Origin of the sequence: Buttiauxella ferragutiae (genome assembly GCF_022637515.1) — a bacterium.
GTDB lineage: Bacteria > Pseudomonadota > Gammaproteobacteria > Enterobacterales > Enterobacteriaceae > Buttiauxella > Buttiauxella ferragutiae.
The window spans coordinates 576716-692058 of record NZ_CP093332.1 but is presented as its reverse complement, the minus strand read 5'-3'; the positions used below and the strand labels follow the sequence as shown (position 1 = coordinate 692058).

General features: G+C 50.4%; 100 protein-coding genes, 3 tRNA genes, 2 pseudogenes and 1 other annotated feature (1 of these 106 cut by a window edge). Of the genes and pseudogenes, 39 read left to right on the top strand and 66 right to left on the bottom strand.

Annotated elements, in window-relative coordinates:
* The first annotated feature begins 43 nt into the window (after window positions 1-43).
* Window positions 44-1489 carry an alanine/glycine:cation symporter family protein gene (locus MNO13_RS03225; protein WP_064543394.1) on the top strand — a complete coding sequence of 482 codons (1446 nt, stop codon included), beginning with the start codon at window positions 44-46 and terminating at the stop codon, window positions 1487-1489.
* Window positions 1490-1575: 86 nt separating this feature from the next.
* Window positions 1576-2349 (top strand): peroxide stress protein YaaA, encoded by a 774-nt coding sequence (yaaA, locus tag MNO13_RS03220; protein ID WP_064543393.1) that lies wholly within the window; start codon window positions 1576-1578, stop codon window positions 2347-2349.
* A gap of 92 nt (window positions 2350-2441) precedes the next feature.
* On the opposite strand, the gene MNO13_RS03215 is transcribed toward yaaA, so the two are convergent.
* Window positions 2442-2732, bottom strand: a complete 291-nt coding sequence (locus tag MNO13_RS03215; RefSeq protein WP_121814875.1) for a DUF2502 domain-containing protein — start codon at window positions 2730-2732, stop codon at window positions 2442-2444.
* Between the two features lie 215 nt (window positions 2733-2947).
* Between MNO13_RS03215 and MNO13_RS03210 the strand changes: the two genes are divergently transcribed.
* The 3 genes from MNO13_RS03210 (at window position 2948) to MNO13_RS03200 (ending at window position 6504) form a co-directional block, all read left to right on the top strand.
* Window positions 2948-3928: a GlxA family transcriptional regulator gene (locus tag MNO13_RS03210; protein ID WP_241939520.1), complete on the top strand. Its 981-nt coding sequence runs from the start codon at window positions 2948-2950 to the stop codon at window positions 3926-3928.
* Between the two features lie 78 nt (window positions 3929-4006).
* A complete protein-coding gene (gene gap, locus MNO13_RS03205; RefSeq protein WP_241939519.1) occupies window positions 4007-5017 on the top strand; it encodes a type I glyceraldehyde-3-phosphate dehydrogenase in 1011 nt (336 codons plus the stop codon).
* A 146-nt stretch (window positions 5018-5163) separates the two neighbouring features.
* Window positions 5164-6504 carry an AppA family phytase/histidine-type acid phosphatase gene (locus tag MNO13_RS03200; protein WP_241939518.1) on the top strand — a complete coding sequence of 447 codons (1341 nt, stop codon included), beginning with the start codon at window positions 5164-5166 and terminating at the stop codon, window positions 6502-6504.
* A gap of 92 nt (window positions 6505-6596) precedes the next feature.
* On the opposite strand, the gene thrC is transcribed toward MNO13_RS03200, so the two are convergent.
* From thrC to yjjY, 6 genes and pseudogenes are all read right to left on the bottom strand, one after another.
* Window positions 6597-7883, bottom strand: coding sequence for a threonine synthase (gene thrC / locus MNO13_RS03195; protein WP_241939517.1), 1287 nt, complete (start codon window positions 7881-7883; stop codon window positions 6597-6599).
* 3 nt (window positions 7884-7886) lie between these two features.
* On the bottom strand, window positions 7887-8816 hold the full coding sequence (gene thrB, locus MNO13_RS03190) for a homoserine kinase (protein ID WP_133522249.1): 930 nt from the start codon (window positions 8814-8816) through the stop codon (window positions 7887-7889).
* A gap of 1 nt (window position 8817) precedes the next feature.
* Entirely contained in the window at window positions 8818-11280 is a 2463-nt protein-coding gene (thrA, locus tag MNO13_RS03185; protein ID WP_241939516.1) for a bifunctional aspartate kinase/homoserine dehydrogenase I, read from the bottom strand.
* A gap of 26 nt (window positions 11281-11306) precedes the next feature.
* Window positions 11307-11423, bottom strand: a sequence feature (Thr leader region).
* Complete coding sequence (thrL, locus tag MNO13_RS03180; protein WP_072009468.1) at window positions 11362-11430, bottom strand: thr operon leader peptide; 69 nt, start codon at window positions 11428-11430, stop codon at window positions 11362-11364. Its footprint overlaps the feature before it by 62 nt.
* 184 nt (window positions 11431-11614) lie before the next feature.
* Window positions 11615-12316, bottom strand: coding sequence for a tRNA/rRNA methyltransferase (locus MNO13_RS03175; protein WP_064543383.1), 702 nt, complete (start codon window positions 12314-12316; stop codon window positions 11615-11617).
* Window positions 12317-12717: 401 nt separating this feature from the next.
* A pseudogene (yjjY, locus tag MNO13_RS03170) lies at window positions 12718-12860 on the bottom strand (YjjY family protein).
* Window positions 12861-12956: 96 nt separating this feature from the next.
* On the opposite strand from yjjY, the gene arcA reads away from it, so the two are divergent.
* On the top strand, window positions 12957-13673 hold the full coding sequence (gene arcA, locus MNO13_RS03165) for a two-component system response regulator ArcA (RefSeq protein WP_034459438.1): 717 nt from the start codon (window positions 12957-12959) through the stop codon (window positions 13671-13673).
* Window positions 13674-13744: 71 nt separating this feature from the next.
* Here arcA and creD read toward each other — a convergent pair whose 3' ends face one another.
* The 4 genes from creD to creA all read right to left on the bottom strand — a co-directional run bounded on the left by creD (window position 13745) and on the right by creA (window position 17800).
* Window positions 13745-15103, bottom strand: coding sequence for a cell envelope integrity protein CreD (gene creD, locus MNO13_RS03160; RefSeq protein ID WP_064543381.1), 1359 nt, complete (start codon window positions 15101-15103; stop codon window positions 13745-13747).
* 90 nt (window positions 15104-15193) lie between these two features.
* On the bottom strand, window positions 15194-16621 hold the full coding sequence (creC, locus tag MNO13_RS03155) for a two-component system sensor histidine kinase CreC (RefSeq protein ID WP_064543379.1): 1428 nt from the start codon (window positions 16619-16621) through the stop codon (window positions 15194-15196).
* Window positions 16621-17316, bottom strand: a complete 696-nt coding sequence (gene creB, locus MNO13_RS03150) for a two-component system response regulator CreB (protein WP_064543377.1) — start codon at window positions 17314-17316, stop codon at window positions 16621-16623. The genes creC and creB overlap by 1 nt, the downstream gene beginning before the upstream one ends.
* Window positions 17317-17329: 13 nt before the next feature.
* Window positions 17330-17800 carry a protein CreA gene (gene creA, locus MNO13_RS03145; RefSeq protein ID WP_064543375.1) on the bottom strand — a complete coding sequence of 157 codons (471 nt, stop codon included), beginning with the start codon at window positions 17798-17800 and terminating at the stop codon, window positions 17330-17332.
* 207 nt (window positions 17801-18007) lie between these two features.
* Between creA and robA the strand changes: the two genes are divergently transcribed.
* Entirely contained in the window at window positions 18008-18877 is an 870-nt protein-coding gene (robA, locus tag MNO13_RS03140; RefSeq protein WP_064543373.1) for an MDR efflux pump AcrAB transcriptional activator RobA, read from the top strand.
* Here robA and gpmB read toward each other — a convergent pair whose 3' ends face one another.
* Window positions 18878-19525, bottom strand: a complete 648-nt coding sequence (gene gpmB / locus MNO13_RS03135) for a 2,3-diphosphoglycerate-dependent phosphoglycerate mutase GpmB (protein WP_064543371.1) — start codon at window positions 19523-19525, stop codon at window positions 18878-18880.
* A 51-nt stretch (window positions 19526-19576) separates the two neighbouring features.
* On the opposite strand from gpmB, the gene yjjX reads away from it, so the two are divergent.
* Complete coding sequence (yjjX, locus tag MNO13_RS03130) at window positions 19577-20092, top strand: inosine/xanthosine triphosphatase (protein WP_064543369.1); 516 nt, start codon at window positions 19577-19579, stop codon at window positions 20090-20092.
* On the opposite strand, the gene trpR is transcribed toward yjjX, so the two are convergent.
* Together trpR and sltY are read right to left on the bottom strand one after the other, a co-directional pair.
* Window positions 20089-20418, bottom strand: coding sequence for a trp operon repressor (gene trpR / locus MNO13_RS03125; protein ID WP_133522254.1), 330 nt, complete (start codon window positions 20416-20418; stop codon window positions 20089-20091). The two genes, yjjX and trpR, sit on opposite strands and share 4 nt — an antisense overlap.
* 53 nt (window positions 20419-20471) lie before the next feature.
* A complete protein-coding gene (sltY, locus tag MNO13_RS03120) occupies window positions 20472-22406 on the bottom strand; it encodes a murein transglycosylase (RefSeq protein ID WP_064543365.1) in 1935 nt (644 codons plus the stop codon).
* A gap of 231 nt (window positions 22407-22637) precedes the next feature.
* Between sltY and ettA the strand changes: the two genes are divergently transcribed.
* Complete coding sequence (ettA, locus tag MNO13_RS03115; RefSeq protein WP_064543363.1) at window positions 22638-24305, top strand: energy-dependent translational throttle protein EttA; 1668 nt, start codon at window positions 22638-22640, stop codon at window positions 24303-24305.
* 132 nt (window positions 24306-24437) lie between these two features.
* Here ettA and nadR read toward each other — a convergent pair whose 3' ends face one another.
* From nadR to serB, 3 genes are read right to left on the bottom strand one after another with little or no spacing between them, the layout of a single operon-like run.
* Window positions 24438-25670 carry a multifunctional transcriptional regulator/nicotinamide-nucleotide adenylyltransferase/ribosylnicotinamide kinase NadR gene (nadR, locus tag MNO13_RS03110; protein ID WP_241939515.1) on the bottom strand — a complete coding sequence of 411 codons (1233 nt, stop codon included), beginning with the start codon at window positions 25668-25670 and terminating at the stop codon, window positions 24438-24440.
* A gap of 31 nt (window positions 25671-25701) precedes the next feature.
* Window positions 25702-27084: a DNA repair protein RadA gene (gene radA / locus MNO13_RS03105; protein WP_064543359.1), complete on the bottom strand. Its 1383-nt coding sequence runs from the start codon at window positions 27082-27084 to the stop codon at window positions 25702-25704.
* The gene (gene serB / locus MNO13_RS03100) at window positions 27084-28061 is read right to left on the bottom strand and encodes a phosphoserine phosphatase (protein ID WP_064543357.1); all 978 of its coding nucleotides are present in this window, start codon (window positions 28059-28061) and stop codon (window positions 27084-27086) included. Before serB ends, radA begins: the two co-directional genes overlap by 1 nt.
* Before the next feature lie 166 nt (window positions 28062-28227).
* Between serB and MNO13_RS03095 the strand changes: the two genes are divergently transcribed.
* Window positions 28228-28881 (top strand): YtjB family periplasmic protein, encoded by a 654-nt coding sequence (locus MNO13_RS03095; protein ID WP_064543354.1) that lies wholly within the window; start codon window positions 28228-28230, stop codon window positions 28879-28881.
* Window positions 28882-28896: 15 nt separating this feature from the next.
* Window positions 28897-29913: a lipoate--protein ligase gene (gene lplA / locus MNO13_RS03090; protein WP_241939514.1), complete on the top strand. Its 1017-nt coding sequence runs from the start codon at window positions 28897-28899 to the stop codon at window positions 29911-29913.
* Window positions 29914-29990: 77 nt separating this feature from the next.
* On the opposite strand, the pseudogene MNO13_RS03085 reads toward lplA, so the two are convergent.
* The 14 genes and pseudogenes from MNO13_RS03085 to MNO13_RS03020 form a co-directional block, all read right to left on the bottom strand.
* Window positions 29991-30391 (bottom strand): annotated as a pseudogene (locus tag MNO13_RS03085) (type II toxin-antitoxin system HipA family toxin YjjJ); the annotation flags it as partial.
* Between the two features lie 128 nt (window positions 30392-30519).
* Window positions 30520-31239: a purine-nucleoside phosphorylase gene (gene deoD, locus MNO13_RS03080; protein WP_064543345.1), complete on the bottom strand. Its 720-nt coding sequence runs from the start codon at window positions 31237-31239 to the stop codon at window positions 30520-30522.
* Window positions 31240-31433: 194 nt separating this feature from the next.
* Window positions 31434-32657, bottom strand: coding sequence for a phosphopentomutase (gene deoB, locus MNO13_RS03075; RefSeq protein WP_064543343.1), 1224 nt, complete (start codon window positions 32655-32657; stop codon window positions 31434-31436).
* A 73-nt stretch (window positions 32658-32730) separates the two neighbouring features.
* Window positions 32731-34050 carry a thymidine phosphorylase gene (deoA, locus tag MNO13_RS03070; protein ID WP_064543341.1) on the bottom strand — a complete coding sequence of 440 codons (1320 nt, stop codon included), beginning with the start codon at window positions 34048-34050 and terminating at the stop codon, window positions 32731-32733.
* 58 nt (window positions 34051-34108) lie between these two features.
* Window positions 34109-34888: a deoxyribose-phosphate aldolase gene (gene deoC / locus MNO13_RS03065; RefSeq protein WP_064543339.1), complete on the bottom strand. Its 780-nt coding sequence runs from the start codon at window positions 34886-34888 to the stop codon at window positions 34109-34111.
* Between the two features lie 340 nt (window positions 34889-35228).
* Entirely contained in the window at window positions 35229-36509 is a 1281-nt protein-coding gene (locus MNO13_RS03060) for a NupC/NupG family nucleoside CNT transporter (RefSeq protein WP_064543337.1), read from the bottom strand.
* Window positions 36510-36677: 168 nt separating this feature from the next.
* Window positions 36678-37457, bottom strand: a complete 780-nt coding sequence (locus MNO13_RS03055; RefSeq protein ID WP_064543335.1) for a TatD family hydrolase — start codon at window positions 37455-37457, stop codon at window positions 36678-36680.
* A complete protein-coding gene (locus tag MNO13_RS03050) occupies window positions 37454-38527 on the bottom strand; it encodes a patatin-like phospholipase family protein (protein ID WP_064543333.1) in 1074 nt (357 codons plus the stop codon). The genes MNO13_RS03055 and MNO13_RS03050 overlap by 4 nt, the downstream gene beginning before the upstream one ends.
* Window positions 38528-38652: 125 nt before the next feature.
* On the bottom strand, window positions 38653-38814 hold the full coding sequence (locus MNO13_RS03045; RefSeq protein ID WP_064513877.1) for a DUF1328 domain-containing protein: 162 nt from the start codon (window positions 38812-38814) through the stop codon (window positions 38653-38655).
* A 144-nt stretch (window positions 38815-38958) separates the two neighbouring features.
* Window positions 38959-39576 (bottom strand): molecular chaperone OsmY, encoded by a 618-nt coding sequence (gene osmY / locus MNO13_RS03040; RefSeq protein ID WP_064543331.1) that lies wholly within the window; start codon window positions 39574-39576, stop codon window positions 38959-38961.
* A gap of 342 nt (window positions 39577-39918) precedes the next feature.
* Window positions 39919-41508 (bottom strand): peptide chain release factor 3, encoded by a 1590-nt coding sequence (gene prfC / locus MNO13_RS03035; protein ID WP_064543556.1) that lies wholly within the window; start codon window positions 41506-41508, stop codon window positions 39919-39921.
* Window positions 41509-41619: 111 nt separating this feature from the next.
* The gene (gene yjjG / locus MNO13_RS03030; protein WP_064543330.1) at window positions 41620-42294 is read right to left on the bottom strand and encodes a pyrimidine 5'-nucleotidase; all 675 of its coding nucleotides are present in this window, start codon (window positions 42292-42294) and stop codon (window positions 41620-41622) included.
* A 16-nt stretch (window positions 42295-42310) separates the two neighbouring features.
* Complete coding sequence (gene rimI, locus MNO13_RS03025) at window positions 42311-42754, bottom strand: ribosomal protein S18-alanine N-acetyltransferase (RefSeq protein ID WP_064543328.1); 444 nt, start codon at window positions 42752-42754, stop codon at window positions 42311-42313.
* Window positions 42723-43145 (bottom strand): DNA polymerase III subunit psi, encoded by a 423-nt coding sequence (locus tag MNO13_RS03020; protein WP_064543326.1) that lies wholly within the window; start codon window positions 43143-43145, stop codon window positions 42723-42725. The genes rimI and MNO13_RS03020 overlap by 32 nt, the downstream gene beginning before the upstream one ends.
* Before the next feature lie 108 nt (window positions 43146-43253).
* Between MNO13_RS03020 and rsmC the strand changes: the two genes are divergently transcribed.
* The 4 genes from rsmC to MNO13_RS03000 all read left to right on the top strand — a co-directional run bounded on the left by rsmC (window position 43254) and on the right by MNO13_RS03000 (window position 44727).
* Window positions 43254-44285: a 16S rRNA (guanine(1207)-N(2))-methyltransferase RsmC gene (gene rsmC / locus MNO13_RS03015; RefSeq protein ID WP_064543324.1), complete on the top strand. Its 1032-nt coding sequence runs from the start codon at window positions 43254-43256 to the stop codon at window positions 44283-44285.
* A gap of 120 nt (window positions 44286-44405) precedes the next feature.
* Window positions 44406-44492, top strand: a tRNA-Leu gene (locus tag MNO13_RS03010).
* A 29-nt stretch (window positions 44493-44521) separates the two neighbouring features.
* A tRNA-Leu gene (locus MNO13_RS03005) sits at window positions 44522-44608 on the top strand.
* 32 nt (window positions 44609-44640) lie between these two features.
* Window positions 44641-44727 (top strand) — tRNA-Leu (locus MNO13_RS03000).
* Window positions 44728-44779: 52 nt separating this feature from the next.
* Here the strand turns inward: MNO13_RS03000 and MNO13_RS02995 are convergent.
* Complete coding sequence (locus MNO13_RS02995; RefSeq protein ID WP_241939513.1) at window positions 44780-45019, bottom strand: DUF1435 domain-containing protein; 240 nt, start codon at window positions 45017-45019, stop codon at window positions 44780-44782.
* Between the two features lie 271 nt (window positions 45020-45290).
* On the opposite strand from MNO13_RS02995, the gene MNO13_RS02990 reads away from it, so the two are divergent.
* Window positions 45291-46355, top strand: a complete 1065-nt coding sequence (locus tag MNO13_RS02990; protein WP_237932729.1) for a GGDEF domain-containing protein — start codon at window positions 45291-45293, stop codon at window positions 46353-46355.
* A gap of 107 nt (window positions 46356-46462) precedes the next feature.
* Window positions 46463-47254, top strand: coding sequence for a siderophore-iron reductase FhuF (gene fhuF / locus MNO13_RS02985; RefSeq protein ID WP_241939512.1), 792 nt, complete (start codon window positions 46463-46465; stop codon window positions 47252-47254).
* Between the two features lie 51 nt (window positions 47255-47305).
* On the opposite strand, the gene MNO13_RS02980 is transcribed toward fhuF, so the two are convergent.
* Complete coding sequence (locus MNO13_RS02980; protein WP_064543317.1) at window positions 47306-48652, bottom strand: PTS sugar transporter subunit IIC; 1347 nt, start codon at window positions 48650-48652, stop codon at window positions 47306-47308.
* 441 nt (window positions 48653-49093) lie between these two features.
* Between MNO13_RS02980 and MNO13_RS02975 the strand changes: the two genes are divergently transcribed.
* Window positions 49094-49552 carry a YbaK/EbsC family protein gene (locus tag MNO13_RS02975; RefSeq protein WP_064543315.1) on the top strand — a complete coding sequence of 153 codons (459 nt, stop codon included), beginning with the start codon at window positions 49094-49096 and terminating at the stop codon, window positions 49550-49552.
* Window positions 49553-49601: 49 nt separating this feature from the next.
* On the opposite strand, the gene MNO13_RS02970 is transcribed toward MNO13_RS02975, so the two are convergent.
* The 4 genes from MNO13_RS02970 to pobA form a co-directional block, all read right to left on the bottom strand.
* Window positions 49602-50306, bottom strand: coding sequence for a helix-turn-helix transcriptional regulator (locus MNO13_RS02970; protein ID WP_064543313.1), 705 nt, complete (start codon window positions 50304-50306; stop codon window positions 49602-49604).
* Window positions 50307-50327: 21 nt separating this feature from the next.
* Window positions 50328-50978 carry a LuxR C-terminal-related transcriptional regulator gene (locus MNO13_RS02965; protein WP_241939511.1) on the bottom strand — a complete coding sequence of 217 codons (651 nt, stop codon included), beginning with the start codon at window positions 50976-50978 and terminating at the stop codon, window positions 50328-50330.
* Window positions 50979-51220: 242 nt separating this feature from the next.
* A complete protein-coding gene (locus MNO13_RS02960) occupies window positions 51221-52123 on the bottom strand; it encodes a helix-turn-helix domain-containing protein (protein ID WP_133522257.1) in 903 nt (300 codons plus the stop codon).
* Window positions 52124-52176: 53 nt separating this feature from the next.
* On the bottom strand, window positions 52177-53361 hold the full coding sequence (pobA, locus tag MNO13_RS02955) for a 4-hydroxybenzoate 3-monooxygenase (RefSeq protein ID WP_064543307.1): 1185 nt from the start codon (window positions 53359-53361) through the stop codon (window positions 52177-52179).
* A 303-nt stretch (window positions 53362-53664) separates the two neighbouring features.
* Here pobA and MNO13_RS02950 point away from each other — a divergent pair, with 303 nt between their 5' ends.
* The 4 genes from MNO13_RS02950 to MNO13_RS02935 all read left to right on the top strand — a co-directional run bounded on the left by MNO13_RS02950 (window position 53665) and on the right by MNO13_RS02935 (window position 56346).
* On the top strand, window positions 53665-54441 hold the full coding sequence (locus tag MNO13_RS02950; RefSeq protein WP_064543554.1) for a threonine/serine exporter family protein: 777 nt from the start codon (window positions 53665-53667) through the stop codon (window positions 54439-54441).
* Entirely contained in the window at window positions 54432-54905 is a 474-nt protein-coding gene (locus MNO13_RS02945; RefSeq protein WP_064543305.1) for a threonine/serine exporter, read from the top strand. The genes MNO13_RS02950 and MNO13_RS02945 overlap by 10 nt, the downstream gene beginning before the upstream one ends.
* Window positions 54906-55013: 108 nt before the next feature.
* Entirely contained in the window at window positions 55014-55655 is a 642-nt protein-coding gene (locus tag MNO13_RS02940; protein WP_064543303.1) for a TetR/AcrR family transcriptional regulator, read from the top strand.
* A 175-nt stretch (window positions 55656-55830) separates the two neighbouring features.
* The gene (locus tag MNO13_RS02935) at window positions 55831-56346 is read left to right on the top strand and encodes a YjjA family protein (protein WP_121815733.1); all 516 of its coding nucleotides are present in this window, start codon (window positions 55831-55833) and stop codon (window positions 56344-56346) included.
* Window positions 56347-56395: 49 nt separating this feature from the next.
* Here the strand turns inward: MNO13_RS02935 and MNO13_RS02930 are convergent, their stop codons facing one another.
* The 3 genes from MNO13_RS02930 to MNO13_RS02920 all read right to left on the bottom strand — a co-directional run bounded on the left by MNO13_RS02930 (window position 56396) and on the right by MNO13_RS02920 (window position 60068).
* Window positions 56396-57412 carry a class I SAM-dependent methyltransferase gene (locus MNO13_RS02930; protein ID WP_064543301.1) on the bottom strand — a complete coding sequence of 339 codons (1017 nt, stop codon included), beginning with the start codon at window positions 57410-57412 and terminating at the stop codon, window positions 56396-56398.
* 140 nt (window positions 57413-57552) lie between these two features.
* Window positions 57553-58719: a M20 aminoacylase family protein gene (locus MNO13_RS02925; RefSeq protein WP_241939510.1), complete on the bottom strand. Its 1167-nt coding sequence runs from the start codon at window positions 58717-58719 to the stop codon at window positions 57553-57555.
* 14 nt (window positions 58720-58733) lie between these two features.
* A complete protein-coding gene (locus MNO13_RS02920; protein ID WP_064543299.1) occupies window positions 58734-60068 on the bottom strand; it encodes an MFS transporter in 1335 nt (444 codons plus the stop codon).
* Window positions 60069-60238: 170 nt separating this feature from the next.
* On the opposite strand from MNO13_RS02920, the gene MNO13_RS02915 reads away from it, so the two are divergent.
* Window positions 60239-61174 (top strand): LysR family transcriptional regulator, encoded by a 936-nt coding sequence (locus tag MNO13_RS02915; RefSeq protein WP_064543296.1) that lies wholly within the window; start codon window positions 60239-60241, stop codon window positions 61172-61174.
* Between the two features lie 51 nt (window positions 61175-61225).
* On the opposite strand, the gene MNO13_RS02910 is transcribed toward MNO13_RS02915, so the two are convergent.
* Both MNO13_RS02910 and ascF read right to left on the bottom strand, forming a co-directional pair.
* Window positions 61226-62656: a 6-phospho-beta-glucosidase gene (locus tag MNO13_RS02910; protein ID WP_064543294.1), complete on the bottom strand. Its 1431-nt coding sequence runs from the start codon at window positions 62654-62656 to the stop codon at window positions 61226-61228.
* A 17-nt stretch (window positions 62657-62673) separates the two neighbouring features.
* A complete protein-coding gene (gene ascF, locus MNO13_RS02905) occupies window positions 62674-64134 on the bottom strand; it encodes a PTS cellobiose/arbutin/salicin transporter subunit IIBC (RefSeq protein WP_064543293.1) in 1461 nt (486 codons plus the stop codon).
* 291 nt (window positions 64135-64425) lie between these two features.
* On the opposite strand from ascF, the gene MNO13_RS02900 reads away from it, so the two are divergent.
* Entirely contained in the window at window positions 64426-65442 is a 1017-nt protein-coding gene (locus tag MNO13_RS02900) for a LacI family DNA-binding transcriptional regulator (RefSeq protein WP_064543291.1), read from the top strand.
* A 33-nt stretch (window positions 65443-65475) separates the two neighbouring features.
* On the opposite strand, the gene MNO13_RS02895 is transcribed toward MNO13_RS02900, so the two are convergent.
* Window positions 65476-66507: an NADP-dependent oxidoreductase gene (locus MNO13_RS02895; protein ID WP_232886427.1), complete on the bottom strand. Its 1032-nt coding sequence runs from the start codon at window positions 66505-66507 to the stop codon at window positions 65476-65478.
* A gap of 146 nt (window positions 66508-66653) precedes the next feature.
* Window positions 66654-68174: a methyl-accepting chemotaxis protein gene (locus MNO13_RS02890; protein WP_241939509.1), complete on the bottom strand. Its 1521-nt coding sequence runs from the start codon at window positions 68172-68174 to the stop codon at window positions 66654-66656.
* Window positions 68175-68470: 296 nt separating this feature from the next.
* On the opposite strand from MNO13_RS02890, the gene proP reads away from it, so the two are divergent.
* Window positions 68471-69976 carry a glycine betaine/L-proline transporter ProP gene (gene proP / locus MNO13_RS02885; protein ID WP_064543287.1) on the top strand — a complete coding sequence of 502 codons (1506 nt, stop codon included), beginning with the start codon at window positions 68471-68473 and terminating at the stop codon, window positions 69974-69976.
* 43 nt (window positions 69977-70019) lie between these two features.
* Here the strand turns inward: proP and MNO13_RS02880 are convergent, their stop codons facing one another.
* A complete protein-coding gene (locus MNO13_RS02880; protein WP_241939508.1) occupies window positions 70020-70913 on the bottom strand; it encodes a diguanylate cyclase in 894 nt (297 codons plus the stop codon).
* A 455-nt stretch (window positions 70914-71368) separates the two neighbouring features.
* Between MNO13_RS02880 and ygjG the strand changes: the two genes are divergently transcribed.
* Both ygjG and MNO13_RS02870 read left to right on the top strand, forming a co-directional pair.
* Entirely contained in the window at window positions 71369-72766 is a 1398-nt protein-coding gene (gene ygjG / locus MNO13_RS02875) for a putrescine aminotransferase (RefSeq protein WP_241939507.1), read from the top strand.
* A gap of 150 nt (window positions 72767-72916) precedes the next feature.
* A complete protein-coding gene (locus tag MNO13_RS02870; protein WP_241939506.1) occupies window positions 72917-74002 on the top strand; it encodes a glycosyltransferase family 9 protein in 1086 nt (361 codons plus the stop codon).
* Window positions 74003-74154: 152 nt separating this feature from the next.
* Here the strand turns inward: MNO13_RS02870 and lsrG are convergent, their stop codons facing one another.
* The 6 genes from lsrG to lsrA are packed head-to-tail and all read right to left on the bottom strand — an operon-like array spanning window position 74155 to window position 79882.
* Window positions 74155-74448, bottom strand: coding sequence for a (4S)-4-hydroxy-5-phosphonooxypentane-2,3-dione isomerase (gene lsrG / locus MNO13_RS02865; RefSeq protein WP_241939505.1), 294 nt, complete (start codon window positions 74446-74448; stop codon window positions 74155-74157).
* Entirely contained in the window at window positions 74445-75335 is an 891-nt protein-coding gene (lsrF, locus tag MNO13_RS02860; protein WP_241939504.1) for a 3-hydroxy-5-phosphonooxypentane-2,4-dione thiolase, read from the bottom strand. Before lsrF ends, lsrG begins: the two co-directional genes overlap by 4 nt.
* A gap of 10 nt (window positions 75336-75345) precedes the next feature.
* Complete coding sequence (gene lsrB / locus MNO13_RS02855) at window positions 75346-76365, bottom strand: autoinducer 2 ABC transporter substrate-binding protein LsrB (protein ID WP_121814849.1); 1020 nt, start codon at window positions 76363-76365, stop codon at window positions 75346-75348.
* Window positions 76366-76367: 2 nt separating this feature from the next.
* The gene (lsrD, locus tag MNO13_RS02850; RefSeq protein WP_241939503.1) at window positions 76368-77372 is read right to left on the bottom strand and encodes an autoinducer 2 ABC transporter permease LsrD; all 1005 of its coding nucleotides are present in this window, start codon (window positions 77370-77372) and stop codon (window positions 76368-76370) included.
* Entirely contained in the window at window positions 77373-78404 is a 1032-nt protein-coding gene (gene lsrC, locus MNO13_RS02845; protein WP_241939502.1) for an autoinducer 2 ABC transporter permease LsrC, read from the bottom strand.
* Window positions 78401-79882, bottom strand: coding sequence for an autoinducer 2 ABC transporter ATP-binding protein LsrA (gene lsrA, locus MNO13_RS02840; RefSeq protein WP_241940039.1), 1482 nt, complete (start codon window positions 79880-79882; stop codon window positions 78401-78403). Before lsrA ends, lsrC begins: the two co-directional genes overlap by 4 nt.
* A gap of 231 nt (window positions 79883-80113) precedes the next feature.
* Between lsrA and lsrR the strand changes: the two genes are divergently transcribed.
* Complete coding sequence (lsrR, locus tag MNO13_RS02835) at window positions 80114-81085, top strand: transcriptional regulator LsrR (protein ID WP_064543273.1); 972 nt, start codon at window positions 80114-80116, stop codon at window positions 81083-81085.
* Window positions 81086-81125: 40 nt separating this feature from the next.
* Window positions 81126-82718 (top strand): autoinducer-2 kinase, encoded by a 1593-nt coding sequence (gene lsrK, locus MNO13_RS02830; protein ID WP_064543270.1) that lies wholly within the window; start codon window positions 81126-81128, stop codon window positions 82716-82718.
* Between the two features lie 461 nt (window positions 82719-83179).
* Here lsrK and MNO13_RS02825 read toward each other — a convergent pair whose 3' ends face one another.
* From MNO13_RS02825 to MNO13_RS02795, 7 genes are all read right to left on the bottom strand, one after another.
* Window positions 83180-84574 (bottom strand): carbohydrate porin, encoded by a 1395-nt coding sequence (locus MNO13_RS02825; RefSeq protein WP_241939501.1) that lies wholly within the window; start codon window positions 84572-84574, stop codon window positions 83180-83182.
* Window positions 84575-84774: 200 nt separating this feature from the next.
* A complete protein-coding gene (locus MNO13_RS02820; protein WP_241939500.1) occupies window positions 84775-85713 on the bottom strand; it encodes a DUF1861 family protein in 939 nt (312 codons plus the stop codon).
* Window positions 85714-86772, bottom strand: coding sequence for a glycoside hydrolase family 130 protein (locus MNO13_RS02815; protein WP_241939499.1), 1059 nt, complete (start codon window positions 86770-86772; stop codon window positions 85714-85716).
* A complete protein-coding gene (locus tag MNO13_RS02810) occupies window positions 86759-88339 on the bottom strand; it encodes a glycoside hydrolase family 13 protein (RefSeq protein WP_241939498.1) in 1581 nt (526 codons plus the stop codon). The genes MNO13_RS02815 and MNO13_RS02810 overlap by 14 nt, the downstream gene beginning before the upstream one ends.
* A gap of 13 nt (window positions 88340-88352) precedes the next feature.
* A complete protein-coding gene (locus MNO13_RS02805) occupies window positions 88353-89180 on the bottom strand; it encodes a carbohydrate ABC transporter permease (protein ID WP_121814843.1) in 828 nt (275 codons plus the stop codon).
* A complete protein-coding gene (locus MNO13_RS02800; RefSeq protein WP_064543258.1) occupies window positions 89180-90055 on the bottom strand; it encodes a carbohydrate ABC transporter permease in 876 nt (291 codons plus the stop codon). Before MNO13_RS02800 ends, MNO13_RS02805 begins: the two co-directional genes overlap by 1 nt.
* Window positions 90056-90060: 5 nt before the next feature.
* Window positions 90061-91299, bottom strand: coding sequence for an ABC transporter substrate-binding protein (locus MNO13_RS02795; RefSeq protein ID WP_241940038.1), 1239 nt, complete (start codon window positions 91297-91299; stop codon window positions 90061-90063).
* 208 nt (window positions 91300-91507) lie between these two features.
* On the opposite strand from MNO13_RS02795, the gene MNO13_RS02790 reads away from it, so the two are divergent.
* From MNO13_RS02790 to MNO13_RS02775, 4 genes are all read left to right on the top strand, one after another.
* Window positions 91508-92542 carry a LacI family DNA-binding transcriptional regulator gene (locus tag MNO13_RS02790; protein WP_064543256.1) on the top strand — a complete coding sequence of 345 codons (1035 nt, stop codon included), beginning with the start codon at window positions 91508-91510 and terminating at the stop codon, window positions 92540-92542.
* A gap of 24 nt (window positions 92543-92566) precedes the next feature.
* On the top strand, window positions 92567-93934 hold the full coding sequence (locus MNO13_RS02785) for a phosphohexomutase domain-containing protein (protein WP_241939497.1): 1368 nt from the start codon (window positions 92567-92569) through the stop codon (window positions 93932-93934).
* Window positions 93935-93952: 18 nt separating this feature from the next.
* Window positions 93953-95020, top strand: coding sequence for an ABC transporter ATP-binding protein (locus tag MNO13_RS02780; RefSeq protein ID WP_241939496.1), 1068 nt, complete (start codon window positions 93953-93955; stop codon window positions 95018-95020).
* Between the two features lie 167 nt (window positions 95021-95187).
* Window positions 95188-97206: an NADPH-dependent 2,4-dienoyl-CoA reductase gene (locus tag MNO13_RS02775; RefSeq protein WP_241939495.1), complete on the top strand. Its 2019-nt coding sequence runs from the start codon at window positions 95188-95190 to the stop codon at window positions 97204-97206.
* Window positions 97207-97313: 107 nt separating this feature from the next.
* Here MNO13_RS02775 and rlmG read toward each other — a convergent pair whose 3' ends face one another.
* Entirely contained in the window at window positions 97314-98450 is a 1137-nt protein-coding gene (rlmG, locus tag MNO13_RS02770) for a 23S rRNA (guanine(1835)-N(2))-methyltransferase RlmG (RefSeq protein ID WP_064543248.1), read from the bottom strand.
* 116 nt (window positions 98451-98566) lie between these two features.
* On the opposite strand from rlmG, the gene MNO13_RS02765 reads away from it, so the two are divergent.
* Entirely contained in the window at window positions 98567-99067 is a 501-nt protein-coding gene (locus MNO13_RS02765) for a M48 metallopeptidase family protein (protein WP_064543246.1), read from the top strand.
* Window positions 99068-99132: 65 nt separating this feature from the next.
* Here the strand turns inward: MNO13_RS02765 and MNO13_RS02760 are convergent, their stop codons facing one another.
* Window positions 99133-100770, bottom strand: a complete 1638-nt coding sequence (locus MNO13_RS02760; RefSeq protein ID WP_241939494.1) for a glycerone kinase — start codon at window positions 100768-100770, stop codon at window positions 99133-99135.
* A 134-nt stretch (window positions 100771-100904) separates the two neighbouring features.
* Here MNO13_RS02760 and MNO13_RS02755 point away from each other — a divergent pair, with 134 nt between their 5' ends.
* Window positions 100905-102407 (top strand): helicase HerA-like C-terminal domain-containing protein, encoded by a 1503-nt coding sequence (locus MNO13_RS02755; RefSeq protein ID WP_064543242.1) that lies wholly within the window; start codon window positions 100905-100907, stop codon window positions 102405-102407.
* 219 nt (window positions 102408-102626) lie between these two features.
* On the opposite strand, the gene lptG is transcribed toward MNO13_RS02755, so the two are convergent.
* Both lptG and lptF read right to left on the bottom strand, forming a co-directional pair.
* Window positions 102627-103706, bottom strand: coding sequence for an LPS export ABC transporter permease LptG (lptG, locus tag MNO13_RS02750; RefSeq protein WP_064543240.1), 1080 nt, complete (start codon window positions 103704-103706; stop codon window positions 102627-102629).
* The gene (gene lptF, locus MNO13_RS02745) at window positions 103707-104810 is read right to left on the bottom strand and encodes an LPS export ABC transporter permease LptF (RefSeq protein WP_237931329.1); all 1104 of its coding nucleotides are present in this window, start codon (window positions 104808-104810) and stop codon (window positions 103707-103709) included. It lies immediately after the preceding gene.
* Between the two features lie 275 nt (window positions 104811-105085).
* Here lptF and pepA point away from each other — a divergent pair, with 275 nt between their 5' ends.
* The 4 genes from pepA to MNO13_RS02725 all read left to right on the top strand — a co-directional run bounded on the left by pepA (window position 105086) and on the right by MNO13_RS02725 (window position 110655).
* Window positions 105086-106597, top strand: a complete 1512-nt coding sequence (gene pepA, locus MNO13_RS02740) for a leucyl aminopeptidase (RefSeq protein WP_064543236.1) — start codon at window positions 105086-105088, stop codon at window positions 106595-106597.
* Window positions 106598-106711: 114 nt separating this feature from the next.
* On the top strand, window positions 106712-107170 hold the full coding sequence (locus tag MNO13_RS02735; protein ID WP_064543234.1) for a DNA polymerase III subunit chi: 459 nt from the start codon (window positions 106712-106714) through the stop codon (window positions 107168-107170).
* Between the two features lie 6 nt (window positions 107171-107176).
* Window positions 107177-110032 carry a valine--tRNA ligase gene (locus MNO13_RS02730; protein ID WP_121814836.1) on the top strand — a complete coding sequence of 952 codons (2856 nt, stop codon included), beginning with the start codon at window positions 107177-107179 and terminating at the stop codon, window positions 110030-110032.
* A gap of 119 nt (window positions 110033-110151) precedes the next feature.
* A complete protein-coding gene (locus MNO13_RS02725; protein ID WP_064543229.1) occupies window positions 110152-110655 on the top strand; it encodes a GNAT family N-acetyltransferase in 504 nt (167 codons plus the stop codon).
* A gap of 66 nt (window positions 110656-110721) precedes the next feature.
* Here MNO13_RS02725 and uhpT read toward each other — a convergent pair whose 3' ends face one another.
* The 4 genes from uhpT to uhpA form a co-directional block, all read right to left on the bottom strand.
* On the bottom strand, window positions 110722-112113 hold the full coding sequence (gene uhpT / locus MNO13_RS02720) for a hexose-6-phosphate:phosphate antiporter (protein WP_064543227.1): 1392 nt from the start codon (window positions 112111-112113) through the stop codon (window positions 110722-110724).
* Between the two features lie 138 nt (window positions 112114-112251).
* Window positions 112252-113580 carry an MFS transporter gene (uhpC, locus tag MNO13_RS02715; protein ID WP_133522270.1) on the bottom strand — a complete coding sequence of 443 codons (1329 nt, stop codon included), beginning with the start codon at window positions 113578-113580 and terminating at the stop codon, window positions 112252-112254.
* Between the two features lie 9 nt (window positions 113581-113589).
* Window positions 113590-115092, bottom strand: a complete 1503-nt coding sequence (gene uhpB, locus MNO13_RS02710) for a signal transduction histidine-protein kinase/phosphatase UhpB (RefSeq protein WP_232886452.1) — start codon at window positions 115090-115092, stop codon at window positions 113590-113592.
* Window positions 115092-115343: the end of a response regulator transcription factor UhpA gene (uhpA, locus tag MNO13_RS02705; protein ID WP_121814833.1), read on the bottom strand. It continues 339 nt past the right edge of the window; 252 of the gene's 591 nt are visible here — the last part of the coding sequence; its start codon lies beyond the right edge, outside the window — the gene reads right to left on this strand; its stop codon occupies window positions 115092-115094. The genes uhpB and uhpA overlap by 1 nt, the downstream gene beginning before the upstream one ends.

The window sequence follows — 115343 nt, the reverse complement described above, 5'->3', positions numbered from 1 at the left end:
GCGCATTAGTCGTGCTCGCAGTGCATGTAAACGAGGGATGTTAATGGCCGATTTTTTTATGTTCATCAATGAGATACTGTGGGGTTCTATTCTCATTTATTTATTAGTCGGGGCCGGTATTTGGTTTACCTGGCAATGTGGCTTTGTCCAGTTTCGCTATCTGACCCAGCTTCGCGGTCTCATCCTTACCAATAAAAACGAAGATTCTTCCGGACTTTCCTCATTTCAGGCGCTGTGTACAAGCCTTGCCGCACGCATCGGCAGCGGTAATCTTTCCGGCGTCGCAATTGCACTAACTCTCGGTGGCCCTGGCGCTATTTTTTGGATGTGGGTAGTCGCCATGCTTGGAATGGCAACATCCTTTGCCGAATGTACCCTCGCCCAGCTCTATAAAACCCGTGATAGTGAAGGTAATTACCGTGGTGGCCCCGCCTGGTACATGGAACGCGGGCTTGGAATGCGCTGGATGGGGGTGATGTTTTCCGTCTTCCTGATGGTCGCCTTTGGATTGATTTTCAACGCGGTACAAGCCAACTCCATCGCCAGCGCAGTTAACCATGCTTTCGGGATCCCTAAAACCTGGATTGGCATCGCACTTGTTGTTTTGACGGCTGGCGTGATTTGGGGCGGAATGCGTGGCACTGCGCGTGTCTCCCAATGGCTAGTGCCGTTCATGGCATTTATCTGGGTGTTGATGAGCCTCGTGGTTGTAGCAATGAACATCGAACGCCTGCCTGAAGTCGTTTCACTGGTATTCAGAAGCGCGTTTGGTTGGCAAGAAGCGGCATCGGGTGCGATTGGATTTAGCATCAGCCAGGCCATTACCACCGGTTTTCAGCGAGGAATGTTCTCCAACGAAGCAGGAATGGGTTCATCACCCAACGCCGCAGCCGCAGCAGCCACCTGGCCTCCACACCCCGCCTCGCAAGGGCTGGTGCAAATGTTCGGCGTGTTGATCGATACCATGATCATCTGTACCGCCACCGCGGGAATCATCCTTTTTTCGGGAATTCTGGATACCGCAAATCCACAGATGAATGGTGTTACGCTGGTGCAACAGGGGCTGAGTAATGTGGTCGGTTCATGGGGGGCGGGGTTTATCGCGCTAATTGTGTTGCTGTTTGCCTTCACGTCGATTATCGCCAACTATGCCTACGCAGAAAACAACCTTTTGTTTCTACAAAATAAAAGTCCATTTTCCATCGTGTTATTTCGCTGCATGGCGCTGGTGATGGTGATGTTTGGTACTTTATCTCCGTTGCCGATAGTCTGGCAGATGGCAGATGTGGCAATGGCGTTTATGGCGGTCACTAATCTCACGGCGATTTTATTGCTATCGCCTATCGCACGTGATTTGAGCGCCGATTACCTGCGCCAGTTGCGCCTCGGTATGACGCCGGTTTTCGATCCGAATCGTTTTCCCGAAATTAAAAGCCAACTGGAACCCGGTATTTGGGACAATCACAAGCCACCTGAAACCAGGCGCTAATCGCAACCATTGGCAGATACTTTCAGTAAATTTGCTACCATGTAGCCAAAATATGTCGAGTTACATCGCGGCTGCAAGGAACAGAGATGCTCATACTAATTTCACCTGCAAAAACACTGGATTATCAAAGCGATCTTCCTACCGATCGTTATACTCAGCCAGAACTGCTGGACCATTCGCAGCAGTTGATTGCGGTGGCGCGCAAGCTTAGCGCACCGCAAATTTCGTCATTGATGCACATCAGTGACAAGCTGGCGTCATTGAACGAAACCCGTTTTCATGAATGGCAGCCTGATTTCACACCGCAAAATGCGCGTCAGGCGATTCTGGCGTTCAAAGGCGATGTGTATACCGGATTACAAGCTGAAGAGTTTAGCGACGCAGATTTCGATTTTGCCCAGCAGCATTTACGCATGCTTTCAGGGCTATATGGCGTGTTACGCCCGCTGGATCTGATGCAGCCTTATCGTCTGGAGATGGGCATTAAGCTTGAAAACCCGAAGGGCAAAGATCTGTATCATTTCTGGGGCGACACCATCACCGAAAAGCTGAACCAGGCGCTGGCAGCTCAGGGCGACAATGTGGTGATTAACCTGGCATCAGACGAGTATTACAAGTCGGTAAAACCGAAAAAGCTCAATGCAGAAATCATCAAGCCGGTATTCCTGGATGAGAAGAATGGCAAGTTTAAAGTCATCAGCTTCTATGCCAAGAAAGCGCGTGGTTTGATGAGTCGCTACATCATTGAGAATCGACTCACTAAACCTGAACAACTCACTGGTTTTAACACCGATGGCTACTTCTTTGATGAAGCTGCATCGGGCAAACATGAGTTAGTGTTTAAGCGTCACGAACAGTAAACCTCTTCCCAGGTCGGATAAGCTTGTGTCATCCGACACCACTGGCGTAAATGGTGGATGACGCTAACGCTCATCCACCCTACAAACCCCGTTTAGTGATTTTTGTGTTGGCCGTAGTGATTACCGTTGTCATGTTTATCTTTTTTATAATGGCCATTTTTCTTACCGTGATTATCATGCGGATGCCATCTATTATCACGCCACTCATAGTGGTCGTCCCACCAGCCACGGTCGCGCCAGTGTTCACCGTCCCAGTAGTTACCGCCCCGGTCCTGCTCGCCAATTTGCAGTTTGACTGACGGGACAAGCGTAATTTCAGAAGCTTGCGCTGCCAGCGGAGTCACCACCAGAATCGATAAAGCCAACATTATTGATTTCAACATAAGTCACTCCTTACTACATTCACACCCGCTATGGGTCGTTAAGGAAAGCATAAGCCGAACAACGCGGAGTTGTTATACTGTGCAATCCTAATCTCTGAACGCCCGCATTTAATGGGAATTCCTACATTTTCCCTCCTTGTTTCCTGCATATTTCCTCCATGATTCAGACTCACACCCACCTTGACTTATTTTGTTAAAAGCGTACTTTTCAGGACATGAAAACCTTTCTGATTATTGTTCCCGATGGCGGGGTGCTGTTCGAAGCCGCCGGAATTGCCGACATACTGATGCAAGCCAACCGCTTACAGGCGGAAGGTTTGTCTCAACCTCGCTACCAGATAAGACTTGCGACCACTCAGCCTCATCAGGTGATCCACGGTCAATCCGGGCTGAACTTGCTGGCCGACTATCGCCTGCACGAACTTGATCCTTATGAACCTCGGGATACCATTATGATCACGGGGAGAGGATCAGATGAGTTAGAAGGTACCGCGGTGGTCGATTGGTTAAAGCTTGCCGCACCTCACGCTCAGCGCATTGTTTCCATTTGCGGCGGGGCAATGTTGTTGGCACAGGCTGGGTTACTTAACGGCCGTCGTGCGACAACCCACTGGCATCTGCTGGAAAAGATGCAATCCACTTACCCGCACGTCAAAGTCGAAAGTGGTCCGCTCTATCTTCAGGATGGCCCTATCTGGACTTCTGGCGGAGTAAGCTCAGGTTTTGATCTGACCCTCGCACTGGTCGAAGAAGATTATGGCTTTACGCTTGCTCGCGACGTGGCACAGGATCTGGTGATGTATCTGCGTCGTCCCGGCGGGCAAATGCAATTTAGTCGATACCACCTCCAGCAAAGCGACATCTCCAGTCCGATAGGTCAATTGCAAAACTGGCTTATTGAAAATCTATCCGCCGATTTGTCGGTTGAGAAACTGGCAGACCGGGTCGCGATGAGTCCTCGTAACTTCACGCGTGTTTTCAGCAAAGAAACTGGCATCACACCAGCGCGCTATGTTGAAGAAGCCCGCCTTGCAGCAGCCCGACATTGCCTTGAGCAAACGCGGGAAACGCTCGAGCAGATTGCGAGTAAAGTGGGCTTCGGCAATACCATCACTTTGCGCCGCGCCTTCGAGCGTCAACTACACCTCACACCGGGCGAATACCGCGAGCGTTTTCATTGTCGAAAAATGGCGTGAATTGATCCTTTTTTGTCATTTACGCCACTTTGCCTGAAGCCTACAGTGATTCCAGACATTTCAAAGAAGGAGTCAATCATGGTTAAGGTCGGTATTAATGGTTTCGGCAGGATTGGTCGTAACGTATTACGCGCCACGCTGGGTAACGCAGACGTAGAAATTGTAGCAATCAACGATCTGACAGACAGCAAAACCCTTGCTCACCTGCTGAAACACGATTCACTGATGGGAAGATTGCCTATTCCGGTTGAAGCGGCTGACGGGCATTTGCAGGTGGATGGCAAACTTGTTCGCGTGTTTAGCGAAAGAGATCCGGCAAATATCCCGTGGCATGATGTGGGTGTCGATATTGTTATTGAGGCCACGGGTTTCTTTACCAGTCGCGAGCAGGCCGCAGTACACATCAATAGCGGCGGAGCAAAACGCGTCATCATCTCGGCACCGGGCAAAGATGACGACCTGACGATAGTGATGGGCGTTAACCACCAGCAGTACGATCCGGAACGCCATTATGTCGTGAGCAATGGCAGCTGTACCACGAACGGCCTTGCGCCTGCCGCACAGGTTTTGCATCAGCAGTTTGGTATTGAACACGGTTTGATGAACACCACTCACGCTTACACCAACAGTCAGGCGTTACACGATCAGCCGGAAAAAGACCTGCGTGGCGCGCGAGCTGCCGCCCTCTCCATCGTTCCTTACTCCAGCGGCGCGGCAAAAGCGTTAGGCAAAGTCATTCCTGAACTGGACGGACGCCTGACCGGTTACTCATTGCGAGTGCCTGTACCCGTCGTTTCTATCGTTGATTTAACGGTAACCTTAAAACGCCCGGTCACCGTCGCGCAGGTGAATGCGGCATTCCTGGAAGCAGCAACAAGCGGCCCGCTGAAAGGCATTTTGGGCTACAGCGATGAACCGCTGGTATCGAGTGATTATCAGGGTGATCCACGTTCTTCTATCATCGACGGGCTTTCGACGCTGGTGATTGGCGGTAATCTGGTCAAGATATTGGCCTGGTACGATAATGAATGGGGCTTCTCTAACCGCCTGGTCGACCTTGCAGCAATGATGGCTAAACGCGGGCTCTAAAAATGCTCCCGCAAGCCTTTTAAGATCCACGCACCTGCGTGGATCTTTTTCACATACCAAACAACAACGAGACGAACTCGACGTTACCGCTTTGCTTCTGGAGTATATTTATCAGACTCAAACACCCCAAAGAAAAGAGGCTGTAAATGACGATCTCTGCGTTTAATCGCAAAAAACTGACGCTTCGCCCTGGTCTGTTCGTAGCACTGAGCGCCATATTTTCATTAGGCTCTACGGCCTATGCCAACGACACTCCCGCTTCAGGCTACCAGGTTGAGAAAGTGGTAATCCTCAGCCGCCACGGGGTGCGAGCACCCACCAAAATGACACAGACCATGCGCGACGTAACACCCAATACCTGGCCAGAATGGCCAGTAAAATTGGGTTATATCACGCCACGCGGTGAGCATCTGATTAGCCTGATGGGCGGGTTTTATCGCGAGAAGTTTCAACAACAGGGCATTTTATCGCAGGGCAGTTGCCCCACACCAAACTCAATTTATGTCTGGGCAGACGTTGATCAGCGCACGCTTAAAACTGGCGAAGCTTTCCTGGCAGGGCTTGCTCCGCAATGTGGTTTAACTATTCACCACCAGCAAAATCTTGAAAAAGCCGATCCGCTGTTCCATCCGGTGAAAGCGGGCACCTGTTCAATGGATAAAACTCAGGTCCAACAGGCCGTTGAAAAAGAAGCTCAAATCCCCATTGATAATCTGAATCAGCACTATATTCCCTCTCTGGCCTTGATGAACACGACCCTCAACTTTTCGACGTCGGCCTGGTGTCAGAAACACAGCGTGGATAAAAGCTGTGATTTAGCACAATCCATGCCGAGCAAGCTGTCGATAAAAGATAATGGCAACAAAGTTGCTCTCGACGGGGCTATTGGCCTTTCGTCTACGCTTGCTGAAATTTTCCTGCTGGAATATGCGCAAGGGATGCCGCAAGCGGCGTGGGGGAATATTCATTCAGAGCAAGAGTGGGCGTCGCTACTGAAACTGCATAACGCCCAGTTTGATTTGATGGCACGCACGCCTTATATCGCCAGACATAACGGCACGCCGTTATTGCAGACCATCAGCAACGCGCTGAACCCGAATGCCACCACAAGCAAACTGCCTGATATCTCACCTGACAATAAGATCCTGTTTATTGCCGGACACGATACCAATATTGCCAATATCGCAGGCATGCTCAACATGCGCTGGACGCTACCTGGGCAACCCGATAACACCCCTCCGGGCGGCGCTTTAGTCTTTGAGCGTTTGGCCGATAAGTCAGGGAAACAATATGTTAGCGTGAGCATGGTGTATCAGACTCTCGAGCAGTTGCGATCCCAAACACCACTTAGCCTCAATCAACCTGCGGGAAGCGTTCAGCTAAAAATTCCTGGCTGTAACGACCAGACGGCTGAAAGATACTGCCCGCTGTCGACATTCACACGCGTGGTTAGCCAAAGCGTGGAACCCGGCTGCCAGCTACAGTAAATATCAGACAAAAAAAATGCCGCTCGCGATTAAACGAACGGCATTACTTTATAGCTTCCCAGCTCGGATTAGCATGGCGAGAGCCGAAAAACTTACGCTTTGGCCATCATCAATTTACGCAGCTCAGCAAAATCGGCAGGTAGATTGTGGGAAAGCAGCGGTAAATCAGCGCGTTCGGCAAGCTCAGCAGGAAGTGGCAGAGTTTCACCGAGGATCTCCTCCACGCTTTCTTTGAATTTCGCCGGATGCGCAGTGCCGAGGAACAAGCCGTATTCGCCGGGCTGGAGCTGGTCACGCAGCGCACGGTAAGCGATAGCCGCGTGTGGTTCAGAAACATAGCCCACCGCTTTCAGCTCTTTCATGGTGGCTTTGGTGGTTTCGTCGGTGACAGTCGCATAACCGAGGTCGGTCAGGCGCCAAATCTTACGGCGGAACAACTCTTCCACACGCGGCCAGTTGTTTGGCTGGCTAACATCCATAGCGTTAGAAAGTGTCGCAACGGTGGTTTTCGGGGTCCATTCGCCATTGGCTAAGAAACGTGGAACAGTGTCGTTGGCATTGGTCGCCGCAATAAAGCGCTTGATTGGCAAACCGAGCGATTTCGCCAGAAGACCCGCCGTCAAATCGCCGAAGTTGCCGCTTGGGACGGACACTACCAGCTGATTACGCGCTTCCTGTGGCAACTGCGCCACCGCTTCGAAGTAATAGCAAATCTGCGCCAGCAAACGGCTGATGTTGATTGAGTTAGCGGAGTTTAACCCCAGCGCCAATTTCAACTCTTCATCATCAAACGCTTGTTTCACCAGCGCCTGGCAGGCATCAAAATCACCGTCAATCGCGACAGTTTCAATATTACCGCCAAGCGTGCAGAACAGTTTTTCCTGCAGCGGGCTGATTTTGCCACGCGGATACAGGATAACGACGCGCACGTTTTTCAGGCCGTAGAATGCATGCGCTACCGCAGCCCCGGTATCGCCAGAAGTCGCGGTCAAAATAGTGACCGGTTTGTCGCCGCTGATATGCGTCAGCATCTGCGCCATAAAACGGCCGCCGAAGTCTTTAAACGCCAGCGTCGGACCGTGGAACAGTTCAAGGCAGCCAATGTCCGGCTCAACGCTTTTCACCGGTGCAGGGAAAGCAAACGCCGCACGCACACGTTCTTCGAGAATTTCTTGCGGGATTTCATCACCGATAAAAGCAGACAGAATTTTGCTGCTGCGGGTGACAAAATCCATCTTCAACATTTCGTCGATTTCAGTCAGTTCAAATTCCGGTAAATCGTGTGGGAAAAACAGCCCTTGCTGTTTACCCAACCCCTGCACAATCGCCTGGGCAAAGTTGACCTGCTCGTTATGATCTTTAAGGTTATACAGTTTCATGCGTTATCCCAGAACTCGTGCGCCCGCCGTGTCCAGACGGCAAATATGTACAAAACCTTCCTGGTTCTGCAAATAATGTTGGCTGAGCCAGTCAGCCACACGTTGTGCGGTATCAGTGTTATCGCACAACGCAAACAAAGTTGGGCCGGAGCCCGAAATACCACTCGCCACTGCCCCGATATCTGCTGCGGCCTGGCGCGCTTCATTAAAGCGCGGCAGTAATTTAGCCCGGTAAGGCTCGGCAATCACATCACGCATCAGTTTTGCCGCCAGCTGTGGCTGGCGAGTGTGGCAGGCGTGAATAAAGCCCGCCAGATGGCGACCGTGGCTGATGCAATCCTGACGGCGATATTGTGCAGGAAGAATAGCGCGAGCTTCAGCGGTAGAAACTTTAATGCCTGGATATGCCAGAACCCACAGCCATTCATCAAACCCCGGAACAGACTGGCTGATGATGCCATTTTCTTCAATCATCAACTGCATACCGCCCAGGAAACACGGCGCTACGTTGTCGTAGTGAACGCTGCCTGAAATGCGCCCTTCTAGTTCACCCATCAGGCTGAGCAAACGAGTATCGCTCAACGGTTTGCCGCAGTATTCGTTCATCGCCATTAAACCGGCGACCACGGAACACGCGCTCGACCCCAAGCCGGAGCCAATCGGCATGCTTTTTTCTAGCGTCATTGCCACTGGAATATTTTTGCCAATTTCCTGGCAGAAACGCTCCCAGCACTGATAGACGATGTTTTCGCGTGGCTCAGCGGGTAATTTGCTGGCAAAACGGCCGATGTTATTCAAACTAAAGGTGTCTGCCGCTTCAACGGTGACATAATCACCGAGCAGCGAGCCATCAATAGGCGAAACGGCCGCGCCCAGCACATCAAACCCGACACTCATATTGGCACTGGAAGCCGGGGCGTATACTTTAACCATCTTAAACTCCTAACTTCCATGACAAAGTGCGCAATAAGTCGGCGAATACACCGGCCGCAGTCACATCATTTCCTGCTCCGTAGCCGCGAAGCACCAGCGGTAACGGCTGATAGTAATGGCTGTAGAATGCCAGAGCATTTTCGCCGTTTTTAACTTTATACAGTGGGTCGTTACCATCTACAGCATCAATTTTAACTTTGCAGCTGCCATCAGCTTCAATCACGCCAACGTAGCGCAGCACTTTGCCTTCGTCGCGGGCTTGTGACACACGCGCTGAAAACTCATCATCCAGCTGCGGTATGCGCGCCATGAATGATTCAACATCACCACTGGAATCAAACGACGGCGGTAATACTGGCTCAATGACAATGTCGGACAGCTCCAGATTGCTGCCTGTTTCACGAGCCAAAATCAGCAATTTGCGCGCGACATCCATACCAGAAAGATCATCACGCGGATCAGGTTCGGTGTAGCCCATGTCGCGGGCAACGATGGTGGCTTCTGACAGGCTCATACCTTCCTCAAGTTTGCCAAAGATAAACGACAGCGAACCTGAAAGAATGCCAGAGAAACGCTGCAATTCGTCACCGGCATTGAGCAAGTTTTGCAGGTTTTCGATAACCGGTAGACCCGCCCCCACGTTGGTGTCGTAAAGGAATTTACGGCGTGATTTCGCCGCAGCGTTACGCATCTGGTGGTAGTAATTCATGGTGGAAGTGTTCGCCTTTTTGTTCGGCGTCACCACGTGGAAACCTTCGCCGAGGAAATCAGCATACTGATCCGCCACCGCCTGGCTGGAGGTACAGTCAACAATCACTGGATTGAGCAGGTGATACTCTTTCACCAGACGAATTAAACGACCCAAATTGAATGGCTCTTTCGCCACCGCCAGCTCTGCCTGCCAGTTATCCAGATTCAGGCCATGAATATTGGTTAACAACGCTTTCGAGTTCGCGATACCACAGACGCGCAGGTCAATATGCTTTTGCTTCAGCCACGCCTGCTGGCGTTTCACCTGCTCAACCAATGCCGCACCCACACCGCCGACACCAATCAGGAACACTTCGATAATCTGGTCGGTATTGAACAACATCTGATGAGTCACGCGCACGCCGGTGGTGGCCTCGTCATTGCTGACCACAACAGAGATAGAGCGCTCGGAAGAGCCCTGGGCAATCGCCACGATATTAATGTTGGCGCGAGCCAGCGCTGCAAAGAACTTGGCAGAAATACCACGCAGGGTACGCATGCCATCACCCACCACGGAGATGATCGCCAGATGCTCCATGATAGACAGCGGCTCCAGTAGCCCCTCTTTGAGCTCCAGATAAAACTCATCATCCATCGCACGACGTGCACGTACGCTATCCGCCTGCGGCACACAGAAACTGATGCTGTATTCAGAAGATGATTGAGTAATCAGCACCACAGAAATTCCGGCGCGTGACATCGCCGCAAAAACGCGGGCCGCCATGCCAACCATGCCTTTCATGCCAGGACCTGAAACGTTGAACATCGCCATGTTATTCAGGTTGGTGATGCCTTTGACCGGAAGTTCATCATCATCGCTTTCCGCGCCGATGAGGGTGCCAGGCGCTTGTGGGTTTCCGGTGTTTTTAATCAGGCAAGGAATTTGGAACTGAGCGATGGGGGAAATGGTACGTGGATGAAGAACTTTAGCGCCGAAATAAGAAAGCTCCATGGCTTCCTGATACGACATAGATTTCAATAATCTGGCATCAGGAACCTGGCGCGGGTCACAGGTATAAACACCATCAACATCCGTCCAGATCTCACAACAATCCGCACGTAAGCAGGCAGCCAGCACGGCAGCAGAATAATCAGAACCGTTGCGTCCCAGAACAACTAACTCACCTTTGTCGTTCCCGGCAGTAAAGCCGGCCATCAGGATCATATGGTCCGCCGGAATGCGGCTTGCGGCGATGCGGCGAGTGGATTCGGAGATATCGACAGTGGACTCAAGGTAGTGACCAACGGCAAGAAGTTTCTCTACCGGATTGATGACTGTCACATTGTGTCCACGAGCTTTGAGCAATTCAGCCATGATCGCGATAGAGAGCTTTTCACCACGGCAGATGATTGCCGCATTGATGCTGTCCGGGCATTGTCCCAGCAAGCTGATACCATGCAAAACATGTTTCAGCTGAGCAAACTCCTGGTCAACCGTAGCTTTGAGTTGTTCGAGTGGAAAACCAGGTTGTGCATCAGCAAGGCCTTTCAAAAGCTCACTAAAAATACGCTCTGCGTCGCTGATATTCGGTACTGCATCCTGGCCGCCGATGGTTTTTTCAATCATGGCAACGAGGTGATTGGTAATTTTCGCCGGGGCAGACAGCACGGTTGCCACCTGCCCCTGTTTGGCATTGCTTTCCAGGATATCGGCAACACGCAGAAAACGTTCTGCATTTGCCACTGAAGTACCACCGAATTTCAACACTCGCATTTATTATTACCTTTGAGTTTTTGGTCCAAAAAAAAGCCCGCACTGTTTAGGTGCGGGCTTTTTTCGTTTTTCCTGTATGCGTCAGCCCGCACCGTTACCTGTGGTAATGGTGGTTGTAATAATTGTTGTCATTGGGCTGATGCGAATCATGGATGTTGTGTGCTCGTAATATGATTTACCTATATTGACTAAAGTATCCGGTAGGCTAAGTCAATTTATTTTTAATTTTGCCACAAAGAGCAAGACTATGACTGAACGCTGATAAACCATCAAAAAACGTACTTATTGCGCTGAAAAAGCAGGGGCATCACACCCCATTTTCACTGATATTAATTCAGCTATCAGCATTTTTCACTGGCAGTTTTTTTTCAATATCATGCAGCAAACGGTGCAACATTGCCGTGTCACGCTGAGCTAATAGACCAAGCCGCTGTTGCAGCCAGTCGACCATTTTTTGGTCGTCGCTGGCTTCTACACGCTCAAGGAGCGTTGCCATTCTGGAACGCAGTGCACTCAGTTGCTGAGCGTCAACCACATCATGCTCTGGTACATTTTGCTGCATCAGTGCTGATAACTGATAGCAGTAAACCATTACAGCCTGCCCGAGATTAAGCGATGGATAATCTGCCACCATCGGTACGCCAGTTAGCACATCGGCCAGTTCAAGCTCTTCGTTGGTCAACCCTGAATCTTCACGCCCAAACACCAACGCGGCAGTGCCCACCCAATTACGCTTTTCTTCGAGTAACGGAACCAGTTGCTGCGGTGTGGCGTAGTAATGGAATTTTGCGCGACTACGAGCGGTAGTCGCAATGGTAAAGTCGACGTCATGCAAAGCTTCCTCCAGCGTATTGAAATGCTGAGCATTATCCAGCACATCACCAGAACCATGCGCGACCCAACGGGCTTCTGGTTGACGGTCGGCTTCACTAGCCACAACACGCAACTCAGCAAATCCCATGGTCTTCATTGCGCGGGCTGCTGCACCAACATTTTCAGCTCTGGCAGGAGCGACCAAAATAATTAGAAAACGCATTAAAACTCTCTTAAAAAAGTATCCAAATATGGATAGTCACAAAATTAAAATGATAATACGCGGCAAAAATTTACATTAGCGCAACATTCATCTATAAAATACATTCAATGGGAATCATAAACACACTGAATGCTTTTTCGTAGTTAGACCAGTATTACAAGATGTATTGATGCTCATTATCATTCTGTTTTATATGATAAATAATACATAAGCTTGCTATCAATAATCAGATTTGCATTGTTTAATAATCAATACGCGTAACTATATTGATTATTGGAAAAATGTGACGCATGCTCGCAAAACGCGACGATGATTTCATCAAACTGTTAACGTGCTACAATTGAATTTGATATATGTCAACGAAGCGTAGTTTTATCAGATGTCTAAAGCGGTCCTGCCTGTTATGTTGCTGTTAAAATGGTATAGGATAACAACCGTTTTTGACACCGTCGGGTCCAGAGGGAAAAGTACCCACGACCAAGCTAATGATGTTGTTGACGTTGATGGAAAGTGCATCAAGAACGCAATTACGTACTTTAGTCATGTTACGCCAGACATGTTAATTTATGGCATGTATTAGGCAGGTCAGGGACTTTTGTACTTCCTGTTTTGATTTAGTTGGCAATTTTAGGTAGCAAACATGCAGACCCCGCACATTCTTATCGTCGAAGACGAATTAGTAACACGCAACACGTTAAAGAGCATTTTTGAAGCTGAAGGTTATGATGTTTTTGAAGCGACCGATGGCGCTGAAATGCATCAGATTCTTTCCGATAATGACATCAACCTGGTCATTATGGATATTAACTTGCCTGGCAAAAATGGCCTGCTGCTGGCGCGTGAATTGCGTGAGCAAGCCAATGTCGCATTGATGTTCTTGACTGGCCGCGACAACGAAGTGGATAAAATCCTGGGCCTTGAAATCGGTGCAGATGATTACATCACTAAGCCATTCAATCCACGTGAATTAACCATCCGCGCGCGCAACCTGTTGTCTCGCACGATGAACCTCGGTGCAATCAGCGAAGAACGTCGTTCCGTTGAAAGCTACAAGTTCAATGGTTGGGAACTGGATATCAACAGTCGTTCATTGGTCAGCCCAAATGGCGAGCAGTACAAGTTGCCGCGTAGCGAATTCCGCGCCATGCTGCACTTCTGTGAAAACCCTGGGAAAATTCAGTCTCGTGCTGAATTGCTGAAGAAGATGACTGGCCGTGAGCTGAAACCACACGACCGTACTGTTGACGTCACGATTCGTCGCATTCGTAAGCACTTTGAATCGACCCCAGATACACCTGAAATCATCGCCACGATTCACGGCGAAGGTTATCGCTTCTGCGGCGATTTACAGGAATAAACCTGTAATCAAACATGATTGCGAAAGGGCGGATTTTTAATCCGCCCTTTTCTTTTGCCAGAATTAAACCGCTATTTCCACAGCCTGAACCGCTCTGGATCTTTCTGGGCATCGTCTGTTGCCAGCGCCTGCACTTTTTGCCCCATCCCATACCAATCGATATGTCGGGTTAGCAGCATAATGGAGGAAAGAGCAACGAACAGTACCCCAGTGCCAAGCAACAAAGCACTGTCTTCAGACTGAAGCAGTTGCCAGAGCACCGCATCAAGAGTCAGTAACCCAAGCGTAAACATCGCACTCGCTTTCCAGCTATTCAGCACCGCTTTGAGATAGAAACCGTTAATTCCCGCGCAGACCAAACTTGCCAGCAGCCAGGCCAGGTTAAACCCTGTGTGTTCAGAAACGGCTAACAGAACGAGATAGAACATCACCAGCGAAAGGCCGACCAGTAAATACTGCATTGGGTGAACGCGTAAACCGGTCAATGTTTCCAGCAGGAAGAAACACATAAACGTCATACCAATCAGTAAGATGGCATATTTTACTGCGCGATCTGTCAGTTGATACTGGTCTACCGGATTCGCTACGGTGACGCTAAACGCAGGAAGGCGATTAACATCGATTAACTGAGCATCACTGAAGTTGGCATTAAGATTGTTGGCAAACCAGGTACTTTGCCAGTTCGCGGTAAACCCGGTTTCCGTCACGGTACGCCCACGTGGCAGGAAATCGCCCATAAAATTAGGATGCGGCCAGTTACTGGTTAAGCTGAACTGGCTATTACGCCCGATTGGCACGACAGCGAGCTGCTTCGTGCCCATCAAATCCAGATTAAAACGCAGTGTTAGCTTTTCATCCTGAAGGCGTTCGATGGGGAGAATGGCATGTAAACCCTGCTCAACGCCGGGCAGATTGCTACCGGGTTCAATAGGATAGGTTTTTCCGTTGATTTCCAGTTCACCTACTTTGCCGATACCGCGCGAATCACCGACCGCCAGCACCACGTATGGCGTACCAAAACGAGTATTTTCATCCATATCGTGATTGAGCAACTGGCGATTAAACGTGGCATCCACAGTCACCGCCGTGCGCCAGATTTGCCCCTCATAAATGCCGATATGACGTGGTTCAACGGTCTGCTTTCCCACAATATCCAGGTTTTCCGGGAGGTAATAGCGAATGAAGCGGCGCTCTTTTTTGACCTCTTTATTATCTTCCATAACAGTCGTCAGCTCCGCGACAGGAATGGCGATAAGCGGCCCGGTAAGGGTTTGCGGCCCACTGGCACTTTGGCGTAGCGACTGCTCAACATCATCCCGGTAACTGCTGCGTTCATTAATCAGCGAACTCAGCATACTCAACGGAATCAACAACACAGCCATACATCCCAACAAAGTCATCACTTTCCAGAACAACGCAGATTTAAACATAATCCCCTCCATTTTTGATTTGGCGAGGATAGCGAGCGTTTGTGGGGACGATATGAAGTTATGTGAAGAGACAGTGAAGTGAAGAAATTATTATTTCCCGGGCAAAATCAGACGAGCGACCGCACCACCCTCAGGGCGATTCTCAAGAGAAATCGTTCCGCGGTGCAAACGCGCCACCTCCTGAACAAAAGCCAGCCCCAGGCCACTGCTCTTTTGCCCGTTGCTACGCGGCAATGAGTAAAAGCGTTCGAACAAACGGCCTTGAGCGTAATCTGGAATCCCACTTCCGGTGTCTGAAACAACAATGACGGTCTGCCCAATGTTTTGCTCAACACTCAACACAATCTCACCACCTGGCGGGGTAAAATCGAGCGCGTTATCCAGCAAATTACCGATCGATTGTTCAAGTAAGGCGGCGTCACCTTCTACGACAGTGCCGTCAGGGCTGTTTTCATCGATTCTTAACGTTATCTGTTTACTGCTAGCGACCACTTCACGGCTATCGCATAACGTGGAAAAAAGTGTGGGCAGATTTATCGCCTGTGCCGTAATTTCAGCGCGGCTTTCTAACTTAGCCTGGCGTAATAAATTATCGACCAACTGCTGCATGCGTAGATTTTGCTGAAGAATGTTAGCCGAAAACTTCTCCACCACTTCTGGCGGTGGGCCTTCACGTAATATTTCTGCCGCACCACGAATCGCCGCCATCGGGCTTTTCAACTCGTGAGTCAGAGCATGAACGTACTGCTCAATGTAGGTTTTCCCTTCGAGTTTCAGCCGCATACTTTCCAGAGCTAACGCCAACTTACGTAATTCACTACTGGCAGGTTTAGGCAGCGGTAAAGGGTGTTCCGTAGTGACCGAGTCGGCATAGCGAACCAGTTTCCCGATAGCCCGGTTAATCCACAGCACAAACCCGAAACCAATCATCAAAGCAATGCCAAGCAGCGCAACACCCGCCCACAAAATACGCCGCTCGCTGCGACGTATTACCGGGTCCATTGCGCTATTTGGTTTGCCTACGCTCAACACGCCGATAATGTTTTGTCCGTCGCGGACGGGTGCAGCCACATACATTACGGTGCTTTCAGGATTGTTTGCATTAACTGGCGTACTGCGTGCGCCGTATTTTCCTTTCAACGTGAGCCAAACATCGTTCCATTGCGAGTAATCCTGGCCTGTCGCTTTTCCAGTGGAATCAAAAAGCACTATGCCTTTGTCATTGGTCAGATAAACACGGTATTCATTTTTAGACTTGGTAATGCCGCTGATATTGGCACTAAGCTTGTGTTGATTGAGATGGGAAAAAGCCTGGGCCAGCTCACCATTTTGCGCGTTACCCGCCAGCATATCTGCACGCGCAAATTCAGCAAGCAATGTAGCTGTATCAATTAACGTGCCTTCCGTTGCACGCCGGACGCCTGGTTTCACCTCTTGCAAAAATATAGAGAGAACAAACCAGGCCGCAATCGCCACAATCAAAAAATAGCCCAGCAACAGACGCATCCCAATACGCATCAACTCACTCCAAGGCTGTAGCCTAAGCCACGGTGCGTATTGATCGGTGAAAGATCGGGGTTAATTGCACGCAGTTTGGCGCGCAAGGTTTTGATGTGTGTATCAACCGTTCGATCAAAACTATCCTCGGCTGTACTCCACACTAAATCCATGAGTTGCTGGCGTGAAAACACACGCCCAGGCCATTGCAAAAAAGTCTTCAGTAACAAGTACTCATAGCGGGTGAGCAGCAATGGCTGCTGGCACCAGGTAATATGCGCCGCCATTTCATTGACTTCGAACTGACCAATGCGCTGTACACTTATCGTCAGGCCTTGCCGTTGTTTTTGCAAACGACGTAGCACTGTTCGCACCCGCGCACACACTTCACGAGGTGAAAACGGCTTCGCGATATAATCATCAGCACCGATCTCCAGGCCAATCAGCCGATCAACCTCCTCACTGCGAGCAGTCAGAAACAGCAACGGGAGATCTGGATAATCCGCGAGTAAACGGCGACAAAGCTCGAAGCCATTAATATCTGGCAAGCCGACATCAAGAATCGCCAGATCAGGACGTTCTTCTCGCACGGCATCCAGCACAGGCAAACCCCGTTCGAAAGCACGCACAGAAAACCCCTCCTGCTGCAACGTATAGATCAACGTATCCGCAATACTGGTTTCATCTTCAACTAACCAGATAGTGGCCTGGCTCATCACGAACTCCCTGTTATTTCCACGGCATAATCGGCACGGCGCTTATCGCGTTTTTAGGCGAACCGTCGACCACTTTATCGGAGTAAGCCAGATACGCCAGCGTGTTGCGTTTAGCATCGTAGAAACGTACCACTTGCAGCTTCTTGAAGACCAGTGATGTCCGCTTCTGGAAAACAACATCACCCTCTGTTTTACCTGCTTTTATCTTTTCGTTTAGCTCAACTGGCCCCACTTGCTGGCAAGAAATCGCCGCATCGGAAGTATCTTCTGCCAGACCCAGTCCGCCTTTAATGCCACCCGTTTTTGCACGGCTAACATAGCAAGTCACGTTTTGTACATCCGGGTCATCAAATGCTTCAACAACAATTTTATGGTCCGGGCCAATCATCTTAAAAACAGTGTCTACTGAACCAATTTGTTCGGCTTTGACGCCCAACGAAACAAGCAGTAATAAACTGAGGGGAGCTAAAACTTTATATTTCATATTGTTACCATTAGTTAAGGTTGCCTTTAGAGACTATTAACTCTTTGTGCTAAAAAATCGTTTAATATCACGTTATTAATAAAATTTTCCGAATGAGTAGCTGATTTTGGCACGTCTTGTTAAAAAAAACTCTGAATGTCAAAACAACAAAAAGTGCTATCATCGCCCACATTAACGGCACTCACCGTGTCAGGATGAGGATATTATATGGATCAGGCAGGGATCATTCGTGATCTATTAACCTGGCTAGAGGGCCATTTGGATCAACCTCTGTCACTGGATAATGTGGCGGCAAAAGCAGGTTATTCCAAGTGGCATCTACAACGGATGTTTAAAGAGGTCACGGGTCACGCCATTGGCGCATACATCCGTGCTCGCCGACTTTCAAAATCTGCTGTGGCACTGCGCCTGACTGCGCGACCGATTCTCGATATTGCGTTGCAGTATCGTTTTGACTCACAGCAAACCTTTACTCGTGCATTCAAAAAGCAGTTTGCTCAAACGCCAGCGCTCTATCGCCGTTCTCCAGACTGGAGCTCGTTCGGTATGCGTCCACCGCTGCGTTTAGATGCGTTTACACTGCCGCAAGCGCAATTTGTCACGCTGCCGGAAACCCATTTAGTGGGTGTCACGCAAAGCTACAGCTGTACGCTTGAGCAAATATCTGATTTCCGTAATGAAATGCGTATTCAGTTCTGGACACAATTCCTCGGCAATGCGCCAACGTTGCCACGAGTGTTATACGGCCTGCATGAGCCACGTCCAAGCATTGAGAAAGATGACGAACAGGAAGTCTTCTATACCACTGCGCTGACACCAGAAATGGCGAATGGATTCTTACCAGACTCTCATCCGGTCAGGTTGGAAGGTGGTGATTACGTGCAATTCGACTACGAAGGCCCGGGCACCGGTTTGCAGGAGTTCATCCTGACAATTTATGGCACCTGCATGCCATCGCTTAATCTGACGCGCCGTAAAGGTCAGGATATTGAACGCTTCTTCCCGCAAGAAGAAGCGCGTGTTCAGGACCGACCAATGCAGATCAGATGTGAATATCTGATCCCAGTACGTCGTTAATTAACGCTGTAATTCATCCAACGCAGGGGCGTCTAAATGTGAGATGTCCCCTGCCGTTTCTACCACCCAGCCAGAAGCTAACCACGGGCTGTGCTGGTGATCGACACGGGAAATCGAACAGTTTCTTAAACGTAAGCGACGTTCAGCCCAGGCCGGTAATCCCAGAATGGTACTCACCAGGCAACCTAACGCCATACCGTGGCTAACCAGCAATGGGCGGCTACCAGATGGTAAATCCAGGCAAGCATTTAAAGCCGCGTGCATACGCTCGCTCATCTCAAGCATGCTTTCCCCATCGGGAATTCGCCCATCGGTCGTGCCATTCACCAGTTGGCGACGCCAGCCTTCTTCTTCTTCGTTTAGCGTGTCCAGATTGCGGCGTTCTAACACCCCCATATCCAGTTCACGTAAACGCGAATCCAGCGTGACATCTACACCACATGCAAGAGCGATAATCTCAGCAGTGTGGCGGGTACGCCCTAAATCACTGGAGATGACGTGTGTAATGCCTAACGTTTTGGCACGCTCGGCCACCTGCTCGGCCTGACGTTCCCCTTTTTCAGTCAGCGCACTGTCTGACTGGCCCTGAATGCGACGTTCTGCATTCCACTGCGTTTCGCCGTGGCGAACAAGGTATACCTGTAACATGCGATTTATCCGTTATACTGCGGCAACAATTTCTAGAGAGTTTCACTGATTATGTACCATGTCGTCTGCGCAACAACCAATCCAGCTAAAATTCAGGCAATTCACCAGGCATTCGACGACATCTTTGGTGAAGGATGCTGCCATATTGAACCCGTTGCCGTCGATAGCGGAGTGCCAGAACAACCCTTCGGAAACCATGAAACGCGAACTGGCGCACGATGCCGGGTAATGAATGCCCGTCAGGTTCGCCCTGAAGCCGATTTTTGGGTTGCGGTTGAAGCGGGAATTGATGACGACAGTACTTTTAGCTGGGTGGTTATTGAAAACCAAAACCAGCGCGGCGAAGCCCGTTCGGCCACACTGCCTCTACCGTCGATTATTCTTGAAAAAGTCCGCGCGGGAGAAGCTTTAGGGCCGGTGATGTCGGCATATACCGGCATCGATAAAATTGGCAATAAAGAAGGCGCGATTGGGGTATTTACCGCCGGGAAGCTCACGCGCAGCAGCGTTTACCAGCAGGCGGTGATTCTGGCGCTTAGCCCGTTCCACAACGCGATTTATAGCTAACTTTTATTGCCTAATAATTCCTGCTCCAGCCAGGCACGCAATGCCGGTGGAGCAGATTTCAGGCTATTTGAACCGCGCGTAATGGTGGCAATTCCCGCGCCAAGTTCATTTTTGAGTTCCCGCTGGCTCATCTCACCCCGCAATAACTCTTCGATAATTCTGACCCGTGTTCCGAGGGCGGTACGTTCGTCTGGGGTCAGCAACAACATTAACAACGGCATATGCAGCTGTTTATCGAACGATTGCTGGAGCAGCTCCACAAAACGGAGCCACTCCTGATTGCTTTGCTCGGCGTGCTCTGCCGAGTATTGAGAATGCTGAGTCATGTCGCCACCATACTATTCAACTAGTACGATACAATATCATAGACACTGCAAAATCAATAACGGCGTTGCCATTCAGCCTCTGTCAGCAATGGTGCAGATTTACCCATGAAGTACTTATAGTACGCATCATATGCCAGCACGTTTTTCACATATCCACGTGTTTCCGAGAAAGGAATACTCTCAACAAACGCCACCGCGTCAATGCGTCCGGCACTGTTGCCAAGCCAGGTTCTGACTCGCCCAGGCCCCGCGTTATAAGCAGCGGATGAGAAAATCCGGTTGTTCTCAAATTGCTGAGAGACGGACTGCAAATAAGTCGTACCAATATTGATATTGGTTTCTGGCTCAAGCAGTTGCGATGGGCTGCTGTAACCCGGAATACCAAAAACCTTCACCGTATGTGCGGCTGTAGCCGGCATAACCTGCATCAGACCACTCGCCCCCACCGGTGACCTGACTTTCGGGTTCCAGGCACTTTCCTGACGCGCAATCGCCATGGCATAACTTTGCGAGATGTCTTTGCCGCTCACGTAGCGGGCGAAAATATCTTTGTAAGCCAGTGGGAATCGCTCTTCCAGATGATCCCAAAGCTTCCCGGCGATCGTCGCCTGCACGCTGAGATCCCACCAATTTTGATCAAACGCGTAACGTGCTAATCCTTCCTGTTCTGGTTTGCTGCGACTGGAGATCAAATTAGCCCATTCGCTGCGTGCAGTGTTATCCAAATTCCAGTACATCAGCTCGCGAACACGCGCCATTTCTGGCCCCTGAACTAACGCCGGATTCACCGCCACCGCTTTGTCGACGCGTAACGGATATTCTTCCCCCAGGCGTTGAGCCGCCACCATTGGATAAAATCCGCGTTGTTGCATCAGCGAGAGAAGGATCTCATTTGCTTCCGAATCACGACCACGTTCCAGCAACAAATCTGCCTGCCAGTAGCGCCATTCATCTTTCTCTTTAGCTTCCATTGGCAAGCGTGCAAGCCAGGTATTCAGGCCAGTACGATCACCCGTTCCCAGCGCCATACGCACACGTCGCTCAACCAGCGAGGTTGATTCAGAACGCATGATTGCATCATCACGCCATGCCGCTTGCTCAGCCGTCACATCGTTGCCCATTAACCGCCAGGCAACAGTGTCTCTGAGTTCCTGAGCCTGTGCGTCATTCAATTGCTGCGCCTGAATCAGTGAGGGGATCATCAAACGCGCATTTTCTACGTCATCGCGCGCGACACGCGTGAACGCCACCGCAGCCGCCTGGCGCGTAAAGTCAGTTGCACCAACGGTGCGGGCAAACGACAGCACTGTTTTCGGGTCGTTTTGTAGGCTGATCAGTGCGCTGGAAATGGTCTGGAATTGCGCAGGCATTTGGCTTGCGAGATTGGTCACCAGTGAAGAGTTACCTTCTTTCATCGCCAGACGAATACGTTCCAGGTAAGCCAACGGATCTTGCGTTCCAGACGATCGCCATGCCGAGAACAGACGATCGCAGCTCGATGGCAGATTTTTGCCCGTTAGCCACAGATCCTTGGCCCCGACCCATGCGGCATCTACCTGGCCGGTATTCCATTTTGCGTAGTAATAATTACATTTGGATTCGGTGGTGCCCGGTTGTTCAGGGCTAAACGCCAGCAGACCACGCCAGTCTTCGCGGCGAGCCAGTTCATTCACAAAGCGTGATTTCAGCGCGCGGGCTGGTGGTAACGTAGGGTTAGCCTCAATAAACTGACTGACGGCGAGCGTTGGCTCATTCATTAAATCATCAGTGATAAGGCGATATTCGAGATAAGGATAAAGTGGATAATCCTGCAACGTGGGCAACATGCGCTGCACCACATCCATTTGCTTGTTATCCCATGCTTGTTTGATTTGTGCATATCGGCTGCGTTGCTCGTCGAGCGAATCCGCGCGAACTGCATGAGTTATTGCCGCAAGGCTTACAACTGCGACCAGCAATTGTCCCACGACTTGTTTGGCTATCCCCACAAGTTCTCCTCACATGTTCACCGGCAGCATCGTGCCGCCATTAATTACTTCATGCTAACCCTGGTATTACAGATTCGCCACGCCAAAGGGCGTTATTTTGTCGATAAAAGCGTTAAGGCGGTTTCGGGTAACACATCCCGCTTCCCCTGCTGGGATTACCTGCTGAAAACGGCTACACTTCGCCACTAATACGCACCATCTTAAATCACGAAAAAGAGGCGAAGTCGCACTGTGGCTCAATTCGTTTATACCATGCATCGTGTCGGCAAAGTTGTTCCGCCGAAACGCCATATTCTGAAAAACATCTCGCTCAGTTTCTTCCCTGGCGCCAAAATTGGTGTACTGGGTCTGAACGGTTCCGGTAAATCCACGCTGCTGCGCATTATGGCCGGCATTGATACCGACATCGAAGGCGAAGCCCGTCCACAACCTGGTTTGAAAATTGGCTATCTGCCTCAGGAACCTCAGCTCAACCTCGAGCACACGGTTCGTGAATCGGTTGAAGAAGCGGTATCCGAAGTCGTTAACGCGCTGAAAGGTCTGGATGAAGTCTACGCAAAATATGCCGAACCAGACGCTGACTTCGATAAGCTTGCTGCACAGCAAGGCAAGTTTGAAGAAATCATCCAGGCACACGATGGCCATAACCTGAATGTTCAACTGGAGCGTGCTGCTGATGCACTGCGTCTGCCGGAGTGGGACGCTAAAATTGAAAACCTGTCTGGTGGTGAGCGCCGCCGCGTAGCACTTTGCCGCCTGCTGCTCGAAAAACCAGACATGCTGCTGCTCGACGAACCAACGAACCACCTGGATGCTGAATCCGTGGCGTGGCTCGAGCGCTTCCTGCACGATTTCGAAGGCACCGTTGTGGCAATTACCCACGACCGTTACTTCCTCGATAACGTGGCTGGCTGGATTCTGGAACTTGACCGCGGCGAAGGTATTCCGTGGGAAGGTAACTACTCCTCATGGCTTGAGCAGAAAGACGAACGTCTGGCTCAGGAAGCCTCATCGGAAGCGGCTCGCCGTAAATCCATTGAGAAAGAGCTGGAGTGGGTACGTCAGGGTGCGAAAGGCCGCCAGTCTAAAGGCAAGGCGCGTCTGGCTCGCTTTGAAGAACTTAACAGCACTGAATACCAGAAACGTAACGAAACCAACGAACTGTTTATCCCACCAGGCGCACGTCTGGGCGATAAAGTCGTTGAGGTTACCAACCTGCGTAAATCCTACGGCGACCGCCTGCTGATTGAAGACCTGACATTCGCCGTACCGAAAGGCGCGATTGTCGGGATCATCGGCCCGAACGGCGCGGGTAAATCTACCCTGTTCCGTATGATGTCAGGCCAGGAACAACCAGACAGCGGCACCATTGAACTAGGTGAAACCGTGAAACTGGCTTCTGTCGATCAGTTCCGTGACGCGATGGATAACAGCAAAACCGTGTGGGAAGAAGTTTCCGGCGGTCAGGACATCATGCGTATCGGCAACACCGAAATGCCAAGCCGCGCTTACGTTGGTCGCTTTAACTTTAAAGGCGTTGACCAGGGTAAACGTGTTGGTGAGTTGTCCGGTGGTGAACGCGGTCGTCTGCACCTGGCGAAGCTGCTGCAAGTTGGCGGCAACGTACTACTGCTCGATGAACCAACCAACGACCTGGATATCGAAACCCTGCGCGCGTTAGAAAACGCCCTGCTGGAGTTCCCAGGCTGTGCCATGGTTATCTCGCACGACCGTTGGTTCCTTGACCGTATCGCCACGCATATTCTGGATTACCAGGATGAAGGTAAAGTGGAGTTCTTTGAAGGTAACTTTACTGAGTACGAAGAGTACAAGAAACGCACCCTGGGTGCAGATGCGCTGGAACCTAAGCGTATTAAGTACAAGCGTGTAACGAAGTAATTGTTGTAACGCCCTCACCCTAACCCTCTCCCCCAGGAGAGGGAATTAACGGCTTTCTCCCTTTCCATCAGGCGAGGGAATTAAGCGGTTTTCTCCCTCTCCCTCAGGGAGAGGGCCGGGGTGAGGGTTGTTTTATCCACGCTCGCCAATTAAGCCCTTCACCAAATCCACACAGCGCAAGAAGCGTGAATCGTAGTCAGACTCTTCCACATGCACGTAGCTGATGTTGTTTTCATCAAGCATCGACACCAACAAATTCTGGAAAGACTTGCGGTCCGTATCGCTGCCCAGGCTGCGCAAACCATCAGCCACCCACGGCGTATTGTTTTCCAGCAAAATCACCAGATCAAAGCGGTACTCGTCGATCAGGGCCTGTACAAACGGGTGTTCACGCCCTTCATACTTTTTGCAGAACGCCTGAGTCGTCACAAAGTCAGTATCAATAAATGCGACTTTATTGGCGTATTTAACGGCAAAATCAACGTACTGAGCATGCCCAATAGCAATCTTGTCATAGTCAGAATATTGCAGCGCCATCTCATCACCGCCAAGGTGCGAAAAGACGTAATCACGCCCATATTCCCAGGCACTGGTGGTATTAAAAATGTTGGCGAGCTTATTCACCATCCACGATTTACCGCTCGATTCACCACCCAGAATAGCCACGGTTCTGACAAAGAACGGTTTTACTTCGGTAGGAATGTATTCCCAATAGCGGAATGGGTTTTCGCGAATCTGCCCGCCGCTGATATTCATGAAGGTGCGCTTCGGGTCGATAAGCACCGTTTCAATGCCGAGCTGTTCAATAAAACGGGGCGCATCGCTCTCTTCGGAGGTATAGATGCAGTCGGGGTTAATCCCTTTGCTTTCCATGAACGCTTTGATACCGCGACTCCAGACATCCCAACCGTGCGGATACGGTTCCATCCCTTCTTCGTTAAACGAATGAATGCGGATATTTTTCTGATACTTGAAGGTCTGTAACAGCCAGCGCAGGCGGTCACCGGTGGTCGGTTGCTGCGACATCGCACTGTCTTCAAACAGCAAGCGATCGCGGGTTTCGTCATAGCCCATGATGATATGCAGTTCATCAACCTGGCTTGCCGCGCGCTGAATCAGATAGATATGGCCAGTATGCAACGGATAAAACTTACCGAATACCACGCCCACTTTTTTCTCACGCCGTGGAAATTCCAGCCCCAAAAAACGATGCAATGCTTCCAGTTTCTGCGCGCTTGGGCTTTTGATTTTGGCGTTCAGTAACTGGCTAAGATAGCCCTTGGTCATGCCGCAGGATTCTGCAACTTGCTGTAGCGTAACGCTCTGCTGACGAATAGCAGTCTTCAGATAATCAAAAGACGACATGCTGCCTCCTGCAAAATTGGGCAAATATCAATTATAAGTCGTCAAACACCGACAACGCATCAGCCAGTTTTTTCACACCGAAGACCTGCATCCCTTCCGGTAGTTTTTTCGGCACGTTGGCCTGCGGCACAATCGCACGTTTAAAGCCGTGTTTTGCGGCTTCTGAAATACGCTCCTGGCCGCTTGGCACCGGACGAATTTCCCCGGCTAACCCGACTTCACCAAACACCACCAAATCTTGCGGCAAAGCACGGTTGCGCAGGCTGGAAACCATCGCCAACAACAAGGCAAGGTCAGCACTGGTTTCGGTGACTTTCACGCCACCGACCACGTTGACAAACACATCCTGGTCAGCCATTTGCAGGCCACCGTGGCGGTGCAAAACGGCCAGCAGAATCGCCAGGCGGTTTTGCTCAAGACCCACGGCGACACGGCGCGGGTTGGACATCATGGATTGATCCACCAGCGCCTGAATTTCTACCAGCAATGGGCGCGTGCCTTCCCACACAACCATCACCGAACTGCCGGGCGTCACTTCATCTCCACGGCTCAGGAAAATAGCGGAAGGGTTGCTCACTTCACGCAGCCCTTGTTCTGTCATCGCAAACACACCCAACTCATTCACCGCACCAAAGCGGTTTTTATGGCTGCGCAGCGTGCGGAAACGGGAATCGGCATCGCCATCGAGCATCACCGAGCAGTCGATACAGTGTTCGAGCACTTTTGGCCCGGCAAGCGAACCATCTTTGGTGACGTGGCCGACCATGATAATCGCCACACCGCGCGTTTTAGCAAAGCGCGTCAGATAAGCGGCTGACTCACGCACCTGCGCCACACTGCCAGGCGACGACTGTACGTCGGCCATGTGCATCACCTGAATGGAGTCGATAACCATCAGCTTCGGCGCTTCTTCCTCGGCAATCATACAGATTTGTTCGATGCCAGTTTCCGAAAGCATATTCAGGTTATTGGTCGGCAACCCAAGACGGTGGGCGCGCATCGCCACTTGTTGCAGCGACTCTTCACCGGTGACGTACAACGTTTTCATCTGTTCGCTGAGCTTGCATAAGGTTTGCAACAGCAGCGTGGATTTACCTGCACCAGGATTACCACCAATCAGAATGGCACTTCCCGGCACCACACCGCCGCCTAACACGCGGTCAAACTCTTTAAAACCAGTAGAAAAACGCGGCAGCTCTTCGAGGCTGATTTCAGAAAGTTTTTGAACTTTACTGACGCCCGCACTACCGGCATAACCTGACAAACGCTCATTACGCGCAACCGTCGGCGAGGCGGCAATGCGCACCTCAGTGATCGTATTCCATGCGTGACAGGCGCTGCATTGCCCCTGCCAGCGAGGATAGTCTGCGCCGCACTCGTTGCAGACAAAGGCGCGTTTCGGAGCTTTTGCCATTAGCGTTCTTCCTGGATAAGGCTACCGGACAGAATGCAGAATACGCCCATCAAATCAGCATGACGGATGGTGACTTCTGTTTTCTCATTCACTTTAGGTTTAGCGTGGAAAGCAATGCCCAGGCCCGCCGATTGAATCATCGGTAAGTCATTCGCCCCATCACCAATCGCGACGGTTTGCGCGACGGGGATTTCGTATTTATCTGCCAGACGCTGGAGCGTTGTGGCTTTGAATTGTGCATCAACGATTTGACCGATGACTTCGCCAGTGAGCTTGCCGTCGCAGATTTCCAGCTCGTTTGCCACCACTGCATCTAAATGCAATTTGTCGCGCAGATATTCGGCGAAGAAGGTGAAACCACCGGAGGCAATCGCAACTTTCCAGCCAAGGGATTCAAGCTTAAGTACCAGTGACGTCAGCCCCGGCATCAACGGTAGTTCATCACGCACCTGGCGCAGAATAGACGCGTTCGCGCCTTTAAGCGTGCCAACGCGTTGTTTCAAGCTTGCGGCAAAATCCAGCTCGCCACGCATCGCGCGCTCGGTCACTTCAGCCACCATTTCGCCAGTGCCAGCCAGTTTCGCGATTTCATCGATACATTCTATTTGGATGGCGGTGGAATCCATGTCCATCACCAGCAGGCCAGGCGTGCGCAGATGCGGGATTTTGCCCAGTGGCGCAACATCCAGACCGGCTTCGTGGGCAAGTTTGGTAGCGCGAGGAGTTAATGAACCGGCCAGGCGAATAACCTGATAATCTTCAACGCACCACGCGGTGACGATAACCATCGCCGCGCCTAACTTACGTTGATAGCGATTCAGGCACTCTTTATCCAGATTCCGACCATACAGAAGCCAGCCGCTGCGGCCAGCACGGTAATCGAGTGGCATAACTTCATCGCCACTTAACGATAGCGGCAAACCAGGCCAGAGAGATACGTCGGTTGGCAGGTCGCACCAGGTCAGACTATTCGGCATCACAACTCCAGGAAAGATTTAAGAGATAGCATTAATCATTCGGATTACAGCCAACACCGCAGCAATTCGAATGATTAAGGGTATTCGGAACAAAACAACGCATGAGGCTACCTTGTCCACGCCGCTTCTGGCAACATTAAAGTAAGCAATTTATTGAAGGTGCATTATGGCTCGGGCAAAAATGAAATTTAGGCTGCATCGTGCAGTGATTGTGCTTATCTGCCTCGCACTTTTAGTCGCACTGATGCAGGGCGCGTCGTGGTTTAGCCAGGGGCATCAACAAGCCCGGAACGTGCAACTTGAAGAACTGGCAAGAACCCTGGCACGGCAGGTGAGCTATAACCTGATTCCATTGATGAAGTCTGAAAATCCTGATGAGAAAAAGATTTCAACAGTGCTGAATTTATTGACTCAGGACAGCCGAATTCTGGATGCAGGTGTTTACGACAACGGCGGCAGCCAGGTCGCACATGCGGGCGAAGGGATCGCCGTGCGCGATCGACTCGCTCTGGATGGGAAAAAAGCGGGCAGTTATTTTAATCAGCAAATTGTTCAACCGATTGAAGATAAAGATGGGCCTGTAGGCTATCTGCGCATCACGCTCGATACCCACACGCTACCCACTGAAGCCAAGCAAGTGGATAACACCACCAATATTTTGCGCCTGATGATGTTACTGGCGCTGGCAATTGGCATTGTGCTGACGCGCACGCTTTTGCAGGGCAAACGCACCCGCTGGCAACAATCTCCTTTTCTTCTGACGGCGAATACCGAAGTAAAAGAAGATGAGGAAGAACCGAGCGCCAATAAACCCCAATAAGAAAGGACTTCTGCTATGTCTACATTACGTCTGCTTATTTCGGACTCTTACGATCCCTGGTTCAACCTGGCGGTGGAAGAGTGTATTTTCCGCCAGATGCCTGCAACCCAGCGCGTGCTGTTCTTATGGCGCAACGCGGATACAGTGGTCATTGGCCGGGCGCAAAACCCGTGGAAAGAATGTAATACCCGGCGCATGGAAGAAGATAACGTGCGGCTGGCCAGACGCAGCAGCGGCGGTGGCGCGGTATTCCACGATTTGGGCAACACCTGTTTCACCTTTATGGCGGGAAAACCGGAATACGACAAAAGTGTGTCGACGGCCATTGTGGTGAATGCGCTTAATGTGCTCGGCATCAGTGCCACCGCTTCCGGACGCAATGATCTGGAAGTTGCCACCGCGGAGGGAGTGCGCAAAGTTTCCGGATCGGCTTATAAGGAAACGATGGATCGCGGTTTCCATCACGGCACCTTGCTGTTGAATGCCGATTTAAGCCGCCTGGCAAACTACCTGAATCCAGACCAGAAAAAACTGCAGGCCAAAGGCATAACTTCAGTACGTGGACGAGTGGCAAACCTCAGCGATCTGCTGCCTGGCCTGACACACGAGCAAGTTTGCGATGCGGTACGTGAGTCATTTTTTGCCTTCTACGGCGAACGAGTGCCAGCAGAACATATTTCTCCTGATGCCCTGCCCGACCTACCTGGCTTTGCTGAAACCTTTGCCCGCCAAAGTAGCTGGGAATGGAATTTCGGCCAGGCTCCGGCATTTAGCCATTTACTGGATCAGCGTTTTACCTGGGGTGGTGTTGAACTGCATTTCGACGTTGAGAAAGGGCATATCACCCAAGCGAAAATATTCACAGACAGCCTAAACCCCGCGCCTCTTGAAGCGCTGGCGGCCCGTTTGCAGGGCTGTTTGTATCGCAGTGACATGTTGCAACAGCAATGCGAAACGCTGATTGCCGACTTCCCGGAACAAGAAATGGAATTACGTGAATTGAGCACGTGGATTGCGCAGACGGTGCGCTAGGCGAGTCGCTTAACGCTTGCCTCAACGGTATCAAGTTGCAATGACATCTCTCTGCAAAGCTCGCGAAACGCCGGGCTAATATCTTCCGGTAATCCTGTTTGCTGTGCTAAGCGCTTCCCCCACGCTCGCCCCAAAAAACCCTGAGGACGCAGATCGGTTAAATACCATGGGATACCGTTAAACCATTGCGCGGTGCCATTATTCAGTATCACCAGCCAGCTTCCCTGCGTCAGATGGGATACAAGTCCCCGAAACGCCAGGCCTGCCCCGCATCATCTATTTGCCACAATGGAAATTGCCGGATCTGGCGCACTGGTCTGATCCGGGCATATTGGGTCGCTCTGGCAGCGCCTGCTTTTATGACATCGCTTTCAGTATTCACCAGACGTGAAAACGTCGCCTGGCTGACACCCAAACGCTGGCGTAATGAGGTTGCAGTTTGTGGGCCATGCAGCAATAAATCTGTCAGAGCGCTCATATGAATAGATACTTGAATAGATATATAGCGCTATATAATTGAAAGATAAAGCAGATAAGCGGAATAGATGGATTAAAATGAATAGATAATTTGAAAAGATAAAGGGTGCCGGAGCACCCTTTAAAATCTTACTCTTTGTCGCCCAGTAACACAGATTCAAGAGCGATCTTGATCATGTCGTTAAAGGTTGTCTGGCGCTCTTCAGCAGTAGTCTGCTCGTGAGTACGGATATGGTCAGACACGGTACAGATGGTCAGTGCTTTAGCACCAAATTCTGCTGCCACGCCGTAGATGCCCGCGGCTTCCATTTCCACACCCAGGATGCCGTATTTTTCCATCACGTCGAACATAGTCGGGTCTGGGGAGTAGAACAGGTCTGCAGAGAAGATGTTGCCCACGCGAGCATCAACGCCCAGCGCTTTAGCTGCATCAACCGCGTTACGCACCATGTCGAAGTCAGCGATTGCAGCGAAGTCATGGTCTTTGAAACGCAGACGGTTCACTTTGGAATCGGTGCAAGCACCCATGCCGATAACCACGTCACGCAATTTCACATCCATACGTACTGCACCGCAAGAACCCACACGTATGATTTTCTTCACGCCGAAATCAGTGATCAGCTCTTTGGTGTAAATCGAGCAGGATGGGATACCCATGCCGTGGCCCATTACAGAAATTTTGCGGCCTTTGTAAGTCCCGGTGAAGCCCAACATGCCACGCACGTTGTTCACTTCACGAACATCTTCAAGGAAAGTTTCAGCGATATGTTTTGCGCGCAGCGGGTCGCCTGGCATCAAAACGACGTCTGCGAAATCACCCATTTCTGCATTAATGTGTGGCGTTGCCATGTTTTTATTCCTTGTTTTAAGAGGTTAACGTCTGGGCGGATAAAACATCTCACCCAAATCTGTAATCCATATACCCTAAATAATTCGAGTCGCAGGTAGGCGGCAAGAAAGCGAATCCCCAGGAGCTTACTTGAGTAAGTGACTGGGGTGAGCTTTTGCAGCCAACACACCTGCGGCTCGAAGAATGACGGGTATCACAGCATGTTCTTGCCGTAGTCCATATCTGAAACACCGAAGTGTTTCGCCACGGTCTGGCCGATATCCGCGAAGGTTTCACGATGGCCCAGAGAGCCAGCTTTCACTTTCGGGCCGTAGACCAATACCGGAATGTGTTCGCGAGTATGGTCAGTACCTTGCCAGGTTGGGTCACAACCGTGGTCAGCGGTGAGGATCAGAATATCGTCCTCTTTCAGCAATTCCATCAGTTCTGGCAGACGACGGTCGAACAGTTCCAGCGCGGCGGCATAACCTGCTACGTCACGACGGTGACCGTAAGAGGAGTCGAAATCGACGAAGTTGGTGAACACGATAGTGTCGTCACCCGCTTCTTTCATCTCGGTAATTGTCGCGTCAAACAGCGCATCCAGACCGGTCGCTTTCACTTTTTTGGTGATACCGACTTCAGCATAGATATCTGCGATTTTACCCACGGAAACAACCTGACCATTTTTTTCATCAACCAGTTTTTTCAACACGGTTGGAGCTGGCGGTTCAACAGCCAGATCATGGCGGTTGCCGGTACGCTGGAAGTTACCCGCTTTGTCACCAACAAACGGACGCGCGATAACGCGACCAATGTTGTAGCCGCCTTCGGTCAACTCTTCACGGGCGATTTCGCACAGTTCGTAGAGTTTATCGAGGCCGTAGGTTTCTTCGTGGCAGGCAATCTGGAACACGGAGTCAGCGGAGGTATAGAAAATCGGCTTGCCGGTTTTCATATGCTCTTCGCCCAGTTCATCCAGAATCACAGTACCGGAAGAGTGGCAGTTACCGAGGTAACCTGGCAGGTTTGCGCGCTCGACCAGTTTATCCAGCAATTCTTGCGGGAAGCTGTTTTGGGTATCGGAGAAGTAGCCCCACTCGAACAGCACAGGAACACCGGCGATTTCCCAGTGGCCTGACGGAGTGTCTTTACCAGACGAAAGTTCATGCGCCCAACCGTATGCACCGATAACTTCTGCGTTACCGTCCATACCCGCCGGGATTTTACCGGTAGAACCTTCAGCCGCTTTCACCAGACCCAGGCGAGTCAGGTTAGGCAAATGCAGTGGCCCTTTACGGCCTTTGTCGGCTTCGCCATTTGCACAAGCTTGCGCGATATGGCCGAAGGTATCAGAGCCAACGTCGCCAAAGCGGTCAGCATCTTCAGTCGCGCCAATGCCGAAAGAGTCCAGCACCATAATAAATGCACGTTTCATAATTTCTCCTGCGTCGTTGCGCCTGAAACGCCCGAGAGCGTTTCAAAAAGTGATCAGATCAGTATGCCAGCATTTAGCTAATACGGCGATAAACGTCTGGCGTTTTAGCCGGTGCCGTATCGTTAACTTTAATTGCCGCTTTAACCGCACGAGCCGCTTCTTGCCACTGACTTTCGCTTGCAGCGTGAATCACCGCTAACGGGCGAGAAATCTCAACGCTATCGCCCAGGCGCACCATATCGGTGAAGCCGACGCTGTAATCCAGGGAATCAGAAGCCTGACGACGACCGCCGCCCATCGCTACCACCGCCATACCTAGCGCGCGGGTGTCCATTTCGGAGATGAAGCCATTTTTATCTGCATAAACCGCTTTGCTCAGCACGGCGGTTGGCAGGTACTTCGCATAGTTTTCGACGAAGTCTGTCGGGCCTTTTTGCGCCGCAACCATGCGACCAAACACTTCAGCCGCTTTACCGTTATCGAGCACCGCTTGCAGTTTCTGGCGGGCTTCGGCGTCATCTTTTGCCAGATTGCCGGAAAGTAACATTTCCACGCACAGCGCCATGGTGACTTCATGCAGGCGCGGGTTGCGGTATTCGCCGGTCAGGAATTGCACCGCTTCGCGAACTTCAACCGCATTACCTGCGCTGGAGGCCAGCACCTGGTTCATGTCGGTCAGCAGCGCAGTGGTTTTAACGCCTGCGCCATTTGCCACGCCAACAATCGCTTCGGCGAGCAATTCAGAAAGCTCATAAGTCGGCATAAATGCACCGCTGCCGACTTTCACGTCCATCACCAGCGCATCCAGGCCTTCGGCCAGTTTCTTCGCCAGAATGGAAGCGGTAATCAGCGGGATGGAGTCTACGGTCGCGGTAATGTCACGCGTGGCGTAGAAGCGTTTGTCCGCCGGAGCAAGCGAGTTTGTCTGGCCGATAATTGCCACGCCGACGTTTTTAATAATGTCGCGGAAACGGTTATCGTCCGGGAAAATATCAAATCCAGGGATTGCTTCGAGTTTATCGAGCGTACCACCGGTATGGCCTAAACCACGGCCAGAAATCATTGGGATGTAACCGCCACATGCCGCCACCATTGGGCCAAGCATTAATGAAGTCACATCACCGACACCGCCCGTTGAGTGTTTATCAACGATTGGGCCGTTCAGATTGAGGCTCTTCCAGTCCAGCACGGTTCCTGAATCTCGCATCGCCATGGTCAGAGATACGCGTTCCGGCATAGTCATGTCGTGGAAGAAAATGGTCATTGCCAGTGCTGCAATCTGCCCTTCAGAGATAGTGTTATCCCGAATACCATTGATGAAGAAACGAATTTCCTCATCGCTTAGCGCATGACCATCACGTTTTTTACGAATAATTTCTTGAGCGAGGAACAAGGTAACCCCCTGAATTCATCAGGTGAAATGCGGCGGGGAAACCGCCGCAAGGAAGAGATTAGTAGCCGCTTGCGCTTTTGCCGTCACCGTGACCCAGCGTTTTTAACAGGCTCGCGAGCAGGCTGGACGCACCAAAACGGTAGTGACGGGAATCAGCCCAGTCAGCACCAAACAGTTCATCCGCGATAGACAGGAACAGCGCCGCATCTTCAGCAGTACGCACGCCACCGGCTGGTTTGAAACCAACGGTTTTCTCAACGCCCATGTCACGGATCACTTCCATCATGATGCGAGCGCTTTCCGGCGTGGCATTGACCGGTACTTTACCGGTAGAGGTTTTGATGAAATCAGCACCGGCTTTGATAGAAATTTCCGACGCTTTACGAATCAGGGCTTCTTCTTTCAGCTCGCCGGTTTCGATGATCACTTTCAGCAAAACGTTTGCCGCAGCACAGGCTTCTTTACAGGCTTTCACCAGGTCAAAACCCACTTGTTCGTTACCCGCGATCAGCGCGCGGTATGGGAACACCACGTCAACTTCGTCGGCACCGTAAGCGATAGCCGCGCGGGTTTCAGCCAGCGCAATTTCGATGTCGTCGTTGCCGTGTGGGAAGTTGGTCACGGTAGCAATGCGGATCTCAGGAGTGCCCTGGGCATTCAGAGTTTTACGAGCAATTGGGATGAAACGAGGATAAATGCAGATCGCCGCAGTATTACCTACCGCTGTTTTGGCCTGATGACAAAGTGCTACCACTTTTTCATTGGTGTCATCGTCGTTCAGGGTAGTCAGGTCCATCAATTTCAGGGCACGCAGACTGCTTGCAGTTAAATCGGTCATAACACTCTCCAACAAAAGATATAGAAGTCTCTGGCTTCGAAACTCAACACGTTGGAGCGGACTTGGTTCCTTGAAGAGCAGAGGTAACACGGGTCACCGTCACGTTGAGATCCTTCTCACCGCACATCATATGTAGCAATGTTATAATTATAACATTCACCATCTTGATAATATTGTGTCTCGCTTCACAAAAGCCAAAGGAGAAATTACATGCTTTGTACAGTATATGTGATTTAACAAGGTTAGATAGAGTAAAAATGTGATTCAAATATAAAAAAATGGCCGGCAAAAGTGCCGACCATTGATTTCACAGGGATGTTATAATTTTAACATCACCTTTTTATAATGACAGGAACACCCCGGCAATTGTCGCACTCATCAGGTTAGACAAGGTACCTGCTGCTACAGCCTTCAGGCCAAGCTGAGCAATATCGTGACGGCGGTTTGGAGCCATGCTTCCCAGGCCACCAATCAGGATAGCGATAGAAGAAAGGTTAGCAAAACCACACAGCGCGAAGGAAATAATCGCTTTGGTGTGATCTGACAGAACTTGCAGGCCTGCTGCCGCAACGGTGGCGTCATCTTTCAGGTATTCCCCGAAGTTCAGGTAGGCGACAAATTCGTTGATGATCAGTTTTTGGCCGATGAAGGAACCCGCAACGTTAGCTTCGCTCCATGGCACACCGATAACCCACGCCAGCGGTGAGAACACCCAACCAAGGATCAGTTCCATCGACAGTTGCGGGTAGTTAAACAACCAGCCGCCAATGCCAGAAAGCATCCCGTTCAGTAAGGCAATCAGAGCCACAAACGCCAGCAACATTGCGCCTACGTTTAGAGCCAACTGCATACCCGAAGCTGCACCTGATGCCGCAGCATCCAGCACGTTCGCTGGGCGATCTGGATCATTTTTCATGGATTCCAGCTCTGGTGCATCGTTTGGTGTTTCTGTTTCAGGCAGGATGATTTTTGCAAACAGTAAACCGCCGGGTGCCGCCATGAAGGATGCTGCAATCAGATATTCTAGCGGTACGCCCATTTGCGCGTAACCGGCCAACACGGAACCTGCCACGGATGCCAAACCACCACACATGACGGCGAAAAGTTCTGAACGCGTCATGGTCGCGATATAAGGACGGACCACCAGCGGAGCTTCAGTCTGGCCAACAAAGATGTTGGCTGTCGCAGACAGGGATTCAGTGCGAGAGGTTTTCAGCAACTTACGCAGGCCGCCGCCGAGAACACGAATCACTAACTGCATGATGCCCAAGTAGTAAAGCACTGCAATCAGTGAGGAAAAGAAGACAATGATTGGCAGAACGCGCAGGGCAAATACAAAGCCGCCGCCGCCAAAGACTTCGAACATTTTGTCCGAAACCAGGCCACCAAACAGGAAGGAAATACCGGCGTTACCGTAAGCGATAACGTTAGCGACACCTTCAGACATGGCCAACAGAACTTTACGACCGACCGGAACATACAGGATAAGAGCACCGATGCCGACCTGGATAATCCATGCGCCCAGAACAGTGCGAAGATTAATCGCTTTGCGATGACTGGAAAGTAAAACGGCGATCAGCAGCAGAACGATCATGCCGATCAATCCCATGAAGAGTTGCATACAGAATCCCTGTGTATTAGTTGATAAAAGTGAAAGCGAGCTAAAAACCGACAACTGGCGGGATTATAACGGCAGGGAAGCCAGCAAATGGAACGGCAATCACGTATTTATACACATTCATGGAAACGTTTATCTTATAAGGTGAGCTGGATCACATTTTGTTACTGACTATTTCAGATTGAATAATTCATTGCAGTTATGAATGAAAGTATCTGCGATAACATCCGCAGGTTCAGAACGGAGAGAACAAAGGGTTTGAAAAACCTCAACAATGCGTTCCGGACGATTAGCCTGTCCTTGCCAGCCATTGAGTGGCATATCGGGCGCATCCGTTTCCAGCACCAACGCGCTGAGCGGTAGTTGCGCCATCACATCGCGCGTTTTGCTGGCTCGCGGATAGGTTATGGTTCCCCCCACCCCAATCTTGTAGCCCAATGCCACAAAACGTTCAGCCTGTTGCAGGCTGCCCGAAAAACCATGCACCACACCGGCTCGCGGTAAATCGTGGCGTTTTAAATGGGCAGCGAGTTTGTCGTGGGTACGACGTGAATGAAGGATGACCGGCAAATCATAACGTTTTGCCAGCTTTAACTGCGCATCGAGCATCGCTTCTTGTTTCTCAAAAAGCGGATTATCCATATAGAGATCAAGACCGATCTCGCCAATTGCCACAAGCTTTTTCGGACGTTGTTGCAGATGATGTTCCAGCAACGCCAGTGACGCATCCTGGTGTTTGTGAATCACAATCGGGTGCAAGCCCAGCGCGGCATACAACGGCGGATAATTGTCGGCCAGAGCCAGAACGACACCAAAGCGCTCGGCTTCAATGGCCGGAACGATAATTTTTTCGACACCCGCTTGTGCAGCAAGCGCCAGACTACTGGCTTCGTTATTGCTAAACGGCGGGAAGTCGAAGTGACAATGCGTATCGTAAAAAGTCATTGTCACGCCGTACCTTCATTATTAAAGGTGGAATCGTTCGCCTCTGGGGTTTCAATCACCGCCTGAGATAAAGGCTCATGCGTCACGATTCCCGGCGCCACCACAACCGGGCCTGGCACGATAATACGCGGATGATGGCGTTTTATCGGCGGTTGAGCCGCCAGCAGTTTACCCACGGTAGCAAGGAAATAGCGCCCGCATAAACGGCCCGTTTTATAGTCCGTATTCAGCGCGGGCATTCGGCTGCCAAGCGCCATGCTCATCAGTGGCTTCGGCGGATAGATTTCGAAAATACGCAGTTTGCCCGGTGGCTTTTCAATAAAATTCTGTATCTCACGATAACTTGCCTCGTGATGTTTCACCAAATGGAGCAACGGTTGCAGGCTGCTATCGCCAAGCCAGCGCTCCATGCGTTTAAACCATTCAGGCGTGTAATACATTTGCGAAGGAACAGTACGGATAACCACCAACGTATCAGCCCCCAGGCGCACGGCTTCGCGAACCGGAATCGCATCGCTTATTCCACCATCCTGATAACCGATGCCATCAATCTCTACCCCGCTACGGTAAAAACCCGGGATGGCGCTGGAGGCTTTGAGGATATTCAGCCAACTTGTGCTGTTCGGCGAAAAGTAACCTGGGGTGTAATCATCACTGCGACAGGCGCACATATAGAACGCTTTACCGGACTCAAACAGTTTTTCCGCGCTCGACATTGAGAGCGGAATTTTTGACGATGTGGCCTCAACCAGCCAGTCGAGATCGATAAGATGCCCGCCACGCACAAAGCGCAGAGGATCAAAAAATTCACGGGTCGTGGTAAAACGGGTGATCACTCTTCTGGCATAACCAGGCTGGTGACAAACATAAGCGGAAAGGTTTTGCGCACCCGCGGAGGTGCCTAAGAAGAGATCGAACGGGTTGAAGTTAGCGCGCATAAACTCGTCCAGCACGCCGGCTGTAAATATCCCACGCTGCCCGCCACCTTCACAAATAATGGCGAGTTTTCCTGGACGAAACGTTGGAAGCGCAAGCGGCGCAATGTTGCCGAGCGTTACGGGTATTCTTTGTCCCACCCTGCTTTCCTTAATCTAAAGGATATTTATTATTGGTTATTTGTTAGTCGCTTAAAAACGCGAGAGCCAGTCTAAATAGACTGGCTCTCTGGTCTGTCTCTAATGGTTATAGCACGTAAAAATCGCTATGGGCGTTTTCGGCCCATAAACAGGCTAACCAGGAACAGAATAATACCTACCACAAAGACAATTTTTGCAGCACCTGCCGCAGTACCCGCAAGAGTACCAAAACCCAGAGCTGCTGCAATCAACGCAATGACCAGAAAAATAATGCCCCAACGAAACATAAGCCTCTCCTTAACCATAGTGAACCCGAATCGCTTCTGGATGGGTGCGGGATGCGCACTCATTGGCGATATTTGGTATTGATGTTGCTTACTTGGTTACTGACTCCCCCGGCATAACCAGAGGAGAAAGTTTCGATTGATCGGTTACTTCACTTTCAGGTCGTTTTTGACGCTTTTAACGCCATCAACTGCTTTGGCAACACTTTCAGCCCGCTCGGACTGCGCGCTTGATTCCACAGTACCCGATAGCTGGACTACACCTTCGGTGGTTTCAACTTTCACATGGCGCGAAGGCACGATGTCGTCTGCTAAAAGTTTAGCTTTAATTTCGCTGGTGGTAGCAGTATCGCCTGCATAACCGCTGACTGATTTATCGGCCCCGTCACGCACATGCAGTTTGTCGCTGACAGAAGAGACCCCTTCCACGCCTTTGGCAACTGTTACGGCCTGCTCAGCCTGCGCCTGGCTTTCAACGAACCCACTTAACGTGACGATTTTTTTGTCGGTTTTCACTGAGATATCGGTACTTTTAATATCTTTGTGATCGACCAGGGCGGCTTTCACTTTCGCAGTGATAGCGCTGTCATCCATGAAATTACCGACGTCTTTTACGGAGCTATCAATTTTTTCGCCTGCTGTGTCCGCTGTCGATTCGGTTTTGTTAAGCATCTTGTCTTCTGCTAAAGCGCTACCGCTTGCCAGCACAGAGCCAAGAACAACAGCTAACAGAGTTTTAGAAATCTTAGTCGTAGTCATAGTCATCGATTAATTCCTATAGTTTTGCTCACAATTTGAGCACAAGCCTTAACGTAACGGCTTTCCTTAAACCTCAGGCCAAGTGTTACGGCCCAAAAATTTTCCGTTCAGTTTTTAATAACGCCAACAAAAATTAGAGTGGATGAACCCGCCAGAAAGCTTCGTTTACATGGCATATTCGACCAACCAATTTGTCACTGGTTTGTTAAATATAGACAACAATCACAGATTTGCATGGTGTGAATGGAGGAACGTAAGGAAAATGCAGGAAATTAAGAACAATCCGTAAGGGATTAATAAGACGGGAAAAGTAGCAGGACGCGACGACTGCCGCGCCCTGAGAGGGGATTAGTGCTCGCGAGTTTTACGGAACGTCACTTCCGGGTAACGATCTTGCGTCAGGTTCAAGTTCACCATGGTTGGAGCGATATAAGCGAGGTTGTCGCCGCCATCAAGAGCCAACTGCATTTCGTTTTTCCGTTTGAATTCTTCAAACTTCTTCACATCAGTGCTTTCAACCCAACGCGCGGTCGAAACGTTGACGGATTCGTAAATCGCTTCAACGTTGTATTCACTCTTCAGACGCGCCACAACCACATCAAACTGCAGCACACCGACCGCACCCACAATCAAATCGTTGTTGGCGATTGGGCGGAATACCTGTACCGCGCCCTCTTCAGAAAGCTGTACCAGGCCTTTGAGCAACTGCTTCTGCTTCAATGGATCACGCAGACGAATACGACGGAACAGTTCCGGTGCGAAGTTCGGAATACCGGTGAACTTCATCATTTCGCCCTGGGTGAAGGTATCACCAATTTGAATGGTGCCGTGGTTGTGCAGGCCGATGATATCGCCAGGGAAGGCTTCCTCAACGTGCGAACGGTCACCCGCCATAAAGGTCAGCGCATCAGAAATCACCACGTCTTTACCGGTACGAACCTGGCGCAGCTTCATGCCTTTTTCGTACTTGCCGGAAACCACACGCATGAAAGCCACGCGGTCACGGTGTTTCGGGTCCATGTTGGCCTGAATCTTAAACACGAAACCGGTGAATTTATCTTCAGCCGCTTCTACTACACGCGTATCAGTTTTGCGTGGCATTGGCGCCGGAGCCCACTCGACCAGGCCGTCCAGCATATGGTCAACACCGAAGTTACCCAATGCTGTACCGAAGAACACCGGAGTCAGTTCGCCTTCAAGGAACAACTCACGGTCAAATTCGTGGGAAGCACCTTGTACCAGTTCCAGCTCGTCACGCAGCTGTGCTGCTAGTTCTTCACCTACCGCCACATCCAGATCAGGGTTGTTTAACCCTTTCACGATACGCACTTCCTGGATGGTGTGACCTTTACCGGTCTGGTACAGATAAGTTTCGTCTTTATAGAGGTGATAAACACCTTTAAATAGCTTGCCGCAGCCGATTGGCCAGGTGATAGGTGAACAGGCAATTTTCAGCTCGCGTTCAACTTCATCCATCACTTCCATTGGGTCACGGATGTCGCGGTCAAGTTTGTTCATAAAAGTGAGGATTGGCGTATCGCGCAGACGGGTAACTTCCATCAGCTTACGGGTACGATCTTCAACACCTTTCGCGGCATCAATAACCATCAAACAGCAGTCAACCGCGGTCAGCGTACGATAAGTATCTTCGGAGAAGTCTTCGTGCCCTGGGGTGTCCAGCAGGTTAACCAGGCTGTCGCGATACGGGAACTGCATGACGGAGGTGGTAATCGAGATACCACGCTGCTTTTCCATTTCCATCCAGTCAGATTTTGCATGCTGGTTGGAGCCACGGCCTTTTACCGTACCCGCAGTTTGAATCGCCTGTCCGAACAGCAACACTTTTTCCGTGATGGTCGTTTTACCGGCATCGGGGTGAGAAATGATCGCAAAAGTGCGGCGTTTCCCCACTTCTTGCAAAAAAGGAGACAAAGTCATAATGAATTCTTCTGTGAATTGCGCACAGGCGTAACTGCGCGGCAAATGAACGTTACCTGGCGGCTATTTTACCCATCAGGTCAGGTTTAACAATCAGCTGTGATGCAATCATCAATTACACAACAATCGCTCCAGTTCATTTAGTGTGGTCACTTCCCAGGTCGGTGAGATGCCTTCCGGTAAGCTTCGTCCGTGGGCGTTGAGCCAGCAGGTGGCAATTCCTGCATTCATGCCGCCCAGAATATCTGATTCTGCGGTGTCGCCAACCATCATGACGCGGTCGCGCGGCGGATGGCCCATTTGCTCAAAGGTGTAATCAAAAATCTTACGATCGGGTTTCGCGACACCGACCTGTTCGGAAATCACCAGCAAATCGAAATAATCGCGCAGACCCGTGCGTTCCAGGCGGATTTGCTGCAGCGCAGTAAAACCGTTGGTGATAATACCGATTTTTACTTTATCTTTTAACGCATTAAGCAGCGAAACAGCACCGGGCAACGGCACACAAATTTCGGCCATAGCATTGAGAAACGCAGCGTTCAGGTCACCCGCAGGCACCGACAATCTTTCCGACCAGCCCAGAAAACGCTGATGCTGTAACTGAAGCGCGCTAATAGCACCGTTCTGATAATCGACCCACAAAGGTTTGTTAACAGCCTGGTAATCCTGGAAATCTTCAGCGGTAAACGTCACGCTATAATCGAGAAACATCCGCTGTAAGCCGCCGAACGCGTCAAAGGTAAACAGCGTTTCGTCAGCATCAAATAAAATCCAGTCCCAGTTCATTTACACACCTGTCGTTTCAGCCTAAAGGTAATGCCATGATGATGGCATCTTCCCGACCCTCTTTTGTGGGGTAATAGTTACGGCGAATCGTCGCCTCGTTAAAGCCCAGGCTTTCATAAAGCGCAATCGCCGCCGTATTCGAGGCGCGCACTTCAAGCCACAGGGTAAACACATCTCGCGCTTCCAGCTCGCTGATTAAATGCTCCAGCAACTGGCGGCCCAAACCTTGTCGTTGGAAATCCGGATCGACCGCAATATTAAATAACGTCGCTTCATCCAGCACGACCTGCGTCACCGCAAACGCTGCCATTTTACCGTCAACATCGAGTCGTAAGTTCAAATAGCGTTCGCCCTCGTTACTGGCGAAGGTTTTTTCACTCCATGGGAAAGCATGGCTGCGTTGTTCGATGGCGTAAGCCAGGCTCAAGTCACTGGTGTTGAGGGAAGAAATCGTGTTCATGTTCGCAAATTTGTTGCCACAGCGCCTGTCTGGCAGCGCCATTATGATAAAGCTCGTTTAAATTCGGGGTCGCTAACTGCGCGCCCGAAATAGGGAGCGGTTCACTCACACCCAGTCGCCAGCTATTACAACGACTTTCACCTGGCAGCATTGCAGCTCGTTCCGGGGTCAGTTGCATAATCTGCTGTGCATCCAGATTCAGGCTGCGCAAAACATCGCAAACGAAAGGATCGTTTAAGTCAGGAAGATCTTCGGCGATTATCAATAACTTAACGTTTTCATGCAGCGAGACCGCGATTTCGCCCTGCAACGCAGCCGGGCGCCGCAGCTCCCACTGGGTGATGCCCAGCTGTTGTAACAACCAGTCACGTCGCAAAGGTATATGGGGCATAGCGAAACCAGGTAGAGAGTGCCAATTGGGGCGCAAATATAGCAAATTCATCGAATGTGCGCCATTAAAGCTCTATAATCCCGGTTCTGATTTCCCAGGAGTAATTTGATGACTGCGTTAACCCCGGCAAGTGAAGTGCTGCTGCGCCATAGCGATGATTTTACCGAGAGCCGCGTGCTGTTTGCCGGTGATTTACAAGACGACATGCCTGCCCGTTTCGAAACGGCAGCAAGTCGCGTCCATACCCAACAATTTCACCACTGGCAGGTATTGAGCGCTCAGATGGGCGAAGATGCACAATACGGCCTGGTGGCTGACGCCAGCAGCATTGGCGACTGCAATACATTAATTTATTACTGGCCGAAGAATAAGCCAGAAGCTCAGTTCCAGCTGATGAACATTTTATCGTTGATGCCAATTGGCAGCGATATTTTTGTCGTTGGTGAAAACCGTAGTGGTGTGCGCAGTGCTGAGCAGATGCTCGCCGAATTTAGCCCACTCAATAAAATTGATAGCGCACGTCGTTGCGGTTTCTATCATGGTCGCCTGGAAAAACAGCCGCAGTTTGATGAGAATTCCTGGTGGGATGAGTATCAACACGAAAGCCTGACCGTAAAAACTCTGCCTGGCGTGTTTAGCCGTGACGGTCTGGACACTGGCAGTAAATTACTGCTTTCCACGCTGACACCGCACACCAAAGGCAAAGTGTTGGATGTCGGTTGCGGCGCAGGCGTGTTGGCGGTAACGCTTGCTAAGCATTCACCAAAAGTCCGTCTGACTTTGTGTGATGTTTCTGCACCAGCCGTTGCTGCAAGCCGTGCAACGCTTGCCGCCAACGAAATTGCAGGCGAAGTTATCGCCAGTAACGTCTATTCCGAAGTGAATGGCCGTTTCGACATGATTATCTCAAACCCACCGTTCCATGATGGTTTACAAACCAGCCTGGATGCGGCTCACCAGCTGATTCGTGGCGCAGTACGCCACCTGAATATGGGCGGTGAATTGCGTATCGTGGCGAACGCCTTCCTGGCGTATCCGGACGTGCTGGATGAAACCTTCGGTAACCACGAAGTGATCGCTCAGACAGGCCGTTTCAAAGTTTACCGCTCCGTTGTGATGCGTGGCGTGAAGAAGCGCTAACACGTTGTTGTGCCGCTTTTTGCAGCGATTAGAAAAGCGGCACTAAATTAACTGTTGACGACGCGCAGAAAACATCTAGAATGCGCCTCCGTGGTTACAATACTTCGGTGTTGTGGGTATGCGAAGGTGGCGGAATTGGTAGACGCGCTAGCTTCAGGTGTTAGTGTTCTTACGGACGTGAGGGTTCAAGTCCCTCTCTTCGCACCATTAACCACGCAAGATATCGTTCGCACTGCGCGAAGGTGGCGGAATTGGTAGACGCGCTAGCTTCAGGTGTTAGTGTTCTTACGGACGTGAGGGTTCAAGTCCCTCTCTTCGCACCAATGCGAAGGCGATATCAGATAAGATTTGATTTGCGAAGGTGGCGGAATTGGTAGACGCGCTAGCTTCAGGTGTTAGTGCTCTAACGGGCGTGAGGGTTCAAGTCCCTCTCTTCGCACCAATTCTTATCACCCTCTTCTGGCTTCACTCTCGTCATTCTCTGTTTCACATCCCTATTTCATAGCTTCCAGATTCATCATCGCTAGTGCAAGCCCACTGGCAAATGCAACGCATGATGGCAACAAGACAAAATGACGTAACCGTTTATGGTAGAGCATTGCCGTCGTCACCAATAATCCCAGCACAATCAGCACTCGCCACTGACTAAAAGAAAGATCCAGATACAACAATGCGGCGACAATTCCTCCAGGTATCAACACTGCCCACGCACTTTCTAACTGCCGTTGTAACATTATCTCTATCTCATCAATTGGTAATGATAACCAATATCATATGATATAATTTCTCGTTTGTCAGCGCTTGTGTAGATTCTGTTTTACATTAGAAATGTTTAGCATTCCTGATCACCAGATGACATATATTCATTAAGGTGATAGATTGAGCGACGATTAAAAATACATAATTAACAGTCAAATAATTTCCTTAAGAAATCACTTTCCTATCTATTTTTATAATATTATTCAACAGCATAATGTTGAGTTCGAGTAAAAAGAACTATCTGATATGACAGCAACAACCTGGCGCGCTTTACTCAAAGGGAAACATCAACTCTCGTTGCGTTTATTTTTATTACTGAACGCGTTTTCTGCGGGATTTAGTATGGCGTCGCCTTCTGCCCACACTCAGCACCTTACCTTACCGATTATCATGGTGTTGGTGATAAGCCTCTGCTGCCTGCTCTGGCAGTTTTTTAACAAAAAAACACTGATCAACATTAACGCTGTTTCGTTAATAATTGGCTCACTTTGGGCATGGCATATCTATATAAAAGTCAGTGTGATGCCGATTAAAGATCTTAATTTTCTAATTATTGCCTTACTGGCGATATTATTTATTGGCTCAATCTCTTTTATCAATAACATACAAGCATTTATCGCCTCATGCTTGCCGGTAACGCTAATGATTTTATGGCTCGACCACGGGAATAATTGGCCGAGAGTTTTATATTCGGTGGCCCTCCCGGGCATTGGCATTATCATTCAGAATATCATTCAGCAACGTAATGATAATTTTACTCGTCGTTTAATGGATAAACTACTCGAAGAGAAAGAAACTCTTAACGATTTGAGTATGTTAGATCCCCTTACCGGTCTGTATAACCGCCGTGGTTTTCAAAATCGACTTGAGACAGTGTTAGCCGTTGGAAGCGGCACGCATTTCGTCTTGTTGCTGGATATCGATCATTTTAAAGCTTACAACGACAACTATGGTCATAGCATGGGCGATCAGGCTTTGATACATGTCTCTGCCGCCATTCGCGATGCCGTTCGTTCTCGCGATATTGTCACCCGTTATGGCGGTGAAGAATTTATGGTGTTGCTGACCGATGTGGATGCCGAGCAGGCTTTGCAAACCGCTGAACGTATCCGCCAACGGGTTTATGATTTAAAGATCCCACACTTGTTTAATGACGACGTGGCAACCCATGTGACGGCCAGCATTGGCCTTGCCGTGCTGGAACAGCAAAACATCGAAGAGGCCTTACGGCAGGCTGATAGCGCTCTTTATCGAGCCAAACGCCAGGGTCGTAATAGCATTTTTGTCAGCGAATCGCTGCTGCCTGCCTGAGCAAAAATCCCCCATCAGAACACGCGCACAAAATAGCCTTGCTAAAGGCTTTGCCTATAGATAGGATTGGCAATCATTATCATTTGTATTAGTGGTCTTGTTTGTCGATGGCTTTTCAGTCTTCCCAGTTTCTTGATGATTTTGCATGGCACTCGCCATTTGCTACCAGCTCACAGCCAGAGCTGGCAGATGAGCTGCGTGCGCATTTCATCACCCATCGACCTTATTTTAATGACATCATCAAATTCAATGAGCCCACTCCGGCAACCAGCCAGACGTTGTATCAATGGGCCCAACCCGCTGCGTTAACCTCGCTTCTTGCCTGTTACAGTGACCATATTTATCGCAACCAGCCGCAACTTGCCCGTGAGGGGAAACCGCTGAAATCACTGTGGGCGCAATGGTATCTTGGCCTGCTGGTTCCACCGCTGGTGATGGCGCTGATCACTCAGCCCCGAGCGCTGGATATCGGCCCACAACATATTCATGTCGAGTTTCATGAAACGGGCAGAGCCGCCACTTTCTGGATAGACGTTCAGGAAGATAGAGTGGCAACCACCCAGCCGTTGCAACAACGCCTTGAGAAACTGCTGGTTGAAGGGCTAATGCCGGTCGTTGAGGCGCTGGAAAACAGCGGTGAGATCAATGGGAAACTCATCTGGAGCAATACTGGGTATTTGCTAAATTGGTTTTTTGGTGAGCTGAGAGAGTTGCTTGATGATGCGACAATCGCTGAATTGCGCCACGCCTGTTTCTTTGAAAAACAACTGCGCGATGGCCAGGATAACCCCCTCTACCGCACTGTAATCCTGCGCGAAGGTTTGTTGGTACGCCGCACCTGCTGCCAGCGCTATAAGTTGCCTGATGTACAAGGTTGTGGCGACTGTACCCTGAAGTAATAAAGCAAAACGGCGGGTTTCCCCACCGTTTCATCTCACTCTTTCATTTCATTAAGCAGCCTGTTGGCTCTCTTCGCCAGAGGCTTTCTGAGCTTCTTCCGCTTCCTGCTCCAGCAACTGCTTCTCGTACACCTTAAAGAACGGGAAGTAGATGATGGCGGAAACAACAGCCAACAGAATCACCAGAATCGCCGCACGGAAATCCCAGCCTAATGCCCATGCAGCACCGATTGGCGCGGGTGCAGTCCATGGAACCACTGAAATCACACGGCCAATCAAATCCATCTTCATAGCACCCCATGCCAGCACGGCGTTAACCATTGGTGCCAGCAAGAATGGAATAAAGAACACTGGGTTCATTACGATTGGCGTACCAAAGATGACGGGTTCGTTAATGTTAAAGCAAGTTGGGACAATACTCAGACGGCCAATGGAACGCAGGTGGGCAGATTTACTCCGCAGATAGCAAATCACCAGACCCATAGTGGCCCCCGAACCACCGACAACAATGAAGAAGGTCCAGAATGCTTCCATGAAGATGTGTGGCAAAGGTGCGCCTTGTGCCAACGCGCTCTGGTTCATCCCCAGGTTGGTCAGCCAGAACATTTGCAACATGCCGGAAACAATCGCCGCACCGTGAATCCCGGCAAACCACAGCAAGTGACCAATCAGCACCGCCAGCAGAATGGCCGGCAATGAATCAGCAGCAGATACCAGAGGTTTAAACACCGACATAATCGCTTGCGGGATTAACATGTCGAACTGCGACTGAATCAGCAGGCTCAGCGGGTAGAGTGTCAGAACCACAACCAGCACAGGAATCAGCAGATCAAAGGAGTTTTTGATCATTGGTGGAACCTGGTCCGGCAGCTTGATCCCGATATTGTGCGCTTTCAGGAAGCGCATCATTTCAACACAGTAAACCGCCACCAGAATCGCGGTAAAGATCCCCGTCCCGCCCAGGCTATCCATCGGCATCACACCTTTGGTTTTCGGAGCCGCCACCAGCAGGAATGCCATTAGCGAAAGCATCGCACACATGAACGGATCCAGGCCGTGCGACTTCATATAATGTTTACCGAGGTTATAGGCAATCGCCGCACAAATGTAGATAGACATAATGCCCATCGTCATATCAAACGGCGTCAGAATTTGCCCTTCAAACTGTTTTGCCATATCCAGCCATGCACGAGCAAAGCCCCAGGTGGTGGTTGGCGAGAAAGGTGGATAGGCGAAGACCAGCAGGAACGAACCGACAATCATGAATGGCATCGCAGAAATAAACCCATCACGAATCGCCATAACGTGGCGTTGTGATGAAATTCTTCCCGCGACGGGACTCACGTAGTTTTCTACAAAGCGAAAGATCAGATTAAAAGCGGCATGATTCGATGACATAGCAGTGCTCCTGTCAGGCTTTCAACGCGAATGTTACAGCGGGAAGAATATCGCCGCGTAACAATCCGTAATTTATATAATTGATCCCCGTAGCCGGGACCTTTTTAGATACAGCTTTAATGTCTAAAACACTGGCAGGGGCATCAGTGGCACAGCATAAAAAAATAGGTTTCATAGGCTGCTCTTATTATTGGGTACAGGTGTGTGACCGTTTCAGTATTCATCGCCTTTTCTTACTCTGCAACCGGTTACTGAAACCGGTTGCAGTGATTGTGAAGAAGATCCAGAAATCACTGAAACTTTGAGTTGTTTAGCTATTTCACATCACAGCATTGGCTATTGACGGTATGTATTCATGACACATAGAAATTATGCGTTCACTGGTTTACATATAGCACAGCCTTATGCCAAATTATTTGCGGCCAAGAATGGGAGAAAAGCATGAGCCTGCAGTCAGTCCGGCAATTCTTTGCCGAAAACGCCCCGGATATCGACATCATCGAATTAAACCAAAGCACCGCCACCGTTGCTCTGGCAGCCATGGCCCATAACGTTGAACCGGGCCAAATTGCTAAAACATTGTCGTTGAAAGTTAAGGATCAAGTCGTGTTGGTTGTCGCGAAAGGTGACGCACGCCTGGATAATAAAAAACTCAAAGCGGCTTTAGGGGCAAAAGCCCGCATGCTCAGCAGCGATGAAGTGGTTATCTGGACAGGTCATCCGGTAGGCGGGGTTTGTCCGTTTGGCCTGGAAAATCCGTTAACGGTTTACTGTGATATTTCACTAAAACAGTACGAAGAAGTTTTACCCGCAGCAGGAGCGATTCATAGCGCAGTGCGTATTTCCCCGGCTCGTCTGGCTGAACTCACAGCTGCACTTTGGGTCGATGTCTGCCAATAATCAGATGACTGAGGACGCACTAGCGAACCTCAGTCATCACTAATTTTCTTCATATCCCCTGGTGATACGGAGGCAAATTCAGCTCCTGCATCCCATGTACACTGATCATCCATGCATACATTTCGGCGTCCGTTTTCAGCATCAGGCGGCGCATAGCACTGCTTTTTTGTGCACTGATGGTTTTGTAACTTTTCTCGAGCAGAGTCGCAATTTGGGTCAGTTGCCACCCTTTGCTAAGCAGCCGTAGAACACGACGCTCTGAAAAAGTTAAATTGGCATTCGTCACCGTAATATCGGACGTATTAACCGCTTTTTCTTGCAAAAGAAGCCGGCTAATTCTTTCGGTTTGACCACCGCTATTAAAGACATGTTCGATAATACGGCTCATCGGTTCATGTAAAGAAAGCAATGCTGTTTTGGCCGTCAACAACCGTTCAATGGCAATATTCACCAAGTTCACGGGAAGCGTGAAAACCCACTCCACTTGCCGGTGCTGATTTTGTAATTGGTTGAAGAAATCACAGGCTTCGAAGATTTCCTGCAACGTGCTATCCAGTTCAATAACCACCACATCGATCTGCAGCAATATTTCTGGCCTGATATCTAAATAGTTTTCACAAAGAATGAGCGATGATTTCTCAGCGCGTTCCTTCATCATAAACTGAAGGCCTTCTCTCATCATTGGCCGCTTGCTAACAACTAACGCGCGGCAAAATGGGTTACGCAAAAAGACCTTTGCTTTGCTTTCCTGCATATTTATCTCCTTTTAAAACTTTCACTTTCCTAGCAGTGCGCAACCCAGGACATGGAGATCTTTCTCACACTGAAGGCCGAGTTTTTCCATCGCATGTCTTTTATGTGCGCTCACCGTTCTGATATCGCGTCCTAAACTTTGAGCAACCTGGCTGACGTTGTGCCCAAGAAATAACTGCCCTATGACCTGAACTTCGCATACCGTCAGTTCACCTGAAATTGTCGTATCCAGAATATTCTTGATCATCGGGCTGGAAAGCATCGATCTGGAGGAAAAAGACTTTATAATTAAATCGGTGAATGTTGAGGATGACTCGTATTGAGAAATAATCACCCGCGCACCCAAAGCAGAAATATAATTCAACACGCTAAGTTTATGATTTCGTGTGTAAGCAACAATTGCAGCGCCAGGTTGCACTGTACGGCACCAGTTAATAAACTTTATCTCCTCAGCGAGTTGAGTAGATGACTCGCTAATATTCAAGATAACAAGTGAGTCCGTGGCTTTTAATACCTCTCCATAAGCCTCATCAATCCTTTTGATATTGCTCACTAATTTATGAATTTTTGGCATGGATTTTAATCGATGTACAATTCCTGCTGCCGTTAACACGCAGGGTACAACCACCATTATTTTTCCAGGTAAACTATTTGTACTAAAAATGTTTTCCATATCATTCCTTTGATTAATGCATTCATATTATTTAAAATATGACCGATGATTCACTCATACATTAAACATATAAGTGCTTTGAACAACAAAAATACAATAGTTTATTCAGATGGAAATTTAAATTAGAAGGAGTTTTTTATGATGAAATAATATTTCAAGTTATGATCTTATTTACAAATAATCTACAAACTACAAAATAATAGTCAGTGTGACTAAATAACGATTTAAATTTAATTAAACAATTACCTTCCTTCTATTAAAGACGCTTTCAATTCACGCATCGGATGTTGACGAAAATCCTTTGGCGTCGTACCCGTATAACGGCGGAAAAAACGCGAAAAATAGGTCGCATCACTAAAGCCAAGATAATCAGAGATCTGGCTGATCGTCATGCTGGTATACAGCAACCTGCGTTTGGCTTCGAGCAACACGCGTTGATGCAGGACATTCAGAGCGCTACAGCCATAGAACTCATGGCACAGGGTATTCAGGTGCACACTTGATAAACCGATTTCGCTGGCATAATGCGTGACCAGCAACTGTTCACGATAATGACACTCAACCAGTTGATTAAATTGATGAATCACCGCCCGTTTTCGCTCGACACGCGAACTGCTGCCTGGTACCGGAGCACATTGCCGATTGAGCCAAACTAAAAGCGCGCTGATTAATGAATGCAGCATCATGTCACGGGCTTCCCCCGCTCCTTCATACTCACTTTGTAAGGTACTAAACAGTGTATTAATTTGCCTGTTCGAGCCTTTCACCGGCACACACGCCGCCTGCTTAAGTACCTGTAAAGGGCGGCCAAATTGCTGCTCAAACTGGGCGATTAACGGAGCTGAAAACGAAAGCGAATAACCCTGAGTCCCCGGTGAGAATTTAAAACCGTGCACGCACAACGCAGGTACCACCTGAATACACGCCTGTCGCACATGATGCTTAACGCCTTCAATATCTATCTCCACCTCACCTTTGTGCAAATAAAGTAATTGAACCAAATCCGCATGCTGATGAATGCGAATGTGCCATTCATAAAGGCTGCTGCGGCTTTGAATCGATTCGCAATGCAGCAAATCTGCTGCAGGCCAGTTCCGGCTTTCACCATATAGTTTAAATACCGGAATACTGGCATTCAGATTCATTACGTCCTCTTTTTAAGCATAAGATCCACAGACTAATAGTGAATAAGTGTAGTTTATTCAACGGGCTCGAACGGTAAACCGACGTAGTTTTCGGCGATAGTCGTCAATCCAGCGCGTGAGGTCAGATAATACTCACGATCTGCCTGCTGCATTTTGCGGTCAAACGCATCCATTCCTGTAAAATCATGCAGGAGATTAGTCATAAACCAGCTAAAACGCTCACCTTTCCACACCCTGCGCAACGCCATAGGTGAATAGGTTTCCAGCAAATCGGTTCGCCCTTCGTGGTACACCTTACATAAGATCCGGAACAGATAATTCACATCAGAGGCGGCCAGGTTTAGCCCTTTGGCTCCGGTTGGCGGTACGATGTGCGCTGCATCTCCCACCAGGAAAAGGTTGCCATACTGCATCGGTTCAACCACAAAACTGCGTAACGGCGCGATGCTCTTCTCGAGTGAGTGACCAGTCACTAACTTATCCGCCAATTCTTTTGGCAACCGCTGTTTAAGCTCATCCCAGAAGCGTTCGTCCGGCCAGGCGTCAACGCTATCGCTTAAAGGAACCTGCAAATAGTAGCGACTTCTGGTTAGTGAGCGCTGACTACACAACACAAATCCGCGTTGATGATGGGCATAAATCAGCTCGTGATTTACTGGTGGCGTGTCAGATAACAAGCCGAGCCAGCCGAAGGGATAAACCCGTTCATACTCGCGAGTAATCTCTGCCGGAATCGCTTTACGCGAAACACCATGAAAACCATCACATCCGGCAATGTAATCGCAATCAATGCGGTAGGTTTCGCCCTGCTTTTCAAAAGTGACATACGGCGAATCACTTTTCACATCAAATAATTGTACATTGCTGACACCGTACATCGTCGGCGCTGAGGTTTTGCGGCGTGCGTCCATCAAATCACGCGTCACTTCGGTCTGGCCGTACACCATCACCGTTTTGCCACCGGTCAGCTCTTTTAGCGCAACCGGAATACGTTTTCCATCTACCAAAAACTCCACGCCTTCATGGACCAGCCCTTCGGCATCCATTCTTTCACTGACCCCGGCTTCACGCAGCAAATCTACGGTGCCATTTTCCAGGATACCCGCCCGAATTCGCCCCTGTACGTGCTCCGGGGTTTGTCTTTCTAACACCACATTGCTAATACCTGCATTGTGCAGCAATTGCCCCAACAACAAACCCGACGGGCCAGCACCGATTATCACGACCTGAGTTTTCATAAGATATGCTCTCTAATAAAACGTTACATGAATGTTGTTTTTATGTTTAACAAATGCTCATTCGTGCATTTTTAGCGTCCACAGAGAGAAAAAGAAGGCCAATATCTGTCTAAAACGTGCACTTTTCGAAAGTCTCACTCAAAGTGCGGACAAGCTCATATTTCGCCGAAAAAGTGTGCGAAATGCGTTATTACGCTAAATGTTGATCTGGTGCGCCTGAGTACAGGGGTCGGCATATGTTAAAAATGGGGGATGTTAAAATTTCAGCGACCGCCGTCGCTTTTCATCTTACATAGGCCAGGCATGTCGACAGATGTCAACCCGCAGCGCGAAGTCACCCGCCTCTGCATTCAATGTGGGCTTTTCTTGTTGCAACACGGCGCCGAAAGCGCCCTTGTAGAAGAGCTTTCCAGTCGTTTAGGTGTGGCATTAGGGATGGACAGCGTTGAAAGCTCAATCTCAGCGAACGCCATCGTACTCAGCACCATCAAAGACAATCAGTGCCTCACGACGACACGCAAAAACAGCGACCGCGGCATCAATATGCATGTGGTGACGGAAGTGCAGCACATCGTGATCCTGGCCGAGCATAAGCTTTTGGATCATAAAGACGTTTTGAAGCGTTTTGAGCACATTAAACCCTTGCGCTATCCCCGCTGGTTAGTAGTGCTGATGGTCGGTCTTTCCTGCGGCTGTTTCTGTAAGCTCAATAGCGGCGGTTGGGATGGTGCAATGGTTGCTTTCCTTGCCAGTTCGGTGGCGATGTATGTGCGCCTGGTGCTCACATCACACCACCTGCATCCGCAAATTAACTTCTGCATCACGGCGTTTGTCGCCACCACGATTTCTGGCCTGCTGATTGCCAAAGGCCCGTTCGCCATGACCTCAAATATTGCGATGGCCGCAAGCGTCTTGTTGCTGGTTCCTGGATTTCCGCTGATTAACGCCGTCGCCGATATGTTTAAAGGCCACGTCAATACTGGCCTTGCCAGATGGGCGATGGCTAGCCTGCTTACGCTTGCCACGTGTATTGGAGTGGTGATGGCGATGTCACTGTGGGGGTTAAAAGGATGGGAGTAATCGACTTTTTACTGGCGCTGCTTCAGGACATGACGCTGGCCGCCATTCCCGCCGCAGGTTTTGCCCTGGTGTTTAACGTCCCACAGCGTGCCTTACCTTATTGCGCACTGCTGGGTGCCATTGGCCACGGTTCGAGAATGGCGATGATGACGGCGGGCATGAACATTGAATGGAGCACGTTTATCGCTTCACTTCTGGTGGGCAGCATCGGTATTCAGTGGTCGCGCTGGTATCTCGCCCATCCTAAAGTCTTTACCGTGGCGGCGGTTATTCCGATGTTCCCTGGCATTTCTGCCTACACCGCCATGATTTCAGCCGTGAAACTGAGCCACTTTGGTTACACCGAAGACTTGATGATTCAACTGCTCACCAACTTCCTGAAGGCGTCGTTTATCGTCGGAGCATTATCGATTGGCTTATCCATTCCAGGCCTGTGGCTGTACCGTAAACGCCCGCGAGTGTGATGTGTTGCAGGGCTTCGCTAACTCATCAGTGCTTTGCCCACGCAAACTTGTTTTAATGTCATCTGGCCTGGGCGATACCAGCGGCCTGATGACATTAAGGAGCCTTGCGTGGAAACCCACGAAATTTATCTTCCTGAGCGTTTTGATGACGCCAGTTTGAAAGAAAAGATTTTCTTCAGCGCCATTAGTTTGTTCGCTGAATTTGGCCTTAACGGCGCACGCATGGAGCAAATTGCCGAGAAAGCCAACACCACCAAACGGATGGTGGTTTATCACTTTAAAAGCAAAGAGCTGCTTTACGTTCAGGTGCTGGAATATGTTTACACCCAAATTCGCAGCTGTGAGCGCCAGCTTAATCTCACTGACCAGCCGCCAGTCGAAGCGATGGTGGAACTGGTAGAATGGACCTTTGATTTCCACGTCACTCACCCCGATTTCATTCGGATCATCTGCATGGAGAACATGCAGCGTGGGCGCTTTGTGAAAGAGTCGGCTTACTTACGCGAGATAAACCGCAGTGCGCTGGAATTACTGCAAGATGTGCTTTCCCGAGGCCAGGATAAACAGCTATTCAGCAGACTCGTCACCGCTAAAGACGTCCACCGCCTGATCAGTAGTTTTTGTTTCTACCACGTCGCAAACAGCTACACATTTTCGAATTTCTTTGAAGATGGTTCAGAACCGGTTGATAGCACAGCACATTACCGTGAAATGGCGGTAAAAGTGGTGCTGCGTTATATCGGGCCATAAACATAAATCTCTACCCTAAATAATTCGAGTTGCAGCCAACGCACCTGCAGCTTGAATTATAACGGGTAAATCTGGAAGCTTTAGGAAATCTCCTGGCACCCATCGCCCTACAGATAGCGGTATACTCGTCGAAAATTCTCCTGCGATGCAGGTTAACGAAAAGAGTATAAAAATGATGAAAGCAAGCAATCGGGTTCTCTGTGCACTGGCGTTGGCAACATCCGTATTTGCAGGCCAGGCGATGGCGTCGAGCTGGCAGGATCAACTCTCCAGTGCTGCGAGTGAATTAAGCAAAACCACCACCAGCAATACTGCAACACCTGCGACCACCGCAACCACAGGCAACTCACTTTCCTCACTAACCAGCCTGCTCGGCGGCGGTACTCAGGCCCTTAGCGCCAACAGCATGACTAACGCGGCGGGCATTTTGCAGTACTGCATGAAAAACAAACTGGTTTCAGCCACCAACACCGACAACGTGAAAAGCGAGCTGCTCGATAAACTGGGTCTTGATAGCGGCAAGAAAGAAACTCAGCCACAGGATTACACACAAGGCTTGATGGGGATGCTCAATACCGGCAAAGGCCAGCAACTGAATCTGGACACTATTGGCAGTTCGCCGATAGCAGAAAAAGTAAAAACTCAGGCCTGTGATTTTGTCCTCAAGCAGGGCATGAGCTACCTTTCCTAAGTTGAATTACCGCCCTGCGTAAAGCGGCTGTAGGGCGGATCATCAATACTCACTCCTTAACATTAATCTCCAGCACGGCATACACCCCATCGCTGGGTAACGTCACGGTGACGTTTTGCAGATTGATTCCGGCGGCCAGAATAATCTCCCTAAGCTCAAACAGCGTGCGTGGATAAATCGTGGTCCAGCCGACACAACGCAGCGCAAAGTCAATTTGCGGGCTGGTTTTCAGCATATTAGAAATAATCAGCACGCCACCGGGTTTCACCAGGCGCAGCGCGTGGCGAATGAAATGCACCGCTTCGGCCTGCGAGAAATACTCGAAAATACCCAGCCCGTCGACCAGCTCCGCTGACTCCTCGCCCAGTTCCTGAACCAGCTTGTCACTGGCAATCATCCGGTCGAACAAATTGCGCATTAACAGCGAAAAATGGTGGCCTTCAACCAACCCATATTGTGTCGCCAGCCCGCGGGCAAACTTCAGCGATTGCCTGTCGTGGTCAACCAGCAACAACGTGAATTTCTGCGCCTTTAATTTTGCCCCGCGCAAAGTCTTTAAAACCGGCACCGCCGCGCCGCAAGCGAGGCTTATCCAGTTTCCTGAAACGCGGTCGTTGAGATGAATATCGGCAATGGCCGCCATCACTTTGGCTCGTGAGCGAATCCCCCGTGCATCGTTGGCGTGAATAAACCATGGCCGACTATTGAGATCCATCTCCCCGCCGCTGATCAGCCGCTCGGCAAGCGGGTGCTGCACCGCCCACAGCGCAAGTGCCGTCGGCACCAGTTGGCAACGCCACTCCGCGAGCGCGGGGCGATTATGAAAGGCAAATTCTGAGTGTTTGTTCCGGCACCTAATCTGGCGTATTCCCAGGTTGTCTAAAATGATTTCCGGGGCTTCCAAAGAAGGGTCTGATGCTAGCTGTTGATTGATGTCATCGATCTGCTCTGATACCTGATCCTTCATCGGCCAGTCATCACTGATGTCGCTGCAAGTGATGTGTTTAATGGCAAGATCCGCAGGCACCGATCCTGGGATCACTGAGAGAAAAGGTTGCCAGGACATGTAAAACCTCTGCAGACGTTTTCTTTCAGTCTAGAAAATCCTCCGTGATTGACCGTCAGCAGAAAGTTGTAATTTGCAGGCTGGATTACCGCTTGAAAAGTACCTCCTCACCGCGCATGACGCAGGGTGAGGAGCAAAAGCTAGCGTAAAAATGACTCGGTCAATTTAACCCAGTAAGTCGCGCCACCTGAAATACAGGCATCGTTAAATTGATAGAGCGGATGGTGAACCGAGTAATCATTGTTGCCCGTTGCCGTCCCCAACCATAAATAGCAGCCAGGGACTTCTTCCAACATAAATGAAAAGTCCTCGCTGCCCATGGCACTTTTCACCTGCGCAGGATCGGCGACTTTATCGGAACCAAAAACATCGCGCGCTACCTGCAACGCAAACTCGGTCTGCTGAGGATCATTCACCGTCACCGGATAACCAAAATCCACGGCGATCGTTGCTTTCACGCCAAAGCTTTCGGCCTGAGCATGAACTAATTTCTGAATGCGCTGTTTCACCGCATCACGCACTTCCGATTTGAAAGTACGCATATTGAGCTTGAGTACCGCGCTGTGCGGGATGATGTTGTGCGTGGTGCCGCTTTGCAGGCTGCCCACTGTGACCACGGCAGAATCCTGCGGATCAACATTGCGCGAAACAATCGTTTGCAGCGCCATAACGATCGACGCCCCGGCAACGGTCGGATCAATACAGTGCTCCGGCATCGATCCATGTCCGCCCTTTCCTTCGAGCGTCACGGTCATGCTGTCTGATGAAGCCATCAACGCGCCTGGTTTGGTGGCGATCTCACCTGCTGGCAGCAAAGGGAAATTGTGCAAACCGAACACCGCATCACACGGAAACAGTTTGAATAAGCCGTCATCAATCATCCGTTTGGCACCGCCAATCGTCTCTTCTGACGGCTGGAAAATCAGATGGAGCGTGCCGCTAAACGGGCGATGTTCTGCCAGATAACGCGCGGCTGACAACAAAATAGCGCAATGCCCGTCGTGCCCGCAGGCGTGCATTTTCCCCTCAACCACACTCGCCCACGGCAGCCCGGTTTGTTCCTGCATCGGCAAGGCGTCCATATCAGCGCGAATGCCCAGGCGCTTACCGCCACTACCCACTTTCAACGTGCCAACAACCCCTGTGCCACCTAGCCCACGGTGAACTTCATAGCCCCAGCCCGTCAGCAATTCGGCAATACGGTCGCTGGTACGGAACTCCTCAAAACCTAGCTCCGGGTGTTGATGGAAATCGCGACGAATGGCAATCATCTCTTCTTCGTAATCGAGAATTTCTTTAATCAGCATAGGGTTATTCCTTTTTATTCATCACAGAAAGTTTTGCGTTCGTGCCAGGCCAGCAACGCGGCAAAAGTCACCACCGCGCAGAACATCAAATACCATGCCGGAGCCATCGGTTGGCCGGTGACTTTCAACAACCAGGTCACTATCAATTGTGCGAAGCCACCAAACAGCGTAACGCCAATGGCATAAACCATCGCCATACCGGAGGCACGAACCGCTTTTGGAAACGCTTCAAGGATCAACAAGAAAAATGCAGCCGAGCTGATGTTTGCCAGTATCTGATCGATAGCAATCAGCAGCAGGGTGACGCCCAGCGGAGCGCCATGCAGAATTGTCGCGAAGATCGGCCAAATCAGGGCAAATGATCCCACTGCGCAGCCAATCAGGATCGGTTTACGCCGTGGCAATTTGTCCGCCAGTTTACCGCCGAAGAAAGGCACCAGCAGCGTTAGAGCCGCCGCGGTCAAACTCACCCACCATGAGGTGCTGGCTGGCATATGCAGCGTGTTAACCATATACGCGGGCATGTAATAGATGATGATGTAAAAAGTCGTGGTGCCTTTCATCACCAGTAAAATGCCCAGTAAGAGAGCGCGGCGATGTTCACGCCACAGCGTTAATGCCGGGTTTTCTGCACTCACAGCAGGCGTCACGGTGTGCGTTTCTTCAAGCTGGCGACGGATGTATAAACCAATCGGCATGATCGCAAGGCCAACAATAAACGGGATACGCCAGCCCCAGTCATACAACTGCTGTTCGCTCAGAATATGGCTCAGGCCCGCGCCCATTGCCGCACCAAAAAGTGCCGCGCCGCCCTGGCTGGTCATCTGCCAACTCACTCGCGCACCGCGGCGAGATTTATCACCGGCTTCCATCAACCACGAGGTTGCCGCCCCCACTTCACCACCTGCTGAAAAGCCCTGCAACATGCGCCCGGCCACCAGCACCACGGGCGCCATAATCCCGGCTTGCTGATAAGTGGGCGCAAAAGCCACCATCATCACCCCTAAAGACATCAGCCCCAGTATCAGCGTCATGGCCGCTTTGCGCCCATGTTTATCGGCATAGCTCCCAAGCACCATGCTGCCGAGCGGGCGCATCACAAACCCCACGCCAAATGTCGCCACCGCTAACAACAACGAGGTGTATTCATTGGAGCTGGGGAAAAACAGATGCCCAATAATCACCGAGAAAAAACTGTAAACCGCAAAATCGTAAATCTCGAGACCGTTGCCAATCGTCACCGCCACCAATGACTTAAAGTTGGCACGTTCCGGAACCAACGCCACATCTACGGGAAGCGAGGCGGAGATCCCGGCATCTAACTGGGCATAGCTGACACGCTGTTTCATGCTCACGTCCTCTTTTGTTATTCAGATGTAAACAAACTGGGCTGGATTTAACTATCTGCATAAAAAAAGAACATTACAATCATAAAAATTAGTTATGCCTTTGGTTATCTTGTTTGTATTGTTAGAGAGCAAAATTTGCACCACGGTGGTGGCTCAGGCGGGACGGAAAATTGAAAATCAAACTAAATCAGTTAGATATTTTGTTAGAGGTTGCCGCGCAAGGCAGCATTGGCAAAGCGGCGAAAGCATTACACCTCACACAACCGGCCATTTCGAAAACCATTCAGGAGATGGAAGCGGAAATCGGCATGCCGATTCTGCAACGCTCATCACGCGGCGTAACGTTAAATGAGTATGGGCAAGTTCTGCTGCGCCATGCGCGCGACATCGACCGCTCGCTGCACCAGGCGCGTGACGAAATCGACAATCTGCTCGGCAAAGCGATGCGCCAGTTACGAGTGGGGTTTACCTCTGCCGCATCCTACGGGCCATTTACCCACACGTTGATTCAATTTCAGGCACGTTTCCCCGGCGTGAAACTGATCGTGATGGAAGGCAGACCGCAACAAATTCACGATGCGCTGGAGAACCAACGCCTGGATATTGCCGTCATCACCAGCGCCAGCAATGCGGTGCAAAACGGTATGTATCACGAAACGCTGTATGCGCTGAGCAACACGATTATTGCCGGAAACCAACATCCCGTCACCCATACAACCTCGCTGAAAAACCTGATGGATTACCCGTGGCTGGACTGGGATGAACCTGGTGAACACTCGATTTTAGGCCAGGTTTTCCGGCGTTATAACCTGCCGCTGCCGCAAAATATTATCCACTGCTCATCGCCGTGGATCATGGCGCGCATGATGGAACAAACCAATATGGTCAGCATGTGGACGTCAGTGCGTTTGCGCTTCCCTGGCTACAGTTCAAACTTGCGCCCGCTGGTACTGCGCGAAGTGCTTCCAGCCAGCAATATCAGCATTCTGTGCCCGAATATCGGCCGTCTTTCCAGTGCCGGACACACCTTTATGGAAATGCTAAGAATTAACACCCGCGACTGGTTACAAGACAGCGATGCTCTGGAGATGGTGGTGCGGGTTTAGAATGTGTGAAGGCGGCCCGGCGGTTGAAACCGGGCCGTAAAACGGGGCTTGTTAGCTTAAATCAGCGCCATTGCTGGCGATCACTTTCTTATACCACCAGAACGACTTTTTACGTGTACGTGCCAATGTGCCGTTGCCCTGGTCGTCACGATCAACGTAGATGAAACCATAACGCTTGCTCATTTCACCGGTCGATGCGGAGACCAAATCAATGCAGCCCCACGAGGTGTAGCCGATAACCGGGATACCATCTTCAATAGCATCGCCCATCGCTTTGATGTGCTCACGCAGGTAGTCGATGCGGTAGTCATCGTTGATTTCGCCCTGCGCATTAACTTCATCTTTCGCACCCAGGCCATTTTCTACCAGGAAAAGTGGCTTCTGGTAGCGGTCGTACATCATGTTCATGGTGATGCGCAGGCCAAGCGGGTCAATGCCCCAGCCCCATTCGCTCGCCTGAATGTACGGGTTCTTCAGTGACTTAACGATGTTTGCCGCGTTACTGTTGAGCTCGTTCATCTCACCGGAAGCACAACGTGAGGCGTAGTAGCTGAACGAGACAAAATCGACGGTATTCTTGAGGATTTCGTCGTCGCCAGGCAGCACTTCAAGCTCAAAGCCTTTCTCGCGGAACAGACGTTTGGAGTACGACGGATAAGCACCACGTGCCTGCACATCAATAAAGAACAGGTTCTCACGATCCTTTTCCAGCGCCGCCCACACGTCTTCCGGTTTGCAAGAATACGGATAGAAATTCCCACCCGCCAACATACAGCCGACCTGGTTATCAGGGTTAACTTCGTGAGCAATTTTGGTCACTAACGCACTGGCGATCAGTTCATGGTGCGCCGCCTGGTATTTCACTTGTTCTTTGTTATCGCCTTCTTCGAATACCAGACCCGCACCGGAGAATGGAGCGTGAAGTAAAATATTGATTTCGTTGAAGGTCAGCCAGTATTTCACCAGGCCGTCAAAGGCTTCAAAACAGGTACGCGCGTAATGGGTGAAAAACTCCACCATTTTGCGGCTGCGCCACGAACCATATTCCTGCACCAAATACATCGGCACATCAAAGTGGCACAGCGTGACCAGTGGTTCGATATTGTGTTTTTTGCACTCGGCAAACAGATCACGGTAAAACGCGATCCCTTCCGCATTAGGCTCTTTCTCATCGCCCCGAGGGAAGATACGGCTCCAGGCAATCGAGGTACGGAAAACGGTAAACCCCATCTCAGCCATCAGCGCAATATCATCTTTGTAGCGATGGTAAAAATCGATCGCTTCATGGCTCGGGTAAAATTCGTCATCACGCAGTGAAAAACGTTTTTCTAAACCGAGTTTCACCGCCAGACGATGCTCACCGTGCGGAATGGTATCGACGGTTGAAAGCCCTTTTCCGCCTGCGAGGTAGGCACCTTCAGCCTGGTTCGCAGCAATAGCACCGCCCCATAAAAAGTCATCAGGAAAAATGGATGCTGACATAAAGTCCCTCTTCTAAGTTAGTTTGCGTTTACAGCATGTTGCGGTGCAACAACGGCGTTTGGCTGGATTGGCTCTTTCTCGTGACTTTGCTCAACGGGAATGTCTTCAAAGCCCAGGATTAACGTCAGGACGAAAGAGAGCACCACGGCCAGAATCATCACGCCAAACACCCAAGCGATGCTCATCGGATTAGCTGGATCAAAGAACTGCACACTGGTGAACAGGCCCGGAGATGCCATGGAATGGCTGGCCAACCCACCGATTCCTGCGACCGCGCCGCAGACAAAACCACTGATTAATGCCGCAATCAGCGGGCGTTTCAAACGTACAGCCACACCGTAAAGTGCCGGTTCCGAAATCCCCGCCACAATGGCCGATGCCGCCGCAGCCAGCGCAGTCTGGCGCAGTTCAGGGTTTTTCGTTTTCCATGCGACTGCCAGAGATGAACCACCGAGCGACAAGTTAGCACCAATTTCTGATGGCATAACCATGCCTTCTTTGCCCGTTTCGGCAATGGTCTGAATGATAGACGGTGTGAATACGCGGTGCATACCGGTCATCACCAGCAGCGGCCACAGTGCGCCCATAATCGCCACGGACAACCAGCCCAGGTAGCTATGAACGGTGTAAACCAGTGCGGAAATTCCGGTACCAATCCAGATACCCAGCGGGCCAATCAACATGATGGCAATCGGTGCGGAAATCAGCACAATCAGCATCGGTTTGAGGAAGTTTTTCGTCACCGCTGGGGTGATGCGGTCAACCCATTTTTCGATATACGAAAGAATCCAGGTCATGCACAGCGCAGGAATGACGGTGTAGGTATATTTCACCGCAGTGACCGACATCCCCATAAATTCAACGTGTTGGCCTTGTGCCGCTTTCGCCATCAGGTCAACAAAATTTGGGTGAACCAGCACACCGGCAATAGCAATTGCCAGCGACATATTGGTTTTGAATTTTACCGCCGCCGATGCCGCAACCATGATTGGCAGGAAGAAGAATGCGCCGTCGCCAATCACATTGAGGATGATAAGCGTTGAGGAGCCTTTGCCGAAGACGCCGGTCATATCCAGAATCATCGCCAGCAGTTTTACCATTGAGCCGCCGATAATCGCCGGAATCAACGGTGACATAGTGCCAATCAGCGCATCCAAAATCCCGGCACCAATACGTTTGAGCGTAATTTTGCTTTTACCCGGAGCGGGTTGCGCGGGCTGCATCCCTTCCGGCAGCAGTTTCAGCACTTCAGCGTAAGCTTGTGAAACGGTGTTGCCGATGATCACCTGGCACTGATTTTCGCTACGCACGACGCCCATCACGCCACTAATAGCTTTTAACTTTGCGGTATCGACCCGGCTATCGTCGTTGAGGACAAAACGCAAACGGGTCATACAGTGAGTCACCGCGCCGACGTTGCCCGCGCCACCTATTGCGTCGACTATCGACTGAGATACTGCCGCATAATTCTTAGCCATGAGTTACCACTCTCTCGTCATGAGACTTTAATATTTTTAAATTCATGTAGTTACTAAAAACTCTCCGGCAACTCCGCGTCGACTTGTAGGGGTCTGAGAGATAGGTAACCGGTTCCACATTAGATTGACCATGAAAATAGAACAGATCAAATCCTAATTTTACATATTGTTAATTTTGTGATGACGATCGCCACAAGTTGTTCTAAAAGGGCCCTCACCACACCTTTTCGGCAGTATTTTGTCGCCGCGGAATGTGTAAAATGAGGCATTCAAAAAAGCCAGGAAGCTCCCATGTCGACAATGCTAGAAGTGGCACAAAAAGCCGGCGTCTCAAAAGCCACTGTTTCACGCGTTTTATCCGGCAAGGGATACGTCAGCGAAGCCACAAAAGAGCAGGTCTATAAAGCCATCGAAGAAGCGGGATACCGGCCCAATTTGCTGGCGCGAAATCTGGCGACGAATAAGTCAGAATGTATTGGTTTAGTGGTCACCAACACGCTTTATAACGGCAGTTATTTCAGTGAAATACTTTCGCAGGCAGCGAAGAAATTAGAAGACAATGGCCGTCAGCTTATTCTGGTGGATGGTAAACACAGTGCGCAGGAAGAACGCGAAGCGATTCAGTTCTTGCTCGATTTACGCTGTGATGCGGTAATTATTTATCCACGCTTTTTGACCATTGATGAAATGGACGACATTATTGATCAGCATAAACAGCCGATTATGGTAGTGAACCGAAAACTCAGAAAACACCAGAGCCACTGTATTTGTTGTGACCATAAAGGCTCCAGTTTGATGGCGACAAAATACCTTATTGAACGCGGGCATCGTGATATTGCTTTTATTACCGGCGCAATGGATTCCCCTACCGCTATCGAGCGCTTAGCGGGCTATAAAGAAGCTTTGAATCAATATGATATTGCTGTAAACGAAGAGTTGATTGCCCACGGAAAATGGACGCCAGCCAGCGGTGTTTCTGCGGTAGAAGCATTGCTTGCACGCAAACATAAGATCAGCGCGATTCTTGCCAGTAATGATGAAATGGCGGTCGGAGCCATGAAAAAATTAAACGATATGGAAATTTCTGTTCCACAGGATATATCGATTATTGGCTTCGATAATATTCCGACTGCACCTTATCTTTCTCCGGCGTTAACCAGTATCAAAGATCCGGTGAGCGATATGATCAGTGAAGTCATCAACCGCTTAATATCCATGTTGGATGGCGGATATTTATCGAAAGATAATGTGTTTACGTCGGATTTGTTAGCCAGAAATTCGGTGATTGATGGGCCATATAAAGGTTAATAAAACGGCGCATTAGCGCCGTTTCAATAAAAATCAACTCGCGACTTTCACAATCAACTTGCCGAAGTTCTTACCGCTCAACAGACCGCGAAACGCTTCTACGCTCTTCTCCAGGCCATCAACCACATCTTCGCGGTACTGAATTTTCCCTTCAGCCAGCCATTGGCTCATCTGCTGATAGAATTCTGGATAACGATCGGCGTAATCCTGGGAAATAATAAACCCTTGTACGCGCATGCGTTTTTTCAGAATGGTGCTCATCAACAACGGTAATCTGTCCTGCTCGAATGCGCTGTTCATGCCGTTGTACTGGCTGATAACACCGCACACCGGAATACGCGCTTTGGTATTGAGCAGAGGCAAAACGGCGTCAAACACTGCACCACCGACATTCTCAAAATAAACATCAATCCCTTTGTTGCAGGCTTTTTTAAGCTGTTCGGCAAAGTCTGGTGCTTTGTGGTCAATACAGACATCGAATTTTAAAGTATCGGTGACGTGACGGCACTTCTCCGCGCCACCCGCAATACCCACCACTCTTGCACCCAGTAATTTCGCCACCTGGCCAACAACCGAACCTACCGCGCCGCTGGCGGCGGCTACAACTACCGTTTCACCTTCTTTTGGCTGGCCAATATCGGTCAAGCCCATATAGCCGGTAAAACCGGGCATGCCGAGTAAACCGAGCGCATACGACGGGTGCGACATATTGGCGTCGAGTTTTTGCAAACCTTCGCCATTAGAGAGCGCGTAATCCTGCCAGCCGGTATAAGCCAACACCAGGTCACCCGCTTTGTAATCCGCATGTGCAGATTTTTCAACCCGGCAAACGGTACCTGCACCAATCACATCGCCAATGGCTAATGGGGCAGAATAGGATTCCGTATCATCCATGCGCCCGCGCATATACGGGTCGAGTGACAGATAGAGGGTACGTAACAACAACTGGCCTGCGGCAGGTTGTGGGACGGGTGCTTCTTCGAGGCGAATATCTTGATCGGTTGGCATACCTTGTGGACGCTGCTTAAGCACAAAGCGGCGGTTAATCTGGGACGACTGAGTCATAACGCTCTCCATAGGTTAGGGTCGTGAATAAACGGTCAATCTGTCCCAGCCTAGCTAATAATTGCTGAGTGTGGCATGAAAAAAGTGCCTTTAAGCATTCGTTTGAAAGGCTGGATGGCGCTAACGCTTCTCCAGCCACTGTTGAATCAATGCAGAACCGTTACCGCATCTTCCAGCCGTGCGGCGCGGTGTTTTACCATCGCCGAGACTTCGGCACTTTCTTCGACCAGTGCCGCATTTTTCTGTGTGATGGCATCCAGTTCCGCCACCGCGCGGGTTAAATCAGACAGCCCTTGCGCTTGCTCCGATGTCGCGTGGCTAATTTGCCCTAAAAGCTGCGTCACATTACGCACCTGCGCCACGATGTCATTCATGGTGCGCCCCGCTTCGTGCACCTGAATAGTGCCTGATTGCACTTTGCTGGCGCTGGCATCGATAAGCTTGCGGATGTCGTTTGCCGCCGTCGCACTACGCTGTGCCAGGTTACGCACTTCACCCGCCACTACCGCAAACCCTTTGCCCTGCTCGCCAGCACGGGCGGCTTCCACGGCAGCGTTGAGCGCCAGAATATTAGTTTGGAAAGCAATATCGTTGATAAGACTAGTAATGGAGCCGATACGCTGCGTACTGTCGGCAATATCATCCATCGTCGTTACCACGGTTTCCATTGCCTTACCGCCATGTGCTGCGGCATCGCTCGCAGAGCTGGAAAGCTTATCGGCAGCGGCGGCAGTTTCAGAGTTGTTCTGTACTGAAACCGCCATCTGGCTCATGGTAGTGACCGTTTGCTGCACGTTAACCACCGACTGGCGCGTGCGTGCGTTGAGTTCGACATTGCCCTGCGCCAGAGTTTCACTGCCGCTGCGCACGTTTTCGACCTGATGACTGACATCATGAATCAGCCAGCGGCACATCAACCCGAGCTGGCCTATGGCGCGTAACGTCATGCCGATTTCATCGGTTCGTGCCAGATGCTGCACACATTGCTGGTTGCCCGTCGCCACTTCCAGCGCCTGGCGGGCGACATTTTCTAACGGGCGTGCAATTTGCCACTCCAGCAACGCGCAGGCCAACACACTTGCCACAGCACTGACTACCAGCGGCAACGCACCTTGTTCCGTCACAATGAGTGCGGCCATCATCGATAAAAATACGCTGCTGATAATCAGGCGAATGCGGGCTCTTAGTGGTAAAGCGGGCAATTTCCCCAACATACTTTTGCGCAACACCAGTCCTTTAAACAGACGGCGTTTACAGCGCCCTTCTTTCAGCGCCTTGTACAGCGGTTCGACGGCAGCAATTTCTTCCGGCCGTACTTTGGTGCGAATCGACATATATCCGGTGGTTTTACCGTTGCGCACCACCGGCACTACATTGGCGCGAACCCAGTAGTGATCACCATTCTTACGCCTATTTTTAACAATTCCGGTCCACGGCTCGCCCTGTTTTAGGGTGAACCACATATCAGCAAAAGCGGCTTTTGGCATATCAGGGTGGCGCACCAGGTTATGTGGCTGTCCGGTAAGTTCGTTAAGTTGGTAACCGCTCACTTTCACGAACGCATCATTCGCATGGGTGATTACGCTTTTTAAATCGGTCGTGGACATCAAAGTCGTATCGTCATCAAGCAGGTATTCGTGCTGTGTAATAGCCGCGCGCGCAGTCATAGCAACTCCCTTGAATAGGTTAGCTAATTGTTAATTTTTTTCATCGTGTTGTTATTTCGGCGCTGCAAAGATTTCCTTTAGCGGTTAAACTTGATGGCGATCACACTTTTTTAACTAAGCCATATTTTTTATAATGTTTTTAGAAGAGAGCCACATTTTCCAATAATTTCATAAAGTTATTAGTGGCTTTTGCATAGTGACGCTGAGTGCAGGAGTTTTAACCTTCAATTTGCGATCGGCCCACTACACTTAGACTGGGAGACGCTTTTGCTCCCGCAAGGAAAAAGAGGAAAATAATGTTAAAAAGGAAAAAGAAAGTCAGACCTATCAAGGTCAGTGACGTCACCATCATCGACGACAGCCGCCTGAAAAAAGCGATTACTGCCGCTTCTTTGGGCAACGCGATGGAATGGTTTGATTTCGGCGTTTATGGCTTTGTGGCCTATGCCCTCGGTAAAGTTTTCTTCCCGGATGCCAGCCCAAGCGTGCAGATGATTGCAGCACTGGGTACTTTCTCTGTTCCGTTCCTGATTCGCCCGCTAGGCGGCCTGTTCTTCGGCATGCTGGGTGATAAGTACGGGCGCCAGAAGATCCTGTCCATCACTATCATCATTATGTCATTGAGTACCTTCTGTATTGGCCTGATCCCGTCGTACGCGACCATTGGTATCTGGGCGCCAATCCTGTTGTTACTTGCGAAAATGGCGCAAGGGTTCTCAGTGGGCGGCGAATACACCGGGGCATCCATCTTTGTGGCGGAATACTCGCCCGACCGTAAACGTGGCTTTATGGGCAGTTGGCTGGACTTCGGTTCGATTGCCGGTTTTGTCTGTGGTGCGGGTGTCGTGGTTCTGATTACCGCGATTGTCGGCGAAGCTAACTTCCTCGAATGGGGCTGGCGTTTACCGTTCTTCCTGGCACTGCCATTAGGGATTATCGGCCTGTATCTGCGCCATGCGCTTGAAGAGACACCGGCGTTCCAGCAGCACATTGAAAAGCTGGAACAAGGCGATAAAGAAGGCCTGGCGGAAGGGCCAAAAATCTCCTTCAAAGAGATTGCCACTAAGCACTGGCGCAGTCTGTTGACCTGTATCGGTATCGTTATTTCTACCAACGTGACCTATTACATGTTGCTGACGTATATGCCGAGTTACCTGTCCCATAACCTGCATTATTCTGAAGAGCATGGCGTGCTGATCATCATCGCCATTATGATCGGCATGCTGTTTGTGCAGCCGATGATTGGCCTGCTGAGTGACCGTTATGGACGCCGTCCGTTTATCGTCTTTGGTAGCGTGGCATTGCTGATACTGGCGATTCCTGCATTTGTCTTGATTAACAGTAATGTGCTGGGTCTGATATTCGCCGGGCTGCTCATTCTGGCGGTGATCCTCAACTCCTTCACTGGCGTCATGGCATCGACACTGCCTGCGATGTTCCCAACCCATATTCGCTACAGTGCGCTGGCAAGTGCCTTTAATATTTCAGTGCTGGTTGCGGGTATTACGCCAACGGTTGCCGCATGGTTAGTCGAAACAACCAACAACCTGATGATGCCTGCCTATTATCTGATGGTGGTTGCGGTGATTGGCCTGGTGACCGGTCTGACCATGAAAGAGACTGCGAATAAGCCGCTGAAAGGGGCAACGCCTGCGGCGTCTGATATTGCGGAAGCGCGTGAAATTGTTCAGGAACATCACGACAATATCGAGCACAAAATCGAAGATTTGGACCGTGAAATCGAAGCGCTTCAGGAAAAACGCACACTGCTGGTTCAGCAGCATCCGCGTATTAATGAATAACTTCTGTTTGTGATAAAACGCCGGGTGAATACCGGCGTTTTTTTTAACTGATAGTCAGCATTTCGCTATCTGTCATCGCCATAATGCAACGGTTGCGCCCGGTGTTTTTACCGTAATACATCGCTTTATCCGCGCGGCCAATGGTCTGATGCAAGGTGTCAGTTTCCAGGACTTTTGCCAACCCACCGGTTGCCGTGACAGTGATCTTATCGTCACCCACAAGGAAACTATGCTGTTGTAAGTATTGCTGTATACGCTGCGCTGCGGTCTGTGCATCCCGGTCGTTTTTCGCATCAAGTAAAATAATGAACTCTTCACCACCAAAACGATAAATTCGCTCGGCTTTGCGCGTCGCCTCTTTTAGCGCCAACGCGACATTGCGCAATACATCATCACCAGCATTATGGCCCCATGTATCGTTTATCGACTTAAAATGATCAATATCGATAATTAATAGATACAAATGATGATTCATACGTTGGCACTGCGCACGAACTAATGGGAACTCCCGATATAATAAATGGCGCAGCGGTAACCCGGTTAATGCATCATGCAAATTCCGCCAGGAAAAGAGATGTTCCTTATATTGATCCAAGTTATGAATAAATTCCTGCTGGGCTTTTTGATACTTCATCAGTAATGAATCAGTCACATGTTGATGAACAATGGACTGCATCAATTCGCGGGCAACATTGTGCATGTGGGTGTGATTTTTATCGATGGTGATGACCATCTCTTTATCTAAAGCTTCACCATTCATACGCAATGATAGCCAACGACTGAAGCGGCAGTGCTGAGCCGAGTTGGGGTCGAGAATATCGCCGTCAACTTCCCCCCCCAGCAGACTCAAACGAAGGAATTTTCCGGCCCAATCATAATGATCATTTATCGCCAAATTTAATTCAGTTATTGAATAATCAAGGTCATTTATATACATATTCAAACCACTTATACACTGCATTTATTTAATAACCCCCACAAAATGATAACGTTCAGCGGTGAAATATTCACTGGGTGAATCATTAATTCAAGAGTCATTAAACTGGCAGGCATCATTCTATAATTTACTTATTCGCAATTCATCGCAAAAATAAATTAAAATGAAATTACTTCTTTTCATTTTATGAATTTAAAACTGCTAACTTTTCTTAGCGATGCACCTTTAAGTAGCACGATGCACGGCAATGGTGCACTACAACCAGATAACGCAGACCAAAGTCCCGTCACTACGGAATTTTTAACCAAAAAAACTCATTCCTGCTGTTTATTTATTACTCAGTTTGCATTCACTCAGATCGTTTATCCTGATTTTGTTTAGGGAAAGCGAAGTGGCGTATTCCCTGCAATACTTATTTCGTGTATCGCGTGATACGTCATCCCCAGGAGCACATTTTGAACAGGTTACCTACCAGCGCTTCGGCTCTTGCCTGTACAGCGCACGCCCTCAACATCATTGAAAAGAAGTCGCTGAGTCATGAGGAGATGAAGGCGTTAAATCGCGAAGTTATTGATAACTTCCAACAGCATGTGAATCCGGGTTTTCTTGAGTATCGCAAATCAGTGACCGCCGGCGGGGATTACGGAGCCGTAGAGTGGCAAGCAAGCAGCTTAAATACGCTTGTCGACACCCAGGGTAAGGAATATTTAGATTGTCTGGGTGGGTTCGGCATTTTTAACGTGGGGCACCGTAATCCAACAGTGGTATCCGCCGTACAGCATCAGCTCGAAAAACAACCCCTGCACAGTCAGGAGCTGCTCGACCCCCTACGGGCGATGTTAGCCAAAACCCTTGCGACACTCACACCGGGTAAACTTAAGTACAGTTTCTTTAGCAACAGCGGTACAGAATCGGTTGAAGCGGCGATTAAACTTGCTAAAGCCTATCAATCTCCACGCGGGAAATTTACCTTTGTCGCAGCCAGTGGCGCGTTCCATGGCAAATCTCTCGGGGCATTGTCAGCAACAGCAAAAGCCGCATTCCGTAAACCGTTTATGCCGCTGCTTCCGGGCTTCAGGCATGTACCGTTTGGCAATATCGATGCATTACGCACCCTATTCAACGAATGCCGTAATACCGGTGATGATGTCGCAGCCGTGATCCTTGAGCCTATTCAGGGTGAAGGTGGCGTCATTATTCCACCAGCGGGGTATTTACCTGCGGTTCGTAAGCTGTGCGATGAGTTCGGCGTACTGTTGATTCTTGATGAAGTGCAAACTGGCATGGGCCGTACCGGCAAAATGTTCGCCTGTGAACACGAAAACGTACAGCCTGATATTTTATGCCTCGCCAAAGCACTCGGTGGTGGCGTAATGCCGATTGGCGCGACCGTTGCCACAGAAGAAGTTTTCTCTGTGCTGTTTGATAATCCTTTCCTGCACACCACAACTTTTGGTGGCAACCCGTTAGCCTGTGCAGCAGCGCTTGCCACAATCCATGTTCTGCTTGAGCAAAACCTTCCCGCTCAGGCACAACAGAAAGGGCAATTGTTGGTGGATGGCTTCCTGGCTCTGAAACGCGAGTTTCCTGAGCTGGTTGTTGATGCGCGTGGGCAAGGTTTGTTGATTGCCATCGAGTTCAGCGACAACGAAATTGGCTATAACTTTGCTAGTGCTATGTTCCGCCAGCAGGTGCTGGTCGCCGGGACGCTCAACAATGCGAAAACCATTCGTGTTGAGCCTCCACTGACTATCACGATTGAGCAGTGCGAACATGTGTTGAGTTGTGCGAGAAATGCACTGGAAACAGTATGCAAGGCCGGAAGAAAAACTGAGATTATTTGTGCCGGGTAATGCGATGGGGAATAGCTTATTTAGCTATTCCCCCTAATAATCCATGTCATATTATCAATAACACCTCACCTCTTCTCCCTATTTTTTTGCAAAAAAATTAAAACCTCTGTAATATCCGTCGCAGTCAAAATAAACCCTAGGATTAATTAAATGTCTACATTTGATAAAAAAATGAAGATTGTTGGCATAATACTTAATTTCTTAAGAAAAAAAAACAGAACGCCTGCCAATATAATTCGCACTCACACAATTAAAAACATTATCCTTATTAATAATAAAAGACTTGGCGATTTTTTATTCGCAACTCCTGCGATAAGAGCACTTAGGGAAGCTAATCCCTCAGCAAACATTGTGGTAGTTACAAGTAAACAAAATGCTGGACTGATAGGTAAAACACCGTTCTTTAATAAAGTTGTATTTATGGATAACTCTTTAAAAGACGCGGTAAAAACAGGACTGGAACTTCGCTCATTGCGTCCAGAATTAGGTATTGTATTTCATTCAAAATGTCCATACGATTTTGTCGCGTTAACGATTTCTGGCGTTCGATGCCTGATGAAACATTATTTTGGAAACGAGCGAAAAGTATTGCTTAATATCTGTGATGGATATATTTTTGGAGGAAACCTCCCGCCCGTCCAGAATAACCTTGCATTAATGGAGCAATTAGGCGTTGTGAGCATGAATAAAGATATGTTTTTCCCTGCTCCAGTTTCGCCAAAAAAACCTGCTGCACATTTCAAAATAGGGCTTCAATTGGGAGCTTCAAAAGCGGACAGATACTTTCCCATTTCCGCAGCTTCTGAACTAATTTCAAATATTCATGCCATTGATTCTAAATGCGAATTCCATTTAATCGGTGCGCCGCAAGAAACCATTCTTGGTGAAAAATTGATGGATACAATAAAAGATGAATGCAAACCCAACATTGTCAACCACATAGGTAAAACGACTCTACATCAATTAGCAGAAAAAATTAATAACCTGAGTATTTTAATAACTCCTGATACAGGATCGCTACATATAGCAACGGCCTTAAAAACCAAAACAGTAAGCCTTTTTGTTATAAAGCAGACAAATGCAAGCATTCCACAACAGGACGTTCATTTACACAGGGTATTATATGCCTCCGACTATCTAAATCAAAATTCATTGCATGATGAAATAAGTCTGCTAGCCCCAATACCAGTAAAAGAAATTATTAATGCAATAACTCAACTACGAGCCAAAATTTAAATTTCCAACACAACACCACGGATTGATTATATATTCCAGAAAAGCATAATCAGTAATGATTATGCTTTTTAACTTATGAGTGCTGGCAAAATTTAATTTAAAGGAAAATACTTTCCTGTTTGAGTAAAAATAGATATTTTTGGCAAAAAAAATCACTCAGGCAACAACCCAACAAAACTCCTTTTCTTACGCGGTTCCGACATCATCGCGTCTAGCTTATCGACACAGGCCAGATAATGCGGTGTTTGCTTATGCGCCAACACCGCTTCATCGTTTTGATACGCTTCATAAATAAAAAACCGCGTCGCGACATCCGGGTCTTGCAACACATCAAAACGCAAATTGCCCGGTTCCTTGATTGAGCCTTCGTGATTGGCGCGGAACACATCCATAAACTCATCAACCCGCTCCGGTTTGATGTTAATTTCCACCAACGTCACGTTCATCCTTTGCCTCCATGATGTTTTTCATCCAGCCAGAATTGATACGCTTCGCGAGCAGATAGATTCTCATGCACCACCTTTTTCACCGCTTTTAGCATCGCCAGCGGTGCGTCTGACTGGAAGATATTGCGCCCCATGTCCACACCGGATGCGCCCTGGTCGATGGCTTTGAAGCACATATCCAGTGCTTCTTGCTCCGGTAGTTTCTTACCGCCAGCAATAACAATTGGCACCGGGCAACTGGCGGTGACTTTCTCGAACCCCTCTTCCACAAAGTAAGTTTTCACAAACTGCGCACCGATTTCTGCGGCAATTCGGCTGGCGAGCGAGAAATAACGTGCGTCGCGTGCCATCTCTTTGCCCACGCCAGTTACCGCAAGCGTAGGAATACCGTAGCGCGTGCCTTCATCTACCAGTTTGATGATGTTATTAATCGACTGGTGTTCATACTCGCTGCCAATGTAGATCTGTGCGGCCACCGCGCAGGCATTGAGACGCAAGACATCCTCCATGGTCACCGCCACCGTTTCCCGCGACAGCTCGCTCAAAATCGAATTACCACCGGAAGCCCGCAAAACCACCGGTTTGTTGGTGGCTGGCGGCACCACGCTGCGCAGAATACCGCGGGTACACATCAGCACATCGGTTTCCGGAAACAGCGGCGCAATAGACAAATCAATGCGCTCAAGGCCGGTGGTCGGCCCCTGGAAATAGCCGTGGTCGAAGGCCAGCATCACGGTGCGCCCGCTGTCCGGGTTAAAAATCCGCGCCAGCCGCGACTGCATGCCCCAATCCAGCGCCCCGCTGCCCTTCAGGTAAAACGCTTTATTCTCCTGCGGGCGGCCAATGCCGTAATCTTTTCCCTCTTTGATATCGTCAAGATCTGCCATTTTTCCTCCCTCAGAAGTCGTATTTGCCGATGTTGTCTTTGGTGAACACCACACGTTCAGGTAGCAGCACAATGCCGTTACCTTTCGCTTCATACTGGTAGCCCTGCACGCTATTTGGCTCGACTTTCAGGCTGCCAATTTTCGCCACATCAACAGTATCACCGACGTTCAGATCGCCTTTTTTCAGCAGCGTATTGGCGACGTTGACCGCAATTTCGCCCTGCTGTACCACGTCCCACAGGCCAAAGGCTTTCACCGTGCCGCGCTCAACGTACGGGCGCATGACGTTTGGCGTACTGAAGCCAACAATCGCGACATTAGTGCGTTTCAGGTTTTCAGCTGCCTGGGCTGCGGCAGGTAACGCGTTGGCATCAGGGGCGATGATCGCATCCAGATCCGGATACGCTTTTAAAATCCCTTCAGCGGTTTGCAGCGATTTAGTCGCGTCGTTATAGCCAAACTGGGTGGTGACGATCTCCCACTGTGGATGATCTTTAGCAATTTTCGCCTTCGCCTCTTTCACCCATTGGTTTTGATCCGTCACGGTGGGGCTGGAGTAGAAGAAGGCAACTTTGGCGGCCGGTTTAGTCACCTGTTTCGCGGCCATATCCACCAACATGCCGCCGAGCTGTTGCGGGGTGCCCTGGTTGATATAAATACTGCGGCACTCGGGTTTGGTATCAGAATCCCAGGTCAGCACTTTCACCCCACGCTGCATCGCACGTTTCAGCGCCGGACACAGGCCGTCTGGCGAAACTGCCGAGACAATAATCGCGTTGTAACCCTGGTTGACGAAGTTGTTAATCAGCTGCACCTGGCCGGAGACACTCGGTTCAGTGGGGCCATCGTAGGTCACCGGTACACCGAGGTCTTTACCCGCCTGCATCGCGCCATTGCCGCCGCTGGTAAAGAAGCCGACACCCACTAATTTTGGGATAAAGGCAATCCTGTCGGCGGCTTGCGCGCTCACCACACCAAAGGCCAAAGCCCATGCACTGAGCTGTAGCACGCGTTTTGTTGTCTGCTTCATCTTCAAACCCCCGTTAGTTTTTTGTGACCGCGCAAACGACGCCATGTCGTCTGTAGATAATCGCGGTGCAAACTCACCGACCGACCAATGACTACCACAATCAACAACGCACCGGACAACGCACTCGATACCTGATTAGGCACGCCAGCCATCTGTAAACCTTGTTGTAAATATCCCACTAACAGCGCGGCGAGCGCGGTGCCAGGAATGGAACCGGAACCGCCATAAATATTCGCTCCACCCAGCACCGCCGCCGTGAGCGCAGGCATCAGTAAATCGCGGCCTAAATCGGAACGTGCCGAACCGAAATAAGAAACCAGCACAATGGCGGCAATCGCCGACGCCAGCCCAACCATGCCATAAACGCCGTACAGCGAACCGTTGACTGGCAGCGCGGCATAGCGCGCCGCACGCGGGTTTTGTCCGATAAGAAAAATATGGCGGCCAAAGCGTGCGCGGTGGGTCAGCAGCCAGAACAGCAACGTGATGACAGCGAACATCACCAGCGGGATCGGCAAGCCAAACAGCGTCAGATTGGCGAAATTGGTAAAGGTATCCGGGAAGCCGCCAATGCCTTCGTAACCTGTCGCCCCCGCCATCCCCGAAAGCAGCAGCGCCGCACCGCCAAACAGATACAGTGTGCCCAGCGTAATCACCAACGGGCTGATTCCGGTGTAGTGAATCAGTGCCGCGTTGAACAACCCGCATAGCAGGCCGACGGCGAGCGTAAGGATCACCGCCAGAGAAATCGGCATTCCCGCCTGCAGCATCACGCCCAGCGCAATCGCGCATAAGCCAATGGTGGAACCGAGCGAAATATCAATGCCACCGCTGATAATCACCAGCGTCAACGGCAGTGCGACAATCCCGATGCAGATAAAATCGCTGGTGCTAAACAGCAGCATGTTAACGTCGAGCATGCGCGGGTTGATGGCCCCAAACAGTAAAATCTCCGCCACCAGAATCAGTAACAGCGCCACTTCCCAGTTAAGTTTCAGCTTGTTCATTTACGCCACATCCTTTTTCTTACGGGGAAATTGCCGCACGTTTTTAGCTCCGGGCAATGGCGGTACAAAACGGCTGTATTTCTGCGCCCGTTGGTGGCGAGCCAGTGCCTGTCGCAAGCGCCCGTCGAGCACTAAAACGCCGAGCAAAACCAGTCCGGCGATAAAGTCATTCCACCAGGCCGGCAGTTTGAACAGCACTAAGACGGTGTCGATTTGAGTCAGGAAGAACGCGCCGAGGAATGCGCCAATCACGGTTCCGGTGCCGCCGAGCAATGAAATGCCGCCCAGCACACAGGCGGCGATAGCTTTCATCTCCAGCCCGCTACCGGTTTGGTTCGGTACAAAGCCAATCTGTGAAGCGAAGATAATCCCGGCGATGGCCGCCAGCATGCCGTTAAACGTGAACGCCAGCAGACGGGTGCGATTGACCGCAACGCCCAACTGGCGCGCAGCGGCGAGGTTATCACCCACCGCGTAGAAATCGCGACCAAAGGCGGTACGCGCTAACATCCAGGCGGCAATAGCCACCACAATCAGTACCAAAAACCCAAGCGGTGAAACCCCAATAGCAACCGGCTCGGAGAGCGTTTTTAGGCTGGCAGGCAGCCCTTCAATCCATTTTCCGCCGGTCCACAGCAGCATGCCGCCACGATAAAGCCCGAGCGTGCCCAGCGTGGCGACAATCGCCGGAATGCGCAGCCACACCACCAGCACCCCGTTAAAAAACCCTGCAATTGCGCCAATCAGCAATGCAAATAGCATCGCCGCTGGCAGGCCGTAACCGCTGTTAAGCGCAACCCCTACCGCGATGGCGCACAAGCCGACGGTTGATCCCACCGAAACGTCGATGTTGCGCGTTAGCATCACCATCGTCGCGCCCACCGCCAACAGGATCAGGATCTGCGCACTGGTGAAGATCATGCTTAACGTTTGCAGGCTGAAATAGCTGTGATTCAGCGCCACCAGCACGGCAAACAGGGCGACGATCGCCAGCAGTGCGCTCAATTCGCGGTTACGGAGCAATTTCTTCATGCTTTACCTCCGCCAAACGCCATGCTCATCATGCTTTCGACCGTGATCGAAGGTTTGCGTAATTCGCCGTTCATCGCGCCCTGATGCATCACCAGTACGCGATCCGCAAGCCCACTGAACTCGTCAAGATCGGATGAGATCATCAGCACCGCGACGTTTTGCGCCGCGACACTTTTGATCAGTTGATAAATATCCGCCCGCGCTGCTACATCCACGCCGCGCGTCGGCTCGTCGATGATCAGCAATAACGGGTTGGCTTCCAGGCAGCGCGCCAGCAGGACTTTCTGCTGATTACCGCCGGACAACGTGCGCACAGTTTGCTCGGCATTATTGAGTTTGATGCCCAGCGCCCGGTGGTAGCGTTCCACTACCGCTGCTTCCCGCTTGCTTTGCTGCCAGACACTCGCCTCATTGAGCGCGACGGTGTTCCAGCGAATCGGCGCATCCAGAAAAAGACCGGAAACTTGCCGATCTTCCGGCAGATAAATCAGCCCACGATCGAGGCGTGATTTCGTCCGATCGCCGCTAATTTCCCGGTTCTCCAGATAGATCCGGCCTCCACGCACCGGGCGCAGGCCATATAACGTTTCAGCTAACTCGGTGCGCCCGGATCCGACCAGCCCGGCAAGGCCGACGATCTCACCGGCGTACAGCTCAAAACTGAGATCGATAAAACCTTCTCCGGTGAGTTCTTCAACGCGCAATACCGGAAAATCCTGCGGCTGCGTGCGGCGGTTTCCCGGCAGCGCCAGCCACAGTTTTTGCGTATCGCTCAGCGTATGCTTGCGGTCGAGTGGCGTCATGGCATTGATTAACTGCTCATCCAGCAGTTGTGCGGTTTCGCCCTGTAGCACCACCGTGCCGTCGCGCATCACCGAGATATGGCTGGCGATCTGGCGGATCTCCGGCAATTTGTGCGAGATAAAAATAATGCCGACGCCGAGGTTTTGTAGCGCGCGGATCTGGCGGAACAAGCGTTCGGTTTCACCTGGTGTGAGAGAGGCGGTCGGTTCATCAAGGATCAAGATCTTCGCCTCGCGCATTAAACCGCGCAGGATCTCAACCATCTGTTGATCGGCCACTTCTAATGTGCTGGCAGTGGCACCGAGCGGGATCTGGCACTCAAGCTGGCGCATTTTCTCTTGCAGCCGTTTTTCAATGTCACTTTGCCGCGGCAGACGAAAAAGAATGTTTTCACGTACCGTCAGATTGGGGAACAACATCGGTTCCTGCGGCACCAGGTAAATACCCAGCTCATGCGCTTGACCCGGTTTAAGCCGCCCAAATGCTTTACCGTGGACTTTCAGTTCACCGTTATCCGCGGTTTCGACACCAGCGAAAATCTTCATCAGCGTCGACTTACCGGCACCATTCCCGCCCAGCAATGCGTGGACCTGCCCGGCATACAGAGCAAAATCAATCGCTTTCAGAACGCTGACGCCTGAAAATTGTTTGCTGATGTGATGAGCTTCCAGCATTGCGGTGGTGTTGGGCATCGGCACTCCACAATTGAACAAAAGATAAATTGAATTAATAATGTTCAAAAGCGTAGACGCAGGGTTATCTTTACAACCGGACTGGGATCACAAAATTTTTAAATAGATCGGCTAAACCCCTGGTATCAGAAAATGATCTTTTTGCCGTGTGCTTCACATTTTCTTGCCCCGCATCTTCGAACATATGATCTAAATTTTAAGAAGGGTTCAAATATGAGCGATAAACGAACAGCAGAAGAAGGCAAACTAGCCGCCTTGCCGATGGCAGAAGAGGAGTTGTTGGCGCGTGTAGCCTGGTCTTACTACCACGACGGGCTGACGCAGAACGACATTGGCGAGCGCCTCGGCTTACCGCGGTTAAAGATTTCACGACTCTTGGAAAAAGGCCGTCAATCTGGCGTGATTCGCGTGCAGATTAACTCGCGTTTTGAAGGGTGCCTGGCGCTGGAAACTCAGTTGCAGCAGCGTTTCGGTCTCAAAATCGCCCGCGTGCTTCCGGCGCATAACACGCCGCCGATGAACACCCGCTTGGGGATTGGCGCGGCACAATCGCTGATGGGCATTCTGGAGCCAGGGCAATTACTGGCGGTGGGATTTGGCGAAGCGACCATGAACTGCCTGCAACATTTGAGCGGCTTTATCAGCTCACAGCAGATTCGCCTGGTGACGCTTTCCGGCGGTGTCGGGCCGTATATGACCGGCATCGGCCAGTTAGATGCGGCTTGCAGTGTCAGCATGATCCCGGCACCGCTGCGGGTGTCATCGCCACAAGTGGCCGAGATTTTGCGCATGGAATCCAGCGTGCGCGATGTGATTCTTGCGGCTACCGCCGCCGATGTCGCGGTGGTCGGGATTGGGGCGATTAATCAAAAGCGCGATGCCACCATTTTGCGCTCCGGTTATATCAGCGAAGGCGAACAACTGATGTACGCCCGCAAAGGTGCGGTGGGCGATATTCTTGGCTATTTCCTGCAAGCGGATGGCGAACGGGTGGAAGGACTGGAAATTCACCGCGAACTACTTGGCGTGACGCTTGATGACCTGGCGCATCTCCCGACGATTGTGGGTGTTGCGGGCGGGACAGACAAAGCGGACGCGATTTATGCCGCACTGCTAGGTCAGCATATCAATGGCCTGGTGACGGAAGAAGAGACTGCGCGGGCGGTACTGGCGTTGGCGGATTAAACCTGATTCGTCGCCAGCCGCGCTCATAAGAGGAATGGCGATGAGTTATTTACTTGCACTGGACGCCGGAACGGGCAGCATCCGCGCCGTGATCTTCGATACTTCAGGCCACCAGATTGCCGTCGGCCAGGCCGAATGGAAACACCTGAGCGTGGCTGATGTCCCCGGCTCGATGGAGTTTGACCTCATCACCAACTGGCAGCTCGCCTGCCAGTGCATCCGTGATGCACTGCAAAAAGCCCACCTTCCCCCTGGTGCTATCAGCGCAATTTCCTGCTGTTCGATGCGTGAAGGGATCGTGCTTTACGATAAAAATGGCACACCTATCTGGGCCTGTGCCAACGTTGATGCCCGTGCCAGCCGTGAAGTCTCCGAACTAAAGGAGATCCACGACTATCAGTTTGAATCCGAGGTTTACCACGTTTCCGGCCAGACGCTGGCGCTAAGCGCCATGCCGCGTCTGCTGTGGCTTGCACATCATCGCCCGGATATTTATCGCCAGGCGGCGACCGTGACGATGATCAGCGACTGGCTGGCGGCCAAACTCAGCGGTGAGCTGGCGGTTGACCCTTCCAACGCAGGAACTACCGGTATGCTGGATTTAGCCACCCGCGACTGGCAGCCCGCATTGCTGGATATGGCGGGGCTGCGCGCGGATATTCTCTCTCCGGTAAAAGAAACCGGCAGCGTGCTGGGAGCCGTGACCCAGCAAGCCGCACAGCAGAGTGGTTTGCTGGCTGGAACCCCCGTGGTGATGGGCGGCGGCGATGTGCAACTGGGTTGCCTCGGGCTTGGCGTGGTGCGCGCTGGGCAAGCGGCAGTGCTGGGTGGCACCTTCTGGCAACAGGTAGTGAATCTGCCAGCGATCAAAACCGATCCGGAGATGAACATTCGTATCAATCCACATGTTATCGCCAATATGGTACAGGCCGAATCCATCAGCTTTTTTACCGGCCTGACGATGCGCTGGTTCCGGGATGCCTTCTGCGCGGAAGAAAAACTGCTGGCCGAAAGGCTTGGCGTGGATACTTACGCTTTGCTCGAGGAGATGGCAGCGCGTGTTCCGGCGGGGTCGCACGGTGTGATGCCGATTTTCTCCGACGCGATGCACTTCAAGCAGTGGTATCACGCAGCGCCGTCGTTTATTAATCTCTCCATCGACCCAGAAAAATGCAACAAAGCGACATTATTCAGAGCACTGGAAGAGAATGCAGCGATCGTGTCGGCCTGCAATCTTGAGCAAATTTCCGGGTTTTCGGGCATTCAGTTTGAGTCGCTGGTGTTTGCCGGTGGCGGCTCAAAAGGCGCGTTGTGGAGCCAGATTTTAAGTGATGTGACGGGCCTACCAGTGCGTGTTCCGGTTGTCAAAGAAGCGACAGCATTGGGTTGTGCGATAGCCGCAGGCGTCGGTGTCGGGTTGTTTAATAATATGGCTGATGCAGGCGAGCGCCTGGTGCAATGGCAGCGTGAATTTACACCTAATCAGGCGCATCGCGGGTTGTATGACGAGATGAAACGCAAATGGATGAAGGTTTATGCCGACCAGTTAACGCTGGTTGATAGTGGTTTGACGACGTCGATGTGGCAGGCTCCAGGTCTGGTGATGCCACCCTCACCCCGGCCCTCTCCCTGAGGGCTCACAACTTGCTCTGGCAATCTTGTCAGGGTCAGATCTGCAAGCCTCGCTGATTTTCCGTTCACCCTTGCGTTCAGCTATCTCTTTAATTTCCGAAAACGGTGAACGTATCAAGGGGTTAACGCCAACCCCTTGATAATCCAGGCGCCCGGCAAATCAATCGCCGCTAAAGCGGTAAACACCGTTTTTCACCCAACATTCGAGGTCGTTCGCGATTCGTTCCCGACGATCGCTCTCTCACGTGGCTCCCGGCCACGTGACCCCGACTGAAGGGTAAAAAACGGCGCGATTGAAGCCGGGGACAAGGTCAAAACCGCTCTGGCTTTTGACTTTGACTTTCGGGTCCGGCTTAAATCGCCCGGTGAACGAAACCTTCTCCCAATCAGCAGGAACCGTCCTTCAAAGATGTGACTAAGAGACAGCTCTTGGGGGATAGGATGAGGGCAAGCTAACTCACATTAGAAATAATATTTAAATCTCACACGCCCGCCATAGCGGGTATTGTCGTCGCTATCGCTGCCGTCATTATCAGCGCTAACCCACGACACATAAGTCCCGAGATAAATATTAAAGTTCTTCATGCCCATCACGTTCGGGAATTGATACGAAGTATGGATGGTGTGAATATCGTAAGTCCCCGCATTGGTTATCCAGCAGTCGTCTTCACAGGTATCCATCGCCGAGTTGACATCAAACTTATCAATGTCGTTGTGGGCATAGATATAACCTAGCTCGAAACGCTGCCACAGTGCGTTGACACCCGCAGTGAAGTCAGTTTCATCGGCGGCGTCAAGGTAGGCAGTATTGAAGTTGGCAACGATGCCGTTATCCGGGTCGCTTTTCAGTCCGTTCCACGTCATGGTTAAGCCATAACCGGTGCGGCTCGATTGATCCACCATTTGGCCATTGGCATCTTTGTAACCGTATGCGTTATCCACCACCTGCGCTTCCATCGCAGCAGCAACTGAGAATTCATCTTGCGACCAGGAAATCACCGGACGCAGATAAGCAACATTTTTGTCTTTGGTCAGTTCATTGCCATGATAAGACTTGTCTTGATACAGCGAAGTGCCATCTTCCAGCAGGGTATTGAATTCGAAATACCAGTTGTCGATGGTTTTACTCATCAGGAAGCTACCACCGGAATCACTACGCCCGCGCCCTTCTTTCATCATATAGATGTAGCCAAAGCCATCGCCGTACAAATCGTTGGCGGTATTACCGGAATACTCAACAAAAGTATCCTGATTCAGCGGGAACATATCGTAGGCTTCGAAGCGCCCGACTTTTATTTTCCAGTCGTTCTCTTGCCCAAAGAAAAATACCGCATCATCAAGATTCATATCACCGCTTAAATCCGCTAACGGCTGTGCTGAGAAACCGGCAAATTGGCCATTTTCCATGCGGCGATAACCATCAAAGCCCAATAATAAACGACCATTAATATCCCAACGTTCGTTATTGCCATCAGCCCAATTAGTATTGGCACTACGGCGTACAGATGTCAGGCCATTACTGCGACTGGCGGCATCCATATTAAATTCTACGTCGCCATAAATTTTTAAATCGCCATATCCGGTTAAAGATAATTTCGGTGATTGGTTATCAGCTTTATCATTAACAGATTGTTCGCTCACCACTTGAACCGGTGCCGTAGTCTGAGCGGATTTAGGGGTGGTTTTAATCTGTTGGATTTCGGCTTCCGCAGTGGCAGCACGCTGTTCGGCAGCGATTAGACGTTGCTCTAATTGATTCAGACGTTGTTCCAAATCGCTACTCGTTGATTTATTCGCTGCTAATGCACCAGTAGAAATCGTCAGGCCGATAAATAAAGCCAAAGCTTTTCTTTTCATAATCACCTATATCCTTATATAGTTCATGAAACATTTATGAGAACAATTAATTGGGTGTGACTTATTACGTAATGCAAACAACACAGAATAATTACCATGAATGCAATTCGTATTTATATTGATAAACTAAATGCTTTGCTGCTGTGAATTAAATCAATTTCTTTTTATCATCTTATTATTTATTAAGGGGCAACCAATGGTTAATTTGCGAGGTAAATCCCATAAAGATTTTTAGCTATTAGTAACACCTGTACTTCACAATCACTGGTGCCACAAAATAACAACACTGTATTATCATTTTTTAGTAGTAATCCCCCAGGAAATATCACATCACTTAAATCTCTACGTTTTGCCTCTCCGGCCAGAAAATCATTCCGTTCAGCCATAATTCTGATTGGCGAACTTTGCCGCTGAGACACATCAAAATTAAAAGCTGCGGCGTAGTAATGGCGATTCCCTTGCTCATCGAAACAGGCAACATGCGCCAGTACCTCAACGCAGTTTGGTGCACTGAGCCACGCTTCGTTCACTCCGCACCACGACAACGCATCAACATGTTCCAGCAATTGCGCCTGTTCAATAACCTCCGGTGTAAGCTCTTCAAGCGTGTGGATAATTTTCCAGCCAATTTTGCCGCGCCCACCCAACGCACCTTGAGGACGGGTAAACAGCAGAATGCGCCCATCTTCTAAATCAACCAGCCGAATGTCTTTCATGCCCGGCGGACCATCGGCAAAATGACGCAACGAAGCGAGATCTTTACCGCGCCAAAAACGCGTTTTCCAGATCAGGGTCCGATCGCCAGTCGATGTGAAAGCCACTTCAACACCACCGAAAACCATCTCTCCGCCGACCTGGCAAATAAACGGATCCTGCAAATCAAAAACTGGCGCATCTTCCAGTAAATAAGCCGATTTAAAATTTTCCAGACGGAAAAAACGCACCTGTGAAAACTCACTTTCGCGAGCTTCAACACGCGCCGCCATTATCCATTGCTGTTGGTATCGGAACGGCTTCGTCGGGTTGTAAACATCAAACCCCGCCACGCCATGGAACTCTATTTTATGACACGTAAGACGGTAGGGACGGCGCTGGCGATAAGCCGCCAGCAGCGCGTTAACAGTGGGATTTTTCTTCATTCATGCCAGCCGTAAATGTTGCCAGAGTTCAGTCAATGGCAGCGTTGCCAGCGCCATACATTCATCCGCCGCGCCATACCAGACGTGCAGCGTGTCGTGCTTAATCAGCGCGCCGCAAGTAAACACCACATTGCCGAAGAACCCTTCGCACTCATAAATTGCCTCAGGTTGCAGCAACGGAACCGGTGATTTTGCGAGGATCTTCGTCGGGTCGTTAAGATCAAGCAGCAGTGCGCCGAGGCAATAACGTTGGCTGGCATCAACACCGTGATAAATCGCCAGCCAGCCGCGATCTGTTTTCAGTAATGGGGCACCACCACCCGATTTACGGGCATCCCAAATATCCCCGGAAGCACCCAGTAAATGCCGATGATTACCCCAATGCAGAAGATCCGGTGATTCACTTAACCAGATTTCCGGCTTACCAAAGTGTTTCGGTGCCGGGCGGGTTAAGGCATAAAACTTGCCGTGAATTTTCTCAGGGAAGAAGCAAACATCACGGTTGTCCGGGCAGAAAATGACGCTCTGCTTTTCAACAGTCCGGAAGTCACGCGTCACCGCTAATGCGGTCGAGATGCCGTAACACGACACCGCTGAATAGTTGATATACCAGACACCGTCGATTTCCGTGATGCGCGGATCTTCGCAGCCAAACTGCTCATATTGATTATCCGGGAAGATAAACGGCTCACTATCAATAACGAATTCAATGCCATTACGGCTACGTGCTAACCGCAGATGGGACATCGAGGTTAAATAGACTTCGTCCGGCTGATCGATATTCACGATAGTGCGCGGGTCACTGTAGTCAAAACGTGGATCATTACGGTCAAAGATGCGTGTCGTACAAACCCATTTATCGCCCTGCTGTTCCAGTAAAGGCACATGGATTGTCTGCGGCGAATCACTAATTACGCTCTCGGCTACACGCAGTAGAAGAATAATTTCGCCATTGAATTCAGTGACTCCAGCGTTGAAAACACACTCTACTTTCATTGACGGGTGCGATGGCTTGATATCTGCCGGTGTGATCAACGGGTTTTTGCTATTCCTTTCCATGAACTGTCCTCTTAATAACAATATGATTTTTTCCGAGCACTGGCGCATCTTCGCCATACAACAGTTCCCCGGCGATTTCCCGGCCGGGGTTGCTGATTTCCATGCCAAAATTAATCGCCACCATCACCGTTTCGTCACCAAAGCGGCGGGCAAACCACAGGCATTGTTGAATGCATTCCAGAAACTGATATTCGCCATGCTGCAATGCCGGTGACTGATTACGCAGCAAGATAAGCTTTTGATAAGCATGAAAGATAGAATCTGGGTCGTCCTGCATCGCCCGCGCATTCACCTCGGGATAATTAGCGTTAACGGGTATCCATGGCGGGCATGATGAAAACCCGGCGTGCGGCGTATTCCGCCACTGACATGGAGAACGCGAACCATCGCGCGAATGTTGAATCGCCTGCACTAATGCCTGGCCTGGAGGTAGTCCGTCGGCCAGCGCGGAGTGGTAATGCGTGCGCCCCTGAATGTCATAAATTTGTTCCAGAGATTCAGGCACATAATCGGTCATACCATTCTCTTCGCCCTGGAAAATAAACGGCACGCCACGGGCGGTGATTTGCAGCGCCATCACAGCAATGGCGCGTGCAGTATCTCGCTCTGACTCACCAAACCGGCTGATCATTCGCGGCATATCGTGGCTTGAGAAAAACAGCGTCGGGACACCCGTTAACTGTTTTTCCATCGCCGTCAGTTGCTGATAAATCGCGGTGGCGGAAAAGGTTTTCTGGCTGCCGAGATTAAAGTTAAACACCACATCCAACAATTCGGGGCGCTGATAACGTTGCAGCACATCGAGGTCTTCGCTGCCCACTTCACCCACCAGAAAGTAGTCGCCTTGTTGACGGACATGGCGACATAAGCGCGCCAGTACCGCGCATAAACCAGGCTGATTAATATCGTTGAGGTGCTGCTGCTCACCTTCGCTTTGCGGGTTATCCGCCGTGATGCCGTCGGTGGTGAGGAAATTGATCACATCAAAACGGAAGCCATCAACGCCCTGCACTATCCAGAAATCGAGCATCTGCAAAATTTCCTGCTCGACGCGCGGATTGCGCCAGTTGAGATCCACCTGCTGCGGGGAAAATTTATGGAAGTAATACTGGCCGGTATCCGGCTCTTTGCTCCATGCCGGGCCAGAAAAGAATGATTGCCAATTATTGGGGGCGTCACTAAACAGAAAGAAATCACGCCACGGGCTGGCAGGATTGTTCCAGGCATCCTGAAACCACGGATGCAAAGACGAGACATGGTTAATCACCACATCAATAATCACTTTCATGCCCCGTTGATGGCACGCTTGCAGTACGGCGCTGAACGCCGCCATATCACCAAAACGCGGGTCTACTGCGCAGTAATCGCTGATGTCGTAGCCGTTATCGACCAGTGGCGAAGGGTAAAAAGGCGTTATCCACAGTCCTTTCACGCCAAGGCTTGCGAGGTAGTCTATTTTTTCCAGTAAGCCGTAAAAATCACCTAATCCATCATTATTACCGTCACGAAATGACGGTAAATAGACTTGATAAAAAACTGTCTCATTCCACCAATGGGAATTATCCATCTCCAGATCCCTATTATTTTAATGACAGCGACATTCCCTGCAGGAAATATTTACGGAACAAGATAAAGAGAATAACCACTGGCAACGTTTGCACTACGGCACCAGCCATCACCGGCCCGAGATAAACGCCATACGATTTGCTGAACGTTGCCAGTAATACCGAAAACGGCATTTTTTCTGCTTCGCGCATCACAATCAGCGGCCAGAGGAAGTTGTCCCACGCGCTGGAGAAGGTAAACAGCGCGACAATCGCCAGAATCGATTTATTCAGCGGCATCATCACGTGGCGCAAAATCCCCCATAAACTGGCGTGATCTAATTTAGCGGCATAAATATAATCATTTGGTGTCCCTTTAAAGCTTTGCGACACCATGAATATTCCCCATGCACTCATCATAAACGGCAGGATCATCGCCCCGTAACTGTTGATAAGCCCCAGCTCACGCATTAAGACAAACTGCGGAATAATGAACATGAATACCGGGAAAACCATCTGCACAATCAGCAAATTTTTAAATGCGCTTTTGCCACGGAACTGAATTTTCGCCACCGCATAACCTACCAGCGTCGAGGTTAACGTCACGCTGGCGGTAATGGTGATGGCAATAAACATCGAGTTAAACAGCGTGCGTAAAAAGGGTTTATCCGCACGGGCGCTGTTATCAAAAAGAAAAGCATAGTTATCAAGCGAGAAGCGCCCATCGAATAATGCGGTGGTATAAATCTGCGCCGTATCTTTAAACGACACCACCACCATCCAGATAAACGGATATAGCCAGGTTATCGCCAGCGTCAGCATCGCCAGGTGAATCAATAAACTGAGCGGTTTAAATTTTTTCATCAGACGATCTCGATATTTTTTTCAAACATTCGACGCAAGATCCAAATAAGTGCAAAACTACAAGCCGCGACAATAATAGACATGGTTGCCGCCCAACTGGGTTTCATATTCTGGAAGGCGGCTTCATACATCACCACCATTGGTGTAGTGGTGCTATTGAGCGGGCCACCGCCGGTGATTAAATAAGGTTCGGTAAAAATGCCGAAGGCGACGGTAATTGCCAGCACCAGCACCATGATGATTTGCGCATTCATCATCGGCAGAGTGATGGCATACAGCTGTTTAAAGCGCCCGGTTTTATCGAGGATCGCCGCGCTATAAATATCTTTTGGAATTGCCATCATGCCGGAATATAAAATCAAGCCGTAATAGCCAACAAACTTCCATGTCACAATTAAAGCAATAGATAACATGGCGCAGTCTGGGTTAGTAAACCATGGGATGGCAAAACCCAGCCATTCGCGCAGAAATTCGTTTATCGGCCCGTATTCACTAAACAGCTTTGAAAACACGATGGAATACGCCACACCCGATGAGACATTCGCTAACAGAAAGCTCAAGGCAATAAACCCCTTGCCATATTTAATACGCTTTAATCCCGCGGCAAAAAGTAATGATGCAACTAACACTATCGGAATGTAATAGAGCAAGAAGCGCAGCACATTGAGCATTGATTTCCAGAATAATTCATCCTGCATCACGCCAATAAAGTTATACAATCCGTTAAAGCGAGGAGTGCCAATAAATTGCCATTGGGTCACACTTAAGATGGCTAACCAGACAAACGGATAAAACCAAAACAACACGGAATACCCGAGCCACGAGGAGGCCAACAGGCCCCCTAATGAAGAATCACTAATTCTTATTCTGCGCATAATAATTATTGCCCGAGCAACTTGTCAGTTTCAGCGGCAGACTGATTGAGTGCTTCTATCGGGGCGCTGCCAGAGAAGATAGTGCGTTCGATCATTTGCGTCATGCTGCGCTGAATTTCGCTGGTTTTGGTGGTCGCCGCTGGCGGTTGTGCATTCGCCACAAAGGCTGCAATCTGCTTTTCCACTGGGCTGTGGCCAAGATAACCGGTAAACAGACTGTTGGTGAGTAAGTCCTCACGTGCAGGTGGCATGCCGGTTAATTCCAGCCATTTCAGGTCATGTTCTGGCGCGTTAAATACCCACTGAATAAACTCCCAGGCTTCAGTTTGGTGTTTGCTGCTTTTAAACATCACCACGCCTTTGCTGTCTGCCAGGGTGTGAGGCTGAGGGTGCCCATCAGCGGTGACCATCGGGCCTATCTGGATACTTTCAAGAATGGTTGGGTATTGCTTGCGATAACGGGCGATATCCCACGGGCCACGCACCGATGCCATTACCTGGCCGGTGGCTAATGGATCATCTACGGCAGTGAAATCATAACTACTCCACTTATTGGCAAATATTTTCGCCATAAATGTCAGGACGGTTTCCCCTTGGGCATTATTGTATTGGGCTTTGTTATCAGCAATATAAGCTTGGCCATTGGTGGCGGCATAAAATAATGGGATGAAATCGAACCAGCGATCCCACCAGTTTTTTCCGGCGGTAAGTTGAATGGCATAACCTGATTTATCATCCGCACGACGCTGTGAAAGCGTATAAATATCCTGATACGTGGTTGGAACTTTGTCATAGCCATATTGCTTTAATAAGTCCATTCGCCACCAATAGACGATAGGATTAATGTAAATCGGCAACACATTTTTCTGGCCGTTAATTTCCCAGGCCGGAACAATTTTCCCCATATGGCGGTTTTCAATCAGTTGCGGGTAACCGGGTAATTTCGCCAGATCGATGAGCTGATCCATCTCATTCAGTTGGCTGGCAAAACCGATAAAAATATTACTCGAAATATCAGGTTCTGTTCCCGAAGCCAGTGCATTCATAATGGCTTCTTCAGAGCTGCTGGCTGCCGGAATGGTCGTGAATTCTACTTTGTGGTGCTCCGGTAAACTATTCCATTCGGTGACCATTGCATTCCAGAAAGCTTCTTCATTTTCATTCGGTGCAACCCACATTTTTATTGGTGTAGCGTCTTGTTCCGCTGTCTTTTCGTCATCCTGCCCGCAGCCCGAAATAACCATTGCTAATACAACTGGGGCTGTCCATTTAACCAGTGTAAAAATTTTCACTAGAAACTCTCCTTTGAAACAGTAAGCGCGCATCCTATTTTCACGCTAACACCAGGAATTTATGTTTAACGTTAAACAAGTCACAAAAACAGCTTTGTTTAACGTTAAACTCATGGCAAATTACGAAGTATGAAAAACAAAAAAAGACGTACTGAAGAAGATGAATGACAACAAAAAAGTAACCACCAAATCCATCGCAAAAGCATTAGGTATTTCGCATACCACCGTTTCTAACGCGTGGAACAACCCCGACAAACTTTCCGCTGAGCTACGGGGGAAAATTATTGAATATGCCGCTTCTTGCGGCTTTCAGGGGCCAGACAGACTGGGCCGGGCGCTGCGTACCGGCAAGTCAGATACCATCGGGGTGATTTTTAATGACTCAATGAGCTACGTGTTTATCGATAATCACGATCTCAATTTGATGAAAGGTATCGCTACGCAGTGCGAAAACCATGATATCAACCTGGTGCTGATTCCGTTAAAAAATAGCCAAAACATTAAAATAAAAACGATCAATACGCTGGTTGATGGTTATATTCTTAACGCCACCCACAATAATGATGAAGTTATCCAGCAGGCATTGGCGAAGAATATTCCCGTGGTCACTATCGATTTTTCTTTACCAGACCACAGCAGCGTGTCAATTAATAACCAAAAAGCGATGAACGAAATATGCAGTTATTTACTTAATAAAGGCCATCGCCGCTTCGGTATCATCTCCTTCCCATCACAAAAATCGGCTGCGGGTATGCGTTCACTTGAGCAACCCGTGAACGGCGATAACAGCGTGATGCTAACGCGTGTCAATGCCTGCCGCGATGTCTTTGCCGCTCATGAGATTGCCCTTAACGAATGCTGGTTGTACGAAACCATTCACAATGAACAACACGGTGCGCAGGCTGCAAAAATTCTGTTAACCGAGCACCCTGAAATTAGCGCATTAATTTGTTTATCTGACCGCTTTGCCGCTGGTGCAATCAATTATTGCGTCGAAAATAATATCGCTATTCCACAGCAAGTGGCGATTACGGGTTTCGATAATATTCCGGTAAATACATCAGGCATTCGTTTAACCACCATTTCTCAGCATGCCGAGGAAAAAGGGGCGATCGCCGTGAAGTTATTACTCGACGAAAATAATAAAACCCATTACGAGCTGGATTATCAATTTATTGAAGGAGCGTCAACGTGACGTTCTACTGATACGGGTTAATTTATGGATGAACTTAGCTGTTTCAAAGCCTACGATATTCGTGGTGAAGTGGATGTCACCATTAATCACGATATTATTCTGCGAATTGCACACGCTGTCGCCAGTTGGTTAAAACCCAAGCGCATGGTCATTGGCTGCGACAGCCGTCTGACGTCGGATGCATATAAACATATCCTGGCAAAAGAATTAACGCTGAGCGGTGTCGATGTTATCGATATTGGCATGGTGGGCACGGAAGAAGTTTATTTTGCTACGCGGATATTGAAAGCCGATGGTGGCATTCAAATTACTGCCAGCCATAACCCAGCCAATCATAACGGCATGAAAATTGTGCGTGAGCAAGCCCATCCGGTCAGTAACGACAACGGGTTGCTGGAGATTAAAGCGCTGGCGCTGGCGAATGATTTTACTCAAGCGGCACAACCAGGGAGTTATCAGCGAGTTTCACATCGTGACGCCTGGATTAACCATCTGATGAGTTATATCACCACGCCGTTAAGCCGCCCGTTGCGAGTGGTGGTCAATGCGGGAAATGGCGCGGCTGGCCCCGCCCTTGAAGCCCTGGAAAATGCGCTGCGCAAAAGCCATGCGGCCATTGAATTCATCAAGTTATACGTTGAACCGGATGGCCATTTCCCTAATGGTGTGCCGAACCCAATGCTTGAAGAAAACCGCTATGACACGCGTGCGGCAATCATGTTACACAAAGCCGATTTAGGTATTGCCTGGGATGGCGATTTTGATCGCTGTTTTTTCTTCGACAGCCAGGGCGAGTTCATCGAAAGCTATTATCTGGTGGGGTTACTGGCAAGTGGGTTTCTTAACCAGGCTGCGGGTGAGAAAATTATTCATGACCCGCGCCTGACCTGGAATACACAACAAATCATCAGCCAGTGTGGCGGAATAGCGATTGAGTCCAAAACGGGTCATGCATTTATAAAAGATAAAATGCGCCAGGAAGATGCCATTTATGGCGGTGAAATGAGTGGTCATCACTATTTTCGCTCATTTGGTTATTGTGACAGCGGCATGATCCCCGCACTGTTAGTTTTTCAGTTATTGAATACCACCGCCAAAAATTTATCCGAACTAGTCGCCGAGCGTAAAAACCAATTCCCGATATCCGGCGAAATCAATATCACCGTTAAGAACCCTCTTGCCGTACTGGCACATATTGAAGCGAAGTTTTCAGCACAATGTGTGAGCCAATCCCATTGTGACGGCTTAAGCATGGAATTTGACACATGGCGTTTTAATTTACGCACCTCGAATACTGAACCCTTGCTGCGCCTGAACGTTGAAAGCCGTGGCGATCATGCGTTGATGAAGATGAAAACTTCGCTGCTGTTATCACTTATTGAATCGCTGTGAATCAATACGGAGAAAATGATGACCACTGTTACCCTAAAAAATATTAATAAAACCTACGAAAAAAATACCATCATCGAAAACCTGTCACTCGATATTCATTCCGGCGAATTTATTGTGCTGGTCGGCCCATCTGGCTGCGGTAAATCAACGTTATTACGCATTATTGCCGGGCTGGAAAGTTTAAACAGTGGCTCGATAATCATCGGTGACCAGGATGTCACTGATTTACCTGCTGGTCAGCGTAGTCTTTCGATGGTGTTTCAATCCTACGCGCTTTATCCACATATGACGGTGCGCGAAAATCTCGCTTTCGGCCTCAATAATGTCAAAACACCGAAAGACGAAATTACGCGGCGCATTACGCAAGCCGCCAAAATGTTACAGCTTGAAGAGTTGCTCGACCGCCTGCCGCAGAATCTTTCTGGCGGGCAACGGCAACGTGTGGCGATTGGCCGCTCTACCGTTCAACAACCCAAAATCTTTCTGTTTGATGAACCACTGTCGAATCTGGACGCCGCATTGCGCGTTGAAATGCGCCAGGAAATTAGCCAACTACACGGCAATTTGCACAATACGATGATTTACGTCACCCACGATCAGGTTGAAGCCATGACGCTGGCGGACAGAATTGTGGTGCTCTACAAAGGTAAAATTGAGCAGGTTGGTACACCTCTGGAGCTGTATAACCGGCCTGAAAACTTGTTCGTCGCCGAGTTTATTGGCACGCCGAAAATCAATATCTTGCCCGCGACGTTCCAGCGCAATGCGCTGCATATTGCCAACGATGTGATATTGCCTATGGCGAACCCGCCCGCAACGTTACAACAGGGCGATAAAGTGTTTATCGGCATTCGTCCGGAACACCTGCGCCTCGGCGAAGCGGCAGATTACCAGTTTGATGCCAGCGCCAAATTTACTGAACTTCAGGGTGATTCAACGCTGGTTTATCTGGATTTAGCCGGGCAATCGGTTTGCCTGAAATCCTTCCAGCAGCTCAATTTCACCAGTGGGACGGCGCTAACATTGGGCGTAGATGAAAAACATCTTCATCTGTTTGATGCACTGGGTAAACGCCTGGCGCACTAAATACAGCTTCTGTTGTGTCGGGAAGCGTTTCGCTTACCCGACCTGCATGACTGCCGTTCTTTGAGTTATGTCACAATCATTCGACAACTTCTCCCCATTTGCGCTACATCAAGCTAGATTACTAACTCATCCGACCACATAATAATAATGACCCGCAGGAAGAGAATATGAGCTATCCGTCGCTGTTTTCCCCACTAGACCTGGGTTTCACCACGCTTAAAAACCGTGTGCTGATGGGTTCGATGCACACCGGACTTGAGGAGCACCCTAAAGGCGCTGACCGTTTGGCGGCGTTTTATGCCGAGCGCGCACGCCACGGCGTGGCGTTAATTGTCACTGGCGGCGTTGCCCCCTCGCCTTCTGGCGTCGGCGTGGAAAGCGGCGCGGTACTCAATGACGTAAGCCAGCTTGCCCATCATCAGATTGTTACCGATGCAGTGCACAAAGAAGGCGGAAAAATCGCCCTGCAAATCCTGCATACCGGGCGTTATAGCTACCAGCCAAACCCGGTCGCCCCTTCCGCAATCCAGGCACCGATTAACCGTTTTAAACCCCACGCCTTGAGCCATGAAGAGATCCTGACTTTGATCGAGGATTTTGCTCAGTGCGCAAATCTGGCACAGCTTGCCGGATACGATGGCGTCGAAATCATGGGTTCCGAAGGCTATCTGATTAACCAGTTTTTAGCGGCAAGAACCAACCAGCGCGATGACGAATGGGGCGGCGATTACCCTCGCCGCATGCGTTTTGCCATTGAAGTCGTCCGCGCGGTGCGTGAAAAAGTGGGAGCGAATTTTATTATCATTTATCGCCTGTCGATGCTGGATTTGGTCGATGGCGGCGGCACGTTTGAAGAAGCCGTACAGCTTGCAAAAGCGATTGAAAAAGCCGGTGCCACGTTAATTAACACTGGCATCGGCTGGCATGAAGCGCGTATTCCAACCATCGCAACACCTGTGCCACGCGGCGCATTTAGCTGGGTGACCCGCAAACTCAAAGGCCAGGTTTCTATTCCGCTTGTCACTACCAACCGCATTAACGATCCGCAAACCGCAGAAAAAATCATTGCTGATGGCGACGCCGATATGGTGTCAATGGCGAGGCCATTCCTCGCCGATGCGGAGTTTGTTTCCAAAGCCGAGCAGGGGCGCGAAGATGAAATCAACACCTGCATTGGCTGCAATCAGGCATGCCTGGATCAGATTTTCCTCGGCAAAGTGACTTCATGCCTGGTCAATCCCCGCGCCTGCCATGAAACCAAAATGCCGATTGTCCCCGCTTCCGTGCATAAAAATCTGGCGGTAATTGGTGCTGGGCCTGCCGGGCTTGCTTTTGCGATCAATGCCGCAGCGCGTGGCCACAAAGTGACATTGTTTGATGCAGCCTCTGAAATCGGCGGCCAATTTAATATCGCCAAGCAGATCCCCGGCAAAGAGGAGTTTTACGAAACACTGCGCTATTACCGCCGCATGTTGGAGCTGACCGGAGTGGAAGTTTGCCTGAATCAATACGTCACCGCGCCAATGCTCGAAGAATACGACGAGATTATTCTCGCCTGCGGGATCGAGCCACGCATGCCGCTTATCGACGGTATTACTCATCCTAAAGTATTGAATTATATTGATGTGTTGCGTGAAAAAGCGCCAGTGGGTGACCGCGTGGCGATTATCGGTGCCGGCGGTATTGGCTTTGATACCGCGATGTATCTAAGCCAGGAAGGGGAGTCCACGAGCCAGAATATCGCTGAGTTTTGCGTGGAATGGGGTATTGATACCAGCCTGCAACACGCAGGAGGATTGCGTCCAGAAGGCGCTCATCTGCATAAAAGCCCGCTCCAGATTGTAATGCTGCAACGCAAAACCAGTAAGCCAGGTGAAGGTTTAGGTAAAACGACAGGCTGGATTCACCGCACCACGCTGCTGGCACGCGGTGTCAAAATGCTGGCGGGCGTAACTTACGAACGCATTGATGATGAGGGTCTGCACATCACGGTTGGCGGTGAGCCGCAAACGCTGAAAGTCGATAATGTGATTATTTGCGCCGGGCAAGATTCGCGCCGTGAATTGACACAACCGCTGCAAGAATTAGGGAAGACGATACATTTGATTGGTGGAGCAGATGTGGCGATGGAACTGGATGCCCGACGCGCAATCGCGCAGGGCACCCGTTTAGCGCTGGAAATTTAGAGCTAAACGTCGGATGACGCTGCGCTTATCCGACCTACAGGCCAGCTTTTGTAGGGTGGATAAGCGATAAGCGTCATCCACCACTTTTAGCAGAAGTGACCAAACGCTTAGCGAAGACGGCCCAGCTTCACGGCTTTAAGCACCACGAATTTTTTGTTGGTCGCAACCGTGTCGCAGTTACCGAAGATTTTCTTCAGCTTGTGATAGTAGTCCAAATGGCGGTTAGCAACGATGTACAGCTCGCCGCCATTTTGCAGGCAACGACGGGCGTGGTGGAACATTTCCCACGCCACCTGATCGGTCAACGAATGTTGCTGATGGAACGGTGGGTTGCACAGAATCGTGTTAAAGCGATATGGCTCAACACCTGACAACGCGTTGTTGATCATAAATTCGCAGCGATCCAGATTTTCCGGCATGTTGGTTTCAACGTTCAGGCGGCTTGAAGCAACGGCCATCGGTGATTCATCAACAAATACCACTTTTGCTTCTGGGCTTTGCTCCAGCAAGTGCAGGCCAATCACACCGTTACCACAACCTAAATCGACAATTTCGCCTTCCAGGTTAGTTGGCAGGTTTTCAATAAAGAAACGAGCGCCAATATCCAGGCCAGTGCGGGAGAATACGTTGGCGTGGTTGTGAATCGTCCACGGCGTACCTTCCAGTTTCCAGCTCAGGGTTTCTGCGGCTTCTTTCAACACGGGTGCATTGAAAGTACAGTTGATGAGACGCGCTTTTTTCCAGGCCAGAGTGGTCGTGGTCGGCCCAAGGATCTTTTCAAACAGCTCAATGGTTGAGTTGTGAATGTCGCGTGTTTTCGCACCCGCGATAATACGTGTTTCTGGGGTCACGACACTGTGCAGCGAGCGCAGTTGTTGTTCCAGTAATGCCAGCGTTTTAGGGATCTTAATCAGAACCACTGCTGGAGCTTCTGGATATTTTGCAGTGCTATCAAGAAACGTGACGCTGGATTCAACGATGCCGTTCTCGCGCAAGTTCTCACGGATAGCCAGTTCGCTAAGATACGAGTCGCTGATGCTGTACGGCTTGTGTTCAGCCAGCACGCAAGACAGCGCCCCGAAGTTATCGTTAAAAATCAGGACCGGGCCACTGATTTCGATTTCGTCCAGTTGCTGCAAAAGATAATCATCGGCAGCTTCCCACGCCTGTAGTGGGTTAACGTCATCCGTTTCTGGAAAACGTTTTAGTGTCAGTGAACGGAAACCGTTGTCTAATTGGCTCATCGGCCCTCCTGGATGGTAAAATTTCGGCGTAATCCCCGAATGGGGGCGTGAGTATACCCTTTTTTTTCCAAAAACTGCGCAACTGCCTTTTGAAAGACTTCGAGCAAGCGAGAACTATGAGCAATTTAACTTATTTACAGGGCTACCCAGAGCATTTGCTCTCTCAGGTTCGCACGCTGATTGCGGAACAACGTCTGGGCGAGGTCCTGCAAAAACGCTATCCAGAAACGCATAACATCACTACCGATAAAGCGTTGTATGCCTGGACGCAAGAGATTAAAAACCAGTATCTGCGTAATGCGCCGCCGATTAATAAAGTGGCTTATGACAGCAAAATTCATGTGCTGAATAATGCGCTGGGTTTGCATACTGCCGTGTCGCGCGTGCAAGGGAACAAGCTAAAAGCCAAAGCTGAAATTCGCGTGGCGACAGTATTTAAAAATGCGCCAGAAGCCTTTTTGCGCATGATCGTGGTGCACGAGCTGGCGCATTTAAAAGAGAAAGATCATAACAAGGCGTTTTACTCGCTGTGCTGCCATATGGAGCCGCAATATCACCAACTGGAGTTTGATACGCGGCTTTGGTTAACGCAGATGGCATTGAGCGGGCAGGCGTGATCGGAAAAAATGGTGGGTGACGCTGGCGCTTATCCACCCTACGAAATCACGTTCAATGCTCTAACTTACTTTATCCCGGCAAATACTGCGGCAATCGCTACTGCACCTGGATCCTTCACCCCTTTCAGATTCTCGCTGTTTACATACGACGAACGTCCGGCATTAGCTTTCTGCATTTTCGCCGTGGCTGCTGCACCAGCTTCTGCGGCTTCTATTGCAGCAGACAAATCCTGATTTTTTAATGCTTCCAGTGCTGGCTGTAACGCGTCAATTAGCGTGCGATCACCCAGTTCTGCCCCACCGTAGCGTTTCATTTGTTCAAGGCCAAATAGCAAGGCATCGACAAGTGGCTGCTTTTTAGCGACTTGCTGCCCGCTCGCAGTGAAGAAGATCGACATCAGTACGCCACTTGAGCCACCCATCACCGTTGCCAGGCGTTCGCCGATTAATTCCAGCAGCGCCGCTGGGTCATTTAATGGCAGTTTGCCGTCATCGTTAAGCTGTGCAATGTCGCGTGCACCCTGTGCAAACGTGGAGCCAGTATCACCATCTCCGACTTTGGCATCCAGCGCATTCAACGCTTTTTCCTGTGCGATAAGCGTATTCGTAATATTCGCCACCAACGTTTTAACGTCCGCATTTTCTGACGACTTCGCCGATGATTCGATACGTATCACACTGTGTTTCCGCTTTGGCATCGCGTGGAGTTTTACCACCGGGCACCAGCCTGCCGTTTCCACATCTGCATGCAATGCTTTGATAAAACGATCATTTAGCACTATAGCGGACAGTGAAAATCCTTTCATATCCAATGCAGTGACCAGTGGTGCCGGGCCAATCAAATAATCGATCTGGTCTTTTAATTCTGAATGCACAAGCTCTTTGGTAAGCATGGCCATTTCCAAAGACGATACGCCACCAAGATTGTTAACCAGCACTGCCAGTCTTGCGTCGTTGCCGGTCTTTTTACGCAAATGATTCACCAGAGTAGCAATCGTCTTCTGGCTGTTTTGGCTATCCAGTGTACTGGCTCCAGGTTCACCATGAATCCCCAGACCTAGCTCGAGATGCCCGCCTTTGATGCGCCCTTCTTCTTCATTTTGGTCCGGAAGGTTGCAGGTTTGCATGGCGACACCCATGCTGGCAATGCTATCGCAGGCACTTTGCGCGATGTCTCGAACATCGCTCAAAGACTTGCCTTGTTCTGCGGCAAAGCCCGCAATTTTATGCACCAGTACCGTTCCGGCAATGCCGCGTGGCTGTTTGTTATCGGGCAACGAAATATCATCGCCAACGATCACCATCTCCACTTTGAGACCGTGTTTTTTGGCCTTCTCCGCCGCAAGCCCGAAATTAAGACGATCGCCAGTGTAGTTTTTGACGATAAGCAAACAACCGCGATCGCCCGTGACCGCAACAATCGCGTTTAAAACCGCATCCACGCTTGGCGAGGCAAACAAGTCCCCACATACCGCAGCGGTTAGCATCCCTTTGCCAACAAAGCCTGCGTGAGCCGGTTCATGCCCCGAACCGCCACCTGAAATAATCGCCACTTTGCTCTTATTCCAGTCTTTGCGTACCACCACACGTATAGCGGGATCGGTATCTAAACGGGTCAAATTACGAAAACGAGAACTGATGATCACACCTTCGATGGCATCGTCGACCATTTTCTGACGGTCGTTAAAGAAGAATCTGGACATGGCTTCCCAATAATAAGTAATACATATGCAAAGCATAGCCTTTGCTGCGAGGATCTGCGCAAACCAGGATTTTGGCGGGTGACGTTCCGTATGCGCTTGCTATGCTTATGGAAATATCGCCACAGGAAATCATCATGATTGCACCACTGCTGATTGCCAGAACCACTGAACAAGAACTGCATTTACTGCCCGGCATGGCAAACCGTCACGGGCTGATAACCGGGGCGACCGGCACCGGTAAAACGGTGACGTTACAAAAGCTGGCTGAGTCGTTTTCAGAGATTGGCGTACCGGTATTTATGGCGGATGTGAAAGGTGACCTCACCGGTATTGCACAAGAAGGCGTTGAGTCTGAAAAGCTGCTCGCACGGCTGGCAAAAATTGGTGTAACTGACTGGTCACCGCACAAAAACCCAGTGGTGCTGTGGGACATCTTTGGCGAAAAAGGCCATCCGGTACGGGCGACTGTTTCAGATCTTGGCCCGCTGTTACTCGCCCGCCTGCTTAATCTCAATGAAGTACAGTCTGGTGTGCTACAAATCATCTTCCGCATTGCGGATGATCAAGGCTTGTTGCTGCTCGATTTTAAAGATTTGCGCGCCGCGACGCAGTACATCGGCGATAACGCAAAATCGTTCCAGAACCAGTACGGCAATATCAGCAGTGCTTCTGTCGGTGCCATTCAACGTGGGCTTTTACAGCTCGAACAACAAGGTGCTGAGTATTTCTTTGGCGAACCGATGCTGGATATTAAAGACTGGATGCGTACCGATGCCAACGGTAAAGGCATTATCAATATTTTATCTGCCGAAAAGCTGTACCAGATGCCGAAACTGTATGCCGCCAGTTTGCTGTGGATGCTTTCAGAAATTTATGAACAACTACCAGAAGCTGGTGACCTGGAAAAACCAAAACTAGTGTTCTTTTTTGATGAAGCGCATCTGCTATTTAACGACGCACCGCAAGTGCTACTGGATAAAATCGAGCAGGTTATTCGTTTGATTCGTTCCAAAGGCGTTGGGGTGTATTTTGTTTCCCAAAACCCGTCGGATATTCCAGATACCGTACTGGGGCAGTTAGGTAATCGGGTCCAGCATGCGCTACGCGCCTTTACACCGAAGGACCAGAAAGCAGTAAAAACGGCGGCACAAACCATGCGAGCCAACCCTAAATTCGATACTGAGAAAGCGATTCAGGAGCTGGGCACTGGGGAAGCATTAATTTCTTTGCTGGACGAAAAAGGCAGCCCAACGGTAGTCGAGCGCGCCATGGTAATTGCACCTTGCTCACGCATGGGGCCTGTCACTGAAGATGAACGTAACGGGTTACTGAACCATTCACCGCTATACGGCAAATACGATGAAACGGTCGATCGTGAATCCGCCTATGAACGATTACAACAGGGTGTGCAAGCCGCAGGTGAGCAACAAAATGCACCGCCTGCAAAAGGCGAATCTGTTGCGGTAGATGACGGTATTCTTGGCGGACTGAAGGATATTTTGTTTGGAACCACAGGGCCGCGTGGTGGCAAAAAAGACGGTGTGGTGCAAACCATGGCCAAGAGTGCAGCACGCCAGGTGACTAACCAAATTATTCGCGGAGTGTTGGGCAGTATTATGGGGGGGCGTAAACGGTAATATCTACACGTTAACTATCTATACCCAAAATAATTCGAGTTGCAGCAAGGCGGCAAAAGAACAACAAATTTGTCTGGAACAAATTTGAACGCTGCTTGCAGCGTCCCCAAAGGGGTAAGGCCCAAGGATGGGCCGCATAACCCCCAGGAGCTTACATAAGTAAGTGACTGGGGTTTGTGAGTGCAGCCAACACAGTTGCAGCTTGAAGTATGATGGGTATTAGCCGGAGCGCTTCATCATTAACCACAGACTGATTAAGAAGAACGTTGCACTTGGTAGCAACGCACCCAAAATCGGCGGGATGCTGTACACAAGGCTGAGAGGGCCAAAGATTTGGTCGAGCACGTAGAACACAAAACCAAAGCTGATACCGGTGACAACTCTCACCCCCATCGGCACGCTACGCAGTGGGCCAAAGATGAACGACAGTGCCATTAACATCATTACCGCAACAGAGAGTGGCGCGAAGATTTTGCTCCACATATTGAGCTGATAACGCCCGGCATCTTGTCCGCTGGCCTTAAGGTACTTAACGTAGTTGTGCAGACCGCTAATCGATAGCGCATCCGGGTCTAGTGCCACAACACCCAGTTTGTCTGGGGTTAAGTTAGTTTTCCACTCGCCACTAACCGTCTGTGAGCCAGTAATTTGTTTCGTGTCGGTGAGGTTAGATTCATCAACCTGAGACAGTCGCCATACTTTATGCTCCACATCGTATTGTGCTGATGCGGCATATCGAACTGATTCGAGGCGTTTTTCTTTACTGAAACTGTAAATGCTCACACCGGCGAGGTCGTTGTTACCTTTCACACGTTCGATATAGACAAAGTTGTGGCCATCTTTTGCCCACAAACCTTGCTGGGTCGTCAGCAAAGAACCGCCGTACATCTGTTGCGCACGGTAGTTACGCGCCATTTGTTCGCCTTGCGGTGCGACCCATTCGCCAATCGCCATGGTTAGCAACACCAGTGGAATAGCTGTTTTCATCACGGCCAAGGCAATCTGCATGCGGGTAAAACCGGAGGCCTGCATAACCACCAGCTCACTGCGCTGTGCCAGCATCCCTAACCCTAACAACGCACCGAGAAGTGCGGCCATCGGGAAGAAAATCTGGATGTCTTTTGGAATGCTAAGGACGGTATATATCCCCGCCCCCATCGCCGAATAGCTGCCCTGACCGGCCTTTTTCAACTGGTCAACAAACTTAATAATGCCCGACAGCGACACCAGCATGAACAATGTCATCATGATGGTGGTGAAGATGGTTTTACCGATATAACGGTCGAGAACACCAAACATTTATGCCGCTCCTCGTGTTTTGCTAAAGCGTGCACGTAGCTGGCGCATCGGCACCGTATCCCACACATTGAGCACCACTGCGATGGCAAAATAGACCAGGTTAACCAACCACATCCATAGCATTGGGTCGATTTTCCCTTTCGCCGCATTCGATTTCAGAGAAGTTTGCAGCAGGAAGAAGACCAAATACAACAACATGGCTGGCAGCATTGAAAGCACACGACCTTGTCGCGGGTTCACTACGCTTAACGGAACAACCATCAATGCCATGATAAATACGGTCACTATCAGCGTAAGACGCCAATGTAATTCAGCTCGCGTGTTAGGCGCATCGCTTGCCCACAAGGCTCGCGTGTACATTTGACTGGAGTCATCGGGATCAAGCGCGACCGACTGGTGCCCAACAATCGCCTGGTAATCCTGGAAGTCTGTAATACGGAAATCACGCAGCAGTGCGGTGCCTTCAAAACGAGTGCCCGTATTGAGCGTCACCACCTGGGAACCATCTTGCCGCTGTGACAAATGGCCGGAATCCGCAACAACGACGGATGGACGCGCATTACCTTTCGGACGCAATTGCGCCAGGAAAACATCGTTGAAGCTTGAACCGTTAACACTCTCAATGAACAGCACTGAGTTGCCATCGGTCGCTTGCTGGAATTGCCCTTGAGCCAGCGCAGCCATGCCAGGGTTAGCTTTGGCTTCCGCCAGCACTGCATCCTGGTGGCGTGAAGACCACGGGCCGAGCCACATCACGTTGATGGTAGCAACAGCACCGGTAAAGAGTGCGAGGATCATTGCAGCTTTGATCAGCACCGCTTTACTCAAGCCACAAGCATGCATTACCGTAATTTCGCTTTCGGTATACAGGCGGCCAAAGGTCATGAGTAACCCAAGGAAAAGGCTAAGAGGCAGGATAAGTTGCGCCATTTCAGGCACGCCCAGCCCTAAGAGAGAGAAAACGAGATTTGTCGGAATATCGCCGTCAACCGCTGCCCCAAGAATCCTGACTAGCTTCTGACAAAAGAAGATCAGCAGCAGGATGAAGAGGATCGCAAGTTGGCTTTTGAACGTCTCCCGAACCAGATATCTTATGATAATCACATTAAATACGCCTGTGAAAACGAGTCTTTTTGCAGGAAAATTGCTTGTTTCATCGCTTATACGTCATTTATTCTCTTGAGTCGTCGAAAACATCGCTAAGATTAAGAAGCTCAGCATGTTTCTGGCACAGGGTGATTTAATTGACGTCGCCAAAACAGTACAAACATACTCGTAAGATTAACACGAAGTCATCGCAACCGCGGACATGAGTTACGAAAGCTTGTAATTCTAGCTGTAGCCACCGTCGTTGTCTTTAAGATTCAGGAGCGTAGTGCATGGAGTTCAGTGTAAAAAGCGGTAGCCCCGAGAAACAGCGTAGTGCCTGCATCGTTGTGGGAGTCTTTGAACCGCGTCGCCTGTCCCCGGTCGCCGAACAACTCGATAAAATCAGCGATGGCTACATCAGCGCGCTTTTGCGCCGTGGTGAGCTCGAGGGAAAAGCCGGCCAAACTTTATTGCTTCACCATGTTCCGAACGTGCTCTCAGAGCGCATTCTGCTGATTGGCTGTGGCAAAGAACGTGAACTGGACGAGCGTCAGTATAAGCAAGTTATCCAAAAAACGATCAATACACTAAACGATACGGGTTCGATGGAAGCCGTTTGCTTCCTGACCGAACTCCACGTTAAAGGCCGCAACACTTACTGGAAAGTACGCCAGGCGGTGGAAACGGCAAAAGAGTCCTTGTATAGCTTCGATCAGCTCAAGACCAACAAAAGCGAGCCACGTCGCCCGTTGCGTAAAATGGTCTTTAACGTGCCAACCCGTCGCGAACTGACCAGCGGCGAGCGCGCCATTCAGCATGGTCTGGCGATTGCTGCCGGTATTAAAGCAGCAAAAGATCTTGGTAATATGCCACCAAACATCTGTAACGCGGCATACCTGGCTTCCCAGGCACGTCAACTGGCTGATTCTTACAGCAAAAATGTGGTCACTCGTGTCATCGGTGAGCAGCAGATGAAAGAGCTGGGCATGCACTCTTACCTCGCAGTAGGTGATGGTTCCCAGAACGAATCTCTGATGTCCGTAATCGAATACAAAGGCAATAATTCACCGGATGTGCGCCCTATCGTGCTGGTCGGTAAAGGCCTGACGTTCGACTCCGGTGGTATTTCTATCAAACCTGCCGAAGGCATGGATGAGATGAAATACGACATGTGCGGCGCAGCTTCCGTGTACGGCGTGATGCGTATGGTGGCTGAACTGAATCTGCCAATTAACGTTATCGGCGTGCTGGCGGGCTGTGAAAACATGCCTGGCGGGCGTGCGTATCGCCCAGGCGACGTGCTGACAACGATGTCTGGCCAGACCGTTGAAGTACTGAATACCGATGCGGAAGGCCGTCTGGTGCTGTGTGATGTGCTGACTTATGTTGAGCGCTTCGAACCTGAAGTGGTTATCGATGTGGCAACGCTTACCGGCGCATGTGTGATTGCCCTGGGCCATCACATCACCGGTTTGATGTCGAATCACAACCCACTGGCACATGAGCTGATTAGCGCCTCTGAGCAAGCGGGTGACCGCGCGTGGCGTCTGCCGATTGCCGATGAGTATCAGGAACAGCTGGAAACCAATTTTGCTGATATGGCAAATATCGGTGGCCGTCCAGGCGGCGCTATCACTGCAGCCTGCTTCCTGTCGCGCTTTACCCGTAAGTACAACTGGGCACACCTCGATATCGCAGGTACCGCCTGGCGTTCAGGTAAAGCGAAAGGGGCAACCGGTCGTCCGGTGGCACTGTTGTCGCAATTCCTGTTGAACCGTTCAGGGTTTAACGGCGAAGAGTGATTGTTTCCCCTCACCCCGACCCTCTCCCGCAGGAGAGGGTGAAAAGAATGTTCCCTCTCCTGCGGGAGAGGGTTAGGGTGAGGGCGTCCATATTCAATAGAAAAAGCTGGCTTAATGAAAAACGCGACGTTCTACCTGCTCGACAACGACACGCCTTCTGGTGAGTTGAGTGCCGTTGAAGCGTTGGTGTGTGAACTGGCGGCAGAAAGCTTTCGCGCAGGAAAACGCCTGCTGATTGCTTGTGTTGATGAACAACAAGCGATCCGTCTGGATGAAGCTCTTTGGCAGCGCGACGCGCACGCGTTTGTACCGCATAATCTTGCCGGTGAAGGCCCGCGTTACGGAGCCCCAGTGGAATTGGCCTGGCCGCAGCGGCGTGGGAGTTCAGCCCGCGATGTGCTGATTAGCCTGTTGCCACAGTTCGCAGATTTTGCCACCGCTTTCCATGAAGTGATAGACTTCGTACCTTACGAAGACACTCAAAAACAACTGGCCCGCGATCGCTATAAAGCATATCGCGTTGCTGGTTTCCACTTGACTACGGCGACTCATACCCCGCCGGGAACGACATAGCAGACAATGGAAAAGACATATAACCCGCAAGATATCGAACAGCCGCTTTACGAGCACTGGGAACAGCAGGGCTACTTTAAGCCAAATGGCGATACCAGCCAGGAAAGCTTCTGCATCATGATCCCGCCGCCGAACGTTACCGGCAGCTTGCATATGGGTCACGCCTTCCAGCAAACGATCATGGATACCATGATTCGTTACCAGCGCATGCAGGGTAAAAATACTCTGTGGCAGGCGGGGACTGACCACGCCGGCATCGCGACCCAGATGGTCGTTGAGCGCAAAATTGCCGCCGAAGAAGGGAAAACACGTCACGACTATGGCCGCGACGCCTTTATCGAGAAAATTTGGCAGTGGAAGGCAGAGTCTGGTGGCACCATCACCCGTCAGATGCGTCGTCTCGGCAACTCAGTTGACTGGGAGCGCGAACGCTTCACCATGGATGAAGGCCTGTCCAACGCGGTGAAAGAAGTGTTCGTTCGCCTGTACAAAGAAGACCTGATTTATCGCGGTAAGCGCCTGGTAAACTGGGACCCGAAACTGCGCACGGCAATTTCCGATCTGGAAGTGGAAAACCGCGAGTCCAAAGGTTCGATGTGGCACCTGCGTTATCCGCTGGCTGACGGCGCGAAAACCGCTGATGGCAAAGATTACCTGGTTGTTGCGACCACCCGTCCAGAAACCGTACTCGGTGATACTGGCGTGGCCGTGAACCCGGAAGATCCGCGTTATAAAGATTTGATCGGTAAATTTGTGGTGCTGCCGCTGGTTAACCGCCGCATTCCAGTTGTTGGCGATGAACACGCCGACATGGAAAAAGGCACCGGCTGCGTGAAAATCACGCCTGCACACGACTTTAACGACTATGAAGTTGGCCGTCGTCACGCCCTGCCAATGATCAACATTCTGACCTTCGACGGTGACATCCGCGAAACGGCAGAAGTGTTTGATACCAACGGCGAAGAAGCCGATGTGTATAGCAACGAAATCCCGGCTCAGTTCCAGAAATTAGAACGTTTCGCCGCGCGTAAAGCGGTGGTTGCGGCGTTTGATGAAATGGGCCTGCTCGAAGAAGTCAAACCACACGATCTGACCGTACCTTACGGCGACCGTGGCGGCGTGGTTATCGAGCCAATGCTGACTGACCAATGGTACGTGCGTACTGCTCCGCTGGCGAAAGTCGCGGTTGAAGCAGTTGAGCAAGGCGACATTCAGTTCGTGCCGAAGCAGTACGAAAACATGTACTTCTCCTGGATGCGTGATATTCAGGACTGGTGTATTTCTCGTCAGCTGTGGTGGGGTCACCGTATCCCGGCCTGGTACGATGCTGAAGGCAACGTGTACGTTGGCCGCAACGAAGCGGAAGTCCGTGCTGAAAACAATCTTAGCGACGACGTTGTTCTGAACCAGGACGAAGACGTACTGGATACCTGGTTCTCCTCCGGTCTGTGGACGTTCTCCACACTCGGCTGGCCGGAAAACACCGAAGCGCTGCGCACCTTCCACCCGACCAGCGTGATGGTCAGCGGCTTCGACATCATCTTCTTCTGGATTGCACGCATGATCATGCTGACCATGCACTTCATCAAAGATGAAGACGGCAAGCCACAGGTTCCGTTCAAAACTGTCTATATGACCGGTCTTATCCGTGATGACGAAGGGCAGAAAATGTCCAAGTCCAAGGGTAACGTTATCGATCCACTGGATATGGTTGACGGTATTTCCCTGGAAGATCTGCTCGAGAAGCGTACCGGTAACATGATGCAGCCACAGCTGGCTGAGAAAATCCGTAAGCGCACCGAGAAGCAATTCCCGAACGGTATTGAGCCACACGGCACCGATGCACTGCGCTTTACGCTGGCAGCACTGGCTTCAACCGGTCGCGATATCAACTGGGACATGAAGCGCCTGGAAGGTTACCGTAACTTCTGTAACAAGCTGTGGAACGCCAGCCGTTTCGTGATGATGAATACCGAAGACCAGGATTGCGGCTTTAACGGCGGCGAAATGGTTCTGTCTCTGGCAGACCGCTGGATTCTGGCGGAATTCAACCGCACTGTGAAAGCGTACCGTGAAGCGCTGGACAGCTATCGCTTTGATATCGCTGCCAACATTCTGTATGAATTCACCTGGAACCAGTTCTGTGACTGGTATCTGGAGCTGACCAAACCGGTCATGAACAGTGGCTCTGAAGCGGAATTGCGCGGCACGCGTAATACGCTGATTAACGTGCTGGAAGGTTTGCTGCGTCTTGCGCATCCAATCATTCCATTCATCACTGAAACCATCTGGCAGCGCGTGAAAACCTTCAAAGGCATCACCGACGATACCATCATGCTGCAACCGTTCCCGGCGTATAACAGCGCACAGGACGATGAAGCTGCGTTTGCCGATACCGAGTGGCTGAAGCTGGCAATCACCGCAGTGCGTAACGTTCGTGCTGAGATGAACATCTCTCCGGGTAAACCACTGCCAGTATTGCTGCGCAACGTCAGTGCAGAAGCGGAACGTCGCGTTAATGCGAACCGTACCTTCCTGCAAAACCTGGCGCGCCTGGAAAGCATCACCCTGCTGCCTGCTGATGATAAAGGCCCGGTTTCCGTGACCAAAATCATCGAAGGTGCAGAGCTGCTGATCCCTATGGCCGGTCTGGTAGACAAAGCGGCTGAACTTGCGCGTCTGGATAAAGAGATGGCGAAGCTGGATGTTGAAATTACAGCCATCGAAAACAAGCTGTCTAACGAAGGCTTTGTGGCACGCGCGCCTGAAGCTGTTGTCGCGAAAGAACGCGAACGTCTGGCTGCTTGTGGCGAAGCTAAAGTGAAACTGACTGAACAGAAAGCGACGATTGCCGCGCTGTAATTAGGTTGGTTGAAAGTTAAAAGGCCGGGGAAATTTCTCGGCCTTTTTTATACGCTTGCACCCTCCTGAGGGGAGTGCTATTAAATCGGAATATTCTTTAATAAATCACGAGCTAATTTATGAATATCGAAGCTCCGGTTGAAATCGCTCTGCGCCGGATAACCCCCCACGATAATGCGGCTATTGCCCGTGTTATCCGTGAAGTCTCTGCTGAATATGGTTTAACTGCCGATAAAGGCTACACGGTGGCCGATCCCAATCTGGACGAGCTATTTCAGGTTTATAGCCAACCTGGGCATGCTTTCTGGATTGTAGAAATGGATGGCAAAGTGGTCGGTGGCGGAGGTGTCGCACCTTTAACGTGTAGCGAGCCGGATATTTGTGAATTGCAGAAGATGTATTTCCTGCCGGTGGTTCGTGGCAAAGGTCTGGCAAAACGTCTGGCGTTACAGGCGATGGATTTCGCCCGCGAAGAGGGTTTTAAACGCTGCTATCTGGAAACCACTGCGTTTCTGACCGAAGCGATTGCACTGTATGAGCGCCTGGGCTTTGAACATATTTCTGAACCACTTGGCTGTACCGGACACGTGGATTGCGAAGTGCGGATGATTAAGTCTCTGTAACCCTTCGAAAACGGGTTTACTGAATCCATTAGATCCAGCAAACCCTTCAACTATTACTGTCAACTATTACTGGGTAGCTAAACGCTGAATGCGTTTATCGCGGCGGATTTTGCGTTCTTCCATTATCGCGACCATCGCCATCAGTACAATGCAGCCAATAGCAGCAGCATCCAGTGCAGCGAAAGTCCCTGCCCAGCCGGTCAGGCCAAAGATTGGCGTACCATCGGCAATCATCCCCAGCCCCAATTTAGCGAAACTGTCACCGATAAGATAAGCAAAGGTTCCTTTAATTCCGTCGGCCGCGCCGATGGCTTTTTTCGGAACGAAACCGACCGCCGCTACACCAATCAGCAACTGCGGGCCAAACACCAGAAAGCCCAGCGCGAACAGTGATGTCAGGTAGACATACTGGTTGCTGGCGTGCTGATAAACGCCGAGGGTAGCGATAATTAATGCCAGTGCGACACAGGCGACCAGCGCACGGCGACCATTCGCCAGATCCGACAGCCAGCCCCACAGCAATGTGCCGACCAACGCCCCCACTTCAAACAGAGTAAAGCCCTGAATCGCTACTTCTTTAGAGAGCTTCAGCTCCTGGAAGGCGTAAACCGTAGACCACTGATCGATGCCAATGCGCACCACGTAGAGGAAGATGTTGGAAAAGCATAGCAACCAGATAACTTTGTTCTTTAACACGTATTCAACGAAGATCTGCCATTTGGTCATCGACTCATCTTCGGTCACTTTATCTTCTTCGCTGAGTTCTTCGCTGAACAGCTCTTCAGCTTTACCCAAGCCGTAAGATTCAGGGGAGTCGCTGCCATATCGCAGGCCAATGAAGCCAACAACCAACGCGATGATGGACGGGAAGATAAACATGCCAATCACGTGACCGTCGAACAGAACGTTCGCGCCAAACAGCGCCACACCCGCCGCACCAGCGCCACCCAGATTATGGGAGATATTCCACAGCCCCAGATAGGTTCCACGCTTACGGCGAGGCGTCCATTTGGTAATGGTGGAATAGCTGCACGAACCACCCGCGCTCTGGAAGAAGCCGCTCAGGGCGTAGAAGGCAATCATCATAAACAGGCTGACAGAACCCGCTCCCATACTGGCGCTAAAACCTAACATACAGATTGCGGAGAGGATCAGCATAAACGGCAGGAACTGCTTAGTGTTTTTACCATCTGCATAGTAGGAAACCAGGGTTTTGCCCACGCCGTAGGTGATGGAAAAGCCCAGGCCGATCATCCCCAATTGCGTCATGCTCAGCCCGTAGGTCGAGATCATGTCATTCTGCGCAATATTGAAGTTCTTACGGATCAGGTACATGGTCAGGTAGCCAATAAAAACTACCAGATAAGACTGCATGAACGGTTTGAACCACATCTTGCGCCGTACATCGAGCGGCAGATCCAGGGTCGGCTTGCGCACCTGGTTTAATAAGGCCAGCATGGATTACTCCTGATTTAAAAACCTGCGTGATAGCAGGTATTGTAAAAATCAGCAGCAGCTTTGGCCTGAGATGGCTTCCAGGGGAAACCTGGAAAATTTCTTAGTTTTGCGCCATTCGAGGTAAAAAGGTGAGATGCATCACGCTTCGCTGCAGGTGCGTGGGGACTGGGCGTTAAGAAATGGCAGCAACAGCAGTGCAGAGATCCCCGCGGCGATGGCGATTACGGCGAAGAAACCGTTCCAGTGCCAAATGTCGATAACCCTCGCCAGCGGCCATCCAGAGAGCGATGCCCCGAGATAGGCGAACAAGCCCACGAAACCGGTAGCGGCCCCCGCGGCCTCTTTGTGGGAGCACTCCGCCGCCGCCATACCGATAAGCATCTGCGGGCCAAACACAAAGAAACCAGTGGTGAAGAAGCAGGCCGCCTGCATGACGTAGCTGGCAAATGGCATCAGCCACAACGAGCCTACTGAAAGCAAAATTCCGGCGGCAAATATCAGATTCATTGGCCCGCGGTTGCCGTTGAAAAGTTTGTCCGATCCCCACCCTGCCACCAGTGCGCCGATAAACCCACCCAACTCAAACATCGTTACCGCTGAGTTGGCGGTAACCAAGTCCACGCCCAGAGTCTCTGACATGTAGAGGTTACCCCAGTCGTTAATCGCCGCCCGTACCACGTAGACCAGCACATAACACAGTGACAGCAGCCAGATATAGGGATTCCCCAGAACGTATTTGTAGAGGATTTCCCGGCGCGTCAGCCCTGTTCCTTCCTGCTGTTGGGCGATTTCCAGTTCGTCATGCCGCCAGTCACCTATCGGTGGCAAGCCAACGGTTTGCGGGCGATCTCGCAGACGCCAACAGAGAAATAGCCCAGCAAGAATAGCCAGCGAACCGGCGATCATCATCCCCACCCGCCAACCGTAATGCAGTGTTGCAGCCCCAACCACCATCGGGATTAGAGCCCCACCGACATTATGCGCAGTATTCCATACCGCCCACCAGCCACCGCGTTCAGTGCGTGAGTACCATGCCGTTAGCAATCGCGCGCACACCGGCGAGCCCCAGCCCTGGAAAAACGCATTCAATACCCACAGCAAGGCAAATGCCCAAAGGGAGGTCGAGAAACCGAAAAGGATGTTAACAATACCTGTTGCGATTAACCCTGTTCCCATGAAATAACGAGCGTTGGATCGGTCACTGACGATGCCGGATACAAATTTCGACAGCCCGTAAGTTATGTAAAACAACGTCGCCAGCAGGCCGATATCGGTACGCGTCATCACGCCGCTGGCGAGGATTTCCGGTGCCGCGGCGTTAAAGCTTTTACGGGTGAAGTAAAACAGTGCATAACCCAACCAAATAGTGACCAGAATGTGCCGACGCCAGTAGCGATAGCGCTCGTCAATTTCGGCTTTACCGCTGACAGGCGTAGCCGCCGGGGGGACTTTCAGAAAAGTGAGCATCGTCAGTCCTTAGGTGTATCGCAATGGCAAATTTACGCTTACGCGAGTGCCGTAAGTGCAGGAAATATTGAGAGTTCCACCGAGCGCTGTCACACGTTCGCACATGCCCGTCAGGCCGAAGCCTTGCTGCCCGGATTCGGTAGGCAGGCCGCTGCCGTCATCTTCAATCACCAGCATCAGCCGCTCATCTTGCTGCCAGCCTTGAATCGTTACCGCGCTAGCGCTAGCGTGCTTCACAATGTTGTTTAACCCTTCCTGGCAAACGCGGAACAGTGTCACTCGTTGGCTTTCGCTCAGCAGCGGTTCGTCAATTTGCCAGTCGAGATGGCTGATGATGCCCCGACTTTCCAGCTCCATTTCACGCATCAACGAGCGAATTGCCTGCTCCAGAGATAAATCATCCAACTGGCGTGGACGCAGTCTTCCCAGCAGACGGCGTACCGAATCATAAATCCCAAGGGATAACTGTTCGATGTGCAATCCCCCCATCTTGACCCCGTCATTGCCCTGCGCCAGTCGCTGCACAATACCCGCCTGGGTACGAATTGCGGTAATGGTCTGGCCGATGTCGTCATGTAGCTCACGAGCCACGTCGCGCCGCACACTCTCTTCGGTTTCCAGCAAGCGTTCAGCAAGGCGACGGTTACGCACCAGTTCGGTTTGCAGGGACTGATTAAGCTCACGCAGGCGCTGGATCCCCGCCCCCAGCAGAAGTCCGGTCAGGCTTTGAGCCAGCAGCGAGAGGAGTAAATCCACAGGATGATCGTGCCAGGTCTGGCTGGCGATTAACGCGATGGCATTCATCAACGTCGCGATCAGCGCGCCCTGCCAGCCGTAGTGCCAGGCAAGGGCGATAATCGGCAACGCAAGGCAGAACGGCGTAAAGCGAGCAAGTTCGTCAGGTAGCCCGAGCTGTAACCACAAGCTGAGCACAAACAGTAACAGGTACCAGATAAGGTGGCGGGCACGCCAGTTTACTGGTTGTGAAACCAATCCAGGTCCCAGCGGCTGCCAGACGGTACTGGTGAGGTAGTGCCAGATGACAAGGCAGGTTGGGGCCAGAGTTAGCCCGCCGGTCAGTGTGATCAGCAACGCGTTCAACGTCGCCTGCCCTTGCCCGATCCACGGCAGTGACTGCAACAGTGCGGCGGCAATCAGCGCCCCGCCCTGACGGAGTAAAGTGCGCCAGTCACGCTGATGGCGGTAGCGGGAAATCAGCGCGACTGGCAGGACGGTTAGCACACCGCCAATCATTAGCAACGGAACATGCGTCAGAGCCACTTCCTGCGCCAGCCAGCCAAGCATCACCCATTCCGCGCCGAGCAACACGGGCCAGTAACCACGTGGACACTGCAGCATCAGGCCCAAACGCAGCCCAAAGGGAAATAGCAATACTGCCAGATCGGGCCGTTCCACCAAATGCAGGCTGATACTCCACAGGCAAAACCAGCTGGCCGTGAAGATAAAAAAGCTGGCGACGACGGAAATAAACCGGGAGAAAAAGGGTTGCATCACCATCCATCAAACAGGTGGTGAGCCAACCCAACGTCGTTACTGACGCCGAGTTTTTCCATCAGATTGGCACGATGGACGTGAACCGTCTTTGGCGATAGTCCAAGCTCAGTGGCGATCTCTTTGACCGCCATGCCCTGGGCTAGCTTTTCGGCTACCTGACGCTCGCGTTTGGTTAACGGATCCTGCCGTCCGGCCGCCAGTTTGATGGCGATGTCCGGCGTCAGATAGCAGCCACCTGTCGCCACCGT

What these genes read in the sequence shown, in the direction of transcription:
- MNO13_RS03225 (WP_064543394.1), top strand. Translation starts at nt 44, where the DNA reads ATGGCCGATTTTTTTATGTTCATCAATGAGATACTGTGGGGTTCTATT.
- yaaA (WP_064543393.1), top strand. Translation starts at nt 1,576, where the DNA reads ATGCTCATACTAATTTCACCTGCAAAAACACTGGATTATCAAAGCGAT.
- MNO13_RS03215 (WP_121814875.1), bottom strand. Translation starts at nt 2,732, where the DNA reads ATGTTGAAATCAATAATGTTGGCTTTATCGATTCTGGTGGTGACTCCG.
- MNO13_RS03210 (WP_241939520.1), top strand. Translation starts at nt 2,948, where the DNA reads ATGAAAACCTTTCTGATTATTGTTCCCGATGGCGGGGTGCTGTTCGAA.
- gap (WP_241939519.1), top strand. Translation starts at nt 4,007, where the DNA reads ATGGTTAAGGTCGGTATTAATGGTTTCGGCAGGATTGGTCGTAACGTA.
- MNO13_RS03200 (WP_241939518.1), top strand. Translation starts at nt 5,164, where the DNA reads ATGACGATCTCTGCGTTTAATCGCAAAAAACTGACGCTTCGCCCTGGT.
- thrC (WP_241939517.1), bottom strand. Translation starts at nt 7,883, where the DNA reads ATGAAACTGTATAACCTTAAAGATCATAACGAGCAGGTCAACTTTGCC.
- thrB (WP_133522249.1), bottom strand. Translation starts at nt 8,816, where the DNA reads ATGGTTAAAGTATACGCCCCGGCTTCCAGTGCCAATATGAGTGTCGGG.
- thrA (WP_241939516.1), bottom strand. Translation starts at nt 11,280, where the DNA reads ATGCGAGTGTTGAAATTCGGTGGTACTTCAGTGGCAAATGCAGAACGT.
- MNO13_RS03175 (WP_064543383.1), bottom strand. Translation starts at nt 12,316, where the DNA reads ATGCGTTTTCTAATTATTTTGGTCGCTCCTGCCAGAGCTGAAAATGTT.
- arcA (WP_034459438.1), top strand. Translation starts at nt 12,957, where the DNA reads ATGCAGACCCCGCACATTCTTATCGTCGAAGACGAATTAGTAACACGC.
- creD (WP_064543381.1), bottom strand. Translation starts at nt 15,103, where the DNA reads ATGTTTAAATCTGCGTTGTTCTGGAAAGTGATGACTTTGTTGGGATGT.
- creC (WP_064543379.1), bottom strand. Translation starts at nt 16,621, where the DNA reads ATGCGTATTGGGATGCGTCTGTTGCTGGGCTATTTTTTGATTGTGGCG.
- creB (WP_064543377.1), bottom strand. Translation starts at nt 17,316, where the DNA reads ATGAGCCAGGCCACTATCTGGTTAGTTGAAGATGAAACCAGTATTGCG.
- creA (WP_064543375.1), bottom strand. Translation starts at nt 17,800, where the DNA reads ATGAAATATAAAGTTTTAGCTCCCCTCAGTTTATTACTGCTTGTTTCG.
- robA (WP_064543373.1), top strand. Translation starts at nt 18,008, where the DNA reads ATGGATCAGGCAGGGATCATTCGTGATCTATTAACCTGGCTAGAGGGC.
- gpmB (WP_064543371.1), bottom strand. Translation starts at nt 19,525, where the DNA reads ATGTTACAGGTATACCTTGTTCGCCACGGCGAAACGCAGTGGAATGCA.
- yjjX (WP_064543369.1), top strand. Translation starts at nt 19,577, where the DNA reads ATGTACCATGTCGTCTGCGCAACAACCAATCCAGCTAAAATTCAGGCA.
- trpR (WP_133522254.1), bottom strand. Translation starts at nt 20,418, where the DNA reads ATGACTCAGCATTCTCAATACTCGGCAGAGCACGCCGAGCAAAGCAAT.
- nadR (WP_241939515.1), bottom strand. Translation starts at nt 25,670, where the DNA reads ATGTCGTCTTTTGATTATCTGAAGACTGCTATTCGTCAGCAGAGCGTT.
- radA (WP_064543359.1), bottom strand. Translation starts at nt 27,084, where the DNA reads ATGGCAAAAGCTCCGAAACGCGCCTTTGTCTGCAACGAGTGCGGCGCA.
- serB (WP_064543357.1), bottom strand. Translation starts at nt 28,061, where the DNA reads ATGCCGAATAGTCTGACCTGGTGCGACCTGCCAACCGACGTATCTCTC.
- MNO13_RS03095 (WP_064543354.1), top strand. Translation starts at nt 28,228, where the DNA reads ATGGCTCGGGCAAAAATGAAATTTAGGCTGCATCGTGCAGTGATTGTG.
- lplA (WP_241939514.1), top strand. Translation starts at nt 28,897, where the DNA reads ATGTCTACATTACGTCTGCTTATTTCGGACTCTTACGATCCCTGGTTC.
- deoD (WP_064543345.1), bottom strand. Translation starts at nt 31,239, where the DNA reads ATGGCAACGCCACACATTAATGCAGAAATGGGTGATTTCGCAGACGTC.
- deoB (WP_064543343.1), bottom strand. Translation starts at nt 32,657, where the DNA reads ATGAAACGTGCATTTATTATGGTGCTGGACTCTTTCGGCATTGGCGCG.
- deoC (WP_064543339.1), bottom strand. Translation starts at nt 34,888, where the DNA reads ATGACCGATTTAACTGCAAGCAGTCTGCGTGCCCTGAAATTGATGGAC.
- MNO13_RS03060 (WP_064543337.1), bottom strand. Translation starts at nt 36,509, where the DNA reads ATGCAACTCTTCATGGGATTGATCGGCATGATCGTTCTGCTGCTGATC.
- MNO13_RS03045 (WP_064513877.1), bottom strand. Translation starts at nt 38,814, where the DNA reads ATGTTTCGTTGGGGCATTATTTTTCTGGTCATTGCGTTGATTGCAGCA.
- osmY (WP_064543331.1), bottom strand. Translation starts at nt 39,576, where the DNA reads ATGACTATGACTACGACTAAGATTTCTAAAACTCTGTTAGCTGTTGTT.
- prfC (WP_064543556.1), bottom strand. Translation starts at nt 41,508, where the DNA reads ATGACTTTGTCTCCTTTTTTGCAAGAAGTGGGGAAACGCCGCACTTTT.
- yjjG (WP_064543330.1), bottom strand. Translation starts at nt 42,294, where the DNA reads ATGAACTGGGACTGGATTTTATTTGATGCTGACGAAACGCTGTTTACC.
- rimI (WP_064543328.1), bottom strand. Translation starts at nt 42,754, where the DNA reads ATGAACACGATTTCTTCCCTCAACACCAGTGACTTGAGCCTGGCTTAC.
- MNO13_RS03020 (WP_064543326.1), bottom strand. Translation starts at nt 43,145, where the DNA reads ATGCCCCATATACCTTTGCGACGTGACTGGTTGTTACAACAGCTGGGC.
- rsmC (WP_064543324.1), top strand. Translation starts at nt 43,254, where the DNA reads ATGACTGCGTTAACCCCGGCAAGTGAAGTGCTGCTGCGCCATAGCGAT.
- MNO13_RS02995 (WP_241939513.1), bottom strand. Translation starts at nt 45,019, where the DNA reads ATGTTACAACGGCAGTTAGAAAGTGCGTGGGCAGTGTTGATACCTGGA.
- MNO13_RS02990 (WP_237932729.1), top strand. Translation starts at nt 45,291, where the DNA reads ATGACAGCAACAACCTGGCGCGCTTTACTCAAAGGGAAACATCAACTC.
- fhuF (WP_241939512.1), top strand. Translation starts at nt 46,463, where the DNA reads ATGGCTTTTCAGTCTTCCCAGTTTCTTGATGATTTTGCATGGCACTCG.
- MNO13_RS02980 (WP_064543317.1), bottom strand. Translation starts at nt 48,652, where the DNA reads ATGTCATCGAATCATGCCGCTTTTAATCTGATCTTTCGCTTTGTAGAA.
- MNO13_RS02975 (WP_064543315.1), top strand. Translation starts at nt 49,094, where the DNA reads ATGAGCCTGCAGTCAGTCCGGCAATTCTTTGCCGAAAACGCCCCGGAT.
- MNO13_RS02970 (WP_064543313.1), bottom strand. Translation starts at nt 50,306, where the DNA reads ATGCAGGAAAGCAAAGCAAAGGTCTTTTTGCGTAACCCATTTTGCCGC.
- MNO13_RS02965 (WP_241939511.1), bottom strand. Translation starts at nt 50,978, where the DNA reads ATGGAAAACATTTTTAGTACAAATAGTTTACCTGGAAAAATAATGGTG.
- MNO13_RS02960 (WP_133522257.1), bottom strand. Translation starts at nt 52,123, where the DNA reads ATGAATCTGAATGCCAGTATTCCGGTATTTAAACTATATGGTGAAAGC.
- pobA (WP_064543307.1), bottom strand. Translation starts at nt 53,361, where the DNA reads ATGAAAACTCAGGTCGTGATAATCGGTGCTGGCCCGTCGGGTTTGTTG.
- MNO13_RS02950 (WP_064543554.1), top strand. Translation starts at nt 53,665, where the DNA reads ATGTCGACAGATGTCAACCCGCAGCGCGAAGTCACCCGCCTCTGCATT.
- MNO13_RS02945 (WP_064543305.1), top strand. Translation starts at nt 54,432, where the DNA reads ATGGGAGTAATCGACTTTTTACTGGCGCTGCTTCAGGACATGACGCTG.
- MNO13_RS02935 (WP_121815733.1), top strand. Translation starts at nt 55,831, where the DNA reads ATGAAAGCAAGCAATCGGGTTCTCTGTGCACTGGCGTTGGCAACATCC.
- MNO13_RS02930 (WP_064543301.1), bottom strand. Translation starts at nt 57,412, where the DNA reads ATGTCCTGGCAACCTTTTCTCTCAGTGATCCCAGGATCGGTGCCTGCG.
- MNO13_RS02925 (WP_241939510.1), bottom strand. Translation starts at nt 58,719, where the DNA reads ATGCTGATTAAAGAAATTCTCGATTACGAAGAAGAGATGATTGCCATT.
- MNO13_RS02920 (WP_064543299.1), bottom strand. Translation starts at nt 60,068, where the DNA reads ATGAAACAGCGTGTCAGCTATGCCCAGTTAGATGCCGGGATCTCCGCC.
- MNO13_RS02910 (WP_064543294.1), bottom strand. Translation starts at nt 62,656, where the DNA reads ATGTCAGCATCCATTTTTCCTGATGACTTTTTATGGGGCGGTGCTATT.
- ascF (WP_064543293.1), bottom strand. Translation starts at nt 64,134, where the DNA reads ATGGCTAAGAATTATGCGGCAGTATCTCAGTCGATAGTCGACGCAATA.
- MNO13_RS02900 (WP_064543291.1), top strand. Translation starts at nt 64,426, where the DNA reads ATGTCGACAATGCTAGAAGTGGCACAAAAAGCCGGCGTCTCAAAAGCC.
- MNO13_RS02895 (WP_232886427.1), bottom strand. Translation starts at nt 66,507, where the DNA reads ATGACTCAGTCGTCCCAGATTAACCGCCGCTTTGTGCTTAAGCAGCGT.
- MNO13_RS02890 (WP_241939509.1), bottom strand. Translation starts at nt 68,174, where the DNA reads ATGACTGCGCGCGCGGCTATTACACAGCACGAATACCTGCTTGATGAC.
- proP (WP_064543287.1), top strand. Translation starts at nt 68,471, where the DNA reads ATGTTAAAAAGGAAAAAGAAAGTCAGACCTATCAAGGTCAGTGACGTC.
- MNO13_RS02880 (WP_241939508.1), bottom strand. Translation starts at nt 70,913, where the DNA reads ATGTATATAAATGACCTTGATTATTCAATAACTGAATTAAATTTGGCG.
- MNO13_RS02870 (WP_241939506.1), top strand. Translation starts at nt 72,917, where the DNA reads ATGTCTACATTTGATAAAAAAATGAAGATTGTTGGCATAATACTTAAT.
- lsrG (WP_241939505.1), bottom strand. Translation starts at nt 74,448, where the DNA reads ATGAACGTGACGTTGGTGGAAATTAACATCAAACCGGAGCGGGTTGAT.
- lsrF (WP_241939504.1), bottom strand. Translation starts at nt 75,335, where the DNA reads ATGGCAGATCTTGACGATATCAAAGAGGGAAAAGATTACGGCATTGGC.
- lsrB (WP_121814849.1), bottom strand. Translation starts at nt 76,365, where the DNA reads ATGAAGCAGACAACAAAACGCGTGCTACAGCTCAGTGCATGGGCTTTG.
- lsrD (WP_241939503.1), bottom strand. Translation starts at nt 77,372, where the DNA reads ATGAACAAGCTGAAACTTAACTGGGAAGTGGCGCTGTTACTGATTCTG.
- lsrC (WP_241939502.1), bottom strand. Translation starts at nt 78,404, where the DNA reads ATGAAGAAATTGCTCCGTAACCGCGAATTGAGCGCACTGCTGGCGATC.
- lsrA (WP_241940039.1), bottom strand. Translation starts at nt 79,882, where the DNA reads ATGCTGGAAGCTCATCACATCAGCAAACAATTTTCAGGCGTCAGCGTT.
- lsrR (WP_064543273.1), top strand. Translation starts at nt 80,114, where the DNA reads ATGAGCGATAAACGAACAGCAGAAGAAGGCAAACTAGCCGCCTTGCCG.
- lsrK (WP_064543270.1), top strand. Translation starts at nt 81,126, where the DNA reads ATGAGTTATTTACTTGCACTGGACGCCGGAACGGGCAGCATCCGCGCC.
- MNO13_RS02825 (WP_241939501.1), bottom strand. Translation starts at nt 84,574, where the DNA reads ATGAAAAGAAAAGCTTTGGCTTTATTTATCGGCCTGACGATTTCTACT.
- MNO13_RS02820 (WP_241939500.1), bottom strand. Translation starts at nt 85,713, where the DNA reads ATGAAGAAAAATCCCACTGTTAACGCGCTGCTGGCGGCTTATCGCCAG.
- MNO13_RS02815 (WP_241939499.1), bottom strand. Translation starts at nt 86,772, where the DNA reads ATGGAAAGGAATAGCAAAAACCCGTTGATCACACCGGCAGATATCAAG.
- MNO13_RS02810 (WP_241939498.1), bottom strand. Translation starts at nt 88,339, where the DNA reads ATGGATAATTCCCATTGGTGGAATGAGACAGTTTTTTATCAAGTCTAT.
- MNO13_RS02805 (WP_121814843.1), bottom strand. Translation starts at nt 89,180, where the DNA reads ATGAAAAAATTTAAACCGCTCAGTTTATTGATTCACCTGGCGATGCTG.
- MNO13_RS02800 (WP_064543258.1), bottom strand. Translation starts at nt 90,055, where the DNA reads ATGCGCAGAATAAGAATTAGTGATTCTTCATTAGGGGGCCTGTTGGCC.
- MNO13_RS02795 (WP_241940038.1), bottom strand. Translation starts at nt 91,299, where the DNA reads ATGGTTATTTCGGGCTGCGGGCAGGATGACGAAAAGACAGCGGAACAA.
- MNO13_RS02790 (WP_064543256.1), top strand. Translation starts at nt 91,508, where the DNA reads ATGAATGACAACAAAAAAGTAACCACCAAATCCATCGCAAAAGCATTA.
- MNO13_RS02785 (WP_241939497.1), top strand. Translation starts at nt 92,567, where the DNA reads ATGGATGAACTTAGCTGTTTCAAAGCCTACGATATTCGTGGTGAAGTG.
- MNO13_RS02780 (WP_241939496.1), top strand. Translation starts at nt 93,953, where the DNA reads ATGACCACTGTTACCCTAAAAAATATTAATAAAACCTACGAAAAAAAT.
- MNO13_RS02775 (WP_241939495.1), top strand. Translation starts at nt 95,188, where the DNA reads ATGAGCTATCCGTCGCTGTTTTCCCCACTAGACCTGGGTTTCACCACG.
- rlmG (WP_064543248.1), bottom strand. Translation starts at nt 98,450, where the DNA reads ATGAGCCAATTAGACAACGGTTTCCGTTCACTGACACTAAAACGTTTT.
- MNO13_RS02765 (WP_064543246.1), top strand. Translation starts at nt 98,567, where the DNA reads ATGAGCAATTTAACTTATTTACAGGGCTACCCAGAGCATTTGCTCTCT.
- MNO13_RS02760 (WP_241939494.1), bottom strand. Translation starts at nt 100,770, where the DNA reads ATGTCCAGATTCTTCTTTAACGACCGTCAGAAAATGGTCGACGATGCC.
- MNO13_RS02755 (WP_064543242.1), top strand. Translation starts at nt 100,905, where the DNA reads ATGATTGCACCACTGCTGATTGCCAGAACCACTGAACAAGAACTGCAT.
- lptG (WP_064543240.1), bottom strand. Translation starts at nt 103,706, where the DNA reads ATGTTTGGTGTTCTCGACCGTTATATCGGTAAAACCATCTTCACCACC.
- pepA (WP_064543236.1), top strand. Translation starts at nt 105,086, where the DNA reads ATGGAGTTCAGTGTAAAAAGCGGTAGCCCCGAGAAACAGCGTAGTGCC.
- MNO13_RS02735 (WP_064543234.1), top strand. Translation starts at nt 106,712, where the DNA reads ATGAAAAACGCGACGTTCTACCTGCTCGACAACGACACGCCTTCTGGT.
- MNO13_RS02730 (WP_121814836.1), top strand. Translation starts at nt 107,177, where the DNA reads ATGGAAAAGACATATAACCCGCAAGATATCGAACAGCCGCTTTACGAG.
- MNO13_RS02725 (WP_064543229.1), top strand. Translation starts at nt 110,152, where the DNA reads ATGAATATCGAAGCTCCGGTTGAAATCGCTCTGCGCCGGATAACCCCC.
- uhpT (WP_064543227.1), bottom strand. Translation starts at nt 112,113, where the DNA reads ATGCTGGCCTTATTAAACCAGGTGCGCAAGCCGACCCTGGATCTGCCG.
- uhpC (WP_133522270.1), bottom strand. Translation starts at nt 113,580, where the DNA reads ATGCTCACTTTTCTGAAAGTCCCCCCGGCGGCTACGCCTGTCAGCGGT.
- uhpB (WP_232886452.1), bottom strand. Translation starts at nt 115,092, where the DNA reads ATGCAACCCTTTTTCTCCCGGTTTATTTCCGTCGTCGCCAGCTTTTTT.